At 71.2% G+C, this 83,002-nt stretch carries 76 protein-coding genes, 1 pseudogene and 1 riboswitch (1 of these 78 cut by a window edge); of the genes and pseudogenes, 45 read left to right on the top strand and 32 right to left on the bottom strand.

Going from position 1 to position 83,002, the window contains the following annotated elements; all coding sequences use genetic code 11:
• Positions 1 to 79: 79 nt before the first annotated feature.
• On the bottom strand, positions 80 to 412 hold the full coding sequence (locus AC5L3X_RS25780; RefSeq protein WP_225262972.1) for a DUF4190 domain-containing protein: 333 nt from the start codon (positions 410 to 412) through the stop codon (positions 80 to 82).
• A gap of 131 nt (positions 413 to 543) precedes the next feature.
• Between AC5L3X_RS25780 and AC5L3X_RS25775 the strand changes: the two genes are divergently transcribed.
• Positions 544 to 1,344: an ion transporter gene (locus tag AC5L3X_RS25775; protein ID WP_494860226.1), complete on the top strand. Its 801-nt coding sequence runs from the start codon at positions 544 to 546 to the stop codon at positions 1,342 to 1,344.
• A gap of 4 nt (positions 1,345 to 1,348) precedes the next feature.
• On the opposite strand, the gene rpsD is transcribed toward AC5L3X_RS25775, so the two are convergent.
• Positions 1,349 to 1,963: a 30S ribosomal protein S4 gene (gene rpsD / locus AC5L3X_RS25770; RefSeq protein WP_189125468.1), complete on the bottom strand. Its 615-nt coding sequence runs from the start codon at positions 1,961 to 1,963 to the stop codon at positions 1,349 to 1,351.
• A gap of 78 nt (positions 1,964 to 2,041) precedes the next feature.
• On the opposite strand from rpsD, the gene AC5L3X_RS25765 reads away from it, so the two are divergent.
• Together AC5L3X_RS25765 and AC5L3X_RS25760 are read left to right on the top strand one after the other, a co-directional pair.
• Complete coding sequence (locus tag AC5L3X_RS25765; protein WP_189125433.1) at positions 2,042 to 2,743, top strand: DUF2470 domain-containing protein; 702 nt, start codon at positions 2,042 to 2,044, stop codon at positions 2,741 to 2,743.
• 83 nt (positions 2,744 to 2,826) lie between these two features.
• Positions 2,827 to 3,372: a hypothetical protein gene (locus tag AC5L3X_RS25760; RefSeq protein ID WP_494860224.1), complete on the top strand. Its 546-nt coding sequence runs from the start codon at positions 2,827 to 2,829 to the stop codon at positions 3,370 to 3,372.
• 59 nt (positions 3,373 to 3,431) lie between these two features.
• Here the strand turns inward: AC5L3X_RS25760 and AC5L3X_RS25755 are convergent, their stop codons facing one another.
• A complete protein-coding gene (locus tag AC5L3X_RS25755; protein WP_494860223.1) occupies positions 3,432 to 4,607 on the bottom strand; it encodes an ROK family protein in 1,176 nt (391 codons plus the stop codon).
• 217 nt (positions 4,608 to 4,824) lie between these two features.
• Between AC5L3X_RS25755 and zwf the strand changes: the two genes are divergently transcribed.
• The 5 genes from zwf (at position 4,825) to AC5L3X_RS25730 (ending at position 11,326) form a co-directional block, all read left to right on the top strand.
• Positions 4,825 to 6,243, top strand: a complete 1,419-nt coding sequence (gene zwf / locus AC5L3X_RS25750; RefSeq protein ID WP_494860233.1) for a glucose-6-phosphate dehydrogenase — start codon at positions 4,825 to 4,827, stop codon at positions 6,241 to 6,243.
• Positions 6,240 to 8,087: a phosphogluconate dehydratase gene (gene edd, locus AC5L3X_RS25745; RefSeq protein WP_494860221.1), complete on the top strand. Its 1,848-nt coding sequence runs from the start codon at positions 6,240 to 6,242 to the stop codon at positions 8,085 to 8,087. Before zwf ends, edd begins: the two co-directional genes overlap by 4 nt.
• Positions 8,084 to 9,067: a glucokinase gene (locus AC5L3X_RS25740; RefSeq protein ID WP_494860232.1), complete on the top strand. Its 984-nt coding sequence runs from the start codon at positions 8,084 to 8,086 to the stop codon at positions 9,065 to 9,067. The genes edd and AC5L3X_RS25740 overlap by 4 nt, the downstream gene beginning before the upstream one ends.
• On the top strand, positions 9,064 to 9,675 hold the full coding sequence (gene eda / locus AC5L3X_RS25735; protein WP_494860219.1) for a bifunctional 4-hydroxy-2-oxoglutarate aldolase/2-dehydro-3-deoxy-phosphogluconate aldolase: 612 nt from the start codon (positions 9,064 to 9,066) through the stop codon (positions 9,673 to 9,675). Before AC5L3X_RS25740 ends, eda begins: the two co-directional genes overlap by 4 nt.
• A 163-nt stretch (positions 9,676 to 9,838) precedes the next feature.
• Positions 9,839 to 11,326 carry a serine/threonine-protein kinase gene (locus AC5L3X_RS25730; protein ID WP_494860218.1) on the top strand — a complete coding sequence of 496 codons (1,488 nt, stop codon included), beginning with the start codon at positions 9,839 to 9,841 and terminating at the stop codon, positions 11,324 to 11,326.
• Here AC5L3X_RS25730 and AC5L3X_RS25725 read toward each other — a convergent pair.
• Complete coding sequence (locus AC5L3X_RS25725) at positions 11,316 to 12,341, bottom strand: LacI family DNA-binding transcriptional regulator (protein WP_494860217.1); 1,026 nt, start codon at positions 12,339 to 12,341, stop codon at positions 11,316 to 11,318. The two genes, AC5L3X_RS25730 and AC5L3X_RS25725, sit on opposite strands and share 11 nt — an antisense overlap.
• A gap of 324 nt (positions 12,342 to 12,665) precedes the next feature.
• Here AC5L3X_RS25725 and AC5L3X_RS25720 point away from each other — a divergent pair, with 324 nt between their 5' ends.
• Positions 12,666 to 13,952, top strand: coding sequence for an ABC transporter ATP-binding protein (locus AC5L3X_RS25720; RefSeq protein ID WP_494860215.1), 1,287 nt, complete (start codon positions 12,666 to 12,668; stop codon positions 13,950 to 13,952).
• A gap of 80 nt (positions 13,953 to 14,032) precedes the next feature.
• Here AC5L3X_RS25720 and AC5L3X_RS25715 read toward each other — a convergent pair.
• A pseudogene (locus AC5L3X_RS25715) lies at positions 14,033 to 14,638 on the bottom strand (FadR/GntR family transcriptional regulator); the annotation flags it as partial.
• 137 nt (positions 14,639 to 14,775) lie between these two features.
• On the opposite strand from AC5L3X_RS25715, the gene AC5L3X_RS25710 reads away from it, so the two are divergent.
• A complete protein-coding gene (locus AC5L3X_RS25710) occupies positions 14,776 to 16,299 on the top strand; it encodes a class I adenylate-forming enzyme family protein (protein ID WP_494860213.1) in 1,524 nt (507 codons plus the stop codon).
• Between the two features lie 64 nt (positions 16,300 to 16,363).
• Here AC5L3X_RS25710 and AC5L3X_RS25705 read toward each other — a convergent pair whose 3' ends face one another.
• Positions 16,364 to 17,713, bottom strand: a complete 1,350-nt coding sequence (locus AC5L3X_RS25705; RefSeq protein ID WP_494860212.1) for a hypothetical protein — start codon at positions 17,711 to 17,713, stop codon at positions 16,364 to 16,366.
• A 120-nt stretch (positions 17,714 to 17,833) separates the two neighbouring features.
• Between AC5L3X_RS25705 and AC5L3X_RS25700 the strand changes: the two genes are divergently transcribed.
• A complete protein-coding gene (locus tag AC5L3X_RS25700) occupies positions 17,834 to 18,430 on the top strand; it encodes a hypothetical protein (RefSeq protein WP_494860210.1) in 597 nt (198 codons plus the stop codon).
• 10 nt (positions 18,431 to 18,440) lie between these two features.
• On the opposite strand, the gene AC5L3X_RS25695 is transcribed toward AC5L3X_RS25700, so the two are convergent.
• Together AC5L3X_RS25695 and AC5L3X_RS25690 are read right to left on the bottom strand one after the other, a co-directional pair.
• Positions 18,441 to 19,637, bottom strand: coding sequence for an acyltransferase family protein (locus tag AC5L3X_RS25695; RefSeq protein WP_494860208.1), 1,197 nt, complete (start codon positions 19,635 to 19,637; stop codon positions 18,441 to 18,443).
• 24 nt (positions 19,638 to 19,661) lie between these two features.
• Positions 19,662 to 20,732 (bottom strand): cation diffusion facilitator family transporter, encoded by a 1,071-nt coding sequence (locus AC5L3X_RS25690; protein WP_494860206.1) that lies wholly within the window; start codon positions 20,730 to 20,732, stop codon positions 19,662 to 19,664.
• A 50-nt stretch (positions 20,733 to 20,782) separates the two neighbouring features.
• Here AC5L3X_RS25690 and AC5L3X_RS25685 point away from each other — a divergent pair, with 50 nt between their 5' ends.
• Complete coding sequence (locus AC5L3X_RS25685; protein ID WP_494860204.1) at positions 20,783 to 21,139, top strand: ArsR/SmtB family transcription factor; 357 nt, start codon at positions 20,783 to 20,785, stop codon at positions 21,137 to 21,139.
• Positions 21,140 to 21,175: 36 nt separating this feature from the next.
• Here the strand turns inward: AC5L3X_RS25685 and AC5L3X_RS25680 are convergent, their stop codons facing one another.
• The 4 genes from AC5L3X_RS25680 to AC5L3X_RS25665 all read right to left on the bottom strand — a co-directional run bounded on the left by AC5L3X_RS25680 (position 21,176) and on the right by AC5L3X_RS25665 (position 26,291).
• Positions 21,176 to 22,339: an acyl-CoA dehydrogenase family protein gene (locus AC5L3X_RS25680; RefSeq protein WP_189125418.1), complete on the bottom strand. Its 1,164-nt coding sequence runs from the start codon at positions 22,337 to 22,339 to the stop codon at positions 21,176 to 21,178.
• Between the two features lie 15 nt (positions 22,340 to 22,354).
• On the bottom strand, positions 22,355 to 23,887 hold the full coding sequence (locus AC5L3X_RS25675) for an MmgE/PrpD family protein (RefSeq protein WP_494860202.1): 1,533 nt from the start codon (positions 23,885 to 23,887) through the stop codon (positions 22,355 to 22,357).
• A 296-nt stretch (positions 23,888 to 24,183) separates the two neighbouring features.
• On the bottom strand, positions 24,184 to 24,786 hold the full coding sequence (locus tag AC5L3X_RS25670; protein WP_189125416.1) for an ACT domain-containing protein: 603 nt from the start codon (positions 24,784 to 24,786) through the stop codon (positions 24,184 to 24,186).
• Between the two features lie 254 nt (positions 24,787 to 25,040).
• Positions 25,041 to 26,291, bottom strand: a complete 1,251-nt coding sequence (locus AC5L3X_RS25665) for a right-handed parallel beta-helix repeat-containing protein (RefSeq protein ID WP_494860200.1) — start codon at positions 26,289 to 26,291, stop codon at positions 25,041 to 25,043.
• A gap of 305 nt (positions 26,292 to 26,596) precedes the next feature.
• Here AC5L3X_RS25665 and AC5L3X_RS25660 point away from each other — a divergent pair, with 305 nt between their 5' ends.
• Positions 26,597 to 28,099 carry a hypothetical protein gene (locus tag AC5L3X_RS25660; RefSeq protein ID WP_494860198.1) on the top strand — a complete coding sequence of 501 codons (1,503 nt, stop codon included), beginning with the start codon at positions 26,597 to 26,599 and terminating at the stop codon, positions 28,097 to 28,099.
• A 71-nt stretch (positions 28,100 to 28,170) separates the two neighbouring features.
• Here the strand turns inward: AC5L3X_RS25660 and AC5L3X_RS25655 are convergent, their stop codons facing one another.
• From AC5L3X_RS25655 to AC5L3X_RS25645, 3 genes are read right to left on the bottom strand one after another with little or no spacing between them, the layout of a single operon-like run.
• Positions 28,171 to 29,010: a sugar ABC transporter permease gene (locus tag AC5L3X_RS25655; protein ID WP_189125414.1), complete on the bottom strand. Its 840-nt coding sequence runs from the start codon at positions 29,008 to 29,010 to the stop codon at positions 28,171 to 28,173.
• Positions 29,007 to 30,575: an ABC transporter permease subunit gene (locus AC5L3X_RS25650; protein ID WP_494860196.1), complete on the bottom strand. Its 1,569-nt coding sequence runs from the start codon at positions 30,573 to 30,575 to the stop codon at positions 29,007 to 29,009. Before AC5L3X_RS25650 ends, AC5L3X_RS25655 begins: the two co-directional genes overlap by 4 nt.
• Before the next feature lie 4 nt (positions 30,576 to 30,579).
• Positions 30,580 to 31,860, bottom strand: a complete 1,281-nt coding sequence (locus tag AC5L3X_RS25645) for a sugar ABC transporter substrate-binding protein (RefSeq protein ID WP_494860194.1) — start codon at positions 31,858 to 31,860, stop codon at positions 30,580 to 30,582.
• A gap of 298 nt (positions 31,861 to 32,158) precedes the next feature.
• Here AC5L3X_RS25645 and AC5L3X_RS25640 point away from each other — a divergent pair, with 298 nt between their 5' ends.
• From AC5L3X_RS25640 to AC5L3X_RS25580, 13 genes are all read left to right on the top strand, one after another.
• Positions 32,159 to 33,661, top strand: a complete 1,503-nt coding sequence (locus tag AC5L3X_RS25640; RefSeq protein ID WP_494860192.1) for a glycoside hydrolase family 13 protein — start codon at positions 32,159 to 32,161, stop codon at positions 33,659 to 33,661.
• A 134-nt stretch (positions 33,662 to 33,795) separates the two neighbouring features.
• Positions 33,796 to 34,620 (top strand): SAM-dependent methyltransferase, encoded by an 825-nt coding sequence (locus AC5L3X_RS25635; RefSeq protein WP_494860190.1) that lies wholly within the window; start codon positions 33,796 to 33,798, stop codon positions 34,618 to 34,620.
• 46 nt (positions 34,621 to 34,666) lie between these two features.
• The gene (locus tag AC5L3X_RS25630; protein ID WP_494860188.1) at positions 34,667 to 35,488 is read left to right on the top strand and encodes an aldo/keto reductase; all 822 of its coding nucleotides are present in this window, start codon (positions 34,667 to 34,669) and stop codon (positions 35,486 to 35,488) included.
• 18 nt (positions 35,489 to 35,506) lie between these two features.
• Positions 35,507 to 36,460: a Gfo/Idh/MocA family protein gene (locus tag AC5L3X_RS25625; RefSeq protein WP_494860186.1), complete on the top strand. Its 954-nt coding sequence runs from the start codon at positions 35,507 to 35,509 to the stop codon at positions 36,458 to 36,460.
• A gap of 119 nt (positions 36,461 to 36,579) precedes the next feature.
• Positions 36,580 to 36,716, top strand: a riboswitch (cyclic di-AMP (ydaO/yuaA leader).
• 11 nt (positions 36,717 to 36,727) lie between these two features.
• Entirely contained in the window at positions 36,728 to 37,390 is a 663-nt protein-coding gene (locus AC5L3X_RS25620) for a CHAP domain-containing protein (RefSeq protein WP_494860184.1), read from the top strand.
• 186 nt (positions 37,391 to 37,576) lie between these two features.
• A complete protein-coding gene (locus tag AC5L3X_RS25615) occupies positions 37,577 to 38,005 on the top strand; it encodes a YciI family protein (RefSeq protein ID WP_494860231.1) in 429 nt (142 codons plus the stop codon).
• A gap of 156 nt (positions 38,006 to 38,161) precedes the next feature.
• Complete coding sequence (locus tag AC5L3X_RS25610) at positions 38,162 to 39,403, top strand: RNA polymerase sigma factor (protein ID WP_494860182.1); 1,242 nt, start codon at positions 38,162 to 38,164, stop codon at positions 39,401 to 39,403.
• 250 nt (positions 39,404 to 39,653) lie between these two features.
• Complete coding sequence (locus AC5L3X_RS25605; protein ID WP_494860180.1) at positions 39,654 to 40,982, top strand: ABC transporter substrate-binding protein; 1,329 nt, start codon at positions 39,654 to 39,656, stop codon at positions 40,980 to 40,982.
• Between the two features lie 78 nt (positions 40,983 to 41,060).
• On the top strand, positions 41,061 to 42,014 hold the full coding sequence (locus tag AC5L3X_RS25600; protein ID WP_494860178.1) for a carbohydrate ABC transporter permease: 954 nt from the start codon (positions 41,061 to 41,063) through the stop codon (positions 42,012 to 42,014).
• Positions 42,011 to 42,865, top strand: a complete 855-nt coding sequence (locus AC5L3X_RS25595) for a carbohydrate ABC transporter permease (RefSeq protein WP_494860176.1) — start codon at positions 42,011 to 42,013, stop codon at positions 42,863 to 42,865. Before AC5L3X_RS25600 ends, AC5L3X_RS25595 begins: the two co-directional genes overlap by 4 nt.
• A complete protein-coding gene (locus AC5L3X_RS25590; RefSeq protein WP_494860174.1) occupies positions 42,862 to 44,271 on the top strand; it encodes a GH1 family beta-glucosidase in 1,410 nt (469 codons plus the stop codon). The genes AC5L3X_RS25595 and AC5L3X_RS25590 overlap by 4 nt, the downstream gene beginning before the upstream one ends.
• A complete protein-coding gene (locus tag AC5L3X_RS25585; protein WP_189125400.1) occupies positions 44,252 to 45,250 on the top strand; it encodes a LacI family DNA-binding transcriptional regulator in 999 nt (332 codons plus the stop codon). Before AC5L3X_RS25590 ends, AC5L3X_RS25585 begins: the two co-directional genes overlap by 20 nt.
• A gap of 140 nt (positions 45,251 to 45,390) precedes the next feature.
• On the top strand, positions 45,391 to 46,428 hold the full coding sequence (locus tag AC5L3X_RS25580) for a phosphotransferase family protein (protein ID WP_494860172.1): 1,038 nt from the start codon (positions 45,391 to 45,393) through the stop codon (positions 46,426 to 46,428).
• A gap of 409 nt (positions 46,429 to 46,837) precedes the next feature.
• Here the strand turns inward: AC5L3X_RS25580 and AC5L3X_RS25575 are convergent, their stop codons facing one another.
• Positions 46,838 to 49,069, bottom strand: coding sequence for a M64 family metallopeptidase (locus AC5L3X_RS25575; RefSeq protein ID WP_494860170.1), 2,232 nt, complete (start codon positions 49,067 to 49,069; stop codon positions 46,838 to 46,840).
• Positions 49,070 to 49,165: 96 nt separating this feature from the next.
• The gene (locus tag AC5L3X_RS25570; RefSeq protein WP_494860168.1) at positions 49,166 to 50,023 is read right to left on the bottom strand and encodes an anti-sigma factor; all 858 of its coding nucleotides are present in this window, start codon (positions 50,021 to 50,023) and stop codon (positions 49,166 to 49,168) included.
• Between the two features lie 180 nt (positions 50,024 to 50,203).
• Between AC5L3X_RS25570 and AC5L3X_RS25565 the strand changes: the two genes are divergently transcribed.
• Together AC5L3X_RS25565 and AC5L3X_RS25560 are read left to right on the top strand one after the other, a co-directional pair.
• Positions 50,204 to 51,541: a class II 3-deoxy-7-phosphoheptulonate synthase gene (locus AC5L3X_RS25565; RefSeq protein WP_494860166.1), complete on the top strand. Its 1,338-nt coding sequence runs from the start codon at positions 50,204 to 50,206 to the stop codon at positions 51,539 to 51,541.
• A 77-nt stretch (positions 51,542 to 51,618) separates the two neighbouring features.
• Complete coding sequence (locus AC5L3X_RS25560; RefSeq protein WP_494860164.1) at positions 51,619 to 52,428, top strand: SAM-dependent methyltransferase; 810 nt, start codon at positions 51,619 to 51,621, stop codon at positions 52,426 to 52,428.
• Positions 52,429 to 52,471: 43 nt separating this feature from the next.
• Here AC5L3X_RS25560 and trxA read toward each other — a convergent pair whose 3' ends face one another.
• Together trxA and AC5L3X_RS25550 are read right to left on the bottom strand one after the other, a co-directional pair.
• Positions 52,472 to 52,846, bottom strand: a complete 375-nt coding sequence (gene trxA, locus AC5L3X_RS25555; RefSeq protein WP_189125387.1) for a thioredoxin — start codon at positions 52,844 to 52,846, stop codon at positions 52,472 to 52,474.
• Between the two features lie 193 nt (positions 52,847 to 53,039).
• Positions 53,040 to 54,722 carry an ExeM/NucH family extracellular endonuclease gene (locus AC5L3X_RS25550; protein WP_494860163.1) on the bottom strand — a complete coding sequence of 561 codons (1,683 nt, stop codon included), beginning with the start codon at positions 54,720 to 54,722 and terminating at the stop codon, positions 53,040 to 53,042.
• 105 nt (positions 54,723 to 54,827) lie between these two features.
• Between AC5L3X_RS25550 and AC5L3X_RS25545 the strand changes: the two genes are divergently transcribed.
• The gene (locus tag AC5L3X_RS25545; protein ID WP_494860162.1) at positions 54,828 to 55,988 is read left to right on the top strand and encodes a pentapeptide repeat-containing protein; all 1,161 of its coding nucleotides are present in this window, start codon (positions 54,828 to 54,830) and stop codon (positions 55,986 to 55,988) included.
• Between the two features lie 105 nt (positions 55,989 to 56,093).
• Here AC5L3X_RS25545 and AC5L3X_RS25540 read toward each other — a convergent pair whose 3' ends face one another.
• The 3 genes from AC5L3X_RS25540 to AC5L3X_RS25530 are packed head-to-tail and all read right to left on the bottom strand — an operon-like array spanning position 56,094 to position 57,254.
• Complete coding sequence (locus AC5L3X_RS25540) at positions 56,094 to 56,540, bottom strand: SRPBCC family protein (RefSeq protein WP_494860161.1); 447 nt, start codon at positions 56,538 to 56,540, stop codon at positions 56,094 to 56,096.
• The gene (locus AC5L3X_RS25535; RefSeq protein ID WP_494860159.1) at positions 56,533 to 56,904 is read right to left on the bottom strand and encodes an ArsR/SmtB family transcription factor; all 372 of its coding nucleotides are present in this window, start codon (positions 56,902 to 56,904) and stop codon (positions 56,533 to 56,535) included. The genes AC5L3X_RS25540 and AC5L3X_RS25535 overlap by 8 nt, the downstream gene beginning before the upstream one ends.
• Positions 56,901 to 57,254: a VOC family protein gene (locus AC5L3X_RS25530; RefSeq protein ID WP_494860158.1), complete on the bottom strand. Its 354-nt coding sequence runs from the start codon at positions 57,252 to 57,254 to the stop codon at positions 56,901 to 56,903. The genes AC5L3X_RS25535 and AC5L3X_RS25530 overlap by 4 nt, the downstream gene beginning before the upstream one ends.
• 102 nt (positions 57,255 to 57,356) lie before the next feature.
• Between AC5L3X_RS25530 and AC5L3X_RS25525 the strand changes: the two genes are divergently transcribed.
• Positions 57,357 to 58,016: a permease prefix domain 1-containing protein gene (locus AC5L3X_RS25525; RefSeq protein WP_494860157.1), complete on the top strand. Its 660-nt coding sequence runs from the start codon at positions 57,357 to 57,359 to the stop codon at positions 58,014 to 58,016.
• Here AC5L3X_RS25525 and AC5L3X_RS25520 read toward each other — a convergent pair.
• On the bottom strand, positions 58,000 to 58,335 hold the full coding sequence (locus AC5L3X_RS25520) for a helix-turn-helix transcriptional regulator (protein ID WP_494860156.1): 336 nt from the start codon (positions 58,333 to 58,335) through the stop codon (positions 58,000 to 58,002). The two genes, AC5L3X_RS25525 and AC5L3X_RS25520, sit on opposite strands and share 17 nt — an antisense overlap.
• Positions 58,336 to 58,424: 89 nt before the next feature.
• Between AC5L3X_RS25520 and AC5L3X_RS25515 the strand changes: the two genes are divergently transcribed.
• The 8 genes from AC5L3X_RS25515 (at position 58,425) to AC5L3X_RS25480 (ending at position 66,556) form a co-directional block, all read left to right on the top strand.
• Positions 58,425 to 59,582 (top strand): cytochrome ubiquinol oxidase subunit I, encoded by a 1,158-nt coding sequence (locus AC5L3X_RS25515; RefSeq protein WP_494860154.1) that lies wholly within the window; start codon positions 58,425 to 58,427, stop codon positions 59,580 to 59,582.
• Positions 59,583 to 59,592: 10 nt separating this feature from the next.
• Complete coding sequence (locus AC5L3X_RS25510) at positions 59,593 to 60,357, top strand: cytochrome d ubiquinol oxidase subunit II (protein WP_494860153.1); 765 nt, start codon at positions 59,593 to 59,595, stop codon at positions 60,355 to 60,357.
• 6 nt (positions 60,358 to 60,363) lie between these two features.
• Positions 60,364 to 62,097: a thiol reductant ABC exporter subunit CydD gene (cydD, locus tag AC5L3X_RS25505; protein WP_494860151.1), complete on the top strand. Its 1,734-nt coding sequence runs from the start codon at positions 60,364 to 60,366 to the stop codon at positions 62,095 to 62,097.
• Positions 62,098 to 62,179: 82 nt separating this feature from the next.
• Complete coding sequence (cydC, locus tag AC5L3X_RS25500; RefSeq protein ID WP_494860149.1) at positions 62,180 to 63,862, top strand: thiol reductant ABC exporter subunit CydC; 1,683 nt, start codon at positions 62,180 to 62,182, stop codon at positions 63,860 to 63,862.
• 94 nt (positions 63,863 to 63,956) lie between these two features.
• Positions 63,957 to 64,580 (top strand): hypothetical protein, encoded by a 624-nt coding sequence (locus tag AC5L3X_RS25495; protein ID WP_494860148.1) that lies wholly within the window; start codon positions 63,957 to 63,959, stop codon positions 64,578 to 64,580.
• Positions 64,577 to 64,897 carry a transcriptional regulator gene (locus tag AC5L3X_RS25490; protein ID WP_225262953.1) on the top strand — a complete coding sequence of 107 codons (321 nt, stop codon included), beginning with the start codon at positions 64,577 to 64,579 and terminating at the stop codon, positions 64,895 to 64,897. Before AC5L3X_RS25495 ends, AC5L3X_RS25490 begins: the two co-directional genes overlap by 4 nt.
• Positions 64,897 to 65,823, top strand: coding sequence for an ABC transporter ATP-binding protein (locus tag AC5L3X_RS25485; RefSeq protein WP_494860147.1), 927 nt, complete (start codon positions 64,897 to 64,899; stop codon positions 65,821 to 65,823). Before AC5L3X_RS25490 ends, AC5L3X_RS25485 begins: the two co-directional genes overlap by 1 nt.
• Positions 65,816 to 66,556, top strand: coding sequence for an ABC transporter permease (locus AC5L3X_RS25480; RefSeq protein WP_494860146.1), 741 nt, complete (start codon positions 65,816 to 65,818; stop codon positions 66,554 to 66,556). The genes AC5L3X_RS25485 and AC5L3X_RS25480 overlap by 8 nt, the downstream gene beginning before the upstream one ends.
• A gap of 83 nt (positions 66,557 to 66,639) precedes the next feature.
• Here the strand turns inward: AC5L3X_RS25480 and AC5L3X_RS25475 are convergent, their stop codons facing one another.
• From AC5L3X_RS25475 to lon, 8 genes are all read right to left on the bottom strand, one after another.
• Positions 66,640 to 67,866, bottom strand: a complete 1,227-nt coding sequence (locus AC5L3X_RS25475) for a S1C family serine protease (protein ID WP_494860144.1) — start codon at positions 67,864 to 67,866, stop codon at positions 66,640 to 66,642.
• A gap of 263 nt (positions 67,867 to 68,129) precedes the next feature.
• On the bottom strand, positions 68,130 to 69,662 hold the full coding sequence (locus tag AC5L3X_RS25470; protein WP_494860142.1) for an AMP-binding protein: 1,533 nt from the start codon (positions 69,660 to 69,662) through the stop codon (positions 68,130 to 68,132).
• 99 nt (positions 69,663 to 69,761) lie between these two features.
• A complete protein-coding gene (locus AC5L3X_RS25465; protein ID WP_494860141.1) occupies positions 69,762 to 70,361 on the bottom strand; it encodes a hypothetical protein in 600 nt (199 codons plus the stop codon).
• 135 nt (positions 70,362 to 70,496) lie between these two features.
• On the bottom strand, positions 70,497 to 71,324 hold the full coding sequence (locus AC5L3X_RS25460; RefSeq protein WP_189125369.1) for a MetQ/NlpA family ABC transporter substrate-binding protein: 828 nt from the start codon (positions 71,322 to 71,324) through the stop codon (positions 70,497 to 70,499).
• A gap of 9 nt (positions 71,325 to 71,333) precedes the next feature.
• Entirely contained in the window at positions 71,334 to 71,993 is a 660-nt protein-coding gene (locus tag AC5L3X_RS25455) for a methionine ABC transporter permease (RefSeq protein WP_494860139.1), read from the bottom strand.
• Positions 71,990 to 72,940 (bottom strand): methionine ABC transporter ATP-binding protein, encoded by a 951-nt coding sequence (locus AC5L3X_RS25450; RefSeq protein ID WP_494860138.1) that lies wholly within the window; start codon positions 72,938 to 72,940, stop codon positions 71,990 to 71,992. The genes AC5L3X_RS25455 and AC5L3X_RS25450 overlap by 4 nt, the downstream gene beginning before the upstream one ends.
• A 330-nt stretch (positions 72,941 to 73,270) precedes the next feature.
• Positions 73,271 to 74,434, bottom strand: coding sequence for a Fic family protein (locus AC5L3X_RS25445; RefSeq protein ID WP_494860135.1), 1,164 nt, complete (start codon positions 74,432 to 74,434; stop codon positions 73,271 to 73,273).
• An 82-nt stretch (positions 74,435 to 74,516) separates the two neighbouring features.
• Positions 74,517 to 76,877, bottom strand: a complete 2,361-nt coding sequence (lon, locus tag AC5L3X_RS25440) for an endopeptidase La (RefSeq protein ID WP_494860134.1) — start codon at positions 76,875 to 76,877, stop codon at positions 74,517 to 74,519.
• A gap of 167 nt (positions 76,878 to 77,044) precedes the next feature.
• On the opposite strand from lon, the gene AC5L3X_RS25435 reads away from it, so the two are divergent.
• Together AC5L3X_RS25435 and AC5L3X_RS25430 are read left to right on the top strand one after the other, a co-directional pair.
• Positions 77,045 to 78,322: a sensor histidine kinase gene (locus AC5L3X_RS25435; protein ID WP_494860132.1), complete on the top strand. Its 1,278-nt coding sequence runs from the start codon at positions 77,045 to 77,047 to the stop codon at positions 78,320 to 78,322.
• Positions 78,319 to 78,975: a response regulator gene (locus AC5L3X_RS25430; RefSeq protein WP_494860130.1), complete on the top strand. Its 657-nt coding sequence runs from the start codon at positions 78,319 to 78,321 to the stop codon at positions 78,973 to 78,975. The genes AC5L3X_RS25435 and AC5L3X_RS25430 overlap by 4 nt, the downstream gene beginning before the upstream one ends.
• Here AC5L3X_RS25430 and AC5L3X_RS25425 read toward each other — a convergent pair.
• Positions 78,942 to 79,379, bottom strand: a complete 438-nt coding sequence (locus tag AC5L3X_RS25425) for a hypothetical protein (protein ID WP_494860128.1) — start codon at positions 79,377 to 79,379, stop codon at positions 78,942 to 78,944. The two genes, AC5L3X_RS25430 and AC5L3X_RS25425, sit on opposite strands and share 34 nt — an antisense overlap.
• A gap of 830 nt (positions 79,380 to 80,209) precedes the next feature.
• Between AC5L3X_RS25425 and AC5L3X_RS25420 the strand changes: the two genes are divergently transcribed.
• The 5 genes from AC5L3X_RS25420 to AC5L3X_RS25400 form a co-directional block, all read left to right on the top strand.
• Complete coding sequence (locus AC5L3X_RS25420) at positions 80,210 to 80,434, top strand: hypothetical protein (protein ID WP_494860126.1); 225 nt, start codon at positions 80,210 to 80,212, stop codon at positions 80,432 to 80,434.
• A gap of 108 nt (positions 80,435 to 80,542) precedes the next feature.
• On the top strand, positions 80,543 to 81,382 hold the full coding sequence (locus AC5L3X_RS25415; protein ID WP_494860125.1) for an alpha/beta hydrolase: 840 nt from the start codon (positions 80,543 to 80,545) through the stop codon (positions 81,380 to 81,382).
• 203 nt (positions 81,383 to 81,585) lie between these two features.
• A complete protein-coding gene (locus AC5L3X_RS25410; protein WP_494860123.1) occupies positions 81,586 to 82,230 on the top strand; it encodes a biliverdin-producing heme oxygenase in 645 nt (214 codons plus the stop codon).
• A gap of 57 nt (positions 82,231 to 82,287) precedes the next feature.
• Positions 82,288 to 82,887: a TetR/AcrR family transcriptional regulator gene (locus AC5L3X_RS25405; RefSeq protein WP_494860121.1), complete on the top strand. Its 600-nt coding sequence runs from the start codon at positions 82,288 to 82,290 to the stop codon at positions 82,885 to 82,887.
• Between the two features lie 61 nt (positions 82,888 to 82,948).
• A protein-coding gene (locus AC5L3X_RS25400) for an MFS transporter (RefSeq protein WP_494860120.1) crosses the window boundary here: on the top strand, positions 82,949 to 83,002 show its 5' end (the start). It continues 1,365 nt past the right edge of the window; only the first 54 of its 1,419 coding nucleotides appear in the window; its start codon is at positions 82,949 to 82,951; its stop codon lies beyond the right edge, outside the window.

The following is an 83,002-nucleotide window of genomic DNA, read 5'->3' as shown; positions in this document are numbered from 1 at the left end:
CGGACAGTCGTCCACACCGAGATCCTCAACAAACCTGACTCGACAACCGCCCAAGCACCTTAACTACCCGGCATTGCCGCTAGTCCAGGCCGCCCAGCATGGCGGCGCCGCCGAAGACCACGAACATGAGCACATAGAAGGCGATCACGGCTAGGAACAGGCAGGTGCTGACGATGCCGCAGATGCGTCCCGCCTGCACCATGCCGCGGTTCTCGTACACGTAACCGCTGCCGTCGATCTCGCGCAGCGCCTTGGTACCCATCGACCAGGCGAAGGGCCCGATGAACGCGCAGACGACCAGGCTCAGGATGCCCAGCACCAGGATCGTGGTGCCGTTGGGATGCGTCTGGGGCGGCGGGCCGTAGTAGGAGGGGCCATAGTTGGGATAGGACATCTGCGGTCGGCCCCTCATCCATCGGCGTTTAGGCGGTTTTTATACCACAGGGCATCTCTTGACAGGTGGTTGCGGGATACTTGATGACGGTGTGATCATCTACGCCATCATGGTGGGGCAACCGCAGCCGTCCTGAGGAGCCCACCCCTGTGCGTGAGCGCATCCGCGCCTTCATCAACCATCGGCGTTTCCAGCAGTTCATCGTCGGTGTCATCCTGGTCAACGCGGCCACCCTCGGTCTGGAGACGGTTCCCTCGGTCGCCGCTCGGTACGGCGACGTGCTCTGGGTGATCGACCACGTGGCGCTCTACATCTTCGTCACCGAGCTGCTGGCCAAGATCTACGTCGAACGGGCCCGCTTCCCACGTGATCCGTGGAACATCTTCGACACCGTGATCGTCGGCATCGCGCTGTTGTCGACCACGGGCGGGCTCTCGGTGCTGAGGTCGCTGCGCATCCTGCGGGTGCTGCGCCTGCTGTCGGTCGTGCCCAGCCTGCGCCGCGTGGTCTCGGCGCTGCTGCGCGCGATGCCCGGCATGAGCTCGATCGTGGTGCTGCTCTCCCTGGTGTTGTACGTGGCCGCCGTGATGGCCACCAAGATGTACGGCGAGGCCGTGCCGGAGCGCTTCGGCAGCCTGCCGACCTCGCTGTTCACCCTCTACCAGACGATGACCGGCGACGACTGGGGCAACATCGCCAGAGACGTGATGCAGGAGCACCCGTCGGCCTGGATCTTCTTCACCATCTTCATCCTGATCTGCACGTTCGTGGTGCTCAACCTGTTCATGGCGGTCGTCGTGAGCGCCATGGAGGAGGAGTCGGCCATGGAGCGGGCCGAGCTGGCCGAGCTGGAGGACACCTCGGCCGCCTCGACCCGGCTGATCCTGGCCGAGCTGGCCGCGCTCCGCGCGGAGATCAACGAGCTGCGCCGGGAGAAAGCCCTGGAGTAGGGCGTCAACGGGAGTAGTGCTCGACGACGAGCTGCTCGTCCACGGGGACGGCGATCTGGTCGCGCTCGGGCTTGCTCGTCAGCGTGAACCGCAGGTCGGCGTGGTCGACGGACAGGTAGGGCGCGATCCGCTCGTCGGCGTGCACGCCCTCGGCGGCGGCCACGAACGGCTGCATCCGGCGCGACCTCTCACGCACCGAGACGACCTGGCCGGGCTTCACCAGATAGCTCGGGATGTCCACCTTGCGGCCGTCGACGGCGATGTGGCCGTGCGTCACGTACTGGCGGGCCGCGTAGATCGACGGCGCCAGGCCGGCCCGCAGCACCAGGGAGGCGAGCCTCGTCTCCAGCAGGGAGACCAGCTCGGCGCCCGAGGCGCCGGGCCTGCGCACGGCGAGGTCCCAGTAGCGCCGCAACTGCCGCTCCGACACGTCGTAGTACCAGCGCAGCTTCTGCTTCTCCAGCAGGCGCGTGCCGTAGTCGCCCATGGCGCGTCGGTTGGTCTTGCGGCCGTGCTCGCCCGGCGGGTAGGGCCGCTGCTCGAAGTAGCGGACGGCTTTCCTGGTCAGCGGCACACCCGCGCGGCGCGACAGCCTCACCTTGGGACCGGTGTAGCGCACGTTCGCCTCCATGTGATTAGGTAAACCTTACTTAGGTAAGCCTAACCTATCGCTTTCTGCTCCCTCAAGGAGGCGCCCATGCTGCCGATCCCCGAGCGGATCCGCACGCTCGCCACGACCGCCCGCGTCGCCCGGCTGTCCGTCGACGGCACGCCCGCCCCCGCCCAGGGCGGGGTCGACGAACGTGGCCGCCCGGTCCTGCTGGTGCGGCCGGGCGAGCCGCTGCACGGGCTGTGCGACGACGCCGTCGTCGCGGTCAACCTGACCACGATGCGCCGCCTCGGTGAGATCGAGCATCCGCGGGCGATGATCGAGGTGCAGGGCTGGGCTCAGGCCGTGCCCTTCGAGCAGGCGCGCGCCGCGGCGGTGTCGGTGTCGGCGCGCTGCCCCGACGAGGCGCTGTTCGACGCCCTGGAGAGGTACGGCGAGCCGGACGCCCCTCGGTTGCTGCGGTTGGACGTGGGCCAGGTGATCTACCTGACCGGGCAGGAGTCGGGCGTGCTCGACGCCGACGACTACCTCGACGCGGCACCCGATCCGCTGGCCGAGACGGCCGAGCGCGTGCTGGCCCACATCAACGACGCGCACCGGCCGCAGCTGGCCGGCGGGGTGACCCGGCACCTGGGCGAGGAGGCCGGCGAGGTGTGGCTGTGGGAGCTCGACCGCTACGGCGCCACGGTGCGCACGGACGACTCCCTGATCCGCTTCCCGTGGCCGTCCCCGGTCCGCACCGGCCTCTGCCTGGAGACCGCCCTGCGGGGCCTGCTGTGCGCGTGCTGAGGGCGGCCGGAGGATGATCGCCTTGATCACGATTCGCCCAGAGCCGCCCGAGTGGTCGCGCGGGCTCACTATCATCGGCGGCTGTGAGCGACTCGGAGCGGCGCGGGCGTGTTCTGATGGTCGCCGGCGTGCTGGCCGGCGGCCTCATGCTGGCCGCCGCCGCGATCCTGGGCCTCGGCCGGCCGGCGGGCACCTCGCTGTCCCCGGTCAGCCTCCCCGCCCAGGCCGGTGACCGGCCGGCCAAGCCCGCGACGACCCTGTCCACCGGGAAGATCAGGGTGCGGGCCACGGGAGTCACCACCCGGCCGCCCGTCACGCGCCCGTCCCACAGCTCGCGGCCGTCGCTCAGGGCCGGCGGCAGCCCGGCGGCCACCCGCCCGTCGCGCACGCCGAAGCCGACGGCCGACCCGACGACCCGCCCGACGACCCGCCCGACGTCCGACCTCACGGGGACTCCGGCGACGAGCCCCACGGCGCAGGCCGGTCGCTCCTTCGTGACGCCCGCCATGCCCTATTCGGCCGTGCCCACCCGGACCCACCCGCCGACCGGCAGCGGTGCTCCCGCGCTGAGCCCGGCCCCGGTCAGCACACCACCGGGTTACGGCGAGGCCGTGTCGCCGCTCGACTGACGGCCGCTTGGGTGCTGGCCGCTCAGCGCCTCAGCGGCTGACGGGCGCGGGCTCGCGGCTCAGCGCCTGGCCAGGCTGTCGTCGACGGCGTCGGGCGACAGCACGTGGTCCAGCACCATCACCGCGCACCCGGTGATGCCCGCTCCCGCGCCCAGCCTGCTCGGCTCGATGCGCAGCCGGCGGGTCGCCAGCGCGGTGGAACGCCGGTAGACGACCTCGCGGATGCTCGACACCAGCGGCCCGAACGCCTCGGCCACGTCGCCGCCGAGCACCAGAACCGACGGGTTGAGGATATTGACCGCTCCGGCCAGCACCTCGCCGATGCGGCGCCCGGCCTCGCGCACCATGGCCATCGTCTCGGCGTCGCCCGCGCGCACCAGGGCGGTCACGTCGCCGACGCTCTTGACGTCCTTGCCCGCGGCGCGCAGGTCGCGCAGCAACGCGGTGCCGCTGGCCACGGAGTCGACGCAGTCGACGTTGCCGCAGCGGCACAGCACGCCGCCGCCGTCGCGCACCGGGATGTGCCCAATCTCGCCGGCCGCGCCCATCGCGCCGCGCAGGATCTCGCCGCCCGCGACGACGCCGGCGCCGATGCGGGTGGACACCTTGACGAACATCAGGTCGCCGAGCTCGGGGTAGACGCCGCGATGCTCGCCGATGGCCAGCACGTTGACGTCGTTGTCGACCAGCACGGGCACCGGGAACCGTTCGCGGACGACGGGCGGGATCACCACGCCGGTCCACGAGGCCATCACCCGGGCACTCTCGGCGCGACCCTCGGCGAACTCGACCGTGGCCGGGACGCCCATGCCCACGCCCTTGACCATGGAGCGGGGCCGGTCGCCGAGCAGGTCGTCCCAGGTGTCCATGAGCAGCGGCAGCACCACGTCGGGGCCCTGCTCCACGTCGATGGCGAAGTCGCGTCCGGCCAGCTCGCGCCCGGACAGGTCGCAGACCGCGACCCGGGTGCGGCTCGCGCCCAGCGCGGCCACCAGCACCAGCCCTCCGGCGGCGTCGAACTCCAGCCGGACCGGGGGCCGCCCGCCGGTGGAGGGGGCGTCGGCGCGCTCCACCACGAGCCCGCGTTCGAGCAGCTCGGCGACGCGCAGCTGCACCGCGGGCCGGGACAGGCCGGTGACCCGGCCGAGGTCCGCGCGCGTCACGGCCTCACCTGTGCGGATGAGGCGGAGCACCTCACCACTGGTGGCGAGGCTCGCGGCGGTACGTCGAGACATCGGCCAAGTGAACCACACCGAGTTAGGTAATGAAAAGTGCCGACTTTCTTATCTCAGATAGCAAAACTCTGCTTGTGCCCGACCTAAACTCCCACTAATGTCCGTTCTGTCCCTGGTTGATAGATCATCGGAGTATCTCCCCGTGTCCCCCCTCTCGACGTCCGCCACCGCCTACGCCGCCGACCTGGTGGTCTTCGGCGGCACCGGCGACCTGTCCATGCGCAAGCTGCTGCCGGCGCTGTACCACTGCGACCGCGACGGCCGGCTCTCCCCCGAGACCCGCATCATCGCGATGTCCAGGGGCGGCCTGACCGACGACGACTTCCGCGGCAAGGTGGACGCCGACGTACGCCGCCAGATGCCGGCCGACGACCCCGGCGGCTGGCGGCGCTTCCTGGGCCGCCTGCACCATGTGTCGGTCGACGTGGGCCGCCGGGCCGGCGGGGACGATACGGACCTGCCCGGGTGGAGCGTGCTGGCCGCGTTGCTGGCCGGGCAGGAGGAGCGTGACCGGGTGTTCTACCTGGCGAGCCCGCCGCGGACGTTCGGCCCGTTCTGCCGCGAGCTGGCCGCGGCCGGGCTGGTGACGCCGCGCTCGCGGGTGGTGCTGGAGAAGCCGCTCGGCCACGACCTGGTCAGCGCGCGCCGGATCAACGACGAGGTCGGCGCCATCTTCGACGAGCGGCAGATCTTCCGCATCGACCACTACCTGGGCAAGGAGACCGTGCAGAACCTGCTCGTGCTCCGCTTCGCCAACGCCTTCCTGGAGCCGATCTGGAACTCCCTCTGGATCGACCACGTGCAGATCACCGTCGCCGAGACCGTCGGCACGCCCGGCCGACGCGGCTACTACGACCACGCGGGCGCGCTGCGTGACATGGTCCAGAACCACCTGCTGCAACTGCTCTGCATGACCGCGATGGAGCCCCCCGCCCGCAACGACCGGGAGGCGATCCGCGACGAGAAGGTGAAGGTGCTGCAGTCGCTGCTGCCCATCACGGGCACCGAGGCCGACCGGTTCACCGTGCGCGGCCAGTACACCGAGGCCGCCGGGATGCCCGGCTACCTGCACGAGCCCGGCTCCACCCCGCCGACCGAGGCGTCCAGGCGGGTGGAGACGTTCGCCGCGATCCGCGCCGAGATCAGGAACTGGCGCTGGGCCGGGGTGCCCTTCTACCTGCGCACCGGCAAGCGGCTGCCGCGCCGGACGTCGGAGATCGTGGTGCAGTTCAAGGACGTGCCGCACTCCATCTTCCCCGGCGGCACGCCCAACCGGCTGGTGCTGCGGCTGCAGCCGGAGGAGGGCATCGAACTGCACATCATGGCCAAGGAGCCCGGCGCCGGCGAGGTGGCGCTCAAGCCGGTGCCGCTCAGCCTCAGCTTCGGCGAGACGTTCACCGCGCGGGTCCCCGAGGCGTACGAGCGGCTGCTCACGGACGTGCTCGCGGCCAACCCGACCCTCTTCATGCGCCGCGACGAGGTGGAGGCGGCGTGGCGCTGGATCGACCCGATCCTGGCCGCCTGGGAGTCGTCCGCCGACCTGCCCGAGCCCTACCCCGCCGGGTCGACCGGCCCCGCGGGCGCCCACGAACTGCTCGGCCGCAGCGGTCGCGCCTGGCACGAGGAGGAAGCGTGAATTCGGTCATCCAGGAGATCACGGACAGGATCGCCGAGCGCAGCCGGGCCAGCCGTACCGTCTATCTGGAGCGGATCCGGCGCGACGGCGAGGCGGCCCGGGGGCGCGGACCGGCGCGCGCGCACCTCGGCTGCGCCAACCTGGCGCACGGCTTCGCGGCCGCGTCCGCCGAGGACAAGCCCGCCCTGCGGGGCACGGCCAAGCCGGGCGTGGCGATCGTCACCAGCTACAACGACATGCTCTCGGCCCATCAGCCGTACGAGACGTATCCGGCGGAGCTGAAGGCGGCCGTGCGCGCGGCCGGGGGCGTCGCGCAGGTGGCGGGCGGCGTGCCCGCCATGTGCGACGGCGTCACGCAGGGGCGGCCCGGCATGGAGCTGTCGCTCTACAGCCGCGACGTGATCGCCATGGCGACGGCGATCGCGCTGTCGCACGACATGTTCGACGCGACGCTGCTGCTCGGCGTCTGCGACAAGATCGTCCCGGGGCTGCTGATCGGGGCGCTGCACTTCGGGCACCTGCCCGCGATCTTCGTCCCGGCCGGGCCGATGACGTCGGGGCTGCCGAACAAGGTCAAGGCCCGCACCCGCCAGCTCTTCGCCGAGGGCAAGGTCGGCAGGGACGAGCTGCTGGACGCCGAGGCGAAGTCCTACCACTCCCCCGGCACCTGCACCTTCTACGGCACCGCCAACTCCAACCAGGCGCTGATGGAGGTCATGGGGCTGCACCTGCCGGGCTCGACGTTCGTCAACCCGCACACCGAGCTGCGGCACGCTCTGACCGGGGCGGCCGGCCGGCGGGCGGTGGAGATCACCGCGCACGGCGCCGAGTACACCCCCGTCGGCGAGCTGGTCGACGAGCGGGCGATCGTGAACGCCTGCGTCGCGCTGCTGGCCACCGGCGGCTCCACCAACCACACCCTGCACCTGGTGGCCATGGCCGCCGCCGCGGGCATCGTGCTCACCTGGGACGACCTGGCCTGCCTGTCGAAGGTGGTGCCGTCGCTGACCAGGATCTACCCCAACGGCCAGGCGGACGTGAACCACTTCCGCGACGCGGGCGGCATGCAGGTGCTCATCGGCGACCTGCTCGACGAGGGCCTGCTGCACGCCGACGTGCTGACCGTGGCCGGGCCGGGTCTCGGCCACTACCGGTCGGCTCCCGCCCTGGACGGCGGCGAGCTGGTGTGGAGCGAGGTCACCGGAGGCAGCGCCGACCTGGACGTGCTGCGGCCGGTGTCGGCCCCGTTCGCGGCCGACGGCGGCATCCACATGGTCGACGGCAACCTGGGCCGCGCGGTCAGCAAGGTGTCGGCGGTCAGGCCCGAGCACCTGGTGATCGAGGCGCCCGCCGCGATCTTCGACGACCAGCTCGACCTGCTGCGCGCCTTCGAGGCGGGCGAGCTGGACGGACGCGACTTCGTGGCCGTCATCCGCTACCAGGGGCCGAGCGCCAACGGCATGCCCGAGCTGCACAAGCTCACCCCGCCGCTGGCCGTGCTGCTGGACCGGGGACAGCGCGTGGCGATCGTCACCGACGGCCGGATGTCCGGCGCGTCCGGGAAGGTGCCCGCGGCCATCCACCTGTCGCCCGAGGCGTGCGACGGCGGCCCGATCGCCCTGCTCCGCGACGGCGACATGATCAGGCTCGACTCGGCGGCCGGGACGCTGGAGGCGCTGGTCCCGGCCGAGGAGCTGGCCAGGCGCGCGCCCGAGGGCGGGCCGCCGAGCGACGCGCAGTGGGTCGGCACCGGCCGCGAGCTGTTCGCGGCCTTCCGCCGGATGGCCGGTCACGCCGAGCAGGGCGCCGGGATCTTCGGCGTCAACGGCGCCGAGTCGTGGTGAGCGCCCTGGAGCCGCCGTGGCTGGTGGCCGACATCGGTGGCACCAACGCCAGGTTCGGGCTGGTCACCGCGCCGGGCGCCCGGCCGGCCCACGTCGCGGTGCTGCCCGGCGCCGAGTACGCGACCCTCCCCGAAGCCGTGGCCGCCTATCTCGCCGACCACGCGGGCGGAGTGCGGCCGGGGGCGGCCTGCCTGGCCCTCGCCGGGCCGGTCGACGGCGACCGCTACGAGCTGACGAACTCGCCGTGGGCCGGATCGGCGCGCGACCTCGGCATCCCGTACGTGGCGCTGCTCAACGACTTCGAGGCGCTCGCCCTGTCGCTGCCGCACCTCCGCGGCGACGATCTGGAGCCACTGGGCGGCCCGCCGCCCGGCTCCGGGGTCAAGGCCGTGCTCGGGCCCGGCACCGGGCTGGGCGTGGCCGGGCTGGTGCCGTCGGACGGCGGCTGGATCCCGGTCCCGGGCGAGGGCGGGCACGTCACGGTGCCGGTCCTGGACCAGCGGGAGCTGGAGCTCGTCCGGGTGCTGGGAACCCGCGGACCGGTGGTGGCCGAGCACGTCCTGTCCGGTCCCGGACTGGCGCGGCTGCACCGCGCGCTGGCCCTGGTCAACGACGTGCCCGCGGCCCCGCTGACCGCGTCGGAGATCGTGGCGCGCCTCGACGACCCGCTGTGCGCGGAGACGGTCGAGGTGTTCTGCGGGATGCTGGGCAGCTTCGCGGCGAACGTCGCGCTCACGCTCGGCGCCCGTGGCGGGGTCTACCTGGGCGGCGGGGTGCTGCCCCGTATCGTGGAACAGGTGCGTGCCTGTGGCTTCCGCGCCAGGTTCGACAGCAACCCGGACATGTCCGACTACCTGTCCACCATCGCGACCACCCTGATCGTCGCGCCGCAGCCGGCGCTGACCGGCGCCGCCGCCTGGCTGGCCCAGCGCTCCGGCGTCGGCGCGCCCTTCTTCGCACCAGAGGAGAACCTTCGATGAGCCTGCTCGACCTCGCACCCGTGATCCCCGTCGTGGTGATCGACGACGTTCGGACCGCCGTGCCGGTGGCGCGGGCGCTCGTCGCGGGCGGCCTCCCGGTGATCGAGGTGACGTTGCGTACGGACTGCGCGCTGGAGGCGATCGGCCGCATCGCCGCCGAGGTGCCCGAGGCCGTGATCGGCGCCGGGACGATCCGGACCTCCGACGACATCGCCGGATCGCTGGAGGCCGGGGCGAAGTTCCTGGTCTCTCCTGGCACGACCCTGTCGCTGGTCGAGGCGCTGGAGTCAAGCGGGGTGCCGTTCCTGCCCGGCGCCGCCACGGCGTCCGAGGCGATGGCACTGGCCGAACGGGGGCTCAAGGAGCTCAAGTTCTTCCCCGCCGAGGCCGCGGGCGGCGTCGCCTATCTGAAGTCGCTGGCCGGGCCGCTGCCGGACGTTCGGTTCTGCCCGACGGGCGGCATCAGGGCGTCCAGCGTCCCCGACTATCTGGCGCTGCCCAACGTCGGCTGCGTCGGCGGCAGCTGGCTGACCCCGGCCGACGCGCTCGCGGCCGGCGACTGGGGCCGCGTGGAGAAGCTGGCCTCCGACGCGGCAGGACTCGGCTGACGGCGGCCCGCTCCGCTCCCCCTCCGGCGGCGGCGTTGCCGCGCCGCCGGAGAGCCACCGGGTGGTCTTTTCCTCCGTTAGAGTCTGGGGTGTCGAACGGCATGCCGGGCGGAGGATCGGCCGGTTGCGGCGACGGGACGGCGACGGCGAGAGGACAGCGACGTTGGGGCAGCAGGGTCGCTCCGAGGGCACCGCGCTGACGCCCGAGGATCCACCGGCGATCGGCCCCTACAAGCTGCTCAGCCGCCTCGGTTCGGGCGGCATGGGCACCGTCTATCTCGCCGGGGCCGCCGACGGCTCACGGGTGGCGCTCAAGGCCATCCGGCGCGACTTCACCGCCGACCCCGTCTACCGGGCGCGCTTCCACGAGGAGGTCTCCAACGCCCGCAAGGTGGCCTCCTTCTGCACCGCCCGCGTGCTCGACCACGGCGAGCACGAAGGCGTCCTCTACCTCGTCACCGAGTACATCGACGGCATCTCGCTCGAAGACCACCTGATCGAGCACGGCGCCCTGACGCCGTCCGTGCTGCACTCGGCGGCCGTGGGCGTGGCGGCGGCGCTGACCGCGATCCACGCGGCCGGCCTGGTCCACCGCGACCTCAAGCCGGCCAACGTCATGCTGACCCTGGCCGGGCCGCGGGTGATCGACTTCGGGCTGGCCCGCTCGTCCCATGTCGACTCCCGCCACACCAACGCCGGCATGGTGATGGGCACCCCTGGTTGGATCGCTCCGGAGCAGGTGTTCGAGGGGCGCACGAGCCCCGCCGGCGACGTCTTCGCCTGGGGCTCGCTCATCGCCTACGCCGGGCTGGGCGGCCACCCGTTCGGCGAGGGCGACGCCTACGTCATGGCGGCGCGCGCCCGCACCGCCCCGCCCGATCTGCGAGGTCTTCCCGCGCCGCTCGACCGGCTGGTCGCCGCTGCCATCCATCCCGATCCCGTCCGCAGGCCCGCCGCCAAGCAACTGCTGCTGGAGCTGGTCGGCGCGGCCGACGAGCCCGCCGCCCAGCTCGCCGCCACACGGCACCTCTCCAGCTCGTGGAACCCCTCCGACCTGCCGCCGTTCCCCCGGCCCGCGCCGCATCACGCCGGGCAGGCGCCGCCACCTCACCCCTCCTCGGTCCAGCCTCCGCCCAACCCGGCCGGGCCACGTCCCGTTCACCCCGGCGGACCGGCGCCTTCGGCGCCCCCTCCCGCGCCCCACCTCCCCGCCGCCCCGCCCGTGCAGGCGCCGACAGGCCATCCCGCCGGGCCGGCGCCGACGGCCCACCCGGGCGGGCAGGCGCCACCGGCCCGCCCGCCCGTGCAGGCGCCGTCAGGGCGTCCCGCCGGGCCTCCGGGCGGCTCGGCCGCTCGGGCGCCGTCAGGGCGTGCCCGGCCGGCGCCCCCGGCAGCGCAGGGCCCGTCGCCCATGCAGGGACCGCCCGGTCAGCAGACCGGGCAGGGCCCGCTTCCGCCGCCCGGGATGTTCCCGGTGGCGAAGCCGCGCAGGAGCGTGTTCGTGGGCTGCCTGACGGCCGTGGTGGTGGCCATCGTGCTGCTGGTGCTGCTGATGGCCCTCATCGTGTGGGTGTCGCGACTTCCCGACGGGGTCGACGCGGCCGCTCCGGTGCGGGACGTCGTGGGTCAGACGCCGTGGGTCAGCGGTTGACCAGCGGGCCTGAGCCGGTGGAGCCGCGCACCACCAGCTCGGGCTGGAAGATCAGCTCGACGTGCTTGGCCGGGGCGCCGTTGACCTCTTCGAGCAGCGTCTGCACGGCCGCGGTGGCCATCGCGCCGATCGGCTTGCGCACGGTCGTCAGCGGCGGGTCGGTGAACGCGATCAGCGGCGAGTCGTCGAAGCCGACCACCGACACGTCGCCGGGCACGGCCAGGCCTTTCTGCCGGCAGGCGCGGATCGCGCCCAGCGCCATCAGGTCGCTGGCGCAGACGATGCCGGTGCAGCCGGCGGCCAGCAGCTGGGTGGCCGCGGCCTGGCCGCCCTCGACGGAGAAGAGCGAGCTGGCGATCAGGTCGTCGACGTCGGTGGCGCCGAGCAGCCGCGCCATGGCCTGCTTGTAGCCCTCGATCTTGCGGATCACCGGCACGAACCTGCGCGGGCCGAGGGCCAGCCCGATGCGCTCGTGGCCGAGGTCCGCGAGGTGCTGGACGGCCAGGCGGGCGGCGAGCCGGTCGTCGGGCGAGATGAACGGGGCGTCGATGTGCTCGCTGTAGCCGTCGACCAGCACGATGGGCAGGCCGCGGTCGGTGAGCCGGGTGTAACGATCCATCCGGGCGGTGGTGTCGGCGTGCAGGCCCGACACGAACACGATGCCGCTCACCCCGCGGTCGACGAGCAACTCGGTGAACTCGTCCTCGGGCGCGCCACCGGGCAGCTGGGTGCAGAGCACGGGCGTGTAGCCGTGCTGGGTCAGTGCCTTCTCGATGGCCTGGGCGAACGCGGGGAAGATGGGATTGTCGAGCTCGGGGGTGACGAGGCCGATCAGGCCGTTGCTGCGCTGCCGCAGGCGCGGCGGGCGTTCGTAGCCCATGAGGTCGAGCGCGGTCATCACGGCCTGGCGGGTGCCGGCCGAGACTCCGGGTTTGCCGTTGAGCACCCGGCTGACCGTGGCCTCGCTCACCCCGGCTTGGGCGGCGATGTCGGCGAGGCGCGCGTGACCGTTCATGCGGGACACTTTACTTTCCGCCAGGCTCGCGCAGCGGGCGCGTCCGGCACATCCGCGACGCGGCGCGCCAGTGTCACGTCACTCGTCATGATCTCAACTCCCGGACGGCCCTGACCGATGAAATTCATTGCTGCAACTTTACGCAACTCGTTCCAGTGTCCCATATGCCCCGCTATTTGGCGTTACGGTTGACCGAACCTGACAGCCGAAATCTCCAACCATAGGGATCTTTCATGTCAAGGGTGGACACACAGCGTTAAGGCGCGATGTACTACCTTTCCAATCTGTCTCGTCACAGGTGACACGCGCGCAAGGTGTGGGCCCATGAGCTCGGTCGTACTTGACAACGTGACCAAGATTTACCCGGGCGGCCACCTGGCGGTCGATCGGCTGAGCCTGAAAGCGGGTGACGGTGAGTTCCTCGTGCTCCTGGGGCCGTCGGGCTGCGGCAAGTCCACTCTGTTACGCATGATCGCGGGCCTTGAGGAGATCACCGAGGGCGAACTGTGGCTCGACGGCCAGCTGGCCAATCACCTGCCTTCGCGCGAGCGCGACGTCGCCATGGTCTTCCAGAGCGGTGCCCTCTACCCGCACCGGACGGTGCGCGGCAACCTCTCCTTCCCCCTGGAGATCGCCAAGTCGGATCCGGGGATGACCCACGAGCGCGTCACCGAGCTGTCCAAGGCGCTGCACATCGACGAGACCCTGGACCGCCGCCCCGGCACGCTCTCCGGCGGCCAGCGGCAGCGGGTCGCGATGGGCCGCGCGATCGTCCGCCAGCCGAAGCTGTTCCTCATGGACGAGCCGCTGTCCAACCTCGACGCGGGCATGCGCACCGAGCTGCGCATGGAGATCTCCGCCCTGGTCAGGTCGCTCGGCGTCACCACCGTGTACGTCACGCACGACCAGGTCGAGGCGCTCACCCTGGCCGACCGGATCGCCATCCTCAACCGCGGCGTCCTGCAGGACGTCGGCACGCCGGCCCAGATCTACAACGATCCGGCGACGGCGTTCGTGGCCTCCTTCCTCAACTCCCAGCAGCTCAACCTGCTGGCGGCGACCGTACGCACGCCGCAGAACGAGTTCGTGCTGCTCGACTTCGGGACGCATCGGCTGATCATGCCCTGGAGCGATCCGAGGGCGTACGCCGTCGCCCAGCACACCGGCGGGCAGATCCTGGTGGGCCTGCGCCCGGACGGCCTGTCGCCCGTCCCCGAGTCGTACGACGGGCCGTCCTTCTTCGGGCGGGTACGGGCGCTCGAATATCACGGTCACGAGTGGCTCGCCTACGTCGAGTGCGGCGTGCCCGCCGCCGCGGTGCCGGAGCCGCCCGATCCGCGCGGCCGGGCCGGGGAGCGCGGCGACGGGCCGGGCGGGTTCGGCGGGGTGGTGCGCCGGATGTTCGGCGGCGGTCGGCAGGAGGAGCCGCAGGAACAGGAGCGCGTCGGCCAGAACCCCACCGGCGGCTTCCACCGCCGCTCCGATCTGGTCGTCCGCCTCGGCGGCCGGCCGGCCTGGCGCGCGGGCGACGCGGCCAAGGTGGCCGTGGACATCAGCCGCCTGATGATCTTTACTCCGGACGGCGCGCGGGTCGACCCTCCGCGTCGCTGACCGCGCCCGCCGCGTGCGAGCGGGTCCGGTCGATGGCCAGGTAGGTGGTGCGCAGCCGGTCGAGGTGGGCGGGCGGCCTCGCGCGCGCCGGCCTCGTCGCGGGCCGCCACGCGGGCGACGATCTCACGGTGGTCGTGGTCGATCTCGTGCCAGAACCGTCCCGGCGCGCGCCGGCGCAGGAACCGCTCGTCGAGCACCTGGAAGACCGGCCGCGCGACGACTTCGAGCAGCGGGTTGCCCGAGGCGCGCAGCAGCAGGGTGTGGAAGGCCTTGTTCGGCTCGTACATCTCTTCCGGCCGCAGCTGCCAGGGGTCGAAGAGCGTCGCGCGCAGCCCGGTCAGGTCATCGTCGGTGCGGTGCCTCGCCGCCTGCCCCGTGGCGTGCACCTCCAGCAGCTCACGGGTCTCCAGCAGGTGGTCGACGGTGATCTGGGTGTCGACGGTCAGCAGGTTGAGGCTGGCGTGCAGGTATTCGCTGACCTGCTCGGGCCGGGGCGTGACGACGAAGCTGCCGCCCGCCACGCCGCGCACGGTGGCGATGAGGTCCTGGCTGGCCAGCAGGCGCAGCGCCTCTCTGGCGGTGCTGCGGCTGACGCCGTGGGCGGCCGAGAGCTCGGGCTCCACGGGCAGCCGGTCGCCTGGTTTGAGCACCCCGGCCAGGATCTGGGCGCGCAACTCGGCGGCCATCGACTGGTAGGCGGGCGGGCGCGTGCTCACGGGAGCAATCGTACGGGAAAACGTCAGACTTTCCGTTGACGGAGGCCGGAGCCGGGAGACATGCTCTACGGAAATGGCGTTCCTTCCTGCGAAACGAGGTGGCTCCGATGCCGCTGCTGCCCGGTGGTGCCGCGCTGTCGATCGCGGGCGGGGTCCGGGAGTTCGCGGTCGCTACGCCGGAGGCGGCGGCCGTGGTCGACGGGGATCGGCGGCTGACCTACCGGGCGCTGGACGAGCGGTCCAGCCGGCTGGCGAACGTGCTGCTGGACGCCGGACTGCGGCCCGGCGAGCGGGTGGCCGTGCTGCTCGGCAACCGGCTGGAGTACCCGGAGGTGGCGTGCGGGATCGCCAAGGCGGGACTGGTCATGGTCCCGGTCAACCCTCGCTCGGCCCCCGTCGAGGCGGCGTACGTCCTCGGGCATTCGCAGAGCCGGGCGCTGATCCAGGCCGAGGAGCTGGGCGGGCTGACGGCCGGGGCGGCGCCGGAAACCGTCCTCACGATCGGCGGGACCGGGGCGGAGCGGCCGTACGAGAGCGCGCTCGAGGGCGCGCGGTCCGCCGACCCACGCGTGCCGGTCGGCGAGCTGGAGCCGTTCTGCGTCGCCTACACCTCCGGCACGACCGGCCACCCCAAGGGCGTGGTGATCAGCCACCGCTCCCGCTCCCTCACCTTCTACGGCTCCGCGCTGGAGTGGGGGCTCGCGACCGGCCGCCGCACGATCGCCGTCGCGCCCATGTACCACGGGGCGGGCTTCGCCTTCGGGTACGCGCCGGTCCACACCGGCGGCACCGTCGCGATGCTGCGCGCCTGGGACCCCGAGCACCTGCTCGCCATGATCGAACGCGAACGCGCCCAGTCGGTCTTCCTGGTGCCCACGCACGCCCACGGCATCCGGGCGCTGGGCGAGGCCGCGCTGCGCCGGCACGACCTGTCGAGCCTGGACACGATCTACTTCAACGCCGCCGCCCTGCCCCGGGCGCTCAAGGAGTGGGTGCTGGACGCCCTCCCCGGAGTCGGGGTGCACGAGTTGTACGGGTCGACGGAGGCCGGCATCGTGACCGACTGCCGCCCGGCCGACGCGCGGCGGAAGGTCGGCTCGGTGGGGCAGCCCTGGTTCATGACGGAGATCCGGGTGGTGGACGACGACGGCCGTCCGGTGGGTCCGGGCGTCCCGGGCGAGCTGTTCAGCCGCTCGCCGTACCTGATGAGCGGCTACCTGCGCGACCCGGCCGCGACGGCGGCCTGCGTGACCGACGACGGGTTCCTGAGCAGCGGGGACATCGTGGTGCGCGATGACGAGGGCTACGTCTACATCGTCGACCGGAAGAAGGACATGATCATCTCAGGCGGGGTGAACATCGCGCCGCGCGAGGTGGAGGAGGTCCTGCAGGGCTTCCCCGGCGTCGCGGAGGCCGCGGTCGTCGGCCTGCCGGACGAGGAGTGGGGCGAGCGGGTGGCCGCGTACGTCGTCCGGCTGCCCGGCGCCGAGGTGTCCGGGGCCGAGCTGGAGGCGCACTGCCGTACCCGCCTGTCGGGGCCGAAGCTGCCGAGGACGGTCGTGTTCGTGCCGTCGCTGCCGCGCAACGCGGCCGGCAAGATCCTGAAGCGCGAGCTCAGGAACGGCACCTGACCCGCGCCCGACGGCGAGCGTTCGAGGATCGACATCAGGGGCGGTCGAACCGGAGCGGCCGGCGTCAGGAGGCGGGATCGGCAGGTGGGCCAGGCACGGGACCGGCCGGGGGGCGGGGCTCGGTCGTGGCCGACGAGCCGGGAGCCGTCGTAGCCGGGGGGTGGGGTTCGGTCGCGGCCGACGAGCCGGGAGCCGTCGCCGCCTGGGGGCGAGGCTCGGTCGTGGCCGGGTGCGCCGGGGTCCAGCGGGCGCCGTCGGGGGTGTCCTCCACCAGGACGCCCCCGTGGATCATGGCGTCGCGCAGCGCGTCGGCCACCTCGTAGCGCCCCTGGCGGCGTAGCCCGTCGCGCCACGCGAGCAGCGGCTCGACCAGGCGGCGGAGATCGGTGGTGGCGCCCAGCTCGCCCAGCCTGGCGATCAGCAGCCGCATCAGGTCACGGGCCTGGTCGACCCCGCCGGAGTCCTCCTCGGTGTCGGCGGCCCACTTGACCAGCTCCGCCTCCAGGTCGAGCACGGCCCGCGCCGCCGCCGCCGGGTCGGGCTCGGCCGCCGCGATCCGGAAGCGTCGCTCGCAGGAGCGCACCGTCTCCTCCAGCGTGGTGACCGGGCCCCGCGCCGGGCCGGTCGGCCGGGACAGCGGCGCGGCGGTGGCGCCGGAGACACCGGAGACGCCCTCGGCCAGCCGGCGCAGCTCGGGCAGGGCGGTGCGGGTGCCCGCCGGGAGCACCACCGTGGACCCGGGCCGCCGGACGGTCAGGCCGCCCCGCCCGGCCACCTCGACACGCTCGCTCTCCAGGTCGATGAGGACCGCGGTGTGCTCGTCGACGCCGAGGACCGCGGTGCCCGGCGGCAGCTCGCGCTCCATGCGGGCCAGCCGCCGTTCGCCCAGATAGCAGTAGCGGGTGTCGTGGGTGCCGCCTTCGGTGTTGTCGAAGTGGGGGATCAGCACGGCCCGCAGGCCGAGCGCCTCCAGCAGGCCGAGCCCGTCACGCCAGTGCGGCTCGGCGCCCACCTTGTAGATCTCGTACACCGGCACCGTGGCCAGGCCGGCCGTGCAGGCCGCCGCCGAGGCCAGCACGGTCACCCCGCTGCGCGCCCGGATCCTGGCTCGCAGGTCGCCCGCCACGGAGGTGGACGTCCAGCGCTCCAGGGCGTACGTGGGGCTGCCCGGCCCGGAGAACACCCAGTCGGCGCCCGCGACGCCGTCGGCGACGTGGACATCCAGGCCGACGCTGCGCGCGAAGTATCGGCAGGCTCGGGCGGAGATGTCGGCCGCGTTCTCCTGGAAGGCGTAGGGGGTGTCGAGCAGCACGGCCCGTGGCCCCGGCCGCAGCCGCCGGGCGACGGCGCGGTGGACCTCGACCATGGTCGGGGCTGTTTCGCCCGACCCCATGAGCACCAGCATCGCGGGCATGGCTGCGCACCTCTCTCTCGCACGCACCGACTACAGCCATGCCCAGAGGGGAGCCGGCGAGACCTGGGCATATATGCGATAGAAATGCTCCTGCACATGAATGGCAGTAACTTGGTGACGGTGACGGGAAGACACATGGTCTCGGTCTCGGTTGAGACGCTCATGCTACGGGCGGGCACCGACGGTCGATGGGCCTATCGGCGTGCCGTCACCGTGCCTCGTCCTGGAGAGAGCCCCGACGAGGCGGCGCGGCGCGTCAGCGGGGTCGCGCCGGGCGGAGCCGGCGTCGTCGTGCACTCCACGAGCTGGCGTCACCTGCCCGAGGGCGTGGTCGTGCTGACCTATGCCGTCTGTCCCGACCCCGCGCCGTGGTTGCCCGCCGTCGAGCTGGCCAGGCTGGAGATCGCCCGGGGCTCGGCCCCGGCCACTCCCACGCCGGAGCGGATCGAGGCGGCGCACGTGGCCGCGCACGCCGTACGGCATCTCGCGTTCCTTGTCGCCCGCGACCCGGTCGTGCGCGAGGCGCTGCTGCGGCACCGGGGCCTGGTGGCCGCGCTGGCGTCCGCCGACACCTCGGACCAGCACGGTGTGATCGCGCTCGACGCCCTGGCCGAACTCGACGCGACAGGCGAACGTGACCTCGACCCGATTCGGTGGGCTCGGCCGGGGCCGGTGCGTTCCGGGGCCGGTGAGCTTGGCGTGGGGGCGAGGGGCTGACGTTCTGGGGTCAGGAGGGAGTGGCGCCCGGCTGGGGCCTGGTGAAGCGGCGGCCCCAGTTCTGCGCCGGTTTCTCGATGAACCGATAGGTCAGCGCGCTGGCCAGCAGGATCAACGTGACGGCCACCGCGGCCATGGAGAGCTGCACGGGCAGCGGCGATTCACGCAGGTCGCCGGTGACCTGCGTGAAGAACTTCAGCAGCGGATGGTGCACCAGGTAGAGCGAGTAGCTGATCAGCCCGAGCCAGGTCAGCACCCTCGGCACCCTGCGTCCCCGCATCGCCATCCCGCCCGCGAACGTGACGGCGGCCAGCGCGATCGTGGTGATCCACACATCGGGCTGGACCCACCACCAGCCTGCCTGGGGTGCCCAGACAGGCGCCACCGCGATCAGCGCCGCGGTGACGGCCACCGGCCAGAGCGGGCCGGTGCCGCGCTCCCAGCGGTGGATGGCGGTGCCGGCGAACATCGCGGCCAGCACCGCGACGCCCAGCCACGGCACCCGGCTGCCCAGCACGACCAACGTCACGGCCAGCAGGCCCAGCGCGTACGCGCCCGCCGTACGGAACCGGCCCGAGATCACGCAGGCCAGCCCGGCGACGAACACCGCGGCCGAGACGTACGAGAGCCACTCCCCTACGAGCACGGCCCTGGACAGCACCAGCCCGGCGATGACCGCGACGGCGCCGAACAGCATCGCCAGCAGCCCGCTGCGCATGTGCTGCCCGGTCACGAACAGCGCGGTGACGAGGAGGTAGAAGACCATCTCGTAGGAGAGCGTCCACATCGTGTCGGCGAGCCCGCCGACGCTGACCACGTCGAGCAGCATCGTCGCGTGCGCCGCGACCGCCGACCCGTCGCGCTGGACCTGCTCGCGCACCGGCACCCACCACGCCATCCCGACCACCAGCACGATGACCGCCAGGTAGAGCGGGTAGAGGCGGAAGGCCCGGCTGATCCAGAACTTGCGCACGTTGCCGTGCCGCTCCAGCGAGGTCGGGATGATGTAGCCGCTCACCAGGAAGAACAGCAGAATGCCGAAGGCTCCCAGGCTGAACCAGTTGGGCCGGAGCGAGGGTAGTAACCACGGCATCAGATGCTCGGCCACCACGGCCATCGCGCCGATGCCACGTAGGGCGTCGAGCCAGGCAAGCCTCGTGGTGGAGAGGGAGGTGGAAGACTGATGTGCGGTGGCGGCAATCGACACCCGGCCCAACATACCCGTAATGGTTCAAGTGATGCGATGACTATTCAAAGGGGCGTGATGGTCGGCGCCCGACGGGTCGTACGGATCGGTGTGGACCGTGGCCGCGCGCAGGCGCGGCATCTCGTGGATGAGGCGGTGCTCGGCCTCCACCGCCAGCGCGTGCGCCTGGAGCAGGGTGAGGTCGTGGCCGACGAGGATCTCCACCTCCGCGTGGAGCGCGTGCCCGATCCAGCGCAGCCGGACCGAGCCGACCCGCCGGACTCCGCCGACCGTGCGCAGGACGGCCTCGGCCTGGTCGACCAGGCCGGGGTCGACGGCGTCCATCAGCCGGTGGTAGATCTCGCGGGCGGCGTCGCGCAGCACGAAGCAGATGGCGACGGTGATGAGCAGCCCGACGATCGGATCGGCCAGCGGGAAGCCCAGGGCCGAGCCGCCCGCGCCGAGCAGCACCGCGAGTGAGGTGAAGCCGTCGGTCCTGGCGTGCAGCCCGTCGGCGACCAGCGCGGCCGAGCCGATCTCCCTCCCGACCTTGATCCGGTAGCGCGCCACCCACTCGTTGCCCAGGAAGCCGAGCACGCCCGCGACCGCGACCCAGCCCACGGCCGAGATGTCCCGCGGATCGACCAGCCGGTTGACCGCCTCGTAGCCCGCCAGCCCGGCCGTGGCGGCGATGATCAGCACGATGACGATGCCGGCCAGGTCCTCGGCCCGCCCGTAGCCGTAGGTGAAGCGGCGGGTGGCGGCGCGACGCCCGACGGAGAACGCGATCGCCAGCGGCACCGCGGTGAGGGCGTCGGCGACGTTGTGCAGGGTGTCGCCCAGCAGCGCCACCGACCCCGACCTGACCACGATCACCGCCTGGACGGCGGCCGTCACCATCAGCACGGCGAACGAGACGGCCAGCACGCGCAGTCCGCGACTACTGCTCTCCAGTGCCGCGTCGGTCTTGTCCAGGCTGTCGTGACCGTGCGGCGCGATCAGCCGCCCGGCCCGGGCCACCCATCCCCTCTTGCCGCCGTGCCCGTGCCCATGTCCGTGTCCGTGCCCGTCGCCGCGCTCATGGTTGTGCTCATGGCTGGACTCGGGGTCAGGCATGCCGTCCCTCACTTGCGCACGATGTCTCCTTTGGGCGAGTATATGTATTCATGTACGCACGCGACAACGACTCAGGTGCGCATCTGGTGCAGGAGCAACCGGCTCCCGCTCAGGTGAGCTCCGCCGTCGACGCGTTCCGCATGCTCAGCGACGCCACGCGGCTCCGGCTGATGTGGCTGCTGTCCTCGGGCGAACTGGACGTGACCTCGCTCGCCCGGGCCGTCGGCGTACCCAGGCCCTCGGTGTCGCAGCATCTGGCCAAGCTGCGCCTGGCCGGTCTGGTGACCACCCGCAGGGACGGCCGCCGGGTGCTCTACCGCGCCCGCGACTCGCACGTGCGCGCGTTGATCGCCGAAGCGCTGTCGCACGCCGACCATGAGGTCTCCCACCTGCCCCGGCACGACTGACGAGCCCGGCGGCCGTCTGGGGTCACGCGGGCCGCGTCACCATCCGACCTTGCCCTTGCCGGACACGAGCGCGCGGGCGATGACCATGCGCTGCACGTCGTTGGTGCCCTCGCCGATCGCCATCAGGGGCGCGTCGCGGTAGAGCCGCTCGATCACGTACTCCTGCGAGTAGCCGTAGCCGCCGTGGATCCGCATCGCCTCCAGCGTGGCCTTCAGCGCGACCTCGGAGGCGAAGTACTTGGCCATGCTCGCCTCCATGTCGACCCGCTTGCCGCCGTCGGCCTGGGACGCGGCCCAGTACGTGAGCAGCCGGGCCGCCTGGATCTCGGTGCCCAGATCGGCCAGCTTGAGCTGGATGGCCTGGAACTCGGCGATCGGCTGCCCGAACGCGGTGCGCTCGCGCGCGTAGGCGAGCGCCGCGTCGTAGGCGGCCTGCGCGACGCCCACGGCGCGGGCGGCGATGTTGATGCGGCCCATCTCCAGCCCGCCGAGCACCTGCTGCATGCCGCGCCCCTCGACGCCGCCGAGCAGCGCCTCGACGGGCACGCGCACGCCGTCGAGCACGACCTCGCAGGTCTCGGTGCCCTTGTAGCCGAGCTTGGGCAGGTCGCGGCTCACGCTGAACCCCTCGGAGGCGGGATCCACGAGCAGCACCGCCATGCCCTTGTGCGCGGGTTCGGTCACGGCGGTCTTGACCAGCACGGGCAGCGGGTCGGCGTGGCGGGCGTTGGTGATCCACGTCTTGGTGCCGGTGACGACGTAGTGGTCGCCGTCGCGTACGGCACGCGTCTGGATGCCCTGCAGGTCGGTGCCCGCGCCGGGCTCGGTGAGGGCGATCCCGGTACGGCGCGCGCCGGTGGCCAGGTCCTTGAGGTAGAGCCGCTTCTGCTCCTCGGTGCCGTGGCGGGCGATCATCGAGCAGGCCAGGGAGTGCGAGCCGATCGTGCCCGCCACGCCCATCCAGCCGCGCGCGATCTCCTCGAAGACCAGCGCGAACGACACCATGTCGGCCTCCATGCCGCCGTACTCCTCCGGCACGGACAGGCCGAACAGCCCCATCTGCTTCATCTTCTCGACGATCTCCGTGGGGTACCTGCCCGTACGCTCCCAGTCGGAGGCCACGGGCACGATCTCCTTGTCCACGAACGCGCGCAACGTCTCGCGAAGGGCCTTCTGCTCGTCGTTCAGCTCGAAATCCATCTCTCACTCCTTGACTCATGCCGGCAGGACCAGCACGTCCTGTTCCGCGAGCCCCAGCACGGCCTCGACGGCCGCGGGGCTCAGCCCGTTGCCCAGCGCCTTGCGCCGGACCAGGTCCTCGATGTCCGGGTCGCCGGGGCCGCCCGAGCCGCGTTCGACGGCGGCCACCGCCTCGATCCCGTCGGCGTATCTCACGAGCAGCCGTCCCGGCTGGTCGTCGGCCTCGCACGGCGGGTCGATCACCTCGTACCGGATGCGCCTGGCCAGCTCGGCGACCTCTTCCCGGTGGACATCACGGTATGTCCGCACGGTGACCTCGCCGTCGAGGAGCATCGCCGCGACGCTCCACGGCAGGCTGCGCATCGCCTCGTACGGTGTCCGGGGCCGATGGGCTTCCGGCCCGCACACGACGGGCACGCTGTCCCGGTGCACCGTGGCGACGATCTCCCGGACCTCCCGGAGGTCACGCCCGCCCCATAACTCACCGGCGCCCGCCCGCCCGTGCCCGGCGTGGGCACCGCCCGACGCGGCCGGCCCGCCGTCCGGTCCGGCCTGGCCACCTCCGCGACCGCCCCGGCGGGCCAGCGCGGCGCCCGGCAGGCCCCGCCGGGACCTGGCCGGGCGGAGCACGTCCTGGCCGCCGGCCTCACGGGCGCGCACCCAGGACCTGGCCGTCCCTGCGGGATCCGGCCGGACGGTGTGGCCGGGCGGCGGGCAGGCGGTGTCCGCGCGCAGCAGCCTGGCGGCGTCGAGCGAGGCGTGCACGAGCCGGTCGGCGGGATAGGGCCTGATCGTGATCCGGGTGACCTCCCAGCGCTCGCCCAGGCCCTCGGCGGGCTGGGAGCCGGACCGGCCGAACAGCGTGGCGTACAGACCGCGCTCTCCTTCCAGCGCCGCGCTCGGGCCGGTGGCTCCCGAGCGGGCGAGGCGGGCGGCGAGGATCCCGGCCTGGGCGGCCAGTCCCGGATGCGGGCGCGCGGCGAAGGCCGGCCGCCCGCCGGCCTGCCCGGCCGCGATGGCCAGCGCGTCGACCGCCTGTTCCTCCCGCAGGCCGTACAGCCTGGACGCGACGAGCGCGGAGACGAGCGGCCCGCACGCGGAGGCGGCGTCCAGCTCCGGCGGCACGGCGGCGCCGAGGCGGCAGACGGCCTCGTATCCGGCGAGGGCCGCGACGAGCACCTCGCTCCCGTGGGCACGCACCTCCTCCCCCACGGCCAGCGCCACGGGCAGCACCGCCGCGCTCGCACGGACCGGGCCGCCGGCGTGCACGTCGTCGAGGTCCAGCGCGTGCATCAGGGCGCCGTTGGCGAACGCGGCGGCCGGCGCGGACACCCGCCGCCCGGTCCCGAGCAGGCCGGCCTCCGGTGTCCCGCCCAGGTCGAGCGCCACGGCCACGGCCGCCACCCGACAGGGGTCCTCCTCATGGACGGCGGCGGCGCACCCGAGCCCGTCGAGCAGGTGGCGTAACCCGGCCGCGCGGACCGGGCCGGGCACCTCGTCCGGGGTCAGCGCCAGCGCCCAGGTCACCAGGCTCCGGACCGGGTTCATCGCACGCCGTCCGCCGCCGGGCCGGGGCGGGCGGACCGCCGGCCACGGGTGTCCTTCACGGGGCGAGCGGGCCCGTCGCCGCCGGGGCGAGATGATGCTGCTGAGCGGTCACGGGCGGCTCCTCTGGTCCTCGATCGCCACGGTATTAGTCTGACGTTTTACGGTCAACGTCTGCCGATGGGTACAAGGGTCCAGAAAACAGAACATTCTTTCAATCCCACCACGAACGTCCCCCTCCGACAGGCCGCCGGCGGTGACCCGGGTGGGCCCGGCTTGGCCGGGCCGTAAGGCAGGGATCAGGTGCGGGACGCCAGCGTGGTGACGACGTCGACGATGCGGGCGGCGCGTTCGAGTTCGGCGCGGTGGAAGCCGGGCCCGGCGGCTCGGGCGACGACCACGTGCAGCCCCTGGGCGACGACCGGGAGCAGCATCAGCCGCAGGCCCTCCGAGGCGCGGGTGGCCGCGCGCAGGGGCGGCTCGGACAGTTCGAACACCTCGGGGGCGGCCAGGCTGGCGTGCAGCACCGCGCCGTCGGCGACCGCCAGCGACCACTCCGCCCCGCAGAGCGCCGGCAGCGCGTCGACCAGCGTGGCGATGCCGCGAGAGGGCTCGGTGGCCACGTGCATGAGCAGGTCGTAGTCGGGCGCCGAGCCCGGCACATCCCTGGTCGGCCAGACTCCCTCGACCCGCACGCCGGGCACGGCGGACATCCGGTCGCGGACCTCCTCCGCCGACACGGCACCCGGCCAGGAGACCACGAAGTCGTCCACGGCCCGTCCGGTCTCACGTTCGAGGACGGTGACCTGCAGGATGTCGGCCCCCAGAGTGCCGAGGGCCTTGGCGACCTGACCCAGCCCCCCGGGGCGGTCCGGCAATGACACCCTCAGTCGCAGCAGCATCGCCGCCCCCTTTCCAGAGGCTCTCACAGTGCCGTGGAAAGGTTTCGCGTAGGTTCCACGGATATGTCGCACATGCTGCGGTTAGTCCCAGCATGCAACGCTAATCCCAGCTTGTCGACAAGGGTTCGACAACCTCTACCTGCGGCTATCCGCCCCTGACCTGCACTTTTCCTACCCCGAACCGCCCTCCTGGCGCTCCTCTTCGACAGCGGCGACCGCGTCACGGCCGGGACGGGCGATGCGCGGCGGAGCGGTCAGGGCTGGTAGGCGCCGGCGGCGGGGGTGGCCGGGACCGGCTTGCCGGTGATGTCGCGGGTGAGGGCCTTGCCGCCGTACCAGGCGGCCGAGAGCGGGAAGGCTCGGCCGAGGGCCGGGGAGCCGGGACGCGGCCGCAGGTCGGTGCGAGAGGTGAGCCGCGGGTCGGCCATGACCGACCGGGGGCCGAGCTTGAACCTGATCGAGGTCGCCTTGTAGACGCCGCCGCCCTCGTCGGCCCCCTTGCCGTCCTCGTAGCCCGCCTGCCCGCCGACGAAGACGACGTTGTTGCGGAGCTTCAGGATCGACGGTGAGCAGCCGTCGTGGCAGGACCAGCCGATCGTCTTGCGCGCCGGCAGATAGACCGAGTTGTGCACCGCGATGGTGCCCTTGACCGGCCCGACGATGTGCCCCGGACCGCGCGTGATGAGGAAGGAGCCCTGTTTGAGAGTGGAGGTGACGACGTTGAAGGCGAACACGTTGCCGGTGGCGGTCTTGCCCTTCTGCGCGCCCAGCTCGGTGAACGTCTCGTTGTTGTGCGCCTTGTTGTAGGTGACCAGGTTGCGGTCGCCGTTGTAGATCTCGATGGCCGCGCCGTCCATCACGTAGTCGTGGCTGGCCGCGTGGCTGCCGGTGATGGTGTTGCCGGTGACCACGTTGTCGTCGCCGTTGAGCAGGACACCGAAGGCGCCGGAGTCGTTGTCGCCGCCCACGTCGTTGACGCTCATCCGGTTGTTGCCGGCGATCCGGCTGTCGCGGATGGTGTTGCGGGAGCCGTTCGGGGTGACCCAGACGCCGGTGACGTTGCCGTCGGCCCGCACCCCGATCAGGTGGTTGCCGTCACCGGCCACCTCGAAGCCCGCCCACTGGCAGCCGGAGGCGCGCACGCCGCTGATCCGCCAGTGGTCGCCGCTGACGACCACGCAGTTGGCCTCCCTGCCGCTGATCCTGGCGAGAGGGCCCTTGCCGTACGGCTGGACGACGATGGGTCTGGCGCGGGTGCCGTCGGCCTCGAGCTTGAGGCTGCCGGTCCACCTGCTGCCGCGCTTGAGGCTGACCGCGTCGCCCGGCTTGAGATCGGCCTGGTTGACCCGGTCGAGCGAGCGCCACGGGGCGGTGGCACTGGTGCCGGCCGCTCCGTCGTCGCCGCCCTTGGAGTCGACGTAGTAGGTGGTGCCGGCCTGGGCCTGCGCCGCGGCGGGAACGGCGGGCAGCAACGAGGCCACGGCGACCACGGACAGCAATCTCATGCGGGCACACCATGTTCTGGAGGGAGGACGGACGGTAATCCGCCAACCTAGCGGCTCACCGGAACGGACGCCAGACACTGATCACCGGCGCGGCACCGCGTGGCTCCGCCGCTGCCACAGGGCTTGATCGATTTCAAGTGGCTCGCTAGGGTTGGGCGCCTTTGTTCGGAGGCTGTTCACTCGCTCTCAAGGGATGTTCCCGTGCGCCGCTACCGGTTCGGGAGAATCGCCGCGCTCGTCGCCGCCGTCTACGTGGGCGCGGTCGTCGTGTCCGGCGTGCTCGCGCTGGCCTGACGGGCGCCGCCATGGAAACGGCCGCCACCGTCTTCTACGGGCTCGGCCAGTGGTCCGTCGCGCAGTACGTCGCTCCGTACCAGCTCGGCAACGTCGTCTATCTACTGTGGCTGGTGCCGATCCTGACCGGGCAGGCCGGGGACGGGCGCTGGACGCCGGGAACCGTCCGGATGGGCATCGCCGCGGCGGGGCTGTCGCTGCTGTCGTCCGGCGGGCATTCCATCATCTCGTTCGGCGGCTGGGGCGTCGACTACGACCTGGTGCTCCTGATGGTCCTGGGCAGCCTCGGCGTCCTCGGGACAGCGTGGCAGGCCCGCTCCGCCCACGAGCTGGGCGGCTCGCCGCCCGTGCCGTCCCCGCCGTCGCCGGCCCGGGTCGCCCCGGCGCGACCGTGGCCGCTCGCCGCCGTGGCCGTGGCGCTCCCGCTGATCCCCGCGGCCGTCAACCTGGCCGGCGGGATGCCCGTGTGGACCGGCCCGAGGGGCCTGGTCGACGACCTCTTCCATGGGTACGTGAGCTACCCGGCGACCGTGCTCTGGGGCGTCGTGGACCTGCTCGTCGGAGTCGGCGCCCCGGCCGCGCTGATCCTGGCCGCGGTCGTACGCAGGACCCGGCGGCTGCTGCGCGTGACGATGTCAGCCCTGGTCATCGCCGCGGCGGCGGGCGTCGTGAGCGCGCTCACCGCCGAGCGCGAGGCGGACTGGCGGCTCATCCCCGAGATGGCCGAGCAGCGGCTGGCCCTGTACCCGGCCGGGTTGTTCGACCGGAACGAGAACGGCGAGATCCTCTTCGGCCTCTCGCCGCTGTGGTACAGCGCCGCCCTGGCCGCCTCCGCCCTCGTCCTGCTCCTTCTGTACGGCGCCCCGCCCGCCGCCCGCCTGCGGCACCACGTTCTCTCGGCGGCGCTGGCCACCGCCGTCGCCCTGTGCCTCCTGCCGGCGGCCGACCAGTCACGCGGCCCGGTCACCACGGCCGAGGACTGTTCGCCCCCCGAGCCCTGGGAGACGAACGGCGAGCCGGTGGCACCCGAGCCGATCACCGGCCCGCGCGCCTTCATCTGCGCGGTACGCCGGCAGCAGGCGCTCACGTTCGCCGCCACCACCCCCGACCAGGTGCTGCTCGGCCACGGCCGCCGCCTGTGCGGCGCCTACACCCGCGACGACCCGCGCGAGCTGGCCCGCCTGCGGGAGGTGGAAGGGGTGAGCGCCGGCGACCTGAGCGGGGTGCTCTCCGGGATCTGCCCGGCCGCGAGGCGAAGGTCGACGCGGCGGCGGCGGCCCAGGAACGCGAGTTCGAGGAGTTCGACGCCGAGGAGCGTCGCAAGTGTGACGCCACCCCACGCCACCGCCCCCTCATCCGGCCCGCCAGGGCGATCCGCGTCAAGGAGCCCGAGTGGCGCGGCACCGAGCTGCCCGACCTGTCGCTCAACGGCCGCAAGGGGCACTACCGCATCCGCGTGCACCTGGCCTGGTTCCCCTGGAAGGGCGACGAGTACGGCACCCAGCGGCTGCTGATCATGGCCTACCCGGGACCGGGAGACAAGGCGGTCGTCCACCGCGGGCCCGTCAAGGACGGCTGACCACGGTCAGCCCTTGACGGCGCCGGAGGTCAGCCCCGAGACGATGTACCTCTGCAGCCACAGGAAGGCCCCCACGGTCGGGATCGCGGTGAGCAGCGTCGCCGCGGCGAACATGCCGAAGTTGGCGTTGCGCTGGTCGCCGGCGATCATCCCGTACATGCCGACCGCCAACGTCTTGCTGCCGGGGTCGCGCAGGAAGACGCTGGCCATGATGAACTCACTCATCGTGCCGATGAACGCCAGCATGGCGGTGACCGCGAGGATCGGCGTCACGAGCGGCATGATGACCCGCCAGAAGATCTGCGCGTGCGTGGCCCCGTCGACGGTGGCGGCCTCGTCGAGCTCCCTCGGCACGGTGTCGAGGAAGCCCTTCATCAGCCAGGTGTTCACGCCGAGCGCGCCGCCGAGGTAGAGCAGAATGAGCCCCCACGCGGTGTCGAACCCGAACGCCGGGTAGAGCTCTGTCACCTCGGTGAAGATGATGAAGATGGTCACGATGGCCAGGAACTGCGGGAACATCTGGATGAGCAGCAACGCCAGCAGCCCGACGCGGCGGCCGCGGAAGCGCATCCGGCTGAAGGCGTACGCGGCGGACATCGACAGCAGCAGACCGGCGAACGACGCGGTCAGCGCGATGAACACCGAGTTGAGGAACCACCGGCCGAACGGGTGGACGTCGGAGCCGAACAGGTCGGCGAAGTTGGCCAGGCTCGCCCCGTTCGGCAGCAGGTCGGTGGAGGCGAGGGTGCCCAGCGGGTTGATCGCGGCCGACACCACGAACACGATGGGGAACAGCGCGAACGCGCACACGACCAGCACGAACACGTGCCTCAGCGCGAGTCTCATGCGTAGACCTCCTCCTGCCTGCGGGTCCGGCGGAAGGTCACCACCGAGATGAGCGCGACGATCGCGAAGATGAACACCGAGATGGCGGCGGCGAAGCCGAACTGCGCCCCGCCGGTGCCGAACGCCAGCCGGAACGTGTAGGTGATCAGCAGGTCGGTGGCTCCCACCTGCGGGTTCTCGGCCGGGAACGGGCCGCCCTCGCTGGTGAGCTGGATCGCGTTGAAGTTGTTGAAGTTGAACGCGAACGACGAGATGAGCAGCGGCGTGAGCGCCACCAGCAGCAGCGGCAGCGTCACCTTGCGGAAGGCGTGCCACGGCGAGGCCCCGTCGATCGAGGCCGCCTCGGTCAGCTCGCGCGGGATGGCCTGCAACGCGCCCGTCGTCACCAGGAACATGTACGGGAAGCCCAGCCAGAGGTTGACCAGGATGACCGCGAACCTCGCGGTGACCGGCTCCCCCATCCAGTCGATGGTCAGCCCCAGCGACTGGTTGACCAGCCCGAAGTCGCGGTTGAACAGGTCACGCCAGACCAGCAGCATGGCGAAGGAGGGCATCGCGTACGGCAGGATCAGCGCGATCCGGTAGAAGCGCGTGCCGCGCATGCGGGGGTGGTGCAGCGCCAGCGCCACCCCCATGCCGAGCCCGAACGTCGTCACCACCGAGGCCAGCGCGAACACCACGTTCCACCCGAACACCCCCGCGAAGTAACCGGAGATCGTGGGGTTGGTCAGCACCCGGGCGAAGTTGTCGAAACCGACGCCGACCTGCCAGCCCTGCGCCAGGTGCTCCCCACGGGCGTTGACGAAGTAGCCCCGCGCCTCGTCGGCCGTCCACGTGTCGCCGTCGCCTCGGACGCAGTCGCAGGCGGGGTCGTAGTCGAGCGCCGCCCGGCCCTCGACGGCGCGGCTGAGGCCGTTGGCCTTGATCAGCCCGCCGGCGGTGGGCACCGCCAGCGCCGCGATCTCCGCGCCGCGGGCGGCCGCCTGCGGCGCGGTCAGCACGGTGAGGCCGGGCGCGGCCAGCACCTTGCCGGTCACGCCGAGCCGGGCGCCCTCCAGCGGGGCCAGCCCTTCGCCGGATCCCGTCTGGACCCGCCTGGTCTCCGGGTCGACGAGCAGGAACACCAGCTCGTCGCCGCGCAGGGCCGCGGTCAGTGTGTACTCGGGCGAGCCGGGCGCCTGCCGGACCGAGCCGGTCTCGATCGCGGTGACGGCCGACTGCTTGTCGCCGCGGTGGCCGTCGCCGAAGTTCGTGAACGCGGTGCTCACCGTGTAGAGGATGGGGAACAGCTGGAACGCGATCAGCAGGACGGTGCCGGGGATGAGGTACTTCGCCGGGATGAGGCGCCGGGTCAGGTAGAGGCAGACGATGGCCGCGGTGACCGCGACCAGCACCGCCAGCGCGATCCAGGCCCGCGCCGCGACCAGCGGCGGCACCGCGTACACCAGGATCGCGGCGGTCACGGCGAGCACCGCGATCCTGGTCACCACGTAGGCGGTGGTGATCTCCCGGCGCGGCCGCGGCGCCCGGCGGGGCTTGGCGGCCTCGGGGACGTCCGAGGTCATGGCGTCAGTTCTTGAGGGAGCCGTCGATGGTCTTCTGCGCGGCCTCGGCCGCCTTGGCGGCGTCGCCGCCCTTGACGACCGCCGCCTCGGCGATGCCGAACGGCTCCCAGACCGCCTGCATCTCGGGGATGGCGGGCATCGGGAAACCGTCCTTGCCGGCGTCCATGAACTTGCCGGCGTCGGCGTCGGCCGCCTGCACCTCCTGCAGGGCGGCGGTGAGCGCCGGCGGGCGCGGGTCGGCGTCGTACAGGGCCTTGGCCACGTCCTTGTTGGTCACGTAGTTGGCGACGAACTCCTGGGCCAGGGTCTTGTTCCTGCCCTTGGCGGCGACGAAGAACGACTGGACGCCGACGAACGGCGTGGCCGGCTTGCCGTCCTTGAACGACGGGACGGGCGTGATGTCGTAGCTGATGCCCGCCTTCTTCACGTCGCCCATGGCCCACGGGCCGGAGACGAGGAAGGCGCATCTGCCGCCGGCGAAGGTGGCGACGTAGTTCTCGTTGGTGATGGAGGTCTTGAGCGCGCCGTCGCCCTTCTCGCCGAGCTCCTTCAGCCTGCCGAACGCCTTGACGGACTCGGCCGAGCCGAGCAGCACCTTCTTGGGGTCGGGGTCGCCGGCGGGGGTGGTGCCGAACAGCGAGCCGCCGCCCGCGGCGAAGATCGGGTAGACGTGGAAGGCGTCGCCCTTCTGCGCGACGGGCAGGCAGAGGATCTCCTTGACCTTGCCGGCTTCCTTGAGCTCCTTGCCCTTGGCGACCATGTCCTCCAGGGTGGCCGGGGCGTCGGGCGCGAGCTCGGTGTTGCGGATCAGCGCGATGTTCTCGACCGCGTACGGCGCCGCGTAGACCTGCCCGTCGAACGTGACGGCCTTCAGGGCGATCTCGGGGAAGGCGGCCTTCTGCTGCTCGGTCAGGTTGACCGGGTCGATGGCGCCGTTCTGCACCAGGTTGCCGATCCAGTCGTGCGCGCCGACCATGACGTCGGGGCCGCTGCCCTGCTGGGAGGCGGTGAGGAAGGTCTGCTGGTTGTCCTTGCTGATCTCCTTGACCTCGACGGTCACGCCGTTCTCGGCGCCGAACTGGTCGGCGAAGGGCTTGAGCGCCTTGACCCGGTTGGGGTCGGCCCAGATCACGAGCTGACCGCCGCCCTTGTCGGCGGGGGCGGCGGTGGGGGCGGTGGCCGATCCGGTGGGGGCCGCCGAGGGGGCGGGGGATCCGCCGCCGCAGGCCGTGACGGCTAAGGTCAGCGTCGCGAGTGCGGCCGTGCCCAGAGTTCGGTTGCGCATGAGACCTCCTGAGGTCGGGAGGAGCGACGACACCTCATACGCCGCCGCCGGAAAGGTCGTCATTTGCCGCTTTCGCGGCTCACATTTCCGGGACGTTACCGGGACTTTGCAAAAGTTGGAAGAACTTGCAATAGAGCGTTACCGGATCCACATCTCGTGCGTGTCGCGCCTTCTCCGAGCAGGCGTCTGACCTGCCAGAAGGAGAATCATGCAACTTTCCGCAACTTGCACTTGACCTCTCGCAAGGAATCGCGCCATCCTGCACCAGACATCACGGACATCCGGGGGAAGGATCATCATGCTGGCCGACGACGACTGGTGGCGCGACGCCGTTGTATACCAGGTGTACCCCCGGAGCTTCGCCGACGCCAACGGCGACGGCATCGGCGATCTCCAGGGCGTCCGCCACCGCCTCGGCTATCTGAGCGAGCTCGGCGTCGACGCCATCTGGCTGAGCCCCTTCTACACCTCGCCGATGGCCGACGCCGGCTATGACGTGGCCGACCACCGCGACGTCGATCCGATGTTCGGCACGCTCGACGACTTCGACGAGCTGGTCCGTGACGCGCACGCGCGGGGCATCCGGGTGATCGTGGACCTGGTGCCCAACCACTCCTCCGACCGGCACCCCTGGTTCCAGGCGGGGCTGCGCGACCGTTACATCTTCCGCGACCGGCCGAACGACTGGGAGTCGATCTTCGGCGGGCCGGCCTGGACCCAGGTCGAGGACGGGCAGTGGTACCTGCACCTGTTCGCGCCCGAGCAGCCCGATCTCAACTGGGAGCACCCGGAGGTGCGCGCCGAGTTCCGCGACGTGCTGCGGTTCTGGCTGGACCGCGGCGTCGACGGCTTCCGGGTGGACGTGGCGCACGGCATGGTCAAGGCCGAGGGCCTGCCGGACGTCGGCCCCAAGGAGGGGCCCCAGGCCGAGATGCTCGGCGACGAGCGCGTGCCGTACTTCGACCAGGACGGCGTGCACGACATCTACCGTGAGTGGCGGCCGATCCTCGACTCCTACCCCGGCGGGCGGATGGCGGTCGCCGAGGCCTGGGTGTCGTCGCCCGAGCGACTGGCCCGCTACGTCGGCCCGGACCAGCTGCACCAGGCGTTCAACTTCGAGTTCATGCTGGCCGACTACCACGCCAAGGCGTTCCGGACGGTCATCGAGAAGGCGCTGGCCGAGGCGGAGCTGGTGGGCTCGCCCACCACCTGGGTGCTGTCCAACCACGACAAGCCGCGGCACGTCACCCGCCACGGCGGGCTCGGCCGGGCCAGGGCGGCCACGCTGCTGATGCTCGCGCTGCCCGGCTCCGCCTACGTCTACAACGGCGAGGAGCTCGGCCTGCCCGAGGTGCTCGACCTCCCGGACGAGCTGCGCCAGGACCCGGCCTTCCGGCGCAGCGGCGAGAGCCGCGACGGCTGCCGGGTGCCGATCCCGTGGACCGGCGAGCCCGGCTTCGGCTGGCGGGACCCCTGGCTGCCGATCCCCGCCTCGTGGGGCCCGCTGTCGGCTGAGGCGCAGCACGGCGACCCCGGCTCCACGCTGAGTCTCTACCGGGCCGCGCTGCGCATCCGCAAGGAGCATCCGGCGCTCGGCGGCGGCACGCTGACCTGGCTCGACTCCCCCAGGGACGTGCTCGCGTTCGAGCGGGACCCGGGCCTGGCCGTGGTGCTCAACACCGGCGAGCGGCCGGTCGAGCTGGCCGCGCTCGGGCTGCGCGGCGAGGTGCTGCTGTCGAGCGGCCCCCAGGCGGGCGACGGGACGATCGCTCCCGACAGCACGCTCTGGCTGCGCCGCTGACAAAAATCGCCGGTACGGCCGCCGCTCCACGACGGCGCGGTGGCCGTGCTGACGACGCGCGATTCATCGTCCGTTTGCGAATAGTGATCGATGAAAGGCGGAAAATACTCCCTCATGTCAGGGATCATGGATACATGACGGAGCAAGCCCCGCAGGGTGTCGACCCCCACATCCCGAACGCGGCACGTATGTATGACTTCTTCCTCGGCGGCAAGGACAACTTCAAGGCCGACCGGGATCTGGCCGAGCTGGTGCTGAGCGTGATGCCGGAGATCCGCGAGGGCACCAAGCAGAACCGCGCGCTGATCGGCCGGGTGGTCCAGTACCTGTGCGAGCAGGGCATCACCCAGTTCCTCGACCTGGGCTCCGGGCTCCCCGCCCAGGAGAACGTGCACGAGGTGGCCCACCGGTTCAACCCGGACGCCCGCGTGGTCTATGTCGACAACGACCCGGTGGTGGCCGCGCACGGCAGGGCGCTGCTGGCCGACCCGTCCCGGGTGGCCATGGTGGAGGCTGATGTCCGGCGGCCGGCCGAGGTGCTGGCGCAGCCCGAGATCAAGGCGTTGCTGGACTTCGACCAGCCGGTGGCCGTGCTGATGATGTTCCTGCTGCACCTGGTGCCCGACGAGGACGACCCTCAGGGGTTCGTGGCCGCCTACCGCGACGTGCTGGCCCCCGGCAGCTACCTTGCGGTTACGCACGTGGCCGGCGACGCGGCTCCGGTGGTGACCCAGCGGATCAGCGAGTTCTACCGGCAGGCCAACACGCCGTTCTGCCCGCGCTCCTACGAGGAGGTCGCGTCCTTCTTCGGCGACTTCGAGCTGATCCCCCCGGGCCTGGCCACCGGCCTCGGCCCGGAGGTGGTGTGGCCGTTCGCCGACCCGGACGTCGAGGCGACGATGTTCCTCGACGAGGACTTCGCCCGCCTGGGCCTGGCCGGCATCGGCCGCAAGCCCTAGCCCGCCCGCCTCGAGCGGCACGGAACGTCACGTGAAGAATGAGAGTATGAACTCGCTCTTGCTCAACACGGACGGCGTCCAGATCCCGCAGATCGGGTTCGGCGTCTGGCGGGTGCCCGACGACGAGGCCGAGCGGTCGGTGGAGACCGCGCTCGAGGTCGGCTACCGCCACATCGACACGGCGACGCTCTACCAGAACGAAGCGGGCGTGGGCCGGGCCGTGCGCGCCTCGGGCATCCCGCGCGCCAAGCTGTTCGTCACCACCAAGCTGTGGAACACCGACCACGAGCGTCCGGAGGAGGCGTTCGAGGAGAGCCTGGCCCGCCTCGGGCTCGACTACGTCGACCTCTATCTCATCCACTGGCCGACGCCGGCCCGCGACACCTACCTGCGGGCCTGGCGGGGGCTGGAGAAGATCTACCGCGACGGCCGGGCCAAGGCCATCGGCGTCTCCAACTTCACCGTGGAGACGCTCACCAGACTGCTGGACGAGGCCGACATCGCGCCGTCGATCAACCAGATCGAGCTCCACCCCTACCTGCAGCAGCGCGAGCTGCGGGCGTTCCACGAGGCCAACGGCATCCTCACCGAGGCATGGAGCCCGCTCGGGCAGGGACGGGGGCTGCTGGAGGACCGCGCGCTGCGGGTGCTGTCGGACAAGCACAACCGCACCCCGGCGCAGATCGTGCTCCGCTGGCACATCCAGCTGGGCAACGTGGCGATCCCCAAGTCGGTCACGCCGTCGCGGATCAAGGAGAATTTCGGCGTCTTCGACTTCGTCCTCGACCAGGAGGACATCGCGGCTATCGGGGCGATGAACATCGGGAAACGGCTCGGACCCGACCCGGATCAGTTCAACAGGGGGTAAAGATTACGATCCCTCCTTATGAGGGATCTTTCATGGGGAATCGCGGCGACCGGCGGCATCGCCAGGACCGTAGGGGCGGTCATCGCGGCGGAGCCGGGGATGCGGGTGGCGGCCGTCGGCTCGCGCGACCTCGGCCGGGCACGCGCGCTGGCCGCGGCACTGGGCGCCGAGTCGGCCCACGGCTCGTACGCCGCGCTGTGCGCCGATCCCGCCGTGGACGCCGTCTACGTGGCGACGCCGCACGCCCAGCACCTGGAGGTGGCCGAGGCCGCGATCGCCGCGGGCAAGGCGGTGCTGTGCGAGAAGCCCCTGGCCGCCTCGCTCGCCGACGCCGAGCGGATGGTGCGGCTGGCCCGCGAGGCCGGCGTCTTCCTGATGGAGGCCATGTGGATGCGGTTCAACCCGCTAATCCAGCGGCTGGCGGCCGATCCGCGCTTCGGTGACCTGCGCTCCGTGCACGCCAGCTTCGGATTCGCTTCGCCGTATGACCCGCTGCATCGGCTCTGGGCTCCGGAACTCGGCGGCGGGGCACTGCTCGACCTCGGGATCTACCCGTTCGGGCTGGCTCAGCTGCTCCTGGGGACACCGCCGGAGCTGCGGATGACGGGGTCGCTGGCGCCGTCGGGCGTGGACGCGGAGGCGGCGGGCGTGCTCCTCTACCCGGGCGGCAGGCGGGCGCTGGTGGAGGTCTCGTTACTGGGTGCCCTGCCCAACAGCGCGTACGTGGTCGGCACCGGGATGCGGGCCGACATCGAGGCGCCGTTCTGGGCGCCGCGACGGATGACCCTGAGCGGGCCGTCGATCGAATCGGAGACGTACGAGCTCGCTCCCGAGGACAACGGATACGCCGGCGAGGTGCGCGAGGTGCGCGACGCGCTGGCCGCCGGGCGGACCGAGAGCGCGATCATGCCCCTTGACGAGAGCCTCGCCATGATGGGGCTGCTCGCGGCGGCTCGCCGACAACTTTCCTGACCAGGGCAGTTACCCACCTTGTCATCCCCTTGCCCGCTGTATTACCTTATGGGGCATTCGCGGCATACGTCCGTTTTATCGGTTCGTTGCCGTTCCATCGACAAGAACATCGCAGGATCTACCTGCGACCGCTGAATCCGCCTCTCGCGGAACCGGGGACCCAGGTCTCATTGGGGTGAATCGGCACATCGTGCCGTAGGGCAGCTTCCACGTCCGAACCCGTCAGCTAACTCGGTAAGCGGTATGGAAGCGAGGAGTCCCCCACCGATGGCCGTCAGTCGTCTTTCCCATACCCTCAGGCGCCACGCCGCCCGCGCCGCCCTGGGCGTCACCCTCACCGCCACCGCGGCCTTCGGCGTCGTCGCCCCCGCCTCCGCCGACACCCCCCAGCACGCGGGCGCCGGCGCGGAGACCCCGGCCAAGGCCGACGTGGTCAGCGTGACGGCGGATCAGGTGCTCGCCCTGGCCAGGTCCCAGATCGGCATCTCGGAGAACGCCTACGGGGGAGGCACCAAGTTCCAGAAGTGGTACGCCGACTCGCAGCGCGCCGCCGAGACGATCGCCCGTGACGGCGGCAACCGGGCCGCCTACCTCAACGCCGCCTGGTGCGCGATGTTCGTCTCCTGGGTCGGCGAGAACGCCGGCGCCCGGTCCCAGATCGGCTGGGACGCCTACACCGTGACGCACGCCCAGTGGTTCGCCGACCAGGGCCGCTGGGGCACCACCCCTGAGCCCGGCGCCGTCGTCTTCTTCGCCTGGAGCGGCAGCAAGAGCATCGGCTCGATCAACCACGTCGGCTTCGTCGTCAAGGACAACGGCAACGGCACGCTGACCACCATCGAGGGCAACACCGGCAACGGCAAGGTCGAGGAGCGGGTCCGGCCCAAGTGGCAGGTCGTCGGCTACGGCTACCCGTCGTACGCGGCCTGACCCTCCTTTCCGCCTCCCCCTTCCGGCGAGCGCGCCCCACTCCCCCTCGGGCGCGCGCTCGCCGCTTCTCCGGAACAATCCTGGCGAGACGTGTCGATTCGCGGGCACGGAGTTCGACGCGTTGGTGAGCGCGGGGTCCGGCCGGGGCCCCGGCAACGGACGAAGGAGGTCGGCGTCGTGAAGTTCATGATCGTTGGCAGGGGCAACGAGGAGACCGAGGCCGGCGTCATGCCCAGCCAGGAGCTGGTGGACGCGATGACCGAGTACAACGAGTCGCTGGTCAAGGCCGGGGTCCTGCTGGCCGCCGAGGGGCTCTACCCCAGCTCGCACGGTGCCCGCATCGCCTACAGCGGGGGCAGGGCGACCGTGCTCGACGGGCCGTTCACCGAGGCGAAGGAGCTCATCGCCGGCTTCTGGCTGATCCAGGTCAAGTCGCGCGAGGAGGCCCTTGAATGGGCGATGCGGGTCCCCGTCCCGGGCGGGCACGAGGGCGTTGGCCTGCACGTGTGGCAGGTGTTCGACCCGACCGACCTGCCGCCGGAGTCGATGTCGCCCGAGACCGCCGAGCGCGAGCGCGCCCTGCGCGGGTCCCTGGAGGGCCACGAAGGCGCTTGATCCCGTCGCCCCGCCACGCCTGGCCGGTGGCGGGCCCGCGGGCCGTCTCGAGATCGCGGCCCGGCACGAGATTCCGGGCCGGCACGAGATTCCGGGCCGGACGGACGCGTCGCGGGCGCGGTTGCGGGCGGGCCCGGGGGCTGGTCTCATGGGCCGGTGACGGCTTCCGAGACCCATCAGGCGATCGAGGCGGTGTGGCGGATCGAGGCGGCCCGCCTCATCGCCGGGCTGGCCCGGATGATGCACGGCGACCTCGGCCTGGCCGAGGAGCTCGCGCAGGACGCGCTGGTCGCGGCGCTGGAGCAGTGGCCGGAGTCGGGCGTGCCGCGCAACCCGGGCGCCTGGCTCATGGCGGTGTCCAAGCGGCGCGCCGTCGACCTGCTGCGCCGCCAGGAGCGCTACGAGCGCAAGCTGGTCGAGCTCGGCCGCGACCTCGACGGCGAGGACGAGCTCCCCGATGTCGAGGAGATCGAGGACGACCTGCTCCGGCTGGTGTTCACCGCCTGCCATCCGGTGCTGTCGACCGAGGCACGGGTGGCGATGACGCTGCGGGTGCTCGGCGGGCTGACGACCGACGAGATCGCCCGGGCCTTCCTGGTGCCCGAGCCCACCGTGGCGCAGCGGATCGTGCGGGCCAAACGAACGCTGGCCGACCGGAAGGTCCCGTTCGAGGTGCCGCAGGGCGATGAGCTCGCGGGGCGGCTGGCCTCGGTGCTGGAGGTGATCTATCTCGTCTTCAACGAGGGCTACTCGGCCACCGCCGGCGGCGACTGGATGCGGCCCGCGCTGTGCGACGACGCGCTGCGGCTCGGCCGGGTGCTGGCCGGGCTGATGCCCCGGCAGGCCGAGGTGCACGGGCTGGTCGCGCTGATGGAGATCCAGGCGTCGCGGGCGCGGGCGCGCGTCGGGCCGTCCGGCGAGCCGATCCTGCTGATGGACCAGAACCGCGGGCTCTGGGACCGCCTGCTCATCGGCCGCGGGCTGGCCGCCCTCGACCGGGCCGAGGAGCTCGCCGGCCCGCGCGGCCCGTACACACTGCAGGCGGCCATCGCGGCCTGCCACGCCCGGGCGCTCACCCCCGAGGACACCGACTGGGAGCGCATCACCGCGCTGTACGACGAGCTGGCGCCGCTCGCGCGCTCGCCCGTCGTGGAGCTGAACCGGGCGGTCGCGCTCGCCATGGCCTACGGCCCGGCGGCCGGGCTGGACCTGGTCGACCAGATCGCCGGCGAGCCGTCGCTCAAGGGCTACCACCTGCTGCCGAGTGTGCGCGGCGACCTGCTGGCCCGGCTGGGGCGCTTGGCCGAGGCGAGAGCGGAGTTCGAGCGGGCGGCCTCGCTGACGCGCAACGAGCGCGAGCGCAGGCTGCTGCTCGACCGGGCCGGCGCCTGCTCCTAGGCAGTTGTCCGGGTTGGGCACAAACGGTGCCCATGGGATGGGAGCGCTCCCAGCAACCTTTTTGAGATGTTTCGCAGCTAGAGTCCGTTTTTATGGTGTCAAAACGCCTCATCGGTAACGGTTCCGTTTCGGGACGTTGACGCCCGGACGCCGTACAGGCACTCTTTGTGGGAGCGCTCCCAAAGATTTTCCCACCCGCGGTCGCAAGCCGCGACGCACCTCCCACAGCCACACCCAAGAGGGGTACGGAATGACGAACCACAAGCGTTTTGTAGTAGCCGGTGTCGCGCTCACCGCTCTGGCAGTCACCGCCGCGTGCGGCGGCGGCAGCTCCACTCCGGCCGCGTCACAGAGCAGCGCCGCGGCCGCCGAGCCGGTCACGATCAACGTGCACACCTTCGGCGGCGGCGAGAACTTCGGCTATGACGAAGCGGTCAAGAAGTGGAACGCCGAGCACCCGAACATCCAGATCAAGTACCAGAACCTGACCGACCGCTTCGAGGACGTCTACTTGCCGCAGCTCCTCCAGCGCCTCCAGGCGGGGGCAGGCGCGGGTGACGTGGTCGGCATCGACGAGGGCGCGATGGGCCTCATGGCCGCCCGCCCGCAGTTCTTCACCGACCTCGGCGAGTACGGCCTGCAGAGCCGCAAGGCCGACTTCCCCGCGGCCAAGTGGGAGTCGGGCGTCAACGCCGACGGCAAGCTGTTCGCGCTGGGCACCGACATCGGCGGCATGACCATGTGCTACCGCAAGGACCTGTTCAAGAAGGCCGGCCTGCCGACCGAGCGTGAGGAGGTCGGCAAGCTGTGGCCGGACTGGAACGCCTATCTGGAGGCGGGCAAGAAGTTCTCGGCCGCGGACACGGGCGCGAAGTGGATGGACGGGCCCAACACCATCTACAACGTGATCCTGTCGCAGGAGGCGCCGAAGAACGGCAACGTGTCCTACTTCGACAAGAGCAACAAACTGGTCATCGAGAGCAACCCGGCTGTCAAGACCGCCTTCGACTGGGTGCAGAAGTTCAGCCAGGAAGGCCTGACGGCCAAGCTGCAGGCGTTCAGCCCGCCGTGGAACAAGGCCATCAAGGGCGGCGACTTCGCCACCATGGGCTGCCCGTCGTGGATGCTCGGCGTGATCTCCGGCGCGGCCGGTGAGGCGAACAAGGGCAACTGGGACGTCGCTGCCGTGCCCGGCGGCTCGGGCAACTGGGGCGGCTCCTGGCTGGCGGTGCCCAAGCAGACCAAGCACCCGAAGGAAGCCGCCGAGGTGCTCAACTACCTGACGGGCAAGGAGGGCCACGTCGCGGCCTTCAAGGAGGCGGGCGCGTTCCCGAGCTCCATCCCGGCCCAGCAGGACCCTGAGGTCTCCGGCCTCAAGAACGAGTACTTCAACGACGTGCCGACCGGCGAGATCTTCTCGGCCTCGGTGAAGGACCTGCTCCCGGTGTTCCTCGGCGAGAAGCACGCCCAGGTCAAGACCTCCGTGGAGAAGGTGCTCGAGGGCATGGACCAGGGTGCGATCGGCTACGACGAGGCGTGGTCGAAGTTCACCGCTGCGGGCGTCAAGGCCGCCGGCTGACGGTCCGCCGTCTCAGGACGGGCGGCGGCTCGCGCGACGCGCCGCCGCCCGCCTCCCGATCCGGCCCGAAAGGCTTCCATGACTCTCCAGCTCGCGCCGCCGCGGCCAGCGCACGGCAAGCCGACGGCACCCAGGCGGCGAATGACCCGCTTCGACATCAAGGGCATGCCCTATCTCCTGGTGTCGCCCTACTTCCTGCTTTTCGCCATCTTCGGGGTCTTCCCCCTGATCTACACGTTCTGGCTCTCGCTGCACGACGCGGAGCTCGCCGGGCAGCGAACCTTCACCGGCTTCGGCAACTACGCCAAGCTGATCACGGACGCCGAGTTCTGGAACGCGGTGTTCAACACGATCGGCATGTTCGTGCTGGCCACCGTGCCCCAGCTGATCCTCGCCCTGCTGCTGGCCAACGCGCTGAACAAGCGCCTGAGGGGCAGGCTGCTGCTGCGCCTGGGCGTGCTGCTGCCGATGATCACTTCGGTCGTCGCCGTGGCGGTCATCTTCAGCCAGCTCTACAGCCGCGACTACGGCCTGTTCAACTGGATCCTCGGCCTGGTGGGCATCGAGCCGATCGCCTGGCAGAACGAGAAGTGGTCCTCCTGGATCGCCATCGCCACGATGGTCGACTGGCGCTGGACCGGCTATAACTCGATCATCCTGCTGGCCGCCATGCAGACGATCCCCAAGGATCTCTACGAGGCCGCGGCCATCGACGGCGCGTCCGCGCGACGGCAGTTCTGGCAGATCACGCTGCCGATGCTGCGGCCGACCATCGTGTTCGTCGTCTTCATCTCGACCATCGGCGGCCTGACGCTGTTCACCGAGCCGGTCATGTTCGAGGGCGAGCAGATGATGACCGGCGGCACCACCGGCCAGTACCAGACCGTGGCGATGTTCATCGTCGAGGCGGCCTTCCGCGGCGGCTTCGAGATCGGCTACGCCTCGGCCGCCGCCTGGCTGCTGTTCGTGCTGATCCTCATCGGCACGATGATCAACTACTGGTTCACACGCCGCATCGGGGGTGCGCGATGACGACCACCGGGCAACCGGCCAACCGGCTGTGGGACGCGGGGCTTCTCACCAAGGTCGTGCTGGCCTTCGCGTTGCTGCTGTCGGCCTTTCCGATCTACTACATGTTCATCATGGCGACGCGGACGAACGACGACGCGCTCGACGTGCCGCCGCCGTTCCTGCCGGCCGGCCATCTGGGCGAGAACGTCCGGCGGCTGCTCTCCACCGAGGACGCCTACTTCATCACCGGCCTGGTCAACTCCGCGATCGTGGCCACGACGGTGACCGTGTCGGTGGTGCTCATCTCGACGCTGGCCGGCTTCGCCTTCGCCAAGCTGCGCTTCCGCGGCTCGAAGATCCTGCTCGGGCTGATCCTGGTCACCATGATGGTGCCGCTGCAGCAGATGGGCATCGTCCCGTTGTACGAGCTCATGGTGACGCTCGGCTGGACCGGACAGTTGCAGGCGGTGATCCTGCCGTTCCTGGTCAACGGGTTCGGCGTGTTCATGATGACGCAGTACGCCTCCCAGGCGGTCCCCGACGAACTGGTCGAGGCGGCCAGGGTCGACGGGGCGTCCACGCTGAGCATCTATCGCAAGGTCATCCTGCCCGCGCTCCGGCCGGGCATGGCGGTGCTCGCGCTGCTCGTGTTCATGCAGACGTGGAACGAGTTCATGTGGCCGCTCATCGTGCTGCTGCCGGACAACCCGGTGGTGCAGACGTCCATCGCGGCGCTCAACCAGGCGCACGGCACCGACTACGTGATGCTGTTCACCGGCACCGCCGCCTCCGTCCTCCCCCTCTTCGTGGTTTTCGTGCTGTTCGGCCGGCAGATCGTCGGCGGACTTATGGAAGGTGCGGTCAAAGCGTGACGACTCAAGAGGAGCAGACACGCTCCCAGCTCCGGTTCCCTGCCGGATTCGCGTGGGGCGCGGCCACCTCGGCGTACCAGATCGAGGGCGCGGTGGAGGCCGACGGCCGCGGCACCTCGATCTGGGACACGTTCACCAGGACGCCCGGCCGGGTGGTCGGCGGCGAGCACGCGGACGTGGCCATCGACCACTACCACCGGTTCCGCGAGGACGTCGGGATCATGGCGGAGCTGGGCCTGAGCGCCTATCGGTTCTCGGTGTCGTGGCCGCGGATCCAGCCCGACGGGTCCGGGAAGGCCAACGCCAAGGGGCTCGACTTCTACAAGCGGCTCACCGACGAGCTGCGCGGCCACGGCATCGACCCGTGGCTGACCCTCTACCACTGGGACCTGCCCCAGGCGCTGGAGGACGCGGGCGGCTGGCCGAACCGCGACACCGCGCTGCGGTTCGCCGACTACGCCTCGACCGTGCACGAGGCGCTGAAGGACCACGTGCACACCTTCAGCACGGTGAACGAGCCGTGGTGCGCGGCGTTCCTCGGCTACGCCTCGGGCGAGCACGCGCCGGGCCGTCGTGAGCCGGAGAGCGCTGTCCGGGCCGCCCACCACCTCAACCTGGCGCACGGGCTGGCCGTACAGGCCATGGGCGCGGCGCGGGTGGGCGGCTGCGTCAACCTCTACGCGGTCACCCCGGCGACCTCCAGCGAGGAGGACCTGGACGCGGCCCGGCGCATCGACGGGCTGCAGAACCGGTTCTTCCTCGACGCGCTGCTGACCGGGAGCTACCCGCGCGACGTGCTCGACGACCTCGGCATGGACCTGGACTTCATCGCCGACGGCGACCTGAAGACCATCAACGCGCCGATCGACCTGCTGCTGGTCAACTACTACAGCCGCTTCACCGTGTCGGGCGCGCCCGGCGGCAAGGCGTCGGCGGCGGCGGCGCCCACCGAGACGGCCTCGCCGTGGGTGGGCAGCGAGCACGTGTCGTTCGTCAACGGCGGCCGCCCGGTCACCGCGATGGGCTGGGAGATCGACCAGGACGGGCTGCTGGAGGTGCTGACCAGGGTGGCGCGGGACTACCCGCGGCTGCCGCTGGTCGTGTCGGAGAACGGCGCCGCCTTCGACGACGTGCTGGAGCAGGGCCGGGTGCACGACGCCGGGCGCCGCGACTACTTCGACGCGCATCTGCGCGCCTGCCGGGAGGCGATCGAGGCGGGCGTGCCTCTGGAGGGTTACTTCGCCTGGTCGCTGATGGACAATTTCGAGTGGGCCTGGGGGTACGGCAAGCGGTTCGGCCTGGTGCATGTCGACTTCGAGACCCAGCGCCGGGTGCTGAAAGACAGCGCTCTCTGGTACGCCGAGATCATCCGGCAGAATAGGCGACATGAACCGACCGACTCTTGAGGCAGTCGCGGCTCGGGCCGGGGTCGGCCGGGGCACGGTGTCGAGAGTCATCAATGGCTCGCCCAACGTCAGCGCCAAGGCGCGCGAGGCCGTCCACCAGGCGATCCAGGAGCTGGGCTACGTGCCCAACCGGGCGGCCAGGGCGCTGGTCACCCGGCGCACCGACACGGTGGCGCTGGTGGTGTCGGAGTCAGAGCTGCGGGTGTTCGACGAGCCCTACTTCGCGGGCACGATCCGCGGCATCGGCTCGGCGCTGTCCGAGACGGGGTTGCAGCTCATCCTGGCGATGGCGCAGTCGCCCGAGGAGCACGAGCGGCTGGAGCACTACCTGACGGGGCAGCACGTCGACGGCGTGCTGCTCCTGTCGCTGCACGGCGCCGACCCGCTGCCGGGCCGGCTGGAGGCGATGGGCGTGCCGACCGTGCTGGGCGGCCGCCCGGTCGGCCTCGACCCCTACAGCTACGTCGACATGGACAACCGGGCCGGCGCCCGGCAGGCGGTCAAACACCTGCTGGGCCTCGGCCGCTCGGCCATCGCCACCATCGCCGGTCCGCAGGACATGGGCGTGGGCGTCGACCGCCTGGCGGGCTACCGCGACGCGCTGCTCAGCTCCGACATGCCGGAGCTGGTGGCCTATGGCGACTTCTCCGAGGAGAGCGGCGCGTCGGCGATGCGGGAGCTGCTCGACCGGCACCCGCGGCTCGACGCGGTGTTCACCGCCTCCGACCTGATGGCGGTGGGCGCGATGCGGGTGCTGAAGGCCGCCGGCCGGTCCGTCCCCGGCGACGTGGCGGTGGTCGGGTTCGAGGACTCCAAGGCCGCCCTGCACACCGATCCGCCACTGACCACCGTGCACCAGCCGACCGAGGCCATGGGCCGGCAGATGGCGCAGTTGCTGGTGGCCCGCATCAACGGCGAGGAGCTGCGCCAGCCGGTGGTCATCCTCGACACCTATCTGGTCCGCCGCGAGTCCGCCTGAGCGTCTGGCCCGAGGCCGATCAGCCTGAGCGTCTGGCCCGCGGCGAGTCGGCCTGCGCGGCGCCGCGGGCGATGCTCGCGCGGGACGGCGGTCCGTGGAGGGCTGGCCGTCAGTGGCGCGTGCGATCACAATCAGGTTCCGTGGACAGCAGGACGAAACGCCGCCTCTCCCCCGGTCAGCTCGACGCCCTGGCCCGCCGCGCCGTGGGCGCCGGGGTCAGCGCCTCGGCCGAGCTGACCGACGGCTACGCCAACGCGGTCTGGCGGCTCTCCCTCGACGACGGCCGCGACGTGGTGCTCAAGCTGTCGCCGCCGCCGGAGCTGGAGCAGCTCAGTTACGAGCGCAACCTGCTGCGCATGGAGGCGGCGGCCTGCGAGCTGGCCGCGGCGGCGGGCGTGCCGGTGGCGACGCTGCTGACTGCCGGGTTCGACGATCCGGTGCTGGGCGGCGACTATCTGCTGTTCACCACGCTGGACGGCGTCTCGTGGAACGGCGCGTCGCCGGAGGGCGAGCAGGAGCTGCGCCGCGAGCTGGGCCGGCTGCTCGCCCGGTTCAACGCGGTGACCGGCAATGTCTTCGGCTATCCGCACGCGGGCATCACCGGCGCCACCTGGCGCGAGGCGTACCTGGCCATGATGGGCGCGTTACTCGGCGACACGGAGCGCTACCCGACGCCGCTGCCGCTGCCGGTCGGCGAGATCGCCGCGCTCCTCACGGCCGCCTCACCGGCGCTGGACGAGGTCACCACACCGCATCTGGTGCACTTCGACATCTGGGCGGGCAACGTCTTCCTCGACCTCACGGGGACGCCCCGGATCCAGGCCATCATCGACCACGAGCGGGCCTTCTGGGGCGACCCGCTGGCTGAGTTCGTCACGCCGACCATCTTCGGCGAGCTGCGCGAGGACGACCCGCTGCTGGCCGGCTACCGCGAGGTGACCCCGCTGGAGCTCACCCCGGCCGCGCTGACCAGGCTCGACCTCTACCGGGCCTACCTCTACCTGATCCTGCTGATCGAGAACGGGCCACGGCAGTATCCGGAGGCAGAGTACGCCCGGGTCCGCGATCTCACCACGGCCTCACTGACCAAGGTCTTCGACCGCCTCCTATCTCACTCTCCCGGGCCCCGCCGATCGCGTGCGGTGCTGCCCGGACGTTCGCCTCGCCAACTGGATTGACGATCGTGTTGCCGGAGCGTGGCGTCCTATAACCGGTCAACGCCGGGAAGTGGAAGTGCCGGCCGGGTGGGCGTCGGAGGCGGCCGTAGTACTGCTGGAGCCGGCCGGACAACATAACCGGCGGTGAGGGAAGGGCCGCTGCTTCGTCGATGCGTTTGTCCGTGATGGAGGGGCCCGGTGAGTGCCGGTCAGGCTAGTCCCGCCGCTTCGGGATCGCCAATAACACCCAACACGGCAAAATCACCACGCCCGTGCGATGAGACCTCCTCGGCGGCCATGACCGGCGGCCGGACTCGTCTGCGGAAGAGATGCAGGTCAAATCGGTCGGCAACATCGGAGAGAGCTTCGGCATCGCCTCCACGATCGCCCGCGCCCTCCAGCAGGCGCGGGCGCTCGATCGGTTATGACGTCATCGGGCGAGGATCGCCTCGTACGCCTTGCCCTTGGGGCCGTGGCCCAGGTCGGCGCACTGGCCGGCGCCGGCGCCGCTGAGCTTGTTCGGCACGTCGAGGTCGGCGGGGGCGGGCGTGTTGGCGGTGCAGACGATCGCGCCCTTGACGGTGCTGCCGGACAGGATGGGCGCCTCGTTGCGGGTGAGCGCCGCCGCGCCGCGGATGTCGGCGCCCACGATCTGCAGCGACGTGGTGCGGTCGGCGGTGAGCGCGCCGTCCATCCTGGCGCCCAGCAGGTGCACGGACGCGGCCTGGCCGGCGGTGAGCGTGCCGGACAGGTGCCCGCCGGTGACCACCAGCGACGCGCCCTTCTTCACCTTGACCGGTCCGGTGACGCGCGCGTCGTCCAGGCAGGTGACGCCGTCGGTGACGGTCAGCGCGCCGCGGTGCGTGCCGGTGACCGTCCGGGTGCAGGCGGGCGGCGGCGCGATCGTGGTGACGGTGAAGTCCTTGGCCGTGCCGTAGTTGCCCGACGCGTCGATCGAGCGGTACTCGATGGTGTGCCTGCCGCGCGGCAGCCTGCCGTAGACGAGGTGGTCGATCGTGGTGCCCGCCTCGCTGAACGTCCAGGGCAGCTCCGAGGACGTCGGCCAGCCGAAGTAGTTGAACCAGCCGTCGCCGTTCACCCTCGACTCCGACACCACGTACCCGTCTTTGTCGTCGGTGCCGGTGAGCCGCATGCTGAACGGGCCGTTGTAGACGTAGGTGTCGCCGGAGCGGACCAGCGGCTTCGAGAGCTCGTAGGCGGTGGCCGGCGGGGCGGCGTCGATCGTCCAGGTGAGCGTCTGCTCGCCGAGGCTCGCGGTCAGCGTGTGGCTGCCGGACGCCAGGTCCAGCGTCTTCAGGTCGAGGTCGCCGCCTTTGCCGCCGACGCTCCTGCCGTCCAGCTTCCAGGCGATCTCGGGCACGCCGGCCGCCGGGTGCGTGGTCTCCACGTAGACGACCTCGTCGCGGCCGACGGGCCGCTCGGTGGGCCTGGAGGAGACGAACGCGGGCGCGACGCCGTCGGGCGGTGTGGTGATCGTGGTGTCCACCGTCCAGGTGCGGGTCCGGGTCATGGCCGCGCGGATGGCGGGATCCCGGACGAACTCCGTGGGGTCGCTGACCGTGGCCGTGACCGTGTGCGTGCCGGGCGTGAGTTCGAGCGCGCGCAGGTCGAGGGTGTCGCGGTCGCCGGACACCGCCTTGCCGTCCACGGTCCAGGTGGTGAGCAGGCCGTGGCTGACGGGGCGCATCGGCTCCACCCACAGCACCCGGTCCGCGCCGACGGGGGCGCCGGAGGGGGTCGCGTCCTGGATCAGCATGGTCTTGGCGGTGATCTTCTGGACCATGATCTCCCGGCTGACCTGGTCGTAGTAGTAGCCGAGGGACTTCATGATCGAGTGCGCGCTCGGCCGCCACACGCCGGCGGTGTAGTAGAGGCCGCCTTCGTGACGGCCGATCGCGCCGCCCGACTCGCTGGGCTCACCCAGCCAGCGCCACCACTTGCGCTGCTGCTCGCGCATCGCCTGCTCGGTGAGGAGCGTGTGGTGCGCCGACGACGGCTCCGAGCCGGAGTAGTCCCCGCCGGGGACGCCTCGCTGGTAGTAGTCGTACTCGTCCTGCAGGCCGCCCAGGGAGTGGCCGATCTCGTGCGGGCTGATCAGGGCCGACATGGCGTTGCTGCCGGAGGCGGTCGCGTACGTGCCGCCCGCGCCGCCGTAGGTGGCGCTGTTGCCGAGGGCGAGGATCTGCCGGTTACCGGTGACGGTTCCGGCGACCAGGTTGGCGTACCTGATGGCCGCGCTGTTGTCCATGGTGATCAACCGCTGCACGCTGCCGGGGTTGCAGCGGCCCCAGAAGCCCATGCTGAGCGGGGTGGTCTTCCTGGGCGAGGTGAGATCGGGGTCGCAGCTGATGCCGGAGTCGCCGGAGACGATGTCGATCCGGTAGACGTTCAGGTAGTTGCGGTAGGACTTGTAGGGCTCGATGGACCACATCACGTTGAGATGGCGGTCCACGTCCTGGCGGAACTTGTCCTGTTCCGCCGCCGTGTAACCGTCGCCCATGATGATCAGGTTGAACCTCTTGTCGGGCGCGCCGGTGACCTGCAAGGGCGCCACCGTGGCCTCTCCGGGCTCGACGGCCGCCTGGGCCGGTGGCGCATAGAAGAACGCCGCGGCTAATACCAGAACCGCTAATTTCCGCATGTCATGCACTATCGGACTGATATCCCATCAGGTCCCATCCGGCAAGGGGCTGACTTCGACGTGATGGTTGCCTCGGGCCGGCGCCGGCGGTCCGGCTCAGGCCGCGGGGAGCTCGGCGAACAGGATGGGCCGCGTCGTGGGCCGCTCGGACCCGCCGGCCGGCTCGACCGTGAGCCCGACGTGGCCGTCGTCGTGGAGCCGGGCGAGCAGGGGCGTGGTCAGACCGTCCCGCAGCCGGTCGAGCGGCCCCACCGGCCGCATGCCGTCCGGGCCCATCAGCCACAGCACGTAGACCTTGGACGGGGGCAGCTCGGGTAGCCCGGACGAGGTGAACACCATGCGTCCCTGCCCGCGGGACAGCACGGCGACGCCGGTGCCGCCGGAGGCGACCCGTTGCCGTACGGTCCGCGCGTCGGGCGCGGCGAGCACGGCGCTCAGCGCGGCCGACGTCTCCGCGTCGCGGGTTCGCAGGTCGCCGAGGTCGCGGCGGGCGTCGAAGGCGACCACCCCGAACGCCACGGCGGCGGCCGTCGACACCGCCACCAGCCCCGCCAGCGCCTTGGCGCGCCACCGCCCCGCCCGCGCGCTCGCCCTCCACCGCTCCGCCCGCGTCCGCGCGCGCCATGGCGGGAGCGGGGCGGGCGCCGCTCCGGGCAGCCCGCCCGCCTGCGACCGCACGGAGATCTCCTCCTGGTACGGCCCCGGTGCGCGGACCGGCCGGCCGGAGGCGGCCCGGCGTACCCGGGGGACGGCGGCGAGGACGCGCGGACGGAGGGCTGCGGGCGGCGGCTCGGCGACCGCGAGGGCGAGCCGGGCGGCCGTCTCGCGCAGCGACCGCACCTCGGGCCCGCAGGTGGCGCACCCGGCGAGGTGCTCCTCGAACAGCGCCTCGTCGGCGTCCGGCAGGGCGTGCACGGCGTAGGCACCGGACAAGGCGTGGAGGTCATCGGTCATCGGTCGCCTCCGGCGTCGGTCCTTACCTCCTTGATTCGGTTTCTCGGGACCGCCGGATGGCGGGAGGCCCCCTGTTTTCGCATGATGCGCACGGCTCGGGTAAGGCCGGGGAAAAGTGCGTTCTCATAACGTGGACATGGGGGTCGGTCAGGTCGGGCGAGTGGAATACCCTCGTATGTCGTGAGCGCACACAGCAATCTCGATTCCTGGCGAGCCCTGCCCGCGGCCCAGCAGCCTGACTGGCCTGACCGTGGTCTGCTCGCGAAGGTCGTCGCCGAGCTCGGCGGCCTGCCCCCTCTCGTCTTCGCCGGTGAGTGCGACCTGCTCAAGGGGCAGCTCGCCGCCGTGACCCGAGGCGAGGCCTTCGTGTTGCAGGGCGGTGACTGCGCCGAGACGTTCTCCGGGGCGACCGCCGACAATGTGCGCAACAAGCTCAAGACGTTGCTCCAGATGGCGATCGTGCTCACCTACGCGGCCAAGGTGCCGGTGGTGAAGATCGGCCGGCTCGCGGGGCAGTTCGCCAAGCCGAGGTCCAAGGGCGTCGAGACCCGTGACGGCGTCACGCTGCCGGCCTACCGGGGCGACATGGTCAACGGCTTCGACTTCACCGAGGAGTCTCGCGAGCCCGACCCGTGGCGGCTGCTCAAGGCCTACCACTCCTCGGCCGTGACGCTCAACCTGGCTCGCGCCTTCACCAAGGGCGGCTACGCCGACCTGCGCCAGGTGCACGCCTGGAACCAGGACTTCGTGGGCGAGTCGCCGGCCGGCCGCCGCTACGAGCAGCTGGCCAGGGAGATCGACCAGGCGCTGGCCTTCATGCGGGCCTGCGGGGCCGACCCCGAGGAGTTCCACACGGTCGAGTTCTTCTCCTCGCACGAGGCGCTCATCCTCGACTACGACCGGGCGCTGACCCGCATCGACTCGCGCACCAGCCTGCCGTACGACGTGTCGGCGCACATGGTCTGGATCGGCGAGCGCACCCGCCAGCTCGACGGCGCCCACGTCGACTTCTTCTCCCGCATCCAGAACCCGATCGGCGTCAAGCTGGGCCCGACCACCACGCCGGCCGAGGCGCTGGAACTGGTGGAGAAGCTCAACCCGGCCAACGAGCCGGGGCGGCTCACGTTCATCACCCGGATGGGCTCCTCCAAGATCCGCGAGCACCTGCCCGCGCTGGTCAAGGAGGTCACCGCGTCCGGGGCGCAGGTCGCCTGGATCTGCGACCCGATGCACGGCAACACCTTCGAGGCCCCGAGCGGCCACAAGACGCGCCGGCTCGACGACGTGCTCGACGAGGTGGCGGGCTTCTTCGAGGTGCACCGTTCGCTCGGCACGCACCCGGGCGGCATCCACATCGAGTTCACCGGCGACGACGTGACCGAGTGCGTGGGCGGCGGCCAGGAGATCGTCGAGGACGACCTGGCGCGCCGCTACGAGACGGCCTGCGACCCGAGGCTCAACCGCGGCCAGTCGCTCGATCTGGCCTTCCGGGTGGCCGAGCTCTACCGCTCCAGCTGACCGGCGGCACGGGCCGCCCGCGTGGGCGGCCCGAACTTTCTTCTTGCTTGAGCGGCACTCACAATCCCGCGTCTCCTATGATCGTTCCAAAAAATATGCCGATATTTCGGGGAGCGATTGTGGAAACCGTGCCTGAGGGAGTCGACCCAAGCGTGCCGAACGTCGCCCGGATGTACGACTATTACCTCGGTGGCAAGGACAACTTCGCCTCCGACCGGGCGGCCGCAGAGCAGATCCTGCGGCTCTTCCCCAACACCAAGGAGGGCGCCCTGGCCAACCGGGCGTTCCTGCGCAGAGCCGTCCGGCACGTCGTCGACTCGGGCGTGAACCAGATCGTGGACCTCGGGGCCGGGCTGCCCACGCAGGGCAACACGCACGAGATCGCGCCCGACGCCCGCGTGGTGTACGTCGACTACGACGCGGTCGTGTGCGCGCACGGGCGGGCGATCCTGGGCGGCGAGAAGGTGGAGATCCTGCAGGCCGACGTCCGGGACACGGACGCGCTGATCGAGCAGCTGGGCAAGCTGGTCGACTTCGAGCGGCCGGTGGCCTTCCTGATGCTGGCCCTCCTACACTTCGTCCCCGACGACGAGGCGTACCGCGTCGTGGCCGCGCTGCGCGAGGCGAGCGTCGCGGGCAGCCATCTGGTCATCAGCCACGCCGTCGACGCCGCGCCGGACACCAGTCCCGAGGCGCTCCAAATCTACCGGCAGGCGACGGCCGCGCTCAACCTCAGGACGCCCGAGGAGATCACCCGCTTCTTCGACGGTTACGAGCTGCTGGAGCCCGGCCTGACCTTCCCGCAGGACTGGCGGCCGGACGAGGAGCTGTGGCCGGGCTCGAACATCGCCGACTTCGGCTACGTCGGCGTGGGCCGCAAGCCCTGACGGCGCGAAGGCCCCGCCGTACGGGCGGGGCCGGTCACTGCGGTCAGTTCTGCTCGGCCTGCTTCAGCTCCTCGCTGAGCTCGGTCCTGATCGCGTCCATGTCGAGCGCGCGGACCTGGCTGATGAGGTCTTCGAGCGCCGGCTCGGGGATGGCTCCGGGCTGGGCGTAGACCACGATGCCGTCGCGGATGGCCATCAGCGTCGGGATCGAGCTGATGTCGAAGCCCTGCGCGAGCGCCTGCTGGGCGTCGGTGTCGATCTTGCCGAACGTGATGTCCGCGTGCTTGTCGGACGCCTTCTCGAAGATCGGCCCGAACGTCCGGCACGGGCCGCACCAGGCCGCCCAGAAGTCGAGCAGGACGATCCCCTTGTCGGCGATGTCGTTGAAGTTCGTCTCGGTTACTTCGATAGTCGCCACAAGTGGCTCCTCGTATGTCGTGGAAAGTCTGTCGTAGGCGGAGTCGCGGTGGAGATGCAGTCGTGTCAACCACGTACCCACCGCCAGCATTCCATGCCGGGACCCGGCCGCGGCACCGCGGCCGGGTCGCCGTGTGACGGGCGCGGGCCCCGCTGTCACGGACGCTCCGCCCCCGCAAAGAGTCGGGAAAGCCTCAGCGGCCGGGAAGGGTCAGGCCGATGACGACCGGGTCGTGGTCGGAGGAGCGGTAGGCGTCCGGCCGATAGAGGCCGGGCGGGTTGAACTCGGTGTTGTAGTCGAGGACGCGCGGCTCGTCGGCGTTGATGTGCCAGATCGTCGCGCTGGTGACCCGCTTGAGCAGCTGCCGGCCGACGAGCGCGTGGTCGAGCTCGCCCGCGAGCCCCTCGAACAGGTAGCTGTAGCGCAGCGGCGCCGGCACGAACCGCTTGGTCACGCTGGTCAGGCCGCCCTCTTCGAGCGTGTCGATCGGGTCCTCCTCGCCGTAGGCGTTGAGGTCGCCCAGCACCATCGGGTTCGGCAGCTCCTCGACCAGCCCGAGCAGCGCCCGCGCCTGCTGGACGCGGGTGGCGTTCCAGCAGCCCTGTCCGTCGCCCTGGTCGGCGTCGGGGCCGCCGCCGTCCGGGCAGCTGCCCTTGGACTTCAGGTGGTTGACGATCATCGTGAACGGCTGGCCGCCCGCCGCCCGGCGGAAGGTCTGGATGAGCGGCGGCCGGCTGAACACCGGGTCCTCCGACGCCCGCGCCTCGCCCACGGGGGTCAGCCTGCCCGGCTTGTAGATGAGCCCGACCTGGATCGCGTCGGTACCGGGGTAGGGATGGCGCAGCGCGGCGTAGGTGCCCGCCCCGACCTCGGCGTTGACGGCGTCCACCAGGGCCTGCAGCGCGGTCTGGCCGTTGTTCTCGACCTCCATCAGGGCCACCGCGTCGGCGTCGAGGCCCTTCAGCGCCGCCACCAGCTTGGCCAGTTGCCGCCGCTGCTCCTCTTCGGTGCCGGCGCCGCGGGAGCCGAGCGTGGTGAACCAGTTGAGCGTGTTGAACGAGGCCACCTTGACGTTGCCGATCACCGGGAAGGGCCGCGACGGGCGTGGGTTGGCGTCGTGGTAGGTGATCGGCTTGGTGGGCTGCAGCCGGTAGGCGTCGAAGCCGTAGCCGAGCACGCCGGTGACGCCGGTGGCCAGGTCGCCGGTCCGCACGATCGGCGGCAGCGTCTCGGGGTTCTGCCTGGTCGAGCCGTCGTCGATGAGCAGCGAGCGGCGCCGGTTCAGCTCCGCGTCCACGCCCCGCCGGTCGGTGGGCTGGAACAGCCGCCCGCCCGAGGAGACCGTCACCTCGCCGAACCGGCCCAGGTTGTAGTGCTCGGTGACGGTCAGCGGCTGCGGGAAGGTGAGCAGCATGTTCTCGACGGGCTCCAGCCCGTCGCTCGGCAGCCGGTACGGAAGCGCGGCGATCTCGCCGGTGCCGCAGACGTCCACCGCGCTCACCGGTGACAGCTCGGTCCAGCCGTTGAACTCCGTCGCCCGGCCGGTCACGAGGACCCGGTCGCCGGGCCGGACGTCCCTGACCGTGTCGCGGGCGAACGCGAACAGGCCCTCGGAGGTCTTCGGGTCGGCGTCCGGCCGCGGATCCTGCAGGAAGAACCCGCTCAGCTGGTCGCCGCGCTGGAAGTCGCCGGTGACGACGCCCTCCACCCGGACGGTCTGGCCGGCCAGAGGCGTGGCGTCGCCACTCCCCTGCACCTGCGCGATCCGGTGGGTCGGCGGGGTGTCGCACGGGGTGGCCGGCGTCGCGGCGGCGGGGGTTGCGGTGAGGGCGGCCACGACGAGCGCGGCGATGGTTGCCCGGGATAAGACGCGCATGACCGGCACTGTAGGCCCAGAGTGGGGAACAGTTTCCTACATAAATAGAGCTATAGCCTTAAATCACCGAACCTTGACATGAGCGTTTGCGGGTATGAGCCATGCATGGACTGGGTCACCTGCGCGCACTCGGCCGCCTGCACGGGAATCGCGCGTCAGCCGTACGGTCGCTGCCTGTCACATCTGTCCCACGACGACCTCACCGCCTCGCTCGCGAAGCTGTCCCCAGGCCGTCTGCTCGACCTGCGGGGCACCGCGCTCAGCGGCGACCTGCTCGCCCGGGTGATCGAGGCGACCGCCGCCCGGCCCGGCCGGACCCGGTTGGAGCACGCGCGGTTCACCGGCGACGTGCGGCTGGCGGGCGTCACGTTCGCCGGTGACGTGTCGCTCGACGAGGCCCGGTTCGACCGGCTGGCCTCGTTCTTCGGCGCCCGCTTCGAGGGCAACGTGTCGCTGGCCGGAGCGCGGTTCGCCCGTGAGCTGTCCTTCCACGGCGTCCGGACCCGCGGCCACGTCTCGCTCGATCGGGCGATCATGTCCCGTGACGCGCTGTTCAGCCAGGCGACCTTCGGGCAGGGGTTATCGTGCGAGCGGGCCCGGTTCGACGGCTACGCCACCTTCGACGGCGCCGGGCTCGGCCACGGCGCGACCTTCCGCGGCGCGCGGTTCGGCCGCACGGTGTCGTTCCGCAAGGTCCGCGGCAGCGCCGGGTTCGACGCCGCGCACTTCGCCGCCGACGCCTACCTGTCCGCCACCGGCCGGTTCTCTGCCGCCCGGGCGCGCGCCGACGGCGTGCTCGACCTGGCGGTCGCGGGCTGCGGGGTCAACCTGCGCCGGGTGGAGGTCGCGGGCGCGACCACGCTGCGGCTCATCGACTCGCGGGCCGACCTGGAGGGCGCCGTCCTGCGCGGCCCGGCCACGGTGACGGGCCGGGGCGACTCGGCGGTGACCTCGCTGCGCCAGGTCGACGCGGCCAACCTGGCCCTGTACGGCCTCGACCTGTCGGCGTGCGGGTTCGCCGGGCTCGCGCATCCGGCGGGAGTGCGGCTCAAGGACTGCCACTACACGCTCAGCCCGCACGGCGTGCGGGTGAACGTACGCCGTCCGATGCTGCGCTGGTTCTCCCGCCGCGGCGGGCCCCAGGACGACGACGAGAACATGGTGATCATGGCCGTGATCGCGGCCGACGCGTCCCCGCCGCCGCCGGCCACCGGCCGCCGCGAACCCCACCAGGACAGCCGGGCCACTCCGGCGACGCGCCGCTAGAGAGGCGGGGCCGGGGCGCCCGCGTTCAGAGCGGGGCCGGGGGGCACAAGCGATCAAGGTGTCCGAGGGCGCGGGTGATCAGAAGGTGTCGGGGGACACGGACGATCAGAGGGTGTCCAGGACGGTGGCGATCGCCCGGAAATGGGATGATCGCCAGCCGCCTCCCATGATCCGGCGCGACAGCTGCTGGAGCTCGTCGTCGGGGTCGAAGCCCTCATGGTCGAGGAACAGCCTGGTGCCGTGCCCCTCGGGCTCCAGCCGCCAGGTGACCGTCCAGTCGGCGCTCTTGCCGTCGCTCCAGCTGATCCTCAGCAGCTTCTCCGGCTCCAGCTCCAGTACCTGGCAGTGGACGATCCCGTCGAAGCCCACCTGTTTCTTCGGTTGCGTGGTGAAGGTGAAGCGGTGGCCGACCTCGGGTCTGAAGTCGTTGGGCATCAGCCAGCGAGTTATCAGACCGCTGTCGGTGAGCGCCCGCCACACCTTGGCGGGCGGGTGCGCCAGGAACTGGTCGAGCCGGATCGCGCGCCGGTCGTCAGCCGTCGTCTCAGCCATCGTCCTCTCCTCTTTCGTCCAGGTCGTGCGGGTCGTGCGGGTCAGGCAGGTCAGGCAGGTCGTCGAGCAGGGCGCTGAGCGCGGTGAGTCTCTCCCTCCAGAAGCGCTCGTACGGCGTGAGCCAATCGCGGATCTCCATGAGCGGCGCGGCCTCCAGCCGGTAGTGCCGCTCCCGGCCCCTGCGGGTCTCGGCCACCAGGCCCGCGTCCTTGAGCACCTTGAGATGCTCGGAGACGCTGGGACGGCTCATGTCGAACCGCTCGGCCAGCCGGCCGGCGGGCTGGGCTCCCTCGTCGAGCAGCAGGCGCAGCAGCTCCCGCCTGGCCGGGCTGGCCAGCGCGGTGAACACGTGGTCGGCCGTCATGCCTGGCTGACGACGAACCCGTTGCCGTCGGGGTCGTGGAACAGCAACTGGCGTCCCCACGGCTGGTCGTCGGGCCCCTCGACGGCGGTGCCGTGCTCACGCAGCCGGGCCGCCAGCGCGTCGAGGTCGGGCGAGGTGACGACGAGGCCACCGATCGGCGCCATGCCGGGGAACCAGGAGGCGAGCAGGAGCGAGGTCTCGGCGCCCTTGGGCGCGACGGTCAGCCACCGGCCCATCGGGAAGGGGTTGTCGGAGCGGATCTCCAGGCCGAGGACGCCGGTGTGGAAGGCGAGCGCCCGCTCCTGGTCGGCGACGGGCACGGTCACGGTGAGAATCGATGCGATGGACATGCCGGCCACTATATGTAGGAAATTTCCTACATAACAAGCCCTCCGGACGAATCAGGGAAATCCCTGATCGATCCCCGAGGGCGGGCTTCGTAGACTTGCGCCATGCTGATCGACGACTACGTGGCCGATCTCGGCCGGGCACTGTGCGGCCCTCCCGGCCCCAAGCGCGACCTGGTCGTCGAGGCCCGCGACAGCCTGACCGACGCGGCCGAGGCCCTGCAGGCCGAGGGGCTGGAGCGCGCGGAGGCCGAACACCTGGCCGTGGACGAGTTCGGCCAGGTCGCCGAGGTGGCGCCGGGCCTCCAGCGGGAGCTGACTGCCACGGCCGGACGGTGGCTCGCGACCCTGCTGTTCCTCAGCGTGCCGGCGACCGTGCTCATGTGGTCGGCGATCTGGCACTTCTCCCCCGGCGACCCGGGCGCCTGGGCCGCCCGGCCCGGCTGGTACTCCACCGTCTCGCTCCTGCTCGATCTGGTGCAGTTCGGCGTCGGCGTCTACGGCGGGCTCGCCCTGCTCGCCCTGGGCCGCGGCTCCCGGCGGATCGGCGAGCCCCGACTGGTGACCAGGTCACTGGGCCTGCTGGTGCTCATCGCGCTGCCGGTGACCGGCGGGCTGAGCCTGCTGCTCACCCTCGGCCCCGACGTGCCGCACGCCGCCGGCACCCTCGCGCCCCTCGTGCTGGCCAACCTGGTGACGTCGGCCTTCTGGGGTCTGCAGGTCTACGGGGCGACCCGCTGCGTCCGGCTCACCCGGCCGGCCTGACCCCGGGCCGCAGCACGCTGCCGATCGCGCCGGCGAACTCACGCCACGCCGACCGCTCCTCCTCCAGGTGTCGCCGGCCGGAGCCGGTCAGCCGGTAGGTGCGCCGCCGGCGCCCGCCCACCGTGGCCCACTCGCTGCTCAGGTGCCCGATGCGCTCCAGCCTGCGCAGCGCCGGATAGACGGTGCCGGTCGGCACACTGAGCGCGCCCCCGCTCCGCTCCTGCAGCGCCTCGATGATGGCGTAGCCGTGCAACGGCCCGTCCTCGATCACGGACAGCAGGAGGGCGTCCATGTGACCGCGGAGCGCGTCGGGGTTCATGTCCTGGATCCTAGGCAATCGCGCGCTGCGTAGCCAGCCTACATGTAGGCTGTCTATATGTAGGCAGGCACGATTAAGGAGCCGGCGTGATGGAAGCGCTCGATCTGGCCCGGTTACAGTTCGCGGTGACGGGGGGCATCCACTTCCTGTTCGTGCTGCTCACGCTGGGGCTGGCGCCCCTGGTGGCGATCACGCACACCCGCTGGGCGCGGTCCGGTGAGGCGCTGCACCTGCGGATGACCCGGTTCTGGGGCCAGATCTACGTCATCAACTACGCGCTGGGCATCGTCACCGGGCTGGTGATGGAGTTCCAGTTCGGCCTGTCGTGGAGCGGGCTGTCCCACTACGCGGGCGACGTGTTCGGGGCGCCGCTGGCGATGGAGACGCTGGTGGCGTTCTTCCTGGAATCGACGTTTCTCGGGTTGTGGATCTTCGGCTGGGGACGGCTGCCGAAATGGCTCCACGTGGCCTGCGTCTGGCTGGTGACGGCGACGGCCTACGCCAGCGCCTTCTTCATCATGCTGGCCAACTCCTTCCTGCAGAACCCCGCCGGCGCGGTGGTCAGGGGTGACCGGATGGAGCTGGTCGACTTCGGCGCGATGCTCACCAACAAGGCACTGATCTTCTCGTTCCCGCACGTGATCGGGGCCGGGCTGTTCACCGGCGGCATGGTGCTGGTCGGGGCGAGCGCCTACCGGCTGCGCCGCCGGGGCGAGGAGACGGAGTTCTTCGCCGGCTCGATGCGCATCGGCGTCGTCCTTGCCTCGATCGGCATCAGCGTCACGGTGGCCTTCGGATACGGCCAGTTCGGCGGGGTCCAGGAGGGCAAGTTCGACGGCCCGGCCGGGGTGCCGCTGGGGTTGATGATGGAGGGCGGCAACCTGTTCTCCTTCGTCGTGCTGTTCCTCATGCTGCCGCTGATCCGCTCGCTGCCGCGCCGGCGATGGGCCCATCCGCTGCTCGTGGCCCTGACACCGCTGCCGTTCGCGCTGGCCATCCTGGGCTGGCTGGCCCGGGAGACGGGACGGCAGCCGTGGATGATCTGGCAGCGGCTCACCGTGGCCGACGCCATGTCCCCCGGACTGACCACGGGCATGATCACCACTTCGCTGATCGGCTTCACCGTCGTGCTGGGGCTGCTGGCGGTCACCGACTACGCGCTGATCGCCAGAGCGGTCAGGCGCGGCCCGCGCGACCTCACCCTCGGCGCCGCCGACGACCGGCCCGCCCCCGCGCTGAGCCTCTAGGAGACCCGGGATGGAACTGATCTGGCTCGCCGTCTTCGCGCTGCTGCTGGCCGGCTACTTCGCACTGGAGGGCTTCGACCTGGGCGTCGGGCTGCTGATGCCGGTGCTCGGCCGGACCCAGGAGAGCCGGGACCGGATGGTCGCGGCCATGGCGCCGTTCGTGCTGGCCAACGAGGTCTGGCTGGTGGCGCTCGCCGGGACGCTCTTCGGCGTCTACCCGGCGCTCGAAGGAGAGATCCTGTTCGGGCTGTACCCGCTGGTGGTGGCCATGCTGCTGGGCTGGGTCGTCCGGGACGCCGGGCTGTGGTTCCGGCGCCGGCTCGACGGCGCGGCCTGGCGGCGGTTCTGGGACCTGATGATCACGCTCGGCTCGCTGACGCTGTCGTTCGGCTGGGGCCTCGTCCTGTACGCCGTCGCCGCGGGGCCCGGCGGGTCGCCGCTGCACCCGGTGGGGCTGCTGCTGGGCGTGCTGGTGACGGCGCTGTTCGCCTGGCACGGCTGGACCTTCCTGGGCCGGCGGTCGCCCGGCTCGGCCGAGGTCCCGCGTCCGGGCCGCGCTCTCCTGGTCTCGGGGGCGCTGGCGGCGCTCCCGGCGGTCGTCGTGCTCGCGGGCGGCGCGCCGTACCTTCTGGAGCACAGCGCACCGTCCTCTACGCTAAGTGTGCTCAGCGTCATGGTCCTTCCGTTCGCGCCCGTCATGGTCGCCGCGCAAGTATGGGTATGGCGCACCTTCCATCCGGGAAAGGGCACCGACCGGATCCCATCGTTCTTCTGAGGGCACGTGCACAAAGATCTTCTGCGCCTCATGCGGGCCGAGCGGTCGGTCCGCCGCCATCTGGCCGTCACCCTGGCGGCGGCGGTGCTGGCGGGCCTGCTCGTGCTGGTCCAAGCCGAGCTGCTCGCCGGGGTGCTGTCCGGCCGGTTCGCCGTCACGGCGCTGACCGGCGTCGTCGCCGTGGTCGGCCTGCGGGCGCTGCTGGCCTGGACACAGGGGGTGTTCGCCGGGCGCACCGCCACGGGGGTGAAGTCGGCGCTCAGGCAGCGGCTGCTGGGCCGCTTCCAGGAGCTCGGCCCCGCCAGGTTGACCAGCCACCGCTCGGGAGAGCTGGTCACGCTCACCGGGCGCGGCCTCGACGGCCTCGACCCCTACCTGACCGGCTACCTGCCCGCGATCGCCGTCGCGGGCGTGGTGCCGTTGGCGGTGCTCATCCGGCTCTTCACGGCCGACCTGGCCAGCGCGATCATCGTGCTGCTGACGCTGCCGCTGATCCCGATCTTCGGCGCGCTGGTGGGCATGACGACCAAGGCCGTCACCGAGCGCCAGTTCCACGCGCTGTCCCGGCTCGGCGGCCACTTCCTCGACGTGGTGCGCGGCCTGCCCACGCTGCGCGCCTTCGGCCGGGCCCGCTACCAGGCGACCGTCATCGAGCGGGTGGCCGACGCGCACCGCTCGGCCACCATGCGCACGCTGCGGGTGGCGTTCCTGTCGTCCCTGGTCCTGGAGCTGTGCGCGTCGCTGTCGCTCGCGCTGGTCGCGGTGCCGATCGGGCTGCGGCTGCTGGGCGGGTCGCTCGACCTGACGACCGCGCTGCTGGTGCTGCTGCTCGCGCCCGAGGCGTATCTGCCGCTGCGCATGATGGGCACGCGCTTCCACGCCTCGATGGAGGGCGTCGCCGCCGCCGACGCCGCCTTCGCCGTCCTCGACCGCACCCCGGACACCCCGCCCGGCGCCACCACCTCGCCCGCCATCACCTCGCCCGCCACCGCCTCGCCCGCCATCACCTCGCCCGGCGCCACGTCGGCCCCTCCGGCCGGCGCCGCCCGGATCCACCTGGACGACGTCACCGTGCGCTACCCCGGCCGCGACGACGCCGCGCTGGAGCACGTCACACTCACCATCGAGCCGGGCGAGCACATCGCGCTGGTGGGTGAGAGCGGCGGCGGCAAGAGCACGCTGCTGCACCTCATCCTCGGCTTCGTGACTCCCTCGGCAGGCCGGGTCCTCATCGGCGAGACCGACCTGCGCGACCTGGACCTCGACGCCTGGCGCGCGTCGCTGGCGTTCGTCCCCCAGCGCCCCCACCTGTTCACCACGTCGGTGGCCGACAACATCCGCCTGGGCGTCCCCTCGGCCTCCCTGGAGGAGGTACGCCGGGCCGCCACGGCGGCTCACGCCGACGAGTTCGTCCAGCGACTCCCGGCCGGCTACGACACCCAGGTGGGCGAGCGGGGCGCCAACCTGTCGGCGGGCCAGCGTCAGCGCATCGCTCTGGCCAGGGCGTTCTGCCGTCCCGGGGCCTCGGTGCTGCTGCTCGACGAGCCCACGGCCCGGCTCGACGGCCGCAGCGAGGCGGCGGTGGTGGCCGCCACCGCCGAGCTGAGCCGTGGCCGGACCGCGATCATCGTGGCCCACCGCCCCGCCATGATCGACCTCGCCGACCGCGTCGTCCGTGTCCACGAGGGCCGGCTGGTCTCCGACACCGCCGCCGTGACCGACCTGGGGAGCCTTCGATGACGTCCTCACCACGCCTGAAGACGGCGGATCCGCCCAGGACGCACCACCGGACGGAGCACGCGGGCGACATGGGGAGGGTCGCGTGAACCGGCGGATGGGGATCCGGCTCGGCTGGGCCGTGCTCGCGGGCGCGGCGGCCGACCTCGCCGGGCTCGGGCTGATCGCCGCCGCCGCGTGGCTGATCACGCGGGCCGCCGAGCAGCCGCCGCTGACCGCGCTCAGCGTGGCGATCGTGGCGACCCGGGCGTTCGCGACCGGCAAGGGCGTCTTCCGCTACGCCGAGCGGCTCACCGGCCACGACGTGGCGCTGCGCGCCCAGGCCGGCACCCGCGAGCGGTTGTACGAGTCGCTCATCCCGCCTCAGCGGCCCCGGCACGGCGGCGCCGACCTGCTGAGCCGGATGGTCGACGACACCGAAGCCGTCCAGGACCTGCTCGTCCGGTGCCTGCTGCCGGCCGCCGCGGCCGCGCTCACGGCGCTGGCGGCCGTGGTCCTCGGGCTGTTCGTGCTGCCGGTCTCCGCGCTGGCGCTGGTCACGGGGCTGGTCGTGGCGGGCGTGCTGCTGCCCGTCGTCACGGCCACCGCGGCCCGCCGCTGGTCGGCCAGGATCGCCCCGGCGCGGGCGGCGCTGGCCGGGCGCGTGACCGACCTCGTGCACGGCTCCGCCGACCTGGCCGCCTACGGCGCCGGCGACCGCGCCCTGGACCAGGCGCGGCACGCGGACACGGCGCTGGCCACGCTCGAACGCCGCCAGGCCCGGGTGCACGCCCTGGCCCTGGCGGGCGGCACGCTCACGCAGGGGCTCACGGTCGCGGCCATCGTCCTGCTCGCCCAGGACGCCGGAGTGGGCAGCGTGGCCACGGCCGTCCTCGCGCTCACCGCGCTGGTGTCGTTCGAGCCGGTGCTGCCGCTGGCCGCGGCGGGCGAGCGCATGGCGGGCATCACGGCGGCGCTGCGGCGGCTGAAGGACGTCCGTTCCACCAGTCCCGCCGTCACCGAGCCCTCCTCCCCCGCGCCCGTCCCGGCGGGGCCGCTCACCGTCGAGGTCGAGGACCTGGTGGTGCGCCATCCGGGCGCCCAGGGGCGGCCGGCCGTCGACGGGGTGTCGCTGACCCTTACCCCCGGCAGGCGCGTCGCGCTCGTGGGGCCGAGCGGAGCGGGCAAGAGCACGCTGCTGGCGGCCCTGATGCGGCTGGCCGAGCCCGAGTCGGGCAGCGTCCGGGTCAACGGCGTCGACATCCGCGAGCTGGCCTCCGACGACGTCCGCACCCTGATGACCGGCCTCACCCAGGATCCGTACATCTTCCAGACCACGCTGCGTGACAACCTGCGCCTGGCGGGGCCCGACGCGGACGACGAGGGGCTGACGCGTGCCGTGCGGGAGGCCCGGCTGGAGCACTGGGTCGAGCGCACTGGGTGGGACACCGAGCTCGGCGAGGACGGCCGGACCGTGTCCGGCGGCCAGTTGCAGCGGCTGGCGCTCGCCCGGGCCCTGCTCTACGACCCGCCGGTGCTGCTGCTCGACGAGCCCGCCGAGGCGCTCGACGAGACGACGGCCGACGGCCTCATGGCCGACCTGCTCGACGCGACCCACGACCGCACCACGCTGCTCGTCACCCACCGGCTCAGCGGCCTGGAGCGGGTGGACGAGATCATCGTGCTGGAGGAGGGCCGCGTGATCCAGCGCGGCCCCCACGACCGGCTGGTCACCGAGCCGGGCTACTACCGCGACCTGTGGGAGTCCGAGGTCCTGACCAGGCGCTGAGCGGCCGGTCCCCCAACCTGAGCCCATCAGGGCTTGTGTTGGCATCGCAAGCTGGTTTAAAGTACAAACCAGTTTGACGATGAGAGAGGTTGCGATGGTAGACGAGAGCGAGCGGGCCCCCAGCCCCGAGGAGACCCTCCGGCTCATCGAACGGCAACGCGCCGACACCGTCAGGCAGCTGAGAGGCAACCCACTGCTGCAGTACGTGCCGTGGGGCGTCGCCTGGGCCATCGGTTTCACCGCGTACTTCCTGCACTACGGGCTCGACGGCACGCCGTACGCGCCGATCACCGAGGCGCAGGCGCTGGCCACGCTGATGGGCGCGCAGCTGGTGGCCGGAGCCGTGGCCGCCTACGGGATCACGAAGCAGAGCGCGCAGACCCGCGGCGACAACTCCGCCCGCGGCACGATGTACGGCTACACCTGGTTCGCCGGGTTCCTGCTGATGTCGGTCATCGCGATCCGGATCTCCCCCATGCTGCCGCCGGCCGAAGCCGGGCTCGTCTGGGCCGGCGCGTCCCTGCTGGTGGTCGGGATCCTCTACATGGCCGGCGGGGCGATCTGGCTCGACTGGCGGATGTTCTTCGTCGGCACCTGGGTGGTGGCCGTCGACGCCAGCGGCGTCCTGCTCGGCCCCGGATGGCACGCGTTGCTGACCGCCGTGCTGCTGGGGGGCGGGTTCATCGCCGCCGGTCTGTGGTTCCGGCGGCGCCCGTGACCGCCGAAGGGTCGCTGCCGGAGCTGGATCCGGTGATCCACGCGCAGGCCAGGCTGCGGGTGGTGTCCGCCCTCAACACGCTGGCCGACGGCAACGAGATGGCCTTCCCCGCACTCAAGGAGCTGCTCGGCATGACCGCGGGCAACCTGTCGGTCCACCTCACCAAGCTCGAGGACGCCGGCTACGTCCAGATCACCAAGACCCACAAGGGCCGCACCCCCGTCACGTACGTGTCGCTGACCAAGCGCGGGCGGCTGGCCTTCGACGACTACACCAGGGCCATCCGCGCCCTGCTCGACACCGCTGGAGGAAACTGATGGCCGTTCTCGCCAGATCAGCGGAGGTCACCCGTCGCTACGGTGACGTGGTCGCGCTCGATCGGGTGTCACTCGACATCCGGGCGGGCGAGCTGGTCGGCCTGCTCGGCCCCAACGGGGCGGGCAAGTCCACCCTCATCAACCTGTTCGTCGGCCTGCGCCGCCCGACGTCCGGCACGGTCGAGCTGTTCGGCGGCTCTCCCCGCGATCCCCTGATTCGGCGGCACGTCGGCGTCACGCCGCAGGAGACTGGCCTGCCCGAGGTGCTGCGGGTCGCCGAGATCGTGGACTTCGTCTCCGCGCACTTCCCCGACCGGGTCGCCACGCCGGAGTTGCTCGACCGCTTCGGGCTGGGCGACCTGGCCAAGCGGCAGGTCGGCGGCCTGTCCGGCGGGCAGAGGCGGCGGCTGGCGGTGGCGCTGGCGTTCGCGGGCCGGCCGAAGATGGTCTTCCTCGACGAGCCGACCACCGGGCTCGACGTGGAGGCCCGGCGCACGCTCTGGGACGGCATCAGATCGTTCCACGAGGAGGGCGGCACCGTCCTGCTCACCAGCCACTACCTGGAGGAGATCGAGGCCCTCGCGCAGCGGGTGGTGGTCGTCGGCCACGGCCGCGTGCTGGCCGACGACACCGTCCAGGCGGTGCGCGACGTGGTGGGGGTGCGGCGCGTCTCACTGGTCGCCGGCACCCTGCCCGAGCTGCCCGGGGTGCTGGGCGTCGAGCACGCCGAGGGCCGCACCCATCTGGTCACCGCGGACCCTGACCGGCTGGTCGTCGAGCTGGTGCGGAGCGGCACGCCGTTCTCCGGGCTGGAGATCAGGCCGACCACCCTCGAAGAGGCGTTCCTGGCCATCACCTCGCAGGAGACGACCTCGCAGGAAACGACCTCAGAGGAAACGACGTCGAAGGAGAGCACGCATGTCTAGCCTGATCCTCACCCACACCCGCTATCAGATGCTGGAGCAGATGCGGATCCCGATCAGCTGGGTGGCGAGCGCCTTCTTCCCGGCCGCGTCGATGCTGGCGTTCGTGGTGCCGTTCGCCGCCGCCGACCCTGTCGCCGCGACCCGGGCGACGGGGTCGATGATGATGATCGGCGCCATCTCGGCCGCTCTGATCGGGCTGAGCATCACGGTCTCCCAGGACCGCGAGCAGCCGTGGAACCACTACCTGCGCACTCTGCCCGCCGGTCCGCTGCCGCGCTTCGCCGGGCGGATCTTCACCAGCATGGCGATCATGGCGGTCGCGGTGATCCCGGTGCTGGTCATCGCGGCCCTGTTCACCGAGGCGGCGATCACCTGGCCCCGGCTGCTGCTGGGGATCGGCGCCCTGCTGGCCGGGTCCGTCCCGTTCATGCTGATCGGGCTGTTCATCGGCTTCACGCTGCCGTCCAAGGCGGCGATCGCCGTGTCGCAGCTGCTGTTCTTCCCCATGTGCATCCTGGGCGGCCTGTTCCTGCCGCCGCAGATCATGCCGGACTTCGTCCAGGCCCTCTCGCCGTACGTGCCGAGCCGCGGCGCGGTGGAGCTGGTCTGGAGCGCCACCACCGGATCCGCCGCCGACCCGGCCGGTCTGGTCATGCTCGCGGTGTGGACGGTGGCCGCGGCGGTGGCGGCGGTCTGGGCGTACCGGCGTGACGAGGGCCGCAGGTTCGCCTGAGCCGTCCCGGTCTCTCGAAGCGGGGGGTGTGCCGCCAAGTCCGCAGCGATCTCGACGGCACACCCGTCCGTGAGGGGGTCCGGTTATTTCTTCTCTTCGAGGGTGACGGTGACGTTACTCGTCTTACCGTCCCTCATATATGTGATCTGTACCTGTTGGCCTACTTTGAAACCTCTGACCTGCCCCACAACCGTGTCGCCGCCGTCGACGGCCTTGTCACCGATCTTGGTGATGAGGTCGCCCTGCTTCAGACCCGCCTTCTCCGCCGGGCTTCCGGCCGTCACCTGGCGGATGAGCGCGCCGGGCACGTCACCGCTGGCATCGGTCACGCTCACCCCGAGGAACGCGTGGCTGACCTTGCCGTTGCTGATGAGCTGCTCGGACACCTGCTTGGCGGTGTTGATGGGGATCGCGAAGCCCACCCCGATGCTGCCGCTGCCACCGCCCGTGGCGATGGCGGTGTTGATACCGATCAGCCGGCCCGCCGCGTCGACCAGGGCGCCACCGGAGTTGCCCGGGTTGATCGCCGCGTCCGTCTGGATGGCGCCGGCGATCGTGGTGGCCTGGCTCGCCTCACCGCTCTGGCCCCAGCCGGGCGGCAGTTGCCGCTGCTCCTGCTCGCCGCCGACGGTGAGCGTGCGGTCGAGGGCGCTGACGATGCCCGCGGTGACCGACCCGTCGAGGCCGAGCGGGCTGCCGATGGCCAGGACGGCGTCGCCGACGTTGAGCTGGTCGCTGTCGCCGAGTGACGCGGCGGTCAGCCCCGACACGCCCTCCGCCTTGATGACCGCGAGGTCCGTGGCCGGGTCGGTCCCCACGACCGAGGCCTTGGCCGTCTTGCCGTCGCTGAACTTGACGGTCATCTGACCGCCGCCCTGCCCGGCGCCCACAACGACGTGGTTGTTGGTGAGGATGAGCCCGTCGTCCGAGAGCACCACGCCGGAGCCCTCACCGGAGCTGCCCTGGATCATCACGACCGACGGCTGCACCTTCCGCGCGACCTCGGCGACGGAGAGCTGGTTGCCGGCCTGCTTGAACACCGGGCTCGGCGCGGAGACCACAGTGGTGTCCTGGAACGAGGTGGCGACGACGGCCCCCACGACGCCGCCGCCGATCGCCATGGCCGCCAGCGCCAGCCCGGCGACGGCCTTGCGCCCCACGGAGACGCCCGGCTTCCTCGGGGGCGGCGGGGGCGGAGGCTGCTGCATGATGACGGTGTCTCGCCGGGGGAAGCCCCCGGCGGAGGGCGGCGTGTCACCGAACTGGCTCCAGCCGCCGTTGCCCTGCTCGCGAGGCTCGTACGCGTTCATCTCGTCTCCTCAAGTCCCGATGACTCAAGAGTGCCAAGACGCGTGTAAGTGCACGTTAAGCCGCTGATCCAAGGTTCCTGGGAAGCCTGACGCACGCTTTATCACCGCTGGTCGAACGCACCCTCCGTGCCCGATCCGGGCCGTGAGAAATCTCTCTTGGCTTCCCGGGCCTGTCCGCGGACTCCTCGGGCGCCTTCCGCCTGAGCGCGGTGAGGTCCAGGGCCCGAGCCCCCCGGCCTGGTGGACCGGGGGGTGTGAGGCGGCTACTTGGCCGGCCAGTACTCGTCGCGCAGCAGCCGCTTGTAGAGCTTGCCCGTCGGGTGGCGTGGCAGCTCGTCGCGGAAGTCGACCGACTTGGGGCACTTGAAGTGGGCCAGGCGCTCGCGGCAGTAGGCGATCAGCTCGGCCTCCAGCTCGGGCCCGGCCTCGACGTCGGGCATCGGCTCCACCACGGCCTTGACCTGCTCGCCCATCTCCTCGTCCGGCACGCCGATGACCGCCACGTCGGCGACCTTGGGGTGTATGGACAGGAGGTTCTCGGCCTCCTGGGGGTAGATGTTCACGCCGCCAGAGATGATCATGTACGACCGGCGGTCCGTCAGGTAGAGCAGACCGTCGGCGTCCAGGTAGCCGATGTCGCCGAGCGTCGTCCAGCCCCGGCCCTTCGGGTCCTGGACCGAGCGGGTCTTGTCGGGGTCGCCGTGATACTCGAAGACGATGCCGCTCTCGAAGTAGATCGTGCCGTGCTCGCCGGGAGGCAGGTCGTTGCCCTCCTCGTCGCAGATGTGCACGGTGCCGAACAGCGACCGGCCGACGGTGCCGGGGTGCGCGAGCCAGTCCTGCGGGCTGGCGTAGAGAAAACCGTTGCCCTCGGTGCCCGCGTAGTACTCGTGGACGATCGGGCCCCACCACTCCATCATCTGCTGCTTCACCGGGACCGGGCAGGGAGCGGCCGCGTGGATGGCGCACTGCAGCGACGAGAGGTCGTGCTTCTTCCGGGTTTCTTCGGGCAGCTTGAGCATCTTGATGAACATGGTCGGCACCAGCTGCGAGTGCGTGACCCCGTACTTCTGGACGAGTTCCAGATACTGCTCGGGATCGAAACGTTCCATCACCACGACCGTCGAGCCGATCCGCTGGAACGCCATGCTGTAGCGCAGCGGCGCCGCATGGTAGAGCGGCGCGGGCGACAGGTAGACGCTGTCGGCCGTCGGCCCGAACAGACCCGTGATGAGCTGGAGCAGCAGGTTCGGCTCGGACATCGGGGTCCGCGGCAGGGGCGGTTTGACGCCCTTGGGCTGGCCGGTGGTGCCCGAGGAGTAGAGCATGTCGGCGCCCTGGCACTCGTCGGCGATCGGCGTCACGGGCCGGTCGGCCACCGCGTCCTCGTACGACTCGAAGCCCTCGGCGGTGCCGTCGAGCATCAGCCGCAGCCCGACGCCCGGCGTGGCGGAGGTGATGGAGACGGCGACGTCCGCCAGGCTCGCGCTGGAGATGAACACCTGGGCGCCGCAGTTGTTCACGATGTAGGCGAGCTCGTCGGTCTGCAGCCGTGAGCTGATCGCCGTGTAGTAGAGCCCCGCGCGGTGCGCCGCCCAGGCGATGGCCAGGAACAGGGGGTGGTTGGGCAACATGAAGGCGATATGGTCACCGGGCTGTAGGCCCGAGGCTCGGAACAGGTGGGCCAGCCGGTTCGATTCCTCGTCGAGCTGGCGATAGGTGACGACCTGGCCGGAGCCCGCCATGATCACAGCGGGCTTGTCTGGGGTTACTGCTGCGATGGCTCCCGGATGCATGAACCGAACACTATTCGGTTGCCCACGCCGGGCGCCAGGGTCGGCGGGCACGACGAAATCGCGATCCCCGCGCGAGGACCGCGATTCCGTCAGACCCGGTCAGGGAGCGGCGTGGTAAACGTCCTTCCAGCCGGAGTGGTGACCGGTCGGACCACCGAAGTGGCCTCTGCTCACGTCCACGTAGATGTGGGCGGCGTCCTTACCGGAGAACGAGTAGTGGGCCGGGAACTTCTCGCAGTTGCGGAAGCTCTTGAAGTACGTGTGGCCGTCGTGGCCGACCACCTTGAAGGTCTCCCATGCGCACTTCTTGCCACCCCACCACTTGTGGTTGCGCAGGGTGCTGTCGACGGTGAAGACGTAGCGGTGCTTCCAGACCCACGCGTGCTTCTTGTGCTTCTTGAAAACAACCTTGCACTTCTTGCCGAACTTGCCGTCCTTGCACACCTTGTGCTTGACCACGTGGGTCTTCCAGTACCAGTGCTTGTAGGGCTGCTTCTCCACGGTGACCTGGCCCCGGGCCCTGGCCTTGTGGTCGCTGGAGAAATAGGGTCCCCAGTCGTCCTGGAAGTAGGACGACGAGGCCGCCGTTGTGGCGGACGATGCGGACGTGGTCGCCGCGTTCGCGGCGACGGGCGCGCCCAGAGCCACCATTGAGGCAGCGGCGGCGGCGCCGATCAGAATGCGCGAAACGAGTCGCACTTGGGTCCTCCTCGGGAGAGGTTTTGCTGTCCCCGTATTGGTACGCCGAGGAGATTGCCACTCACTTACATTTCGCTTTAAGTACGCTATCGGGCCCAAATGCCGATATTTCCGATCTTGTCTGCGTTTTCAATATCATTCTGCCGGGATTACCGAGCCCTCGTACTTCTGCTGGATGAATTCCTTGACCTTCGGGTCCTGGAGCAGCTTGCCGAGGGTCACGATGTTCGCGTCCTTCTCGTGCCCGGCCGGCACGACCAGCCCGTTGACGTACGGGTTGGCCTCGGTCTTCTCCAGTGCCAGGGCCTGCGACGCCGGCTTGAGACCGGCCTCGATGGCGTAGTTGCCGTTGATCACCGCGGCGTCGACGTCGTCCAGCGAGCGCGGCAGCTGGGCGGCCTCCAGCGGCTTGAAGACGAGCTTCTTCGGGTTGCCGGTCACGTCGCGCTCGGTCGCCGAGGTGCCGGCCCCCTCCTTCAGGGTGACCACGCCGTTGTCGGCGAGCAGCTTGAGCGAACGGCCCAGGTTGGTGGCGTCATTGGGCACGGCGACCGTGGCGCCCTCGGGCAGCGCGGCCAGATCGGCGGCCTTCCTGGAGTAGAGGCCGAGCGGCTCCAGGTGGACGGGGGTGACGAAGCTCAGCTCGGTGCCCTTGGAGGCGTTGAAGTCGTCCAGATAGGGCTTGTGCTGGAAGAAGTTGGCGGCCAGCCCGCCCTCGGCGAGCTGCACGTTCGGCTGCACGTAGTCGGTGAACTCGACGATCTCAAGCTTGAGCCCGGCGGCCGGGGCGAGGTCGTTCTTGACGAAGGTGAGGATCTCGGCGTGCGGGACCGGGCTGGCGCCCACCTTGAGCACGGTGTCCGCGGACTCCGCCGCTGGCGCGCCGGTGGCGGACTGCGACGCCCCGCACGCGGTGAGCGACACGGCAAGAGCGACAACTCCCGCGATGGCACGAAGTTTCATGATTTTTCCTTACTTACTGTGTGATAGACGCCGGGCGACCGCGTCGCCCAAGCTCTGGATCAGCTGCACGATCACGACCAGCAGCACCACGGTCACGATCATGAGCAGGGTCTCGAACCGCTGGTAGCCGTACCTGACGGCCAGGTCGCCCAGCCCTCCCCCGCCGATGGTCCCGGCCATCGCCGAGTAGCCGATGAGCGCGACGACCGTGACGGTCAGCCCGGCCACCAGCCCGGGCATCGCCTCGGGCAGCAGCACCTTCCGGACGATCGCCGTACGGCTCGCCCCCATGGCCTGGGCGGCCTGCACCACGTCCGAGCCCACTTCACGCAGGGCGGTCTCGACGAGCCGGGCGAAGAACGGCACCGCGCCGACGGTGAGCGGCACGACCACGGCGGCGGTCCCGATGGTGGTGCCGACGACCAGCCGGGTGAACGGGATGATCGCGATCATCAGCACGATGAACGGCAGCGACCGGCCCACGTTCACGATGACGCCCAGCACGGACTTCAGCACCGGGAGGGGCCGCAGCCCGCCCCGGTCGAACACCACCAGCGCCACACCGACCGGCAGCCCGAACAGCACGGTGAACACGGTGGACCAGCCGACCATGAGGGCCGTCTGCCCGGTCGACTCCCACAGCAGGGGCGCCATCTCGTCCCAGGTCATCGGGCCACCTCCACCAGCAGGCCACGCTCGCGCAGGTAGGCCAGGGCGGGGGCGGCCTCCCCGGTGAGCGCGACGCGGAGGCGGCCGACGGCCCCTCCCGCGAGGTCCTCGATCGAGCCGCCGAGAATGCTGACCTCGACGCCGAACTTGCGCACCACCTCCGACACCACCGGACGCTGCGGGTCGCCGGTGAAGGTGAGGGTCACCGAACCCGCCGGAGCCGGCTCGGGCAGTGGGAAGATCTCCCTGGTCAGCCGCGAGCCGGGCGTCCTGATCAGGCCGGCGATGGAGCCCGACTCCTCGATCCGGCCGCCGGCCATGATGGCGACCGAATCGCAGACGCTCTTGACGACGTTCATCTCGTGGGTGATCAGCAGGATCGTCAGGCCCAGCTCGGCGTTGAGCCGCTTGAGCAGGTCGAGGATCGACCGGGTGGTGGCCGGGTCGAGCGCCGAGGTGGCCTCGTCCGACAGCAGCACCGCGGGGTCGCCGGCGAGCGCCCGGGCGATGCCGACGCGCTGCTTCTGACCGCCGGACAGCTGGTGCGGCCGGTCACCGCCCCGTCCACCGAGACCCACGAGGTCCAGCAACTCTGCGACCCTGCGCTCGCGCTCGGCCCGGGCGACGCCCATGACTTCGAGGGGAAAGGCCACGTTCGCCGCGACGGTGCGCGAGGACAGCAGCGCGAAGTGCTGGTGGATCATGCCGATGCGCCGGCGGGCGTGGTTCAGCTCGCCGCTGCGCAGCGCGGTCAGCTCCTGCCCGGCCACGGTGACCGTGCCCCGGTCGGGCCGTTCGAGCAGGTTGACGCAGCGCAGCAGGGTGCTCTTGCCCGCGCCGCTCCGGCCGAGCACGCCGTAGATCTCGCCTTCGCGTACGTGCAGGTCGACGCCGTCAAGAGCGACGGTTTCGCCGTACGACTTGTGCAGGCCGGATGCCTGGATCACGAAAAATCCCCACTTATGACAGCGGACACGCCGCTGGAAGCCGACAACGCCATCGTCGAGAGCCGGACGAGGTCAGTGCATGCCGGGATGGAAGGGGAGATGGCTCAGCCTGCGCAGCACGAAAACAGGGGTGATCATGGGGGACCTATCGGAGGAGGAACGGTCGGGGGTCGCTCAGCGGGCCTGACAGCCCATGGCGCACATTCGCCCCATACACATGCGACAGCACATGACGCCGCGGGCGCCCAGGTCGTTCGCGTATGCCTCGTTCACGCCCCTGCTAACGATCGCCGCACATGCCGCTATTCCGGACAGTGGGCGTGATCTGGCTCACCTGGCCTGGACGTAGGGGTCGCGTAGGGGGGTCGCCTTCCCGGCGAACTCCGCCTTGATCTCGACCATGCGCGGGCCGGGGGCGTAGAAACGGCCCTTGGTCTCCCCGTAGGGCGACAGCCACCCCTTGGCGGCCAGATCACGCAGGTCCCGGGCCGCCTGCCCCTGACTCAGGGACTCGTCGGCCTGGTAGCGGCTCCGGCGCAGCCTCCGGGTGCCGAAGACCTCGTAGAGCGCCGACACCGTCCTGGTGTTGAGCCCGTCGGCGTCGACCTGCTTCTCCAGCAGCGTCCAGATCTCACCGGCCTCGGCGAGCCGCTGGCGTACGCGCTGGGACTGCATGTGATGGGCGCGCAGACAGAACCGCACCCAGGCGAGCGTGTCGCCGTGCGGGCTCCACTGTCGGCGGCCGACTTCTCCCAGGACGTCGAGGTAATCGATGGTGGTGCGTTGCTGACCGAGCCATTCCTCGATCGAGCAGAACTCGGGCGTTGTGATCTGGTCCCGGCCCAGGACGAGCGTCTGCAGCGCCCTGGACATCCGGCCGTTGCCGTCTCTCCAGGGGTGGACCTTGACCAGGTTGAGGTGCGCCATGGCGGCTCTCACATAGCTCGGAACGCCCAGGTCGCCGTCGTTGAGCCACTCGATCAGCTCGTCCAGCAGCTTTGGCACCAGATCGGCGTCGGGCCCCTCGTAGACCACCGCGCCGGATACGGAGTCGCGAATGTAGATCCCGCCCGGTCGCACCATCCCCGGAGTGGTGTTGCGGTGGTGGCCGATCATCATGAAGTTGAGCGCGTTGAGCAGCCCCGTGTCGTAGCGGAACGCCGGAGCCCGTGAGAGCGACTGGATGTAGGTCAGGGCCTGCTGGTAGCCGGCGATCTCGCGGGCCACGGACCCGGAGGTCTCCAGCGGCTCCTCCCCCGACATGATCGACTCGATGTCCTCGACGCTGGCCCGGTAGCCCTCGATGGCGTTGGACCCCTGGATCGCGCGCGCCTGCAGCTGCCTGCGGAGCTGTCCGTCCCAGCGGTGGGTCTCGGCGAGCCGGTATTTCAGGTCGCGCCGCATGTCCTCGATCTCGGCGAGAACCGCCTGGTCGGCGGGGTCGAGCGAAGGCGTGGCGTAGAGCATGCCCTCATAGGAGCATGAACGAATCATCCGGTCAAAGCGATGAATGATTTGTCCATCTGTGCGGCTGCCCCGCCGTACCCCTGGAGGGGACACGGCGGGGCGACGGAGATCAGGCCGCGGCCGTGGCGGCGACCTGCGCCGGGCTGAGGGCGATGTCGAGGACCTCGCGCACGTCGCTGACCGTGTGGATGGTCAGCTCGCCGCGCACCTCCTCGGGCACGTCGTCCAGGTCCGGCTCGTTGCGGGCCGGGATGAGCACCGTGGAGATGCCCGCCCGGTGCGCCGCCAGCAGCTTCTGCTTGACGCCACCGATCGGCAGGACCCGCCCGGTGAGCGAGATCTCGCCGGTCATCGCCACGTCACCGCGGACCTGGCGGCCCGACAGCAGCGAGGCCAGCGCGGTCGTCAGCGTCACACCGGCCGAGGGTCCGTCCTTGGGCACGGCGCCCGCCGGGAAGTGGACGTGGATCGAGCGGTCCTTGAGCGCCGTGACGGGCAGCTCCAGCTCCGCTCCGTGGGAGCGCAGGTAGGACAGCGCGATCCGGGCCGACTCCTTCATGACGTCGCCCAGCTGGCCGGTCAGCGTGAGCCCGGTGTCACCGGTCTCGGGGTCGGCCAGCGACGCCTCCACGTAGAGCACGTCGCCGCCGGCGCCGGTGACCGCGAGGCCCGTGGCCACGCCCGGCACCGAGGTGCGCTGCTTGGCCTCGGGCAGCGACGACTCCGGCACGAACCGGGGCCGGCCGAGGTAGCCGGTCAGGTCGTCCTCGCCGACCGTGACGGGCAGCTCGCCGCCCGCCGCGATCTTGCGCAGCACCCGGGCGACCGAACGCTCCAGCGACCGGACCCCTGCCTCACGGGTGTATTCGGCGGCCAGCCTGCGCAGCGCGGCGTCCTCGACGGTGACCTCCTCGGCCGTGAAGCCGGCCTGCTCCAGCTGCCGGGGCAGCAGGTGGTCGCGGGCGATCGCCACCTTCTCGTCCTCGGTGTAGCCGTCGAGGGTGACGACCTCCATCCGGTCGAGCAGCGGCCCGGGGATGGCCTCCAGGACGTTGGCCGTGGCTAGGAAGAGCACGTCGGACAGGTCCAGCTCGACCTCGAGGTAGTGGTCGCGGAACGTGTGGTTCTGCGCCGGGTCGAGCACTTCGAGCAGCGCCGCGGTGGGGTCGCCGCGGTAGTCGGCGCCGACCTTGTCCACCTCGTCGAGCAGCACGACCGGGTTCATCGAGCCGGCCTCGCGGATCGCCCGGACGATGCGGCCGGGCAGCGCGCCGACGTAGGTGCGCCGGTGGCCGCGGATCTCGGCCTCGTCCCGGATGCCGCCCAGCGCGACCCGGACGAACTTCCGGCCCATGGCGCGGGCCACGGACTCGCCCAGCGACGTCTTGCCCACTCCGGGAGGGCCGGCGAGGGCCAGCACGGCGCCGCTGCGGCGGCCGCCCACCACGCCGAGCCCTTGTTCCTGGCGGCGCTTGCGCACGGCCAGGTGCTCGATGATGCGGTCCTTCACGTCGGCGAGGCCGGTGTGGTCGGCGTCGAGCACCGCCCGTGCGCCCGTGATGTCGTAGACGTCCTCGGTCCGCTCGTTCCAGGGGATGTCGAGGACCGTGTCGAGCCAGGTGCGGATCCAGCCGGTCTCCGGAGACTGGTCGGACGTCCGCTCCAGCTTGTCGACCTCCTTGAGCGCGGCCTCGCGGACCTTCTCCGGCAGGTCGGCGGCCTCGACGCGGGCCCGATAGTCCTCCTCCTCGGTCTCGGTGGAGTCACCGTTGAGCTCCTTGAGCTCCTTGCGGACCGCGGCGAGCTGCTGACGCAGCAGGAACTCCCGCTGCTGCTTCTCCATGCCCTCCTGGACGTCCTTGCGGATCGTCTCGGCCACGTCGAGCTCGGCGAGGTGGTCGCGCGACCACTCGATCAGCCTGGCCAGCCGGTCGGCCGGGTCGGCGGCCTCCAGCAGCTCGACCTTCTGGGCGGTGGTCAGCCAGGGGGTGTAGCCGGAGCTGTCGGCCAGCAGGGACGGGTCGTCGATCTGGTTGACCTGGTCGACCACCTGCCAGGCGCCGCGCTTCTGCAGAATCGTGGTGGCCAGGGCCTTGTACTCCTTGGCCAGCTCCTGGGCGCGCTCCCCCACGGCGACGGAGTCGATCGTGCTGGCCTCCACCCAGAGCGCGGCGCCGGGACCGGTCGTCCCGCTGCCCACGCGCACCCGGCTGACGCCGCGCACCACCGCGGCCGGCTCACCGCCGGGCAGCCTGCCGACCTGCTCCACGACGGCCTGCACGCCGATCGCGCCATAACGTCCGTCGATGCGGGGAACGAGAAGCACCCGCGGTTTGTTGAGCCCGGATGCCTGGGCGGCGTCGATCGCCGCGCGCACCTCGGAGTCGGACAGATCCAGCGGAACCACCATGCCGGGCAGGACGACCTCGTCGTCCAGCGGCAGCACCGGAAGGATCAAGCTTTCACTCATGCGAACTCCTCAAGGTTGAGTTATACAGACTCAATTCATTGGAGCCCATCGATGTTCCCTTCCCTGCCGGTGTTCGCTCACAGCGATCGTAATTTTGTAAGCTCATACCTGTGATGGTCAGACCTGAGGGGGACGCCAGGCGGACCCCGCCCCCGTAGGCTGGTCGGGTGATCTCGGCCGTGGTGAGCCCCTTCGCGCTCGCGCTGTGGCGGGGAGAGGCCGACCCGCCGTCGCCTCGTTCACGGCGGCTCGACCTGCCCGTGCCGCGCCGGCTGCGCGTGATCGTGCCGTTCCAGAGGCTCGATGTCGTGGTGATGGCCGATCTGCTGCTGACCTGGGTCCTGTTCGGCGTCGTGACCGGCGACGTCATCGAGTGGAACGCGAGCGTCGGCGAGCCGTTGTGGGAGGGGCTGATCTACGTGGCCGCCGGCGCCGTGGTCGCGCCGATCGCCCTGCGTGACCGGTGGCCGCTCGCGGCCTGGCGGACGGCCGTCGTGCTGGCGCCGTTCTGGATCTTCGTGGGGATCACGATCACCCTCCCGCAGGGCGGCATGCCCTACCCGGCGTGGGCGGCGATCATGTATCTCCTGGTGCTCTACTCGGTGTCCGTCCGCTGTGACCGGCACATCGCCTTCGCGGCCTGGATCATCACGGTCCTCGCCCTGTGGATCATCCAGCCCAACAGCATGATCGTCGGCACGGTGATGGTGACGGTGGCCGTCACGTTCGGCTACAACGTGCGCGTGCGCCGCACCGCCACGGCCAAGCTGGTCGAGGAGGAGCACCGCACCCAGGTGGCCGAGAGCGCCCAGGCGGTGCTCGCCGAACGCGCCCGCATCGCGCGCGAGCTGCACGACGTCGTCGCCCACCACATGTCGGTGATCGCCATCCAGGCCGAGGCGGTGCCACTGGAGGCGGCGGGCGATCCCGCGCGGCTGGAGGCGGGCCTGGCCGAGATCCGCGCGCTGTCGCTGGAGGCCATCGCCGAGCTGCGCCAGGTGCTCGGCGTGCTGCGCGACCAGAACGGACGCACCGACACCGCGCCGCTGCCCGGCCTCGACCGGATCGACGACCTGGTCGCCCACGCCCGCTCCGCCGGGCTGGCCGTGCTGATCAAGCGGCCCGGCTCGCTCGACGGGCTGCCGCCCGCCGTAGGCCTGTCGGCCTACCGGATCCTGCAGGAGTCGCTCAGCAACGCGATGCGCCACGCGCCCGGCGCGGCGGTTGCGATCGAGATCGCCCGCGACGACCACGACCTGCTCTTACGGGTCGCCAACGGGCCCGGCGCGACGCCCGGCGGCGCCCCGGGGGCCGGCCAGGGGCTGGTGGGCATGCGGGAGCGGGCGGCGCTGCTCGGCGGCGTCCTGGAGGCGGGGCCGGCCGAGGAAGACGGATTCCGGGTGGCGGCCAGGCTGCCGATCGCGGGAGCGGAGGGGACGAAGTGATCCGGGTGCTGATCGCCGACGACCAGGGCATGGTGCGGACCGGGTTCGGCGTGTTCCTGAGCGCGCAGCCCGACATCGAGGTGGTGGGAGAGGCGGCCGACGGCGCGCAGGCGATCCAGCGGGCCGCCGCGCTCGCCCCCGACGTGGTGCTGATGGACGTGCGGATGCCGGTCATGGACGGGCTGGAGGCGACCAGGCGGCTGCTGTCCGGCGGCGAGGGCCCCAAGGTGCTCATCCTCACCACCTTCGACCTCGACGACTACGTCTACGAGGCGCTGCGGGCGGGCGCCAGCGGATTCCTGCTCAAGGACGCCTCGGCCGCGCAACTGGCCGAGGCGGTGCGGGTCGTCGCGGCCGGCGACGCGCTGATCGCGCCGGCGGTCACCAGGCGGCTGATCCGCGAGTTCGCCCGGCTGGGCGGGCCTCGCGCTCCGGAGGCGCGGCGGCTGGCCGGCCTGACGGAGCGCGAGACCGAGGTGCTCACCCTGGTCGCCCAGGCGATGTCCAACCAGGAGATCGCCGGCAAGCTGGTGGTGGCCGAGCAGACGGTCAAGTCACACGTGGGGCGGGTGCTGATGAAGCTCGGCCTGCGCGACCGGGCCCAGGCGATCGTCTACGCCTACGAGACGGGCTTGGTCCGGCCGGGCGAGTGACGCTTGCCGCCGGGCCGTCCCTGGGCGATCAGCACGATGTCGGTGCTGTCGATCGCCCCGTTCTCGATGGCGTGGCAGCCGAGCCTGGCCTGCAGCAGTCTCTCGTACGCCTCGACGGCCGCCGGGTGCACGGCCAGCTCCCTGGCCAGCCGGTCTCCCTGCCTCAGCTCCGCCCAGGCGGTCATCACGCGGGGCAGCTGCTGCCAGACGAGGGCCACGATCGCGAAGACGTAGCCGGCCGCCATCACCCCTCCGGCGTATTCCAGGGCCGCCGCCGACGGCGCGTCCAGCCAGACCTTGGCGGCGAGGCCCGAGCCGCCGCCCAGCGCGGTCGGCGAGACCAGCAGCCCGATCGCGGCGCCCCGGGATGAGCGCCCGACCCGCGTCCCTCGCGACGAGGCCATGCCGGCCGCCTACGCGGAGGAGTCGTCACCGTCGGCGGCCTCGTCCGTGTCGGGCTCGGGAGTTCGCGACACATGAGAGTGACCGAGCAGATACGCTGAGTAGCCGACAACGATTGGGATGACACCTGCCTCATTCGGGGTGACGAACATGGGGAATTGGTGTTGAGTCATGTCGAGTCGCCTTTGTTGTGCCTGACGGGGCGTCAACGGGACGAGGGGGACGACTCCTGCTGCAACAGGATGCCGTCGCCCCCCTCGTCCCACGAACGCACGAGTTGCCGTAATACGCATAACGGGCCTCCCGCTTTCCCTTTAAGGAACTCGAGAGACCCACGAGAAATGGATCTTAGATCCACTCCTCCTCCAGGTCGGGTGTTTCCCGAATAACGACCGAACATGAAAGAGAATCTCGTTCACGTTCAGTTCAGAGGGCATGTTGGGCCCGCCTGACGGAAGAGTACATAACATCAAGTCCGCCTCGCTCGCGTACTCGTGAATCAAGCTCAGATCAATTCCGGCGCACCTACCTCATTGATCACACTCCATTCCGCATCCGGCCATGTCCCCTCGATGCCATTCCGGTCTGATGCGATATTTTCGGCGCGACGCGGGACACCGTCCGGAAAGTGCGCGATCGACGGGCAGGCCGTACGGTCGACGACTGGATCCGGTCGCCGACCGGTTCGAGGAGGTCAACATCGCCGTGGGCCTGGAGCGTCCTCCGCGGCTCAACAGCGAGTTCGCCCCCTACGTGCCGGAGGCGCGGCGGATGCCGCCTCAGGAAGCAACCTGGACAGCGAAGTATGCATGGAAGAGATATGCGATTCGCGATGCAACGAGCGGTGGAGCGATCGGCGCCGCCGCCGCACGAGGGGCCGCCTGACGAGGCCACGGCCGAGGACGTCGTGGCCGAGCTGTTCCTGACTCAGCGGCTGGGCCTGGCCTGGTTGAACGGCGTCTGCCGGTCGCCGGTGATCCTTCCCTCCTTGATCCACCACGGATCTCCTGATCCGAAGCTCTTGGGGTCCCCGCCAGAGATCCGGGCGGCCTGGTGACCGGTCCCTGAACGGGCCGCATCGCCCCGCGTCCCCCTCCGGTACTACGGCGAGGTTCAACCCCTGCGGTGATGCGGGCGCACGGCCGCTCTTCGTACCTTCGAGCACATGTTTCGACACGTCGCGGCAGCGGGTCTGCTGGTGTTCGGCGCGGTCCTGGCGCTGCCCGGGCAGCAGAGCGGGCGTCTGGTGAGGGTGTACGGAGATCTGGCCACGGCCGAGCGGGTGGCGATCATCGTGCCCGGCGCCGACACCACGGTCAAGACGTTCGAGGAGGACACCAAGCGGCCGGGCGGCGCGGCGCGGGCGGTGCTGGCGGAAGCCGCCCGGGTGGCCCCCGGCGACCGCCTGGCCGTGGTCGCCTGGCTGGGCTACGACGCGCCACCGACGTGGAGTCTGGGCGCCGTCACCGACGCGGCGGCCGGCCAGGGGGCCACGGCGCTCCGGCGCACCGTCCACGACCTGCGCACCCGGACGGCCGCGCCGATCGCGTTACTGTGCCACAGCTACGGGTCGGTGGTCTGCGCCAAGGCCATCCCCGGGCTGCCGGTCGCCGACCTGGCGGTGTTCGGCAGCCCGGGCATTGGGCCGCTCCCGGCGACCGTACCGGCGACGACCATGCCCGAGCCGGCGCCGAGCGCGAGGGTGCAGGCCGACGGCACGGAGACGGAGCGGGACAGGCCGAGGACGGCGCCGGTCGAGGCGACGGAGGCCGAGCGGTCTCCCGTCAGGTTGTGGGCGGGGCTGGGGGCGAACGACTGGATCAGATGGGTGGCCGGCTTGAAGGCCGGGCCGCTCGGCTTCGGCGGCGATCCCCTGAGCCAGAGCGCGAGGATCTTCGAGACCGGAGCCATCGGGCACAGCGACTACTTCGCCGCCGGCACACCCTCGTTACGCAACCTCACCCTGATCGCCCTCGGCCGCTCCAGCCAGGTGACCCCCGCTTGACCTGGCTCGCCGGTCCTGGCGCCTGGCGGGCCGGCGCGCGCCCGGCCCCCACATCCGCTCATGCCACCGGCGTCGCCGGTCCTCGTGTGACCGCCGTGATGCTGGGGAAGAGTTTAATGACGTAGTGTCGTCATCGGCTTGACGTCGTCGGCGGAGCTTTGTGACACTGTGTCATAAAACTACCGAACGCCCTGGGGTGAAGTGTGACGCCGTTCTCCGAAGCCTTGAAGCACGCCACCTGGAGCGACCACGAGTCGGCCGAGGGCGAGAGCTACCTGACGGAGCTGATGGGCGGCCGGTTGAGCGCGCACGAGTACGGCGAGCTGGTCGCTCAGCACTATTTCGCCTATGTGGCGCTCGACGGTGTCTCCCGGACACTGGCCGATCATCCGGTGGCCGGGCCTTTCGTCTTCCCCGAGCTCTACCGTGAGCCGGCCCTGGAGCGAGACCTGGTCACGATCTACGGCGAGGGCTGGCGTGACCGGATCACGCCGTCCAAGGCCACCCAGACCCTGGTCGCTCGGATTCACCAGGTCGCCGACTGGCCGGGCGGCTACATCGCGCATCACTACACCCGCTACATGGGCGACCTGTCGGGCGGCCAGTTCATCCGGATGGAGCTGCAGAAGATCTACGGCTACCAGAAGGGCGACGGCGGCGTCGACTTCTACGTGTTCGACGAGATCGGCAGCCTGCCCCGGTTCAAGAACGAGTACCGCGCCCGGCTCGACGCGCTGGAGCTGGACGAGCAGGAGCGGCAGCGGATCATCCGCGAGGTCAAGCTCGCCTACCAGCTCAACACCGAAGTGCTGACCGAGCTCCGGCACGTCCTCAACGCCGCCGCCTGAAACCGGCCGGAGGCGGATCGACGGCCGCGGTCCGGTCCTCCGGCCTACCATGGGCCTATGCCCCGCATCTCGGCCGCCACGATCGGCGAGCATCGCGCCCAGACGCGCGACCGCATCCTGCTGGCGGTCTCGCGCCTGTCGAGGGCGCAGGGGATCGACTCCATCTCGATGACCGACGTGGCCAGCGAGGCCGGCATCACCCGGACCGTCCTCTACAACTACTATCCGGACAAGGCGACCCTGCTGCTCGCCTTCACCGAGCGGGTCACCCACTACTTCATCGAAAGCTACGAGCGGGAGCTGCCCGCCGGCGCCTCTCCCGCCGACCGGCTGCGCGCGTTCGTGCGGTTGCAGCTCGCGGGCCTGGTGGCTCACCCGCATCCGGGGGCGGCCGACCTGAGCGCGGCCCTCGGCCCCGACGCCTACCAGCGGCTGGCCGAGCACGTCGCGCCCATGCACCGCATCCTGGTGGAGATCCTGGAGGGTGGCGTGGCATCGGGTGACTTCCAGGTGGCCGAGGTCGCGGCCACAGCCCGCATGATCTTCGCGGTGATCGGCGCCGAGCGGCTGCCCCTGATCAACGGCACGGTCTCCGTCGAGAAGGCCGACGAGCTGGTGTCGGGCTTCGTGCTCAGGGCCCTCGGCAACGTCTCCTGAGCGCGGCGGCCGGGCGAAGGCGGGCCCGTTCCTGTCGTAGGACGGTGACAGGATGGGGCCCATGCGCAACGAGCAGGTCGAGCTCAGGTCGGCACGGGGCCGGTGGATCCTGGCC

The organism is Nonomuraea sp. CX421, assembly GCF_059358955.1.
This window is presented reverse-complemented; position numbering and strand designations above follow the sequence as displayed.

Coding starts and splice junctions, on each gene's coding strand:
- AC5L3X_RS25780 (WP_225262972.1), bottom strand. CDS start 412: ATGAGGGGCCGACCGCAGATGTCCTATCCCAACTATGGCCCCTCCTAC.
- AC5L3X_RS25765 (WP_189125433.1), top strand. CDS start 2,042: ATGCTGCCGATCCCCGAGCGGATCCGCACGCTCGCCACGACCGCCCGC.
- AC5L3X_RS25755 (WP_494860223.1), bottom strand. CDS start 4,607: ATGTCTCGACGTACCGCCGCGAGCCTCGCCACCAGTGGTGAGGTGCTC.
- zwf (WP_494860233.1), top strand. CDS start 4,825: ATGCGCAAGCTGCTGCCGGCGCTGTACCACTGCGACCGCGACGGCCGG.
- eda (WP_494860219.1), top strand. CDS start 9,064: ATGAGCCTGCTCGACCTCGCACCCGTGATCCCCGTCGTGGTGATCGAC.
- AC5L3X_RS25725 (WP_494860217.1), bottom strand. CDS start 12,341: ATGAACGGTCACGCGCGCCTCGCCGACATCGCCGCCCAAGCCGGGGTG.
- AC5L3X_RS25720 (WP_494860215.1), top strand. CDS start 12,666: ATGAGCTCGGTCGTACTTGACAACGTGACCAAGATTTACCCGGGCGGC.
- AC5L3X_RS25710 (WP_494860213.1), top strand. CDS start 14,776: ATGCCGCTGCTGCCCGGTGGTGCCGCGCTGTCGATCGCGGGCGGGGTC.
- AC5L3X_RS25705 (WP_494860212.1), bottom strand. CDS start 17,713: ATGCCCGCGATGCTGGTGCTCATGGGGTCGGGCGAAACAGCCCCGACC.
- AC5L3X_RS25690 (WP_494860206.1), bottom strand. CDS start 20,732: ATGCCTGACCCCGAGTCCAGCCATGAGCACAACCATGAGCGCGGCGAC.
- AC5L3X_RS25685 (WP_494860204.1), top strand. CDS start 20,783: ATGTACGCACGCGACAACGACTCAGGTGCGCATCTGGTGCAGGAGCAA.
- AC5L3X_RS25680 (WP_189125418.1), bottom strand. CDS start 22,339: ATGGATTTCGAGCTGAACGACGAGCAGAAGGCCCTTCGCGAGACGTTG.
- AC5L3X_RS25675 (WP_494860202.1), bottom strand. CDS start 23,887: ATGAACCCGGTCCGGAGCCTGGTGACCTGGGCGCTGGCGCTGACCCCG.
- AC5L3X_RS25670 (WP_189125416.1), bottom strand. CDS start 24,786: ATGCTGCTGCGACTGAGGGTGTCATTGCCGGACCGCCCCGGGGGGCTG.
- AC5L3X_RS25665 (WP_494860200.1), bottom strand. CDS start 26,291: ATGAGATTGCTGTCCGTGGTCGCCGTGGCCTCGTTGCTGCCCGCCGTT.
- AC5L3X_RS25660 (WP_494860198.1), top strand. CDS start 26,597: ATGGAAACGGCCGCCACCGTCTTCTACGGGCTCGGCCAGTGGTCCGTC.
- AC5L3X_RS25655 (WP_189125414.1), bottom strand. CDS start 29,010: ATGAGACTCGCGCTGAGGCACGTGTTCGTGCTGGTCGTGTGCGCGTTC.
- AC5L3X_RS25650 (WP_494860196.1), bottom strand. CDS start 30,575: ATGACCTCGGACGTCCCCGAGGCCGCCAAGCCCCGCCGGGCGCCGCGG.
- AC5L3X_RS25645 (WP_494860194.1), bottom strand. CDS start 31,860: ATGCGCAACCGAACTCTGGGCACGGCCGCACTCGCGACGCTGACCTTA.
- AC5L3X_RS25640 (WP_494860192.1), top strand. CDS start 32,159: ATGCTGGCCGACGACGACTGGTGGCGCGACGCCGTTGTATACCAGGTG.
- AC5L3X_RS25635 (WP_494860190.1), top strand. CDS start 33,796: ATGACGGAGCAAGCCCCGCAGGGTGTCGACCCCCACATCCCGAACGCG.
- AC5L3X_RS25630 (WP_494860188.1), top strand. CDS start 34,667: ATGAACTCGCTCTTGCTCAACACGGACGGCGTCCAGATCCCGCAGATC.
- AC5L3X_RS25625 (WP_494860186.1), top strand. CDS start 35,507: ATGAGGGATCTTTCATGGGGAATCGCGGCGACCGGCGGCATCGCCAGG.
- AC5L3X_RS25620 (WP_494860184.1), top strand. CDS start 36,728: ATGGCCGTCAGTCGTCTTTCCCATACCCTCAGGCGCCACGCCGCCCGC.
- AC5L3X_RS25615 (WP_494860231.1), top strand. CDS start 37,577: ATGATCGTTGGCAGGGGCAACGAGGAGACCGAGGCCGGCGTCATGCCC.
- AC5L3X_RS25605 (WP_494860180.1), top strand. CDS start 39,654: ATGACGAACCACAAGCGTTTTGTAGTAGCCGGTGTCGCGCTCACCGCT.
- AC5L3X_RS25600 (WP_494860178.1), top strand. CDS start 41,061: ATGACTCTCCAGCTCGCGCCGCCGCGGCCAGCGCACGGCAAGCCGACG.
- AC5L3X_RS25595 (WP_494860176.1), top strand. CDS start 42,011: ATGACGACCACCGGGCAACCGGCCAACCGGCTGTGGGACGCGGGGCTT.
- AC5L3X_RS25585 (WP_189125400.1), top strand. CDS start 44,252: ATGAACCGACCGACTCTTGAGGCAGTCGCGGCTCGGGCCGGGGTCGGC.
- AC5L3X_RS25575 (WP_494860170.1), bottom strand. CDS start 49,069: ATGCGGAAATTAGCGGTTCTGGTATTAGCCGCGGCGTTCTTCTATGCG.
- AC5L3X_RS25570 (WP_494860168.1), bottom strand. CDS start 50,023: ATGACCGATGACCTCCACGCCTTGTCCGGTGCCTACGCCGTGCACGCC.
- AC5L3X_RS25560 (WP_494860164.1), top strand. CDS start 51,619: ATGATCGTTCCAAAAAATATGCCGATATTTCGGGGAGCGATTGTGGAA.
- AC5L3X_RS25550 (WP_494860163.1), bottom strand. CDS start 54,722: ATGCGCGTCTTATCCCGGGCAACCATCGCCGCGCTCGTCGTGGCCGCC.
- AC5L3X_RS25545 (WP_494860162.1), top strand. CDS start 54,828: ATGGACTGGGTCACCTGCGCGCACTCGGCCGCCTGCACGGGAATCGCG.
- AC5L3X_RS25540 (WP_494860161.1), bottom strand. CDS start 56,540: ATGGCTGAGACGACGGCTGACGACCGGCGCGCGATCCGGCTCGACCAG.
- AC5L3X_RS25535 (WP_494860159.1), bottom strand. CDS start 56,904: ATGACGGCCGACCACGTGTTCACCGCGCTGGCCAGCCCGGCCAGGCGG.
- AC5L3X_RS25530 (WP_494860158.1), bottom strand. CDS start 57,254: ATGTCCATCGCATCGATTCTCACCGTGACCGTGCCCGTCGCCGACCAG.
- AC5L3X_RS25525 (WP_494860157.1), top strand. CDS start 57,357: ATGCTGATCGACGACTACGTGGCCGATCTCGGCCGGGCACTGTGCGGC.
- AC5L3X_RS25520 (WP_494860156.1), bottom strand. CDS start 58,335: ATGAACCCCGACGCGCTCCGCGGTCACATGGACGCCCTCCTGCTGTCC.
- AC5L3X_RS25515 (WP_494860154.1), top strand. CDS start 58,425: ATGGAAGCGCTCGATCTGGCCCGGTTACAGTTCGCGGTGACGGGGGGC.
- AC5L3X_RS25510 (WP_494860153.1), top strand. CDS start 59,593: ATGGAACTGATCTGGCTCGCCGTCTTCGCGCTGCTGCTGGCCGGCTAC.
- AC5L3X_RS25495 (WP_494860148.1), top strand. CDS start 63,957: ATGGTAGACGAGAGCGAGCGGGCCCCCAGCCCCGAGGAGACCCTCCGG.
- AC5L3X_RS25485 (WP_494860147.1), top strand. CDS start 64,897: ATGGCCGTTCTCGCCAGATCAGCGGAGGTCACCCGTCGCTACGGTGAC.
- AC5L3X_RS25480 (WP_494860146.1), top strand. CDS start 65,816: ATGTCTAGCCTGATCCTCACCCACACCCGCTATCAGATGCTGGAGCAG.
- AC5L3X_RS25475 (WP_494860144.1), bottom strand. CDS start 67,866: ATGAACGCGTACGAGCCTCGCGAGCAGGGCAACGGCGGCTGGAGCCAG.
- AC5L3X_RS25470 (WP_494860142.1), bottom strand. CDS start 69,662: ATGCATCCGGGAGCCATCGCAGCAGTAACCCCAGACAAGCCCGCTGTG.
- AC5L3X_RS25460 (WP_189125369.1), bottom strand. CDS start 71,324: ATGAAACTTCGTGCCATCGCGGGAGTTGTCGCTCTTGCCGTGTCGCTC.
- AC5L3X_RS25455 (WP_494860139.1), bottom strand. CDS start 71,993: ATGACCTGGGACGAGATGGCGCCCCTGCTGTGGGAGTCGACCGGGCAG.
- AC5L3X_RS25445 (WP_494860135.1), bottom strand. CDS start 74,434: ATGATTCGTTCATGCTCCTATGAGGGCATGCTCTACGCCACGCCTTCG.
- lon (WP_494860134.1), bottom strand. CDS start 76,877: ATGAGTGAAAGCTTGATCCTTCCGGTGCTGCCGCTGGACGACGAGGTC.
- AC5L3X_RS25425 (WP_494860128.1), bottom strand. CDS start 79,379: ATGGCCTCGTCGCGAGGGACGCGGGTCGGGCGCTCATCCCGGGGCGCC.
- AC5L3X_RS25420 (WP_494860126.1), top strand. CDS start 80,210: ATGCAACGAGCGGTGGAGCGATCGGCGCCGCCGCCGCACGAGGGGCCG.
- AC5L3X_RS25415 (WP_494860125.1), top strand. CDS start 80,543: ATGTTTCGACACGTCGCGGCAGCGGGTCTGCTGGTGTTCGGCGCGGTC.
- AC5L3X_RS25405 (WP_494860121.1), top strand. CDS start 82,288: ATGCCCCGCATCTCGGCCGCCACGATCGGCGAGCATCGCGCCCAGACG.